Here is a 112,099-nt window from a genome sequence, read left to right on the forward strand (position 1 = left end):
GGCGACTCCGAAGGGCCAAAGTCCTTCATCTTCCACGCAGCACCGCAACAAGGTGCTCTACCTACATCGAACTCCTCCTTGCGTTCGGGACACACGAACCGACGGAATGCCCTGGTCAGGGTCGACGCAACCGCTGTGTAGATCGTTTCCCGCGTTGTCGGGCGATTTTTCCCGCGCCGCAGGCCAGGTGCTTCGACGATGGATGCGGAGACACCCCGGACCAAGGCTGGATCCGGAACGAGCCAAGTCACCGAGGCGACCACCCACGTGTCGGACAGGCACGTCAGCGACGAGGACTACGACGCCGCCGCAGCCGTACTCGCCCAAGACCAGGTCTCGGCAATCGCCTGGCCTGCAACCGTGATGAACGCCTTCAACCGCGTCGCGATCACCAGCCAGGAGCTGCGGAAGCGCGGCGGGCAGTCCCGAGGTGCCCCGGTCGCTGGGCCGTGTGCCGCTCCGGGGAGGGAGCCGGGCCGCCACCCGGTTCGTACCGCGTCCCGTGCGGCAGCGCAGACGGGACCCGCCCAACGCCGGCCCGGCCCTCCAGCCGACGGCCGCACCCGCCTGACCTCGCGCTTCAGCCGCCTTCCCGGCGTGCCTGGTACTGGTTTTCCCAGGGACCGGGGACCAGGAAAAGGCCTCCCTGTATGTCCGGGTTCTTACCCGTGACGATGGATTCCGCAAGGCGCCTTCGGACACGAAAGGCGTCTCTGCCGCCGGCGTCGTCCACGCGACGCCAAAGAACCACGAATCCAGGCGAGCGTGTCGGCGAGGGTGCAGTGTTCGCAGAGGCGTCCGCCAAGCAGCAGCCCCTCGAAGCCGCAGCGATCGCAGAAGAAGTCGCGGACGATGCCCGCGCAGTCGCGGCAGGTCGGTGTGCCGTCGGTGTCCCGTCCGGGCAGCAGCCGGTCGGTGTCGCAGCAGGGGCAGCGGCCGCGGTCTCGCATCGCGCGTTCGTAGCAGGTTCGGCAGATCGGGCCGTCCGACCACTCGGCGGACTTCGAGGCGCGACGGCCGCAGCGTGCCCAGTCGCGGATCATCCACCGCTCGTACTCCTCTGGCGTCACCGCTCACCCTCTGGCGTCAGTCGGACCCGTGTGGGTCGGCGGGCGGCCAGGTTGATCGGCGCCTCTTCGCCGGCGGCGCGGCGGGCCGGGAGGTTCTGGGCCGAGGTCGCGATCAGGTCGGTGGGCGTGCAGTCGAGGATGTCGCAGAGGGTGGCCAGCACCGGCAGGGACAGGCGTTCCGGGGTGGCGGAGACCAGGCGGTGGACCTGGGAGGAGGACAGTGTGATGCCGCGTTCGGTCAGGTGCGGCATGAGTTCGGCGACGGTGAACATGCCGCGGACGGCCATCAGCTCGCGCAGGCGCCACCGGTAGCTGATCTGGCGTGGCATCAGGAGGTCCTTCCCGGCCGCAGAGCGGCCTCGATGGTGGCGTCCAGGACGCATCGCAGGGAGCGGGTGCGGAAGTCGGAGGAGACGCAGGTGTAGATCGCGGTGGTGGAGGCGTGGTCGTGGCCGACCTGCTGTTGGACGAACAGCGGATCGTGGCTGTCCTCGATCAGGTGGGTGATGTAGGACCTGCGTGGCGAGTGGAACTCCAGCGCGGCGTCCCGGTAGGCGGCGAAGCGGGAGTCCAGGCGTTGGACCCCGACCCGAGGGCCTCGCTCGGACGGCCAGAGGGCCCGGCCGGTCGAATGCCGCATCCCGGGCCGCACCTCGCTGATCCATTCCTCGACGGTGCCGGGTGTCCAGCCCAGACGGTCAGCACGCTGCGGCGCTTGGGCGGCGAGCCCTTCTTGGCCTTGCCGTATCGGACCGGCAGGGTGGCCGAGGCGCCGGCCGTTTTCGGCGGCTGCCCGTCGCGCGGCCGCCGCGCCCACGACGGCGTGCGGTCCTGGCCGGCTACTTCCTTACGTGCCGAGCAGCGCGGCGGTGAGGCATCGGTGCAGCCAGTCGGCGGAGCGGTCGAGCGGCCAGTGGCAGTCGTCGGTCAGTGTGAAGTAGGAGGCGTTGCCGAGGAAGTACCAGAGCACATCCGCAGCCTCGTCGACGGTGACTTCGGCACGCAGTGCGCCCAGTTCTGCGAGCCGGGCCGCAGTGGCCCGCAATCCGCGGCGCAGGCTGTCGTGCGCCGCGCCGACGCTCTCCCGGATCCCGGCGTCCTGGGGTGCGGCGGCGATCGCCTGACGCATGATCGGCGACCAGAGCTCGAACTCGCTTCGAGTGCCGTCCACGAGCATGCGCAGCAGCGCGCCGGGGTCGGTTTGCGCAGCGATCCGCTCGTAGATGCCGCCGGCCTCAGCGGCGCGCACCCCGTCCTCGATGAGTGTGCGTAGCACACCGCTCTTGCCTCCGACCGCCGCGTAGACGGTGGGCGCTGCTACCCGCGCTGCGCGGGCGATGTCCTGCACCCGGGTGTCGAAATAGCCCCGTTCGACGAACAGTGCCCGCGCCGCCAGCAGGATCGCTTGACGGGTCGCAGCCGCGTACTCGGCCCGCCGTCCGGCCTCTTGTGTCACCACCCCTATGACTGTAGACCCTGCCCGACCGTGATCGTTGACAGTGACCTATACTCGATATAGTCACCTATCAGAGAAAGTAGTTCCATGATCTTTCCGGTACTCGAGGACCTGACTCAACAGTTCCCCGGCATCACTCCTGAGCAGGACAAGCTCCCCACGCCGTGCGACGACTTCGACGTGAGCACGTTGCGCCGCCACCTGCTGGGCTGGCTCACCTACTTCGACGCTGCCTTCACTGACCCGTCCGGCAGCGACCGGCCCGACCCGTCCGTGTTCACGGGCCCCGACCACCCGAGTGCCGTGATCGCGCACCTCACCACCACGATCCGATCGGCCCTGGCCGGCGGCCTCGCGACAGCTACCGTGAACGTTCCGCTGCTGGGCGGCGCCTATCCGGGCTCCGTAGTCATCGACCTGCTGTTGATCGAAACGCTCGGCCACGGCTGGGACCTGGCCCGTGCGACCGGCCAGCGATGGGACCCGGACCCGCAAACCTGCCAGCATGCCCTCACCGTGCTCGAAGGCGTGATCCAGCCGGAATACCGTGGCCCCGGCTTGCCCTTCGGCCCCGAAATCGCCATCGACGCAAGCGCACCACCTCTGGACCGGCTGGTCGCTTTCACCGGCCGCGACCCCGCTTGGGCGCCCCCCGTTCAGCTGCGCTGATGAGCGCCTGCGGCGTCGTCCTCGCTTGCCCGCTGGGCGGTGTTACCCCGGCCGGACTCCGCGAGGGGCAGGACGCTGTGGGCCGGAGTCAACCCCGTGAGACTGCGGGTTCGCGCGCGGCAGCGGGCTCGGGCGCGCTTTCGCTGAGGCCGAACCGGCTGTGGAACCTGCGCAGGAAGCCGGGCGCGTACCAGGCCGAGCCGCCGAGCAGGCGCATCGCGGCCGGGACGAGGACACCGCGGATGGCGACGGCGTCGATGAGGATGGCCAGCCCGCTGCCCAGGCCGAACATCTGCATGAAGCTGAGCTTGGACGTACCGAAGGCGAAGAAGCTCACCGCGAGCAGGCAGGCGGCGGCGGTGACGATGCGCCCGGTGTGCCCGAGGCCGTTGGTGACGGCGGACTCGGTGTCCTCGCCCTGGTCGTGGAGTTCCTTGATCCGGCTGGTGACGAACACCTCGTAGTCCATCGACAGACCGAAGACGATGCAGAACATCAGCACGGTCATCGACATCTCCATCGGCTGCGCCGTGAAGCCGAGCAGGGAGGAGAGATGGCCGTCCTGGAAGATCCAGGTCATGATGCCGAGCGTCGCCACCAGGGTGATCGCGTTCAGGGCCAGGGCGCGCAGCGGCTGCACGATACTGCCGGTGAACAGGAAGAGCAGGACGAACGTGGTCAGGACGACCAGGCCGATGGCGAGCGGGATTTGGCCGCTGATGGAGTGCTTGGCGTCGACCAGTTCGGCGTCGATGCCGCCCACCAGCGGGTGGGTGCCGGGGGGCGAGGTGAGCGCCCGTACGTCGCCGACCAGGCTCTGTGCCGCGTCGGACTTCGGCGTCAAGGAGCTGACGACGCTGATCCGTTGGCCCTCGGGGCGGCTGAGGTTGGCGCTGCCGGGACCGGCCGCCGATTCCTGCCCGTGGGTGTAGGTTCCGGTGCTGGTCTCGACCCGTACCACGCCCTTGAGCTGGGACAGTTGATCGGCGTACGTATCCAGCAGGGCTTTGTCCACGTTCTGGCCGACGTTCTGGCCGATGACGATCTGGAGGGCGGCGTTGTCGTTGCCGTTGAAGTTCTTCTGGAGCGTCGCGGAGACCTGGCGGCTCTCCGCGTCCTTGGGCAGCACGCGTTCGTCCGGGGTGCCGAAGGTGATGCCGAGCAGCGGGCTCGCCGCCACCAGCAGGACCGCGAGGACGGGCAGCGCGGTGAGCGCGGGCCGCCGCATGACGGTACGCGCCAGCCGCGCCCATATGGAGACGCGCGTGGTGGTGTTCGCGGTCTTCGCCCATGGCATCTGCCCCTTGTTGACCCGGTGCCCCAGGACGACGAGCAGCGGCGGCATGACGAACAGCGCGCTGACGGCCGCGATGGCGACGACGCCGACCCCGGCGAAGCCGAACGAGCGCAGGAAATACTGCGGGAAGACGAGAAGCGCCGCGAGTGCGGCGGCCACGGTGGAGGCGGAGAACGCGACGGTGCGGCCGGCGGTGTGCACCGTCCGGCGGACGGCGTCCTCCACGCTCGCGCCGGTCGCGAGCTGTTCCCTGAACCGGCTGATCATCAACAGGCCGTAGTCGATGCCCAGTCCCAGGCCGAGGGCCGTGGTGAGGTTGGTCGCCGTGTTCGAGACGCTGGTGACGTCGGCGAGCAGGGACAGTTCGGCGAACGAGCCCAGGATGGCGATGACGGCGATGGCCAGCGGCAGCAGCGCGGCGACCACGCTGCCGAAAACGAACAGCAGCAGGATGAGGGTCAGCGGGATCGCGATCAGCTCGGCCAGTTCAAGATCCTCGACCACCTGCGTCGACATGTCGTTGCCGACGGCGGCCACCCCACCGGCCCGTACCGTGAGGGCTTTGTCGTACGTGCCGTCGTAGTCGTCGAGCAGGCTCGTGGCGTTCTTCTGCTGCTGGGTCGGGTCGCCCTTGACGTGGGCGAGGACCATGGCCTCGCGGCCGTCCTTGGACAGGAGTTGGGCGCTCCGCGTGTCCCAGTAGGAGACGACGTTCGCGAGCGTCTTCTCCTTCTTCAGGCTCGCGACCAGTGCCTTGCCGTTCTGCTCGGCGGACGGGGTGTCGACCCGGCCGTCGCCGGCGCGGACCAGCAGCACGAGGTTGGTCTCGCCGCCGAATTTCTTGTCGATGAGATTGCGTGCCCGGGTGGACTGGGAAGCCGGGTCATCGAAACCGCCGCCCAGCAGCTTGGTGAATGCGCCGCTACCGAGGGCACCCATGAGAGCTGTCGCCACGACGGCGACGATGAGTACCAGCCGGGCCCGGCGGATCGCCAGCTCGGCTATGCGTTCGAACACGCGGAATCTCCTTTGCGGTCAATGTGTTTGCGGGGACGCGACGACGCTAGGGGAGGTCATGGGGAAGTTGGCAGTGCGAGATTTACCTGACAATGCTCGGTTTATGTTCAGGTGTCAGAGGTGCACCGTAGGGTGGGCCCATGCCCGTACCCGAACTGCCGAAGACCGCCGCCCCGGCGGCTCCGTCCGCGCCGTCTGCTCCCTCCGCTCCGGCCGCTCGATCCGCCTCATCTGCTCCGCCCACGCTGCGGGAGCGGCGGCGGGCCACAGCGGTGCGGGAGATCCTGGACGCCGCCGAACTGCACATCACCGAGCACGGTCCTGAGGGGCTGTCCCTGCGGGCCGTCGCGCGCAGCCTCGGCATGACCGTGCAGGCGCTCTACCACTACTTTCCCAACCGACATGCCCTCGTCACGATGCTCGTCACCAAGGGATACGAGGACCTGTTCGCCGCCGTCCAGGCCGCCGTCGACTCGACGGCCGACTCGGCTGCGGGCGCTGGGGCCACTGCGGCGGACTCGGTGGCGGACCGGCCGTTCGTGTCGCGTCTGCTGGACGCGGCCGAGGGCTACCGGCGCTGGGCCGTCAACCATCCAGAGCGGTTCAAGCTCCTGTTCGGGACACCGCTGCGGGGCTACGCGGCCCCGGCCGACGGCGCCTCCACCATTGCCGCCCGCCGGATGAGTACGATCTTCCAGCGTGAGCTCTTCGGCGGCTTCAGCCTGGAGCAGCTCGCGGCGGCCGACATGCCCCCGCTCTCGCCCCAGTTCCGGGCCTACCTGGACCATCTGCCCCCGGACGGGCCGGGAGTCCTCCCGCCGCCCGCGATCGCCCTGCTCATGGAGGCGTGGGGGCGCATGCACGGCATGGTCGTCCTTGAGGTGTTCGGACACACCTCGTTCCTCGGGGACCACGAGGCTGAGCTCTTCCACCTTGCGATGCGCAACATGCTCGCGGACATCCACCGGCGGATTTCGGGGAGCGCGGGCGCCGTTGGAGCCGGGGCGGTGTGAGGTGCGTCCAGATGTGACGCGCGTCCGGGCGGTGGCGTCAGAAGCGCCGCTCGTGCGGCAACGGCGCGCACGGCCCGCGCGTCCACAACTGGGCGAGGGCCGAAGTCCGCCTCCTGGCAGTGGCCCGACCGGCAGCACCGGGTGGCCGGCCGCCGCTGGGCGGTCGAGGCGTGCTTCGGGCGATACGGAGCCGCTTGAACTGAGTGAACTCACCGGGGCGCGGAGCGGGTCGGACCACAGGCCGGCCGGGAAAGGGCTGTATGCCGCTCGCCCCGTATCTGGGGGCACCTGGTGTCGTCACCTTGCCTTCACGGGGAAAGGCGCTTCGCAATCGGGCAAGCAATCCGCAGACTTGCGAGCGTCTGGCCGATCCGTTCACATGTGGTGGCGTGCCCACCGCACTCCCGGACCTCCCACCTGGTCACAACCGAGGTGGCCGGTGATCTCACCCTCCACAGCGGACTCCAGCACTCGCTGGGTCATCTGCTGCGGCAGACCACCGCACCGGTCAGCTTCATGCCCTCGCTTCGGGTCCGGCCGACCAGCGCTCGCGCCGGACCCTCGCCGGCGGCGGCGAGGGTCCGCACCATGCACTGCATGCTGGACAGCAGCTCGTCCGTGTGGGTGGCGGGCGATGAGGTCCATGGCGAAGAGCGCTCTGTCGTGGATGCGCGGGGCGAGGCGGTCGGCGCGCACGACGTCGAGGATGTGTCCGGCGCCGCTCGCCCGTAGGGGACGGGACACCGCATGGATGTGGCCGGTGACCCGCCGGCCTGGGCGCGGCTGGGTCCTCCCAGCCGCGCTGGCCTGCCTACCAGGGCACCTCCCCGTTTTCGTCCTGGAAGGTGCCGGTCGGGCCGTCCGCGTCGAGTGTGGCGAGACGTACGACGACCCTCGCGCTCTCCTCCGGCGTCCTGCCGACACCGAAGGCCGCCGTCAGGTCCGTCGCGGTGGTGCCGGGTTCGACGGCATTGAACTTGATGCTCGGATGGGCCTTGGCGTACTGGACGGTGAGCATGGTGGCGGCGGCCTTGGACGCCGAGTACAGCGCCAGCGGCAAGGCGTACTCCGGACGGTCCGGGTTGGTCACGGCCCAGAAGGATCCGGCGCTGCTGGAGACGGTCACCACGGTGGGGTTCGCGGACTTGCGCAGCAGGGGCAGCGCCGCTTCCGTGACCCGCACGAGGCCGACCGCGTTGGTGTCGAAGGCGCGCAGGGCGGTGGGGCCGTCGAGGGCTCCGTCCCCCAAGATGCCTGCGTTGTTCACCAGGACGTCGAGCCGGCCCTCGGCCGCATCGATGGCCGCCAGCGCGCTGAGCACGGAGGCGTCATCGGTCACGTCGAGCTGCACGAATCTCGCGTCCAACGCCGCCGCGGCCTGCTGTCCGCGCTCGACGTCCCGCGCGCCGAGGTAAACCACGTGGCCCACCGCCAGCAGCTGTCGGGCGGTCTCGAAGCCGATGCCCTTGTTGGCCCCGGTGATCAGTGTGATGGTCATGCAGATCCTCGCAAGTGAAGTGCCCGAGCGGGCCGTTCTCGGTATGCGGACATGTCTAAGTGGGGCAGGCGCGAACTTGCAGGTCAGCCGGTCAGCTGCCGGCGCAGTTCACCGGCGTCGTGCAGGGCGGTCATGTGCACGAACCGCCCGTCGCGGACCTGGTAGATGGCGTACTCGACGATCTCGAACGAGGCGCCGGTGGGAGCCACGCCGAGCCAGGGCTTCACGGGGGTGCCGGTGTTGACCAGGCGCGCAGCCAGACGGTCACCGTCGAAGAGCAGCTCCTGCAACTCCCAGTGCAGGTCCGGTACCGCGTCCACGTCCTGCCGTTGCACGACCAGGAGGTCGTCGCGGGTGGCGGGCTCCCCGTTCAACGTGGTCCGGTCGTTGATGAATGCGTCCATGCCATCGAATTGGTGGGCGTTGAGCGCTTCGAGGTAGCGCCGGTAGAACGTGCGCAGATCACTGTCGGACATGTGAGGGGCCTTTCTGTGGGGTGGCTCCGGATCGGGGCCGCGCGTGGAGGGTCAGAGCGGGAATGCCCGCCGCGGCCGCGCCGGACGGCCGCGGCTGCGGAGGGGGCCCGCCGGTCAGCGTCACGTCGGAGCAAGGCGCTGTGCTCGGCTCAGGTTGGCGATGAGCTCGTCGCGCGTTTGGTGCGCCAGCGCGGTCCAGGCGGGTTGACCGGGGGCCGTGCGCCACGAGGCGCTCAATGGACTGTTGTTGACGGTGTCGAAGCCGAACTGGTCGTAGAGCCGGGTCACGAGGTCGACGGCGTCGGGGAAGTTGCTGGAGGTCGGAAGCGCCAGCCGGTCGGGGGCGCCCGCGGGGCGGCCGGCGGTGGTGATGCGGGGAGCTTGGATATGGGTGAATGCCTGGACGACCCGGGAGGCGGGCAGGTGCTCCTGGCGCAGCTCGAGTACGGTCGTCTCGCCGGAGTCGATGCGGGCGAAGTGACCGTCGCGCCAGATCATGTAGTTGTTCGTATCCAATACGATCTTGCCGGCGAGGGCGTCGACCGGCAGGTTGTTGACCGTTTTCAGCGGGACGGCCACGACGGCGAAATCCCCGGCGGCTGCAGCGTCCGCGGCGCGGGCGGCCCGCGCGGACGGGCCAAGTTCCGCGACCAGGTGCTGCAGGGTTTCCGGTCCGCGCGAGTTGGCGATCACGATGCTGTAGCCGTGGGCCAGGGCCGCCCGGGCGATCTGGCTGCCGACCTCGCCGGCGCCGATGATCCCGATGGTGGGCATGGGGTCCGCCTCTCAGATCTGGTTCAGGCCGCCGTCGACGTACAGGCTCGAACCGGTGATGAAGCTGCTCTGCTCGGATGCCAGGAAGGCCACGGCAGCGGCCACCTCCTCCGGGCGCCCGAGCCGGCCCAGCGGCACCCGCGTCACAAGGTGCTGCTTGAACCGTTCCGGGTCGGGGGTCAGCCCCGCCAGGGCGGGGGTGTCGGTCGGGCCGGGGGTGAGGGTGTTGACCCGGATGCCGCGTCCCTTGAGTTCGTTTGCCCAGGTCCGGGCGAACGAGCGCGTGGCGGCCTTGGTCGCCGCGTACACGCCGAGCTCCGCATCGCCGACGTCCCCGTTGGTCGAGCCGTTCACGATCACCGAGGCGCCGTCGTTGAGCAGCGGCAGGGCCTTTTGGACGGTGAACAGCAGGCCACGGACGTTGATGCCGAACAGGGTGTCGAAGTGCTCCTCGGTGACCTGCTCCAGCGGAGCGAGCGCGGCGACGGCGGCATTCGCGAACAGCACGTCCAGGCCCCCGCCCCGGCTGCGGATGGTGGCGTAGAGCCGATCCAGGTCGTCCAGGTTCGCGATGTCGCCGGTCACCGCAGTTGCCGCAGGACCGATCAGGTCGACGGCCGCGTCGAGTTCGGTCGCGCGCCGGCCGGTGATGAAGACGTGCGCGCCTTCAGCTGCCAGCCGGACCGCACTGGCCAGGCCGATGCCGGCGCTGCCCCCGGTGACGAGAGCGCTCTTTCCGTCGAGCAGTCCCATGCGTGCCGCCCCTTCCACTTCTGCAGCAGTCGCTGCAGAAGTGGACCGTAGCACTTCTGCAGCGAACACTGCGGAAGGGGTAGGGTGTGGGGGTGGAGACGAAACCGACCGGCCCGATCGGCCGACCGCGAGGATTCGACGCCGACGCCGCCCTTGAGCGCGCCATGCTGGTGTTCTGGCAGCATGGCTACGAGGGGGCCAGCACCGCCGGCCTGACGCACGCGATGGGGATCTCCACCACCAGCATGTACGCCGCGTTCGGCAACAAGGAGCAGCTGTTCCGCAAGGTGTTGGAGCGCTACACCGACGGCCCGAGCGCCTACCTGGCCCAGGCCCTGGAGCAGCCGACTGCCTTTGGCGTCGCCACCGCCATCCTGGCCGGCACCGTGCGCACCACCACCCGCGCGGCCCACCCCCACGGCTGCCTGGGCGTCCAGGGGGCCCTGACCACCAGCGACTCCGGCCAGGATGTCCGCGCCCTCCTCGTCGACTGGCGCACTGCCGGATACGCCCGCATCCGCGAGCGGTTCCGGCGCGCCGTCGATGACGGCGATCTGCCCCCGCAGACCGACCCCGGCCTCCTGGCCCGCTACCTCACCACCCTCGCCTACGGCATCGCCGTTCAAGCCGCGAGCGGCGTCGCCCGCGACGACTTGCAGGAGCTGGCCGACGCCGCCTTGCGCCACTGGCCCCTGTCCTGACACCGGCGTGGCTGCGGGGGGCCGTGCCGTGCGGGCCTGGCGGGTGATCATCTCTCGGCGGCGTGATGGGCAACTTCCCGGGTTGTCGAGCACCGGCTGGCGCGGCGGTGCGGATGCGCGACGGCGACCTGCGCAAATGCTCCGGCCGGGGTGGACGCGCCGGTGCAGTACGGGCCCCGGCTGACCGCGGTGGTGGTATATCCGCACCAATCTGCACCCCGTCCGCTCGCTCCAGCTCCTCCATGAGCCGGACATGGCCGAGGGCCGGGTCGAAGACGTCGAAGGTGCCGGGCTCGGAGTGCAGCACCCACACCACCAGGTCCCCGGCCTGGCGCGACAGTCGGACCAGGCGGTTCACCTGCTCGGCGATCTTCAGGTCGGAGGTGGTCTCCCACAGCGGTCGACCAGCTGGAGGCCGCGGCAGGGCTTCGGGCTGTTCAGGCGGCTGGCCGCACCAGGCCCGATTCGTAGGCGAAGACCACCGCCTGGACACGGGCGCGGGCACCGATCTTGGCGAGGATGTTGCTGACGTGGGCCTTGACGGTGGTCGTGGCGATGGACAGCCGCGCAGCGATCTCGGCGTTGGACCAGCCGGAGGCGACGGCGGTGAGCACGACACGCTCCCGCTCGGTGAGCGTGCCGATTCCGACTTCCCGCTCGGCAGGGAGCGCGGGTTGGAACTGTCGGACAGTGTCGATGAGAGAGCGGGTCAGGCCGGGGGTGATGACGGCGTCTCCGGCGGCCACGACCCGGATGGCCGCGGTCAGTTCGCCGGGGGTGGCGTCGTGGAGAAGGAATCCACCGGCACCGGCGCGCAGGGCGGCGTAGGCGCGCTGCTCGTGGCCGGCGGGGGTCAGGATCAGCACGCGTGGGCGGTTCCCTTGCGTTCTGGAGAGTTCGGGGGTCCGGGGGAGGGTGGGAGGCCGTGTGATGCGGCGGATGGTCTCGGTGCCGTCCGAGTCGGAAATGTGGCTGTCCATCACCACGACGTCGGGGCACAGTGCGGCGCTCATGCGGACCGCCTCGGCCCCGCTCGAGGCCTCGCCGACGACAGTCAGGCCGGGCTCCTCCGCCAGGAGCATGCGCAGTCCGCGGCGCTGCAAGGACTGCTCATTGACAATGAGTACGGAGGTCATGGTGGGCGTTCTCCCAACGGGATGCGGACTATCGGCGCGGGCAGTGATCGCTGCGAGTGGGTGTGTGCTCAGTCATCGCCCACCCCCTCTGAACGAAACGGTTTCGTTCAGCTTGGCCTCGGTTAACGCTGCGGTGATCGAAACTGCATCGTTTCTCTTGTGGTCTGGGTCACATCTTCGCCGGATGCCGCCGCGCACTCAGTCGGCACCGAGGGCTCGGTGGATGGCGGTGAGTGTCGCGCTGCCAGGGCTGTGTGCGTGCCGCATCGCGATGGCCACCCCACAGGTCCACCACGTGGTGCGTCGCCGCGACAGGTGCGGTTCTACGAGGCAAAGAGCTTGATCACCTCGACCCGCGGGCCCAACAACTACCGCGACTGCAGCGAAGCAGCCCTGGGCCGCGACCAGCAGATCCGAGAACTGCTCAACGCGGGCCTGTCGACGCAGGCAATCCGCGCGATCCTTCCCTGCCTGCAATCACCGCGCGATCCGATCGTCTTCGAAGGCGTCACATCCGAGACGGTGGCGGCTCTCGAACGAGAGCGTGACAGTCTGACCGAGCACATCGACATCCTGGCCCGCAACCGTCACGCGATCGCCGACTACCTGGCCGAGCTCCAAAAGCGCGCGGAGTGAGCCGCCGCGAGCTGTGATTTCCCCTGTGCTTGAGAAGGCCCACCATCTGGGCTGTGTCATGAAAGGTATCCGCAGGATTGACGCAAATGCGATAAGGGCCGATTCGCCGGACGTGTCATGACGAAGCGCAGTGCCGGAATCGCTGCTTGCTGTCGAAATCGGGAGGCGGGATCAAGCCGCCGCCGCGCTCACCTGATTATTGATAATGATGTCCAGGTCGGTGGCGGTGAGGCCGAAGGTGTCAGCTGTTTTTGAGGCGTCCATGAGGAACGGCGAGTACCACTGATAGTCCATTTCGGCCATTTCGCGCGCTGTCGGCACGAAAAGCCCAGCTGTGCGCATTGCCGCGCGTGGCATCGGGATCAGCTTGACCGGGGGCCGACCTGCAGCGGCGGCGTAGCGCCGCGCCAGTTCACGGATGCTGATGGCCGGTGGCGACGGCACATGCCACGCCTGACCCCACGCACGCTCATCGTTTCCAAGTGCGACCAGGGCCTGAGCCATGTCTCCGTTGAAGGTGAAGGTATGTGGCGCGTCTAGATCGGCAGGCACCCAGGCTGCTCGGCCCGTCTTCATTGCCGGCTCAATGATTATGGAATACAGGCCATTCGAGTCCTTGCCGATGTAGTCGGACCCGCGAACCTCCACGGTGCGGATTCCGGCGTTAAGGGCCTGCTCCCACAGCCGTTTACGGAGACGGCCTTTAGGCCCAGTGGCGGCCATGGGGGTGCATTCGTTCATCATACCGCCAGGCTGCGGGCCGTAAGCGTACATGCTGCCAGTAATTGCCAGCACGGCCCTGTTTGCTTTCGCGGCTGCGATGACCGCATTCTGTATGGGCGGCAACAGCCGTTCCCACATTGTGTAGGAAGGCGGGTTCGCACAGTGATAGATTACCTTTGCGCCGCGAGACAGTTCGGTCAAGCGGCCGGGGTCGGAAGCATCCGCGGCGACCCGTTCGACCTGCGGATACTCCGGGCCCGAGCCGCTGCGCGTGACAATGCGGACGCTTTCACCGCGGTCGGCGAGCAGGCGAGCGACATTCGTGCCGATGGAACCGGCGCCGATAACGACATGTATGGCCATGATGGGCTCTTTCATATAGATAGGTGTCCCGGGTTCGTTAAAGACTCAGAACAAAGTTCATCGATGGCCGTTGTAGAAACTAATCGGCCTGAGCTTGGGCCGCAGGCCAGACCTCGGATCGGCCGCTCTTCACGTCGCCGTATGCTGCCGCCTGTCAGTGAGCTAAGGGCTCGTATCAATCTCGTCGTCCGTCTTCGTGCTTGGTCACCGGTGGTGTGGCACGAGTCGTGACGCTAGCCGGGCCTCGCTGCGATTTGGCAGGGATAGATTTTTCTAACACTGTCAAGTACTACAGCCTCAGATCTTGTGACTGGTGATCGGTGCTGACCGTTGTCCGGTCATGCTGATGGATGTGAGTGCGGAGCGCGTTGAGGGGTGGGCAGAGGAACTGGCTGCCCTGACGGACGGGTTGGGGCATCTGTTCGCCCGGCCGGAGCCGCGGGAGGTGTTCGCCGATCTGATCGAGGGGCTGCTGTCTGACCTGGGCCGGAAGAACGGCTGGACGATGGCCGGGCGAGCCGGGCATGCCACCCCGCACCGGATCCAGAAGTTTCTGGGCGAGGCGTCCTGGAGCGCGGACGGACTGCTGGCCGAGGTGCAGGCTTACGCGGCACGGGAGTTGGGGGATCCGAGCGCGACGCTGGTGCTGGACGACACCCAGGTGATCAAGAAGGGTGACAAGTCCGTCGGGGTCGGCCACCAGCACTGCGGGATCCTCTGCCGCCGTCCCTGGGAAGGGGTCCTGACCTCCGCTGCCGACCGTCTCGAGACGGCGGGCGCCGCTCAATATCTGTTCCGCCCCAACTCCTACAGCCGCGGCACCAACACCGTCACGAACTTCCTGGCCCGCACCCAGTCCAGCTCGAACGTCCCGCGCCTTGTCATGGGCCGTCTCAGAGCCACGTGGCTGGCCGAACTCTTCGAAGAGCGGCTTCCCATCACCGTCATCGTGGCGGCGGCCGGCGTCGACACCCTCCACGGCCTCTCCCGCATCCTGCCGTTCCTGCGCCCCGTCCCCGCCGAAGAAGCCGCCCGCCTGCTGCGAGGCAGCCAATGACAGCGCCACGCAGTCAGCCGAGCGACCGCCACGAGCGCCTCCTGGCGATGCGCACCGAGCGCCGGTTCATCGACGACGCCGACGTCGAGGCCGCGATCGAGGAAGTCGACAACAGCCAACTCGTTCCACTGCTGGAGGAGTTCGTCCACCTCCCGCGCGGCCGCCACCGCACCCTGCACCTCAGAAACCTCCTGATCGGCCTCCACATCTGCACCCAGGACACCGGTGGCAAGATCGTCCTGGAGCGGGTCACGGACATCCTGTACTTCCGCATCGGCCCGCGGCTGCGCGCCCGGCTCGGCATATCTGACTACGAAGACCACGACCGGGGATTCGAGGCGGCGTACACCGTTGTCCGGCGTCTCTTCCACTCCATGAAGGACGCGATGAACCCCTCCCCGTTGCCGCCCAACGGACACCTCTCACGAGAGAAGGCCAACGAGCTGATGGCGGCAGCCGACATCGACGGCCGGGCAGAGCGGGAGCGGCGCTTGGCGCTGTTCACCGAGTTCGTGCTGGATGCCTCCGTGCGGCCCCTCCACGGCCTGCTGAGCGAACTGGCGGAGGTCTCCCTGGGCATCGACGCCACCCCTGTCCGCACGTTCTCCCGCGGCCGTGCCACGAACGGGCCCGAGCTCGCCACCGACCCCGACGCCGGCTGGTACGTACGCGACGGCGACCACCGCGACCCCGACGTACCGGTCTCCGACTCCATGCGCCCACCTCTACCGCCCGCCAAGAAGGACAAAGCCCAGACCTCCAAGCGCAAGAAGAAGACCTCGCTCAAGAAGAAGTACCTCTACGGCTACGACGCCCACCTCGTCGTGACCCGTGACACCGAACACGACGCCGTGCTCCTTGACGACGGCACCCCGAACCCCGACGTCCTCCCGGCCCTCGTCCTCGGTGTCGCTCTCGACAAACCCGGGCAACGCCCCGCCTACAACGGCATGAAGATCCTCAACCGGCTCCAGGAACGTGGATACAAACCCGGCTACCTCGCCGGCGACCGCGCCTACAACAACTCCGAGCCCACAGAGTGGCAGATCCCCGTCCGAGCCATGGGCTACAAGCCCGTCTACGACTACCGGGGAGACCAGCTCGGCAAGCAGGGCGGAACGGAAGGCGCGATCCTCGTCGAGGGCCGCTGGTACTGCCCGTCCATGCCGAAGCCCCTGATCAACGCCACCATTGACCTGTACGCCGAACGCATCGACCGGGAGACGTGGGTCCGGCTGATCGCCGCCCGCCGCGGCTACCGCCTCATGCCGAAACAGAACGCCGATGACGACGGCTACCAGCGGATGATGTGCCCCGCCGAAGCGGGCAAGGCCCAGTGCCTCATCAAGCCCCACACCCTGGGTCGCGGCATCCACCTCCCCCTCATCGACCCGAAACCCAGCCCAGCGGGCCCGGTCAAGGTCTGCCGCCAGAACGCCATCACCGTCAGCCCGGAAGCCGGCGCCAAGCAGTGGCAGGCCCTGGAGTACGGCGGCCCTGAATGGCAGAAGATCTACTTCCGCCTACGCAACAGCGTCGAGGGCTACAACGGCTTCGCCAAAAACCCACTCGCTGAGGGCATCGAAGCAGCGGGCTCACGCCGCATCCGCGGCATCGCGGCCCAGACGATCCTCCTGGCCTTCCAACTCGCCCACGCGAACCGCCGCAAGATCAAGAAGTGGCTTGAGACGCTCGCACTCGGCGGTGAGCGCCCCCGCCGTCGTACACATCACAGGCGGAAGACCAAAGAGCGCAAGGTCTGGACACCCACCGGACATCTGGCGCCGGCCTCCTGACCCCAGCCGGCACCACCCCAGCACCACCCGGAAAACAACCAGCAGCAACGAAGCAGGGCCCCGACCGTGAGATACCTCACCGCCGGGGCCCTGCCGCGCCCTCGTCCGAGCCGAAGCCCGGCACACCAACGAGAAACGGGCCCCCACCATGACTTTCGTCACTGGTGAAGACCCGTTCCGTCGGTTCTTCGCTGTGCGCGAGGGGGGAGTTGAACCCCCACGCCCTTGCGGGCACTGGAACCTGAATCCAGCGCGTCTGCCTATTCCGCCACCCGCGCATTGGGTGTGTCGTCCGTCTCCCACCAACTGGTGTGAGCGCCTGCCGACATCGAGAAGATTAGCACGCTGCCAGGGGTGGAATCACATCCCTTTCCCGTGGCCCCGCGGCCATGCCGGCCGGTGCTCCCGCCCAGGCCGCACACGGCCCACCTCCCCGTACCGGCGTCCGCGCCCGTCGCACGTCTCAGCCAGAACCGGTTCACGTATCAACCTCGTACCGGTCCTGGGCATCTCCCCAGGAGCCGGACGGGCCGCACCCTCAGGTGCGGGACACTGGTCACGGGGCGCCTCTACGATCCATGGCAGGAGTAGTGCCGGGAGGAGTTCGAAGAGGTGTCCCGGAGGGAACCTCGGGAGGGGGCTTCGGAAGGCGTCGACAACCCGTCGACCGGGCCGACAGGGGGAACCAGCCGATTTCCCGACGCGTGGATACGATCAGTAAGCAGTACCAGGACAACAGCAGTACGCAGTACGAAGACGACAGCGGTACGCAGTACGCGTACGGCAGCAAGTACGACAGCAAGCTGTACCAGGACGGCTACGAAGGAGGAGGTGCCCCATGGGAGTCCTGAAGAAGTTCGAGCAGCGTCTCGAAGGTCTGGTCAACGGCACCTTCGCCAAGGTGTTCAAGTCCGAGGTCCAGCCCGTGGAGATCGCGGGAGCGCTCCAGCGGGAGTGCGACAACAACGCGACCATCTGGAACCGCGACCGGACCGTCGTCCCCAATGACTTCATCGTGGAGCTGAGCGCGCCGGACTTCGAGCGCCTCAGCCCCTACTCCGGCCAGCTCGGCGACGAACTCGCCGGCATGGTGCGCGACTACGCGAAGCAGCAGCGCTACACCTTCATGGGCCCCATCAAGGTCCACCTGGAGAAAGCGGACGACCTCGACACCGGTCTGTACCGGGTGCGCAGCCGTACGCTCGCCTCCTCCAGCAACCAGCAGGCTCCCGAGCGCGCCCCCGCGGCCCCCTCCCCGGCCGCCCCGCGCGGCCAGGGTGGCTACGGCTACCCGCCCGCGGCCGCTCCCCCCATGCCGTCGGCGCCGCCCCCCGGCGGCCGTCCCGGCGGCGCACCCCACGGCCAGCGGCCCGCCCCCGCGGCGGCCGCGCAGCCCGGCGCCCGCATGCGGCACTGGATCGAGATCAACGGCACCCGCCATCAGATCTCCCGCCCGACGCTGGTGCTGGGCCGCAGCACCGAAGCCGACGTGCGGATCGACGACCCCGGCGTCTCGCGCCGGCACTGTGAGATCCGGACCGGAACGCCCTCGACGATCCAGGATCTCGGGTCCACCAACGGCATCGTGGTGGACGGGCAGCACACCACCCGCGCTACGCTCCGCGACGGCTCGCGGATCGTCGTGGGCAGCACCACCATCATTTACCGGCAAGCCGAAGGGTGAAGCGGGGGCAATGTCAGAGCTGACCCTCACGGTCATGCGGCTGGGTTTCCTGGCCGTACTGTGGCTGTTCGTGATCGTGGCCGTGCAGGTCATCCGCAGCGACCTGTTCGGAACGCGCGTCACACAGCGCGGCTCGCGCCGGGAAGCCCCCAGGCAGGCGGCCGCGCGCCAGGCCGCGCCCCCGCCCCAGCGCCAGCAGGCGGCACCGAGCAACAGCGGCGGTGGCCGGCAGCGCCGCGGCGCCCCCACCAAGCTGGTCGTCTCCGAGGGCACCCTCACGGGTACGACGGTGGCGTTGCAGGGGCAGACCATCACGCTGGGCCGCGCGCACGACAGCACCATCGTGCTGGACGACGACTACGCGTCCAGCAGGCATGCCAGGATCTACCCGGACCGGGACGGCCAGTGGATCGTCGAGGACCTCGGCTCCACCAACGGCACGTATCTCGACCGGAGCCGACTGACGACTCCCACGCCCATTCCGCTGGGCGCGCCGATCCGCATCGGCAAGACCGTCATCGAGCTGCGGAAGTAGTACGACAATGAGCGAGCGGAGCGAGCACGCAGCGGCGGTCCACACGACGGGCCCCGGCGCGCTCCCGACCGGAGGGTGGGCACCGTGCGGATGTACCCGGAGCCGACGGGCGAGGTGCGCATGAGTCTGTCACTGCGCTTCGCCGCCGGATCGCACAAAGGCATGATCCGCGAGGGCAACGAGGACTCCGGCTACGCCGGTCCGCGCCTGCTCGCGATCGCCGACGGAATGGGCGGCCAGGCCGCCGGTGAGGTCGCCTCCTCCGAGGTGATCTCCACCATCGTCGCCCTCGACGACGACGTGCCCGGCTCCGACATCCTCACCTCGCTCGGCACCGCCGTGCAGCGCGCCAACGACCAGCTCAGGATGATGGTCGAGGAGGATCCCCAGCTGGAGGGGATGGGCACCACGCTCACCGCTCTGCTGTGGACCGGCCAGCGGCTCGGTCTCGTGCACGTCGGTGACTCCCGCGCCTACCTGCTGCGTGACGGCGTACTGACGCAGATCACCCAGGACCACACCTGGGTGCAGCGCCTCGTCGACGAGGGACGCATCACGGAGGAAGAAGCCACCACCCACCCGCAGCGCTCCTTGCTGATGCGCGCGCTGGGCAGTGGCGACCACGTCGAGCCCGACCTCTCCATCCGCGAAGTCCGCGCCGGCGACCGGTACCTGATCTGCTCCGACGGGCTGTCCGGGGTCGTCTCCCATCAGACGATGGAGGACACCCTCGCCAGCTACCAGGGCCCGCAGGAGACCGTGCAGGAGCTCATCCAGCTCGCGCTGCGCGGCGGCGGCCCCGACAACATCACGGTCATCGTGGCCGACGTCCTCGACATCGACTCCGGAGACACCCTCGCCGGGCAGCTCTCCGACACCCCGGTCGTGGTGGGCGCGGTCGCCGAGAACCAGCACCAGCTGCACGACAACGGCGCCATGCAGACGCCCGCGGGCCGCGCCTCCAGCCTCGGCCGGCCGGTGCCCGGACAGGGCGGCGGCGGCGAGTTCGGCCCGCCCGGCAGCGGCGACACCACCGGCTATGTGCCCACCGGCGGCTTCGGCGACTACTCCGACGAGGACTTCGTCAAACCGCGCGCCGGACGCAAGTGGCTGAAGAGATCCCTCTACATCACGCTGGCGCTCGCCGTCATCGGCGGCGGCCTGTACGGCGGCTACCGCTGGACGCAGACGCAGTACTACGTCGGCACCAAGGACGAGCACGTCGCGCTGTACCGGGGCATCAGCCAGGACCTGGCCTGGGTCTCGCTCTCGAAGGTGGAGAAGGACCACCCCGAGATCGAACTCAAGTACCTGCCGCCTTACCAGCAGAAGCAGGTCAAGGCGACCATCGCCGAAGGCGGCCTCAGCGACGCCCAGTCGAAGGTCGACGAGCTCGCCGTGCAGGCCTCCGCGTGCAAGAAGGACGCCGAGCGCCGCGCCGCCGAGACCGAGAACAACGCGAAGACCGGTGAGGGCGAGGCCGGCGGGACCACGGGAACCACAAAGACCTCCCTGACGTCCAAGGCCACGTCCAGCCCGACGCCGACCCCGACGAACTCGGCACCGTCGTCCTCCAAGTCCACGACCGCACCCACTCCCACACCCGGCCCCAGCCTCTCCGACGAAGAGCAGAAGCTGGTCTCGCTGTGCGGTAAGCAGTAAGCAGCCGTGAGGGGCCCTGTCACACGATGAGCAGTAGCACGAACACGCCGACGCACCACACGTCCACGATCGGCTCGATCGGCACACCGAGCCGGCGCAACACCGAGCTGGCGCTCCTGGTGTTCGCCGTCGTCATCCCGGTGTTCGCCTACGCCAACGTAGGCCTCGCCCTCGACGACCAGGTGCCGTCCGGCCTGCTGGGCTACGGCCTGGGCCTCGGACTGCTGGCCGGAGTCGCCCATCTCGTCGTACGGAAGTTCGCCCCGTACGCGGACCCGCTGCTGCTGCCCCTGGCCACGCTGCTGAACGGGCTCGGGCTCGTCGCGATCTGGCGACTGGACCAGTCCAAGCTGCTGCAGTCCATCGGCGTGGCCGGCGGCAAGGCCACCAACCAGCTGATCTACACCGCGATGGGCATCGCCCTGTTCGTCGCCGCGCTGATCTTCCTCAAGGACCACCGCACCCTGCAGCGCTACACGTACATCTCCATGGCGGGCGCGCTGTTCCTGCTGCTGCTCCCGCTGGTCCCAGGCCTCGGCGCCAACATCACCTACGGCGCCAAGATCTGGATCCAGGTCGGCAGCTTCACCATCCAGCCCGGTGAGTTCGCCAAGATCGTGCTGGCGATCTTCTTCGCCGGCTACCTGATGGTGAAGCGGGACGCGCTGGCACTGGCCAGCCGCCGCTTCATGGGCCTGTACCTGCCGCGCGGCCGCGACCTCGGCCCGATCATCGTCGTCTGGATGATCTCGATCCTCATCCTGGTGTTCGAGACCGACCTCGGTACGTCGCTGCTGTTCTTCGGAATGTTCGTCATCATGCTGTACGTCGCCACCGAGCGGACCAGCTGGATCGTCTTCGGTCTGCTGATGTCCGCGGCCGGCGCCGTCGGCGTGGCCAGCTTCGAACCGCACGTCCAGACCCGTGTCCAGGCCTGGCTCGACCCGATGCGCGAGTACACGCTCAGCCGCGCCGGCACCAACGACGGCATCATCCACTCCGAGCAGGCCATGCAGGCCCTGTGGGCGTTCGGCTCCGGCGGCACCCTCGGCACCGGATGGGGCCAGGGCCACTCCGAACTCATCCGGTTCGCCGCCAACTCCGACTTCATCCTCGCCACCTTCGGCGAGGAACTGGGCCTGGCCGGAGTCATGGCGATCCTGCTGCTCTACGGCCTGATCGTCGAGCGAGGCATCCGTACGGCGCTCGCGGCCCGCGACCCCTTCGGCAAGCTCCTCGCCGTGGGGCTCTCCGGTGCCTTCGGCCTCCAGGTCTTCGTCGTCGCGGGCGGCGTCATGGGCCTGATCCCGCTCACCGGTATGACGATGCCGTTCCTGGCGTACGGCGGTTCCTCCGTCATCGCCAACTGGGCCCTCATCGGCATCCTGATCCGCATCAGCGACACCGCACGCCGCCCGGCGCCCGCTCCCGCCCCCAACCCCGACGCCGAGATGACCCAGGTGGTCCGCCCGTGAACAAGCCCCTGCGCCGGATCGCGATCTTCTGCGGGCTCCTCGTCCTCGCCCTGCTCATCCGCGACAACTGGCTCCAGTACGTCCAGGCCGACGAACTGCGCACCGACACGGCCAACCGCCGCGTGAACATCGAGCGGTACGCCACACCGCGCGGCGACATCATCGTGGACGGCGACCCGATCACCGGGTCCGTGAAGTCCAAGAGCAGCGACTACGAGTACAAGCGCACCTACAAGAACGGGCCGATGTGGGCGCCGGTCACCGGGTACGCCTCACAGGCCTTCGGCGCCAACCAGCTCGAAAAGATCGACGACGGCATCCTCACCGGCAACGACGACCGGCTCTTCTTCCGCAACACCCTCGACATGATCACGGGCAAGAAGAAGCAGGGCGGCAACGTCGTCACCACCCTCAACGGCGCCGCGCAGAAGGCCGCCTTCGAGGGCCTGGGCAACAAGAAGGGCGCCGTCGCCGCGATCGACCCGAAGACCGGCGCGATCCTGGCACTGGCCTCCACGCCGTCGTACGACCCCTCCACGTTCGCCGGGAACTCCACCACGACGGACGCCAAGGCCTGGGACAAGCTCCAGAAGAAGAACAACCCCGACGACCCGATGCTCAACCGGGCGCTGCGCGAGACCTACCCGCCGGGCTCCACCTTCAAGGTCGTCACCGCGGCCGCGGCCCTGGAGAACGGGCTGGTCCCCGACGCGGACACCAAGACGGACTCGCCGGACCCGTGGACCATGCCCGGCACCACGACCGAACTGCCCAACGAGGGCAACCTGCCCTGCAAGAACGCCACCCTGCGGGTCGCGCTCAAGGTCTCCTGCAACACGGTCTTCGGCAAGGTCGGCTCGGACCTCGGCAACGACAAGATGCTGGAAGAGGCCAAGAAGTTCGGCTTCGGCTCCGAGCAGTTCACCCCGATCCGCTCCAGCGCGTCGGTCTTCTCCGACGGCATGAACAAGTCGCAGACGGCGCTGTCCTCGATCGGCCAGTACAACACCGCCGCGACCCCGCTGCAGATGGCCATGGTGGCCTCCGCCGTCGCCAATGACGGCACGCTGATGAAGCCGTACATGGTCAGCGAGCTGAGCACCCACAACCTGGACGTCATCGAGCACACCGACCCGCAGAAGCTGAGCCAGCCGCTGTCCGAGAAGAACGCCCAGGTCCTCCAGTCGATGATGGAGACGGTGATCCAGTCGGGCACCGGCACCAAGGCCCAGATCCCCGACGTGACCGTCGGCGGCAAGACGGGTACCGCCCAGCACGGCATCGACAACAGCGAGAAGCCGTACGCCTGGTTCATCTCGTACGCCAAGCTCAGCGACGGCAGCTCGCCGGTCGCCGTGGCCGTCGTGGTCGAGGACGGCAGCGCCAACCGTGACGACATCTCGGGTGGCGGCCTCGCCGCGCCCATCGCAAGGGACGTGATGAAGGCAGTCATCGACAGCAAGAAGTGACCCCGCTCACGCCGTCTTCACATCGGTGCACGTTGCGATACCGGTCCTGTATCGGGTGACGGTCTTGGCCAGGTCACAGAAGCGGAGCCGGGTACGGTATGCCCGGACAGCACACCGCCGGACCACACAAAGGTGCGGTCGGGACCGACGGAGAGGGCTGGTAGGTAGCTATGGAAGAGCCGCGTCGCCTCGGCGGCCGGTACGAGCTGGGCCAGGTGCTCGGCCGTGGTGGCATGGCGGAGGTCTACCTCGCGCATGACACCCGGCTCGGCCGCACCGTGGCGGTGAAGACGCTGCGGGCGGACCTCGCACGCGACCCGTCGTTCCAGGCCCGGTTCCGCCGGGAGGCCCAGTCGGCCGCCTCGCTCAACCATCCCGCGATCGTCGCCGTGTACGACACGGGTGAGGACTACATCGACGGCACGTCCATCCCGTACATCGTGATGGAGTATGTCGACGGGTCCACGCTGCGCGAGCTGCTGCACTCGGGCCGCAAGCTGCTGCCCGAGCGCGCCATGGAGATGACCATCGGCATCCTCCAGGCGCTCGAGTACTCGCACCGCAACGGCATCGTCCACCGCGACATCAAGCCCGCGAACGTCATGCTGACGCGCAACGGCCAGGTCAAGGTGATGGACTTCGGCATCGCCCGCGCGATGGGCGACTCCGGCATGACGATGACGCAGACCGCGGCGGTCATCGGCACGGCCCAGTACCTGTCGCCGGAGCAGGCGAAGGGCGAGCAGGTCGACGCCCGCTCGGACCTCTACTCGACCGGCTGCCTGCTGTACGAGCTCCTGACCGTCCGCCCGCCGTTCGTGGGCGACTCCCCGGTCGCGGTGGCCTATCAGCACGTCCGGGAGGAGGCCCAGCCGCCTTCCGTCTTCGACCCCGAGATCACGCCCGAGATGGACGCGATCGTCCTGAAGGCACTGGTCAAGGACCCGGACTACCGCTACCAGTCCGCCGACGAGATGCGCGCCGACATCGAGGCCTGCCTCGACGGCCAGCCTGTCGCGGCGACGGCCGCCATGGGCTCGGTCGGCTACGGCGGGTACCCCGACGACCAGCCGACCACGGCCCTGCGCTCCACGGACGCACAGGCCACGTCCATGCTGCCCCCGATGAACCCGGACGACGGCGGCTACAGCTACGACGACCGCCCCGACCGCCGCCGCCAGAAGAAGTCCAACACCTCCACGATCCTCCTGGTCGTGGCGGGCATCCTGGTCCTCGTCGGCGCGATCCTGATCGGCAAGTGGGCGTTCGGGGGCGGCGGTGTGACCGAAGACTCGTTCAAGGCCCCCAACTTCGTCAGCCAGACGTTGGGCGACGCCCAGAAGATGGCGGAGAACCGCGATCTGAAGCTGAATCCCACCAGGAAGCCCTGCGAGAAGGAACCCAAGGGCAACGTCTGCACCCAGGACCCGGTCGCGGGGACGCAGGTGAAGAAGGGCGACACGATCAATGTGGTCGTGTCGACCGGGGCGCCGAAGGTCGTCGTGCCGAACGTGATCGACGAGGACGTCGACGCTGCGACGTCTCAGCTCGAAGCCGACAAGTACCGGTTCGATGTCGAGACGAAGACCAGGGAATCCAGCGAAAAGCCCGGCACGGTCCTCGCGCAGACTCCGGACCCGGGCTCGGAGGTGGAGAAGGGGTCCAAGATCACCCTGACCGTCGCCGAGGAGAAGAAGCAGGTCGTCGTACCCGACGTCACCGGCAAGTCCTGTGACGAGGCCACGCAGCAGATGACGGCCAGCAACCTCGTCGGCGAATGCACTGACGTGGAGACCGACGACCCCAACCAGGTGGGCAAGGTCATCCAGACGGTCCCGGCGGCCAACGCCCAGGCCGACCCCGGCTCTAAGGTGTCGATCCAGATCGGCAAGGCCAAGGAGCAGGAGCTGGCGACCGTCCCAACCCTGCAGGGTCTGACGGTCAAGGAAGCGCAGAAGGCCATCCGGGAGGCGAATCTGCAGGTCGGCACTATCAGCGGTTCGACGGACGACAACGCCATCGTCGTCGCGCAGGACCAGCAACCTGGCAGCCAGGTCCCCAAGGACACCCCGGTCAACCTGACCGCGGCGGGCGGGAACGGAAACAACGACGGCGGCACCAACATCTTCGGCGGCACAACCGGAGGGTAGTCCCGTACCAAGGACCGATATCGGGCAACCGATACGAAGGGCCCCGACACTCTTGGGAGTGCCGGGGCCCTTCTCATGTCCCGTGTCCCATGTCACGAGTAAGCGTTCGGAATCGCGTTGATCAACTTCTCGCAAATCGCTAATATTTGGGTCGGGCGGGAAATTCTCCGCCCGACCAGATCCGGGGGTAGAACAATCAAAAAGCGAATTTTGGCCGTACTCGGCGCCGCGTGCTCGCTGGCATTCCTCGCGTCAGGAACGGCTTCGGCGGGAACCAACAGCGGCTGGGTCTACACGACCGACTGGGATCCCGGTGGCCAGGGAGCCTTCGGTCACGACGGCGACTGCCTGACGGTTTACGACAACCAGAAGGACGGTTACAACGTCGAGATCCACGTTTTCCGCATGAGCACCTACGAGACTCTTGCCCAGCTCCACACCACTCAGGGTGGAGGCTCTCACAAGTACGAGTGCTTCCCGAGCAAGGTTCCCGAGAACATCAAGGTCGGGGTGCGGGTTTCGCTCATCAAGAGCGGCGACAAGTTCAGCGGATTCAAATACAACGTCACCAGCTGAAGCTGATCCGCGCGATACGACGAAACAACCCGAATAAAGCGCGGTAGAAACCGGGCCCGAAGTCGCAAGGGGAATTGCGACTTCGGGCCCGGTTTCGTGTCGTAGACCCGCGTGCCCCGGAGGTACTGCCGGACGGCATGCCAGTTGATCGATCACTCATGCGAAGCCCGACCACATCTTCATACCCACCCCTTCGTTAAAGGGGTGGGTGGAGAAACAGAGCTCTGCCCCGGCCCCCCGGCCACGACACAAGTAGAAGGGGCAGAACGTGATCGACGAGGCGGCTCTCCTGGAATCGAAGGCCCTGCGGGACAGCACCCTGGAGCGCACGGACGTGCTCTACAGAGTGAAGGCGCTGTCGCTACTGCCGGACGGTATGCATGTGACGACGGCGATGGTCGCGACGTACTTCAGCGTCACGGTGGAGGCCATCCGAGCCCTCGTTCACGACCACCGAACCGAGCTGGAAGTGAACGGGTACCGAGTTCTGACAGGCTCAGAACTGAGTTACTTCAAGCAACTCAGTGGCATCCAGTCACGCACAGCCTCTCTCGCGATCTTCTCCCGCCGCGCTGTCCTCAACGTCGCCATGCTGCTCCGGGACAGCGAAGTCGCACGTCAAGTGCGTACGTACCTCCTCGACATGGAGTACATGGCGCGCACTCAACCTGTGGATAACTCTGTCCACAGCGACGCCAGCTCCCTCGACGACCGCATCGACCAGCGCATCACCCACATCCTGGGCAAGACTGTCGTCCCGATGTTCAACGCCCTGATCGAAACATCGGGCGAGCACCGCAGGGAACTGATCGCACTGCGAGCGGGGGTTCAGACCGTCGAGCGGAGGCTCCGCCAGCACCACGCTCGGCTGCAGCGACTGGAAGGCCCACGGGAAGAGCGCCCTCTCGCCGGAGTCATGGCGTCCATCGACGCCATGAACGGTCGCGAGTTCGAGGAGTACGTCGCGGAACTGCTGCGACGCGACGGCTGCACCGATGTGGTCCTACGAGGCGGCCGTGGAGACCGCGGCATCGACATCACCGGACGTACGGCCGACGGGCGGCACGTCGCCGTCCAGTGCAAGCGGTTCGCGCCCTACCTCTCTGTCACCAGTCCTGACGTGCAGAAGTTCGTCGGGGCGGCCAAGGTTCTGCACACCTCGGAGGTAGCTCTCTTCGTCGCGACGTGCCCCTTCACCCCTGACGCCCTGAACGTCGCCACCGACGGCGGCGTCACCGTCGTACACCGCGGACTGCTTGAGGAGTGGAGCGCCGGAGCAGCACTGGCAGTTCTGGAGTAGCTACACGGCTGCGCAGAAGGGCCCGAAGCCGCAAGAGCTAGTTGCGGCTTCGGGCCCAGCTCATGTCGGGAGTGACAACGTGTCACTCCCGACATAGTCATCTCACGACGACGCTAACGCAGTTCCTTCGGCGGCGTGCGGTCGCTGTCCACCTTGTCCACGCGCTCCAGTTCGCCCCAGACGACGTAGCGGTAGCGGGAGGTGAAGACGGGGGTGCAGGTCGTCAGGGTGATGTAGTGGCCGGGCTTCTTCTTGCCGGACTGCTCGGGGACCTGCTGGAGGACCTTGACGTTGTACTTCGAGGTCTCCGGGAGGATGTCGTAGACCTTGTAGACGTACCACTTGTCCTTGGTCTCGAAGACGATCGGGTCGCCCTTTTCGATCTTGTCGATGTTGTGGAACTTGGCGCCGTGGCCGTCGCGGTGGGCGGCGAGGGTGAAGTTGCCGTTCTTGCCTGTCATCGGCAGGGACGCCTTGACGGGGTCCGTGTAGTAGCCGGCGACGCCGTCGTTGAGGACCTTGGTCGACGTGCCCTTCTCGACGAGCACCTCGCCGTTCTTCATCGCCGGGACATGCAGGAAGCCGATGCCGTCCTTGGTGTCCAGCGCCCCCGGGCCGCCCTTGTCCTGCGCCCAGCTGTCGCGGACCCTGTCGCCCTGCTTGTGCGCCGCGCGGTCCGCGACGACGTTCGTCCACCACAGGGAGTAGACGACGAACAGGCCGAGCACCAGACCCGCGGTGATGAGGAGTTCACCGAAGACGCTGACCGCCCTCGCGATGCGGCCGGAGCCGTGGCGTCGCGGTGCGGGCGCGGCCGAGCCGGCCTCGGCTGCGGATTCGGCACGCTCGTCGTGGTCGGTCCTCGCTGCCACTGTGCATCTGCCCCGTCTGGTCTGTCTCAGGTTGTCTCACGTGCTCTCAGCTGACGAGCGCGTCCGGCTTGCCCTTGCTGCGCGGCCGGTCCTCGACCATCTTGCCCCAGACGATCATCCGGTACTTGCTGGTGAACTCCGGCGTGCAAGTGGTCAGTGTGATGTAGCGGCCCGGCTTGGTGAAAGTCGACCCCTTGGGTACCGGGTCGAGCACGCTCGTGTTGCTCGGCGGCGTCACCGGCAGGATCGACGTCATCTCGTAGACGTAGTAGTCGTCCTGTGTCTCGACCACTATCTTGTCGCCCGGTTTGAGTTGATTGATGTACCGGAACGGCTCGCCGTGCGTGTTGCGGTGCCCCGCGAGCCCGAAGTTGCCCGTCTTGGCGTCCGGCATCGCGGTCTTGGTCGCGCCCTCGCCGTAGTGACCCACCATCCCGCGGTCGAGCACCTTCGGCTTGCTCGTACCCTCCGCGATCGGCGCGACCACGTCGAGCCTCGGGATGTGCAGGATGGCGAACCCCTGCCCCGGCTCGAACGTCCCCGGGTTCCGCCTGCCCTGCGCCCAGTCCTCCTGGAGGTGATGCGCGGCGCTGCCCGCCTGCTGATGCGCCCGCACGTTCGACCACCACAGCTGATACGTCACGAACAGCAGCATCAGCACACCGGTGGTGATGAACACCTCGCCGATCACGCGGCTCGCGATGACACCCGCACTGGGCTTCCGCGCCCGCGCCGCCCGCCGGGCCTCCAGCCGGCTGAGAGGCGCTTCAGCGGCCTTGGTGGAGTTCCTCGCCGACCCCTGGGACTCGTGAGCCTCCTGGGGCTCCTGAGGGCCTCCGTGCCGCCCATGGCGCCGGGCCGCCTTGCGCCGCGCCGCACGGCCCCCTGGCGCGGGTATGGACTCCCTCTCGGCCGTGCGTGGCGGGTCGGGTACCCGCAGGGCCACCGTCTCGTCGTCCAACGGCAAGGGAGCGACGGCGGGTTCCTCATAGGGAGCGGCCACCGGCTCCTCGTACGGGACGGCCACCGGCCCTTCGTACGGCGGGGAGTACGTCTCCTCGTACGCCGGCGCTACCGACTGCTGTGCCGGGGCCTGGGCCTGGAACTGCGGCTGCGGCTGCGGCTGCGGCTGCGCAGGGTTCTGGCCCGCGTACCAGTCGCGTGCGTACCCCTCCGGGTCGTACCACTCCTCCTGCTGCCCGCTCCGCGGCTGCCCCGGCAGCGGATCCGTCAGCGGGTCCGCTAGCCGCTCGACCGCGGTCTCAAAGGCTCCCGCGCCCTCGAACGCTTCGGCGCCCCCGTACGCGGCCTCGCCGCCGTAGGGGGAGCTGTCGCGCTCGGGGCGCAGCGCGGTCACGCCGTGGCCCTGCCCACCACCGGGGCGAGCCCCGCCGACCTCGCCACGGCCACCTTGTCGCCGCACTCCACCAGCCAGTTGGCGAGCATCCGGTGGCCATGCTCGGTCAGCACCGACTCGGGGTGGAACTGCACGCCCTCGACGGGCAGTTCACGGTGTCTGAGGCCCATGATGATGCCGTCGTGGGTACGGGCCGTGACCTCCAGCTCGTCCGGCACGGTCTCCGGCTCGGCCGCCAGCGAGTGGTAGCGCGTGGCGGTGAAGGGCGACGGCAGACCCGCGAAAACGCCCTTGCCGTGGTGCTCCACCAGCGACGTCTTGCCGTGCAGCAGCTCGGGCGCGCGATCCACGACACCGCCGTACGCCACCTGCATCGACTGCATGCCGAGACAGACGCCGAAGACGGGGACCCCGGTCGCCGCGCAGTGCCGGACCATGTCGATGCAGACCCCGGCCTGCTCGGGAGCGCCCGGCCCCGGTGACAGGAGCACCCCGTCGAAGCCGTCCTGCGCGTGCGCGGTCGACACCTCGTCGTTGCGCAGCACCTCGCACTCGGCGCCCAACTGGTAGAGGTACTGGACCAGGTTGAAGACGAAGCTGTCGTAGTTGTCCACGACGAGGATGCGCGCGCTCACTGGTTGTCCACCGTCACGTCGTTGAAGGGAAGCAGCGGTTCGGCCCACGGGAAGACGTACTGGAAGAGCACGTAGACCACCGCGAGGACCAGTACGAGTGAGATCAGCGCCCTCACCCATACGTTCCCCGGCAGATGCCGCCAGATCCAGCCGTACATGCCGTCCCTTCCGTCGCACCACGGCACCGGAGTCACATCACACACACCATCGGACTCATGCCGTACTGCACCAGACTAACGGCGTAGAGCCTGCGGTTTCCCAGCCTCCACAGGCTGTGTCGAATCAAGGTGTGCCCAGACGATCAGCCGGTGACTGTGTCCCCACTCCGGGTCGCACGTGGTCAGCGTGAGGTAGCGGCCCGGCCGCGTGTACCCGGACTTACGTGGCACAGGGTCGATCACCTCAATGTCCGAGGGCAGCGTTTTGTAGGGGCCTTTGTCGATCCGATACGTGAACCAGGTCGTCCCGTCGGTCAGCACCACCGCGTCACCGCGGCGCAGTTCGGGAAAGTCCTTGAAGGGATCGCCGTACGTGCGCCGGTGGCCGGCGACCGCGAAGTTCCCCGTCTGCCCGAGCTGGGCCGTGCCCCGGTAGTGACCGAGCCCCTTCTTGAGGACGCTCGTGGCAGTGCCTTCGAGCACGGGCTTGTTCCACGTGAAACCAAGCCGCGGGATGTACATCACCGCGAAGGGCTGGCCATAGGCGTAGGGGCCGGGCGCCTTCGGGCTCGCTGTGACCGGGGCACCCGAGGGGGCCTTCGGATCCTGGCCGACCGACCCCTTCGACCACCGCTTTTGGAGCACATCGATCTGGTGGTCCATCGCACTGTCGGCCTTCATGCCCGTCCAGAACAGCACGTAGACCACGAAGAGCACGATCAGGGTGCCGACGGTGATGCACAGTTCGCTGATCGTCCTGACGACCACTCGCACCGACACAAGGTCCCCCCAGCGGCAGCTGCTTCAGCTACTCCACAGGCTTCGCGTAGTGGAGATCCACTGTGCCCGAGTAGCCGGGAAGAGTCACCGTCCCGTCCTCCTCGACTTTCCAGCCGAGCCCGTAGACGTTGACGTACACCATGTAGTTCTGGATCGCCGGAGAAGCGGCGAGCGCCTTCTGAAGCTTCTCGGGGTCACCGACCGCGGTGATCTTGTACGGGGGTGAGTAGACGCGGCCCTGGAGGATCAGGGTGTTGCCGACGCAGCGCACAGCGCTGGTGGAGATCAGCCGCTGATCCATCACCTTGATGCCCTTCGCGCCGCCCTGCCACAAGGCGTTCACCACCGCCTGCAGGTCCTGCTGGTGGATGACCAGGTAGTCGGGCTGCGGCTCGGGATAGCCGGGCAGCTTGGCCGTGGCGTTCGGCGGGGCGTCATTGAGCGTGACCGTGACGGCCTTGCCCTTGAGCTTCTGGGTACCCGCGTTCTCCTCCAGCGCGGCCAGCTTGGCGTCCTCGGCCTTGCTGCTGTTGTCCTCACGCCCGGCGAGGGCGTCGACGTCATCGCGCAAGGCTCCGTTGGACTCGTCCAGCGACGCGTTCTTGTGACTGCGCTCCTGGATCAGGTCGGACAGCTTCAGCAAGGACGTGTCCGTGCGGATATTGGTGCCCTTGGCCGTATTGAAGCTGGTGAAGAAAATGAGGCCGGCGAGGGCGAAGACGGCCGCGGTGAGCACGCGTACAGGCCGGAAACGGCGCGTACCGGCAGGACTGGAACCCGGACTGGAACCCGTCCCGGGGGAGTCGGCAGAATTGCTCAACGTACCCTTATCTCCTTCGGCGCCGCGGAAGCACTACGCTAACGGACGCCCGGGGGAGCATCAGTGTCCCCTTGTACGCTGCCCCGGAGCCCGCCCCAGTACCCTGCGCGGCCACGCAGCGCATCGACAGGAGAGACCCTCGTGCCGAAGTCACGTATCCGCAAGAAGGCCGACTACACGCCGCCCCCGGCGAAGCAGGCGACCAACATCAAGCTGACCAGCCGCGGCTGGGTCGCACCGGTCATGCTGGCCATGTTCCTCATCGGCCTCGCCTGGATCGTCGTCTTCTACGTGACGGACGGCTCCCTTCCGATCGACGCCCTCGACAACTGGAACATCGTGGTCGGCTTCGGCTTCATCGCGGCGGGATTCGGCGTCTCCACGCAGTGGAAGTAGCGCCCCGGACATAGCTCCGGGGCAGCTCTGCCCAGGGTTATCCACTGAGTTATCCACAGCCGTTGTCCACAGGTGGAAAAAGAACGACGATCTGTGGATAACCCATCCGGGGTTGACGCCGGTGTGACTGACCTACCGGGATCAGCAAATCTGTTCGCCCCCTGTCCGACCTGGGAAAACTCAGGTCAGCGACAGGGGGCACAGCTGTTCCCACACAGCGTGCACAAGATCCGCCACGATCTGTGGACAACAGTGGACGACATCGCTTCTCAGGTGAGCTCAGAGCGTCCTCAGGTGAGCCGAGCGCGTCCTTAGGTGAGCTGAGTGGTCCTGACCAGCGTCGCGACCACCACGGCCGCCAGGACCAGGGCGGACACCCCGTACTGGACGAGGGGCCGCCGCTCGCGCGGCGCGTGGACCATGGCGTAGCCGACGACCACGCCTGCGACGAGGCCGCCGATGTGCGCCTGCCAGGCGATGTTGAATCCGGGGCTGAAGGTGAAGACCAGGTTGATCGCCAGCAGGACGAGAACCGGGCGCATGTCGTAGTTGAGCCGGCGCATGAGGACGGCGGTCGCGCCGAAGAGTCCGAAGATCGCGCCGGAGGCGCCGAGCGACGGCTGGTTCGGCGCGGCCAGGAGGTAGGAGAGCGCGCTGCCGGCGAGGCCCGAGACGAAGTAGAGGGTGAGGTAGCGGGCGCGGCCGAGGGCCGCTTCCAGGGGGCCGCCGATCCACCACAGGCTGAGCATGTTGAACAGGATGTGGACGTAGCTGCCGTGCAGGAACATCGACGTCAGCATGCGGTACCACTGGCCCTCGGCGACGCCCTGGAGTTCGCCGGAGAGCTGCGCCTGTCCGAAGAGGTCGAAGCGGTCGGTGAAGCTGTCGCCCACCGCCGTCTGGACCAGGAAGATGGCGAGGTTGATGCCGATCAGGATCTTGGTGACGAGCCGGGGGTCCGAGGTGACCGTGCCGCCTGCGAGGGTGCGGGGCTGGGTGGCCGCCGGGGGGTGGCCGGTGCCGGAGCCGCGGCGTACGCATTCGGGGCACTGGAAGCCGACGGAGGCGTTGACCATGCACTCGGGGCAGATCGGGCGCTCGCAGCGGGTGCAGCGGATGCCGGTCTCGCGGTCCGGGTGCCGGTAGCAGGTGGGCGGGCTCTGGGCGTCCTGTGGTCCCTGATCCCGCGGGCCCTGCGGGTTGCCTGGCGCCTGGTCCATAGGGTCCCCTCAATCTCCGTACGACGGCTCGCGCGCGGGCACACAGGGTCCGTGTGCGCAACGCACCGCCCCGTCCATCCTTACGGATGAACGGGGCGTTTGGTTCCCTGCGGGAGCCTTTGGACTCGGCGGTGCGAGCCCTGTGGGCTCAGCCCTCGCGGGTCTCGACGACGACCGACTCGATGACGACGTCGTTGACGGGGCGGTCGGTGCGCGGGTTGGTCTGGGTGCTCGCGATGGCGTCCACGACCTTCTGGCTGGCCGGGTTGGTGACCTCGCCGAAGATGGTGTGCTTGCGGGTCAGCCAGGCCGTCGGGGAGACGGTGATGAAGAACTGCGAGCCGTTGGTGCCCGGGCCGGCGTTGGCCATGGCCAGCAGGTACGGCTTGTCGAAGGCGAGGTCCGGGTGGAACTCGTCCTCGAACTGGTAGCCGGGGCCGCCGGTGCCGTTGCCCAGCGGGTCACCGCCCTGAATCATGAATCCGCTGATCACCCGGTGGAAGACCGTGCCGTCGTAGAGCTTGTCCGTGGACTTCGCGCCGGTGGCCGGGTTGATCCACTCACGCTCGCCCTTGGCGAGCTCGACGAAGTTCCGGACCGTCTTGGGCGCGTGGTTCGGCAGGAGCCGGACTTCGATGTCGCCGTGGTTGGTCTTCAGGGTGGCGTAAAGCTGCTCAGCCACGATCTGCCTTCCGTTGCCTTCTTTTGACTCCCCGATCCTCGCACGGACCGGGCCGCGCGTCGCCCGGCCACCACCTCTGGGCGTATATCCGTGCGTCGCGCTTGCGGAAAACCGGGCGAGTCCCCCCGGGACGGGGGCGCGTCGCGGCGATCCGTGGCATTGTCGACGACAAGCTCCTGTTGCCCCGTATTAATCCGCTATTGCACTTGATCGGTATTTGACCGGCTCTCGCTCTGACGTCACCCGGAGTCAGTAGCGGTGAGTCACCCGGAGTCAGTACCCGTGACCCGGATGCCTGCCCTCGCATGCCCCGGACCGCTCGGGCGGGCATGATCCCGATAAGGGTGGAAAGGTGAACTGTGTGTCATTGGGGGCACCTCAGGCCCCCGACGTACGCCACCGAGGAGGAGGAAGACCCGTGACCCGCATCGACAGCGTGCGCGCCGCGACCGGCTCGGCGAAGGACAGCGTGCTGCACGCCGCGGAAGTGGTGGCGCCTTACGCCGACACGGCCAAGGACCGAGCCTCGCACTACGCACACGAGGCACGCGTACGGCTCGCACCGAAGGTGTCGCAGGCCGCCGAACAGGCCCGCGTGCAGTACGACGCCCATCTCGCGCCGCGCCTTGAGCAGGCCCGTACCCATGTGCCGCCGAAGGTCGACCACGCCGCTCATGAGGCCGCCGTCCGTACGCGCAAGGCGGCTCGTCAGGCCGCCGACTACTCCAAGCCGAGGATCGAGCAGGCGGTGGCAGCGACCCAGCCCGTTCGGGACGAGGCCGCCTCCCGTGGTGTGGCGGCGATCGCCGCGCTGCGTGGTCAGGTCTCACCGAAGGAGATCCAGAAGCTCGCCCGGAAGCACGAGCGGCGGGCGAAGGTCGGCCGTCTCGCCAAGGGGCTGGCGGTCGTCGGGATTCTGGCGGTCGGCGCTTTCGCCGCCTGGAAGTGGTGGGACAAGCAGGCCAACCCCGACTGGCTGGTCGAGCCGCCTGCCGCGACCGAGGTGCCCGAGACCGGCCGTCTGACGTCGGTCGACGGCAGCGGACAGTCTGATCTGGACCCCGAGGTCCAGGCCAAGGAGGCCGAGGAGCAGTCGGCGGACCGCGACGACCGCCGCTGAGCGCGACCTCAACATCGCTGTGGGGCAGGAGACTTGGGGGTCTCCTGCCCCACGGCGATGTTTCACGTGGAACTGGCACGTCTCCGCCACACGAACGTCGGCGCGGCAGATTTACGCAGGCTGCCCGCGATGACGTTTGCAATGTCCTGTGTGTGCAGTATCCGTGCAGATCTTGTTAACGGAGTGCGTTGACCCGGCTACGCACGCCCGCCCGAACCTGTTCGCACAAGGCCCCCGGTACCAACGGGAACCCCCCGCATGCGCCCCATCAGCCGTCCGCGCAGCGGATGCACTGGCGTCACTCCTCGCATCCATTTGCGCAAAGGATTGCAACGCCTGCAAATCTCCCCTTTGTGACACACGTCACCACCGATGTTCGTGTCGGCACCACCTTGGCTCCACAGCCGCCCCCATCGGGCCCGCTGAAGGAAGAAAATGGGACATACAAAAACCGGCCAGGCCGCCACAAGGGGCGCCTGACCGGTCCGAGGTGTGGAGCCTAGGGGAGTCGAACCCCTGACATCTGCCATGCAAAGACAGCGCTCTACCAACTGAGCTAAGGCCCCGGAAGAGGAGCGTCCGGCCGCAAGAACCACCTGCCGACGGGCGCCGCAGACCAGAGTACCGGGTCACCCCCGGGATCTCGCAAAAAGATTGGGGGTCCCCGTGGACGACCACTCTCCGTAAGATGCTCGACGTGGTTCGCTACAGCGAACCACGGTATTTGGGGAAGCGATGGGGAGACGCAATGGACGCCGCACAGCAGGAAGCAACCGCAAGAGCCCGGGAGCTGCAGCGGAACTGGTACGGGGAGCCGTTGGGGGCGCTCTTCCGTAGGCTCATCGACGATCTGGGTCTCAACCAGGCGCGTCTTGCCGGGGTGCTGGGCCTGTCCGCGCCCATGTTGTCGCAGCTGATGAGCGGTCAGCGCGCCAAGATCGGCAATCCCGCGGTGGTCCAGCGTGTGCAGCTGCTGCAGGACCTGGCGGGGCAGGTCGCGGACGGCAGCGTCAGCGCCGCCGAGGCGACCGAGCGCATGGACGAGATCAAGAAGTCGCAGGGGGGCTCGGTGCTCAGCAACACCACGCAGTCGACGACCAGTTCGGGCGCGCCCACGGTCAAGCGGGTGGTCCGCGAGATCCAGTCGCTGCTGCGCTCGGTGGCAGCCGCCGGTGACATCATCGAGGCGGCGGACACCCTCGCCCCGACCCACCCGGAACTGGCAGAGTTCCTCCGGGTGTACGGCGCCGGCCGTACCTCCGACGCGGTCGCGCACTACCAGTCACACCAGAGCTGAGCAGGCCGCCCGGCCGCCGAACGCCCGGCCCTTGAAGGCCCGTTACACCTTCAGCCGCCGCGATTCAGGCAGCCGGGCACCTCGGAAGAGGTCTCCGGACCGACCGCCGAAGGGGAGCGACGCACGACCATGGGTGAGGTCTTCGCCGGCCGGTACGAACTGGTCGACCCGATCGGACGCGGGGGAGTCGGTGCGGTCTGGCGCGCCTGGGACCACCGGCGGCGCCGGTATGTGGCCGCCAAGGTGCTGCAGCAGAGCGACGCGCACGCACTGCTGCGCTTCGTGCGGGAGCAGGCCCTGCGGATCGACCATCCGCATGTGCTCGCTCCCGCCAGCTGGGCCGCCGACGACGACAAGGTCCTGTTCACCATGGATCTGGTCGCCGGGGGCTCCCTGGTCCACCTGGTCAATGACTACGGCCCACTGCCTCCTCCCTTCGTCTGCGTCCTGCTCGACCAGCTGCTGGCGGGCGTCGCCGCGGTGCACGCCGAGGGGGTCGTGCACCGCGACATCAAGCCCGCCAACGTGCTGCTCGAAGCGACCGGCACCGCCCGGCCACGGCTGCGCCTGTCCGACTTCGGCATCGCGATGCGGCTGGGCGAACCACGGCTGACAGAGACCAACTACGTGGTGGGAACGCCCGGTTACTTCGCGCCCGAGCAGATGATGGGCGCCGAGCCGGACTTCCCCGCCGACCTGTTCGCCGTGGGTCTGGTCGCCCTCTATCTGCTGGAGGGCGCCAAGCCCGACGCCAAGGCGTTGATCGAGTACTTCGCCGAGAACGGCACGCCGTCCGCTCCGCGCGGCATACCCGAGCCGCTGTGGCAGGTCGTGGCCACGCTTCTGCAGCCCGACCCGCATGCCCGCTTCCGCACCGTCACGGGGGCGCGCAAGGCGCTCGCCTCGGCCGCCGAGCTGCTGCCCGAGCCCGGCCCCGACGACGAACTGGTCGAGGTCTTCGACCAACTCGGGCCGCTCCCGGAGGGGTTCGGCCCGGAGGGACCGCTTCGGGAGCGGTTCGGCTCTGAGGGATCGCTTCGGGAGCGGTTCGGCCCTGAGGGATCGCTTCAGGGCGCGCCGGGGGTGAGTGCGGGGGGTCTGCCGTCCGGGGTGCGTCCGGGCGCGCCTACAGCGGCACGACTCGGGCCCGACGACACATCGTCGTGGCCCAGCCCCAGCTCCAACCCCAGCCCCGGCTCCACCCCCAGCCCCGGCTCCGGCTCCGGCTCGACAGGCGACTCCGGCTTGGCGTCCGGCTCTGACCGTGGCTCTGGCTATGGCTCGGCTTCTGACTCTGGTCATGAGCCGGGCTCCAGCTCTGGTGCCAGCACGGGTACTGGCCCTATCGCCAACCCCGGCCACGGGCTCGGCTCCGGCTCCGGCTCCGGCTCCGGCTCCGGCTCCGGCTCCGGCTCCGGCTCCGGGCCATGGCATCACGGCTCGGGCACGCTGTCTCAAGAGGCCGCTTCCGGGAGCGTCAGGCCGGGATCCGGCACCGGTGGCATACACCCGGAGCTCCGCACCGATGGCGAACGCCCGGAGTTCCCCACCGGTCACGTACCACCGGAGTCCGCCACCGGTCACGTACAGCCAGAGTCCGCCACCGGTCACGTACGACCCGAGTCCCCTGCCAGTGACGTACAGCCGCAGTCTGTCCCCGGCAACGTACGGCCGAAGCCGGCTCCCGGTGACGTACCTCAGCGACCTGCCCCCGACGCCGTCCCCCCGCAACCGTCCACGATGTCGGACACCGGCAGCTTCCATCTGCCGCCACCGCAGTCGGCCGCTCCGGACGCACGGCCGCAGCCGGAACCCCAACCCCAGCGGCAATCGCAGCCCCAGCCCCAGCAGGCATGGCAAGAGACCCAGCAGAACCCCATCCCCCACCATCCGCGACGCCCCGAGCAGCCGCCCACTCCCCCCACCTCGGTCGCGCTCCCGGGGCCAACTCCCCTCTACGCTCCGCCTTTCGAGCCCACCCCAACCCCCACTGCCCTTCCCACTCCCACACCTACGCCCACGCAAGTGCCCTCCCCCCATCGGCCCGCCGGCGTGTACGCCTCTACTGCTTCATACACCGCTCGGTCCCCGCAGGTTCCGCTTCAGGCAGGGGCAGTTTCGGGGCGCCGCGCGAGGCGTGCGCGACCGCGTCCCGGGCCGCCTGCGAAGGTGGCGGTCCCGGTGTTGCTCCTCGCGCTGGCCTGCTTCGCGGTGGGTTTCTGGGCGCTGAGCCGGATCTGAGCGGGGCGCGTCCTACCAGCCCCGTGGCGCCCCGCGCTCCCAGGGCGCCGGCACCGGAGCCGAAGCCGTATCCGCGTCCTCCGGAGCCGGCACCGGCACCGCCCGTCGCCGCGCGACCACCGTCCACACGCCGAGCGCCAGCACCAGCACGCTCCCCGTGCCGATCCCGCCCACGGCGACCAGCTTCATCGTGCCGTTCCCATCGCCACCGCCCCCGCCACCGGTGCCGATCGCACCGCCCGCCGTGCCGTCGGCCGCTTCGTCGGAGTCGGCCGCCGGAACGTCGAACGCGTCACGGGGCTCTGCCCGCCCCGCGTACGCCGGCCCCGTACGCGCCGTCCCGCCCACGCGCACGCGCAGCGTCAGCCCGAACGGCCCATCGCCGATTTTGTCGGCGACCTGCGCGGCGAGATGGACCACGAGGTAGTACGAGCCCGCGAACCGCATCCCGCTCACGCGGTCGTTGAGGGCGTAGCGGTTCTCGTACGCGACGGGAGGCAGTGGATCGAGCGTGGCCGAGCGCTGGCTGCCGTCGTATCCGGAGCCCACGTCGTCGACGAAGCCGCGTACGGGGTTGTAGAGGGACATGACGAGAGCGGTGCCCACGTAGCCGTTGCCGCGGCTCGAACTGCCCAGGTCCGCGCTGGCGTAGAGCTGTTGTCCCCAATCGACCGGCACCTTGTAGAAGAGCGTCTGTCCGGGGCTGATCCCGTCCTGCCAGATTCCCTGCTCGAGCGAGCTCGCCGTGGTGAAGCCCGCGCCGCCCCTGCGGTGCTTCGGGTTCCCCGCCAGGGCGTCGGGCGACGCGGAGTTCCAGACCTCCGGAGCATTCGTCGAACCGGCCGCCTTCTTCAGTCCGGGCTCCGACACATAGTTGAGCTCCAGGTCCCAGTCGCCGGCCGAGGAGCCCGTCGTACCACTGCGCTCGACGACCACGTAGTACGTGCCCGCCGTCTGGCAGGCGTACTGGTCGCCGCTCGTTTCGCGCGACGCCCAGGCGGTGATGGGGTGGGGGCTCTGGCTGGCGCCGAAGTGGGCGGTTCCGGAGAAGGAGCAGCGGCGGCTGTTGCCGTCCTGCACGGACACCTTGACGCCGTCCGAGTAGGAGACCGTCGTCCCCGGCCTGGGGACGACGGTGGCGGAGACATAGGCGTTGGATGTGGTGTCCAGTTCGAGGCGGTAGTAGAGCTTGCCGTCCCCGCCTATGGAGCTCTTGTAGGTCTTGCCCGGCTCGAGCCGCACGGAGTCGGTGGTGTCCGCGGTGCCTTTGACGGTGGTGGCGTCCTCGGCGAAGGCGTACGGCGTCGGTGTGGCGGCGGCCACCGTGCTCCGCGTACCGGCCACCGTGCTCCGCGTACCGGCCACCGTGCTCCGCGTACCGGCCACCGTGCTCCGCGTACCGGCCATCGTGCTCCGCGTACCGGCGACTGTGCTCTGCGTATCGGCGACCGCGGTGTGCGTACCAGCCACCACGGTATGAGTGCCGACTGCGGCGGCCTGGCCCGCCGCGGCGAGTGTCGCGCACAGCGCCACTGCGGCGGCCGCGAGCGCCCGGCCGTGCCAGCTCACCCTGCGCCGCCCCATCACGCGCCCCCTCGTCCCGGCCTGTCGTCATCGCCCGCCGCCATGGCCCATGGCCCGCTGTCACAGTCCGCCGGTCATGGCCTCGGGCCGTGGCCCATCCTGCCCCGCAGGCCACCGAGGTACCCGTGCTTTCCGTACCCGCGGCCGAAAGGGCGCGCCCATGAGCCCCTCACGACACGCAGACTTTGCTCGAGCAATCAACTCGTTTGCCTGAGTGAATTCGAAGCGTCATCCGAAGCGCGCTCGGCAGGCCGGACAACACAAAACCCCGACCGCAGGACGGCCGGGGTCTGCTCTGAGACTGTTGTCGATGCTCACGAACCCGTGGGCACGGAGTCAGTCGCCTCCGTCCACAGATCCTGCTCGGCGCGATCCGCCTGGATCTGGCGGTACACGAGGAGCCCGCCGATGGCGGCCAGTGCGACCAGGAGAAGCTTCTTCACCGCGCGACCTCGTCTTTCCTTGACGTAGGGGACCTCTGGCGCCCGACTATACACACCGACCGATATCGATCGGTGACCCTGGATCGGTCCTCAACTCCCGCCCGGAACGCAGCAATAGAACCGGACGCAACCGCTCCGATCGCAGAGCGATCGCAGAGTGACCACAGGGTGATCGCGCCTCACATACAGTGACTTTCACCACTATCTCCGACTTTTCGGGTCTCTTGCGGCCATCCGGGTGGTGTTCATCTGAACATCGACGCGCCACGGGCGTCGGTCCACCACTTCGCGGCCCGCATACACATCATGAGGAAAGTACGCAAATCGCCTGACCCGAAAGTGAGGGGCCATGACCGAGAACAAGGCCATGAAGCTGTGGACCGCCATCGTCACCGCCTTCCTGGCGCTGTGCACGGCGCTGGGATTCATCACGACCACCGCGGCCGCCGCCGTACCGCAGACCGGGACGGCGCGCAACAGCGCAGCCTCCCTGACGCCGCCGGCGATGCCCTCCTCGACCTGGTCCTCCAGCCGGGCCCTGCCCCCCACGATGAAGCAACGCATCCGCGCCGAGGCCCACGGCTCCTCGCCGAGCTGCCGCCACCGCCCGCCCGCCGACGACGTCATGGCGGACCTCGCCGCCCTCTGCGACCTCCGGGCCATCACCGAGGCCGACGCGGACGTCGTCACGGAGCCCATCACGCCCCTCCAGCGCTGAGCGCACGGCACCCCACCCCACGGCACCCCTGACGTAGCGGCGAACTTGCGTACAAAGCCACACAGGGCGAAGGCCCGGCGACTCATCTGAGCCGCCGGGCCTTCCGCATGCCGAGCCCCAGGGTCTTTGTGCCGCGCTGCGCTTCTGCCGGTCGGCTGGCCGGCCGCTGAGGTTCGGCTCCGACGGGTGCCGTTCGGACGCATTGGTGTCCGGCGCTGATGTCAGGAATCCGGGCGCTCTGGGTTTCCGTCGATGTGGTCGGCAACGCCGAACACGGTGCCGAAGGCCATGTCGCTGTGATCTCGGACGACATCGCCGATCGCGAGCTGAGCGGCCGAGTCAGGGCGCGAGGCCCTCGCCGGCCGGGCCAGGGAGACCGCTCTTCCTTGCCCTCCTCCAGTCGTCAAGACTTCTTTAGGAGTCATAGGCTGAGACCGAACTCGTTGGCTTGCTGACTTGTCGGTCGCTGGCACGCCAGCCCTCGGACGACGGATCGGTGAGCACCAGTGCCAAAGGCGTACGAAGTGATCGCGGACGACCTCCGACGGTCGATCCGAGAGGGTGAGCGCAAGCCCGGTGACCGCCTGCCGTCGGAGACGGATCTGGCGACGCACTACAAGCGCAGCGTGCCGACTGTTCAGAACGCGCTCCGGCTGCTGAACGAGGAAGGCCTGATCGACAAGCAGCACGGCCGTGGCAACTTCGTCCGGCGTCCCCGCACGCCGGCCGTCCGCTGCAACTCGCGGCACCAATGGGAGAAGGACCGGGCGCGGAAGGACAGGGCCAAGCGAGCCGAGACCGGAGCCACTGAGCACGACACCGGTCTTGAGCTCCAGGACCTCGTCTTCTACGCGAAGTACCGCGAGGTCAAGGCGCCCAAGGATCTCGCGGACGCGTTCGGCGTACCGGAAGGTACCGCGCTCGTCGAGCGCACCTACCGGACGCGATACGCCGCCGAGAGTGCCCCGTTCAACCTCGTGACCTCCTACCTCGTCCGCGACATGGTCGCGGCGAACCCCGACCTCCTGGACGAAACCAAGGAGCCCTGGCCGGGAGGCACACAGAACCAGCTCTACACCGTCGGCATCGAGCTGGACCGCGTCGAGGAGCGCTTCACCGCCCGTCCGCCGACACCGGAGGAAGCGAGGGAGCTGGACCTGCCGGCCGGGACGTCGGTGATCCTGCTCCGCAAGACGTCGTACGACATCAATGACCGCGTTGTGGACATCTCCGACGTCACGCTTCCCGGCGACCGCACGGAGCTGCTCTTCACCACTCCCCTGGAAAGGTGGTGAGTGCTGCCGTGAGCCGGCGCATCATCATCGTCACCGCTGTCCACGCTCCTTCGGCCCCGTTCCTGCAAGAGGCCTACAAGTCGCTGTGCGAACAGGAGTTGCCCGACGGCTGGGAATGGCACTGGGTCATCCAGGAAGACGGGATGACGGATGGCGTCGCCCCGCACGTGCCCGACGACGCTCGGGTGACCTTCCGGCAGGGGCGGCCCGGCGGCCCCGGTGTCGCCCGTACCGTCGCGCTCGCGCACGCCGACGGCGAGTACGTGAAGGTGCTGGATGCCGACGACCAACTCGCACCGGGCGCCCTGGCCCGCGACCTGGCCGTCCTCGAAGGCGACCGCACCATCGGGTGGGCGACCTCACGCGTCCTGGACTTCATGCCGGACGGCTCGACAGTCGGCTTCCCTGGGGACCCCGACAACGGTCCGATCGAGCGCGGAGCCGTGCTCGAGTATTGGAAGGCGAATGGTTTCCGCGCGCAGGTTCACCCTGCGACGCTCTTCGTTCGCCGCGACCTCCTGCTCGCCCTGGGTGGCTGGATGGCGTTGCCGGCGTCCGAGGACACCGGTCTGCTGCTCGCGCTGAACGCCGTCAGTCGAGGATGGTTCTCGCAGGAGGTCGGGCTTCTCTACCGGAAGTGGGAAGGGCAGGCGACGGGGCAGGCCTCGCACGTCGATCCCGCTGAACGGGAAGCTCGCATGGCGGTGGTTGAGGCCAGGGCCAGGGCGTTGGCGTACGTCCGCTGGCACTACCCGATCTCCGACTGAGCGGGCCGACAACGTACGTCCAGGCCGGAACGGTTGCATGTCCGGTCTCGACAGACGGCGGCTTGAATGCATGGCCAGAACTTCGACAGGCCCGTGCGACAAGCGCGCCTATGTACGCCTATGTACCTTGCGAAACGATGACAGCGAGGCGCGCTGTCGATTCGTCGGCCATCAGACTTCGGCCTACGAAGCAGAATTGGCTACGTCACGTCAATGTCTCGGCGTCCACCCGCGAAAAGATCAGGTCGCTCTCGCCCTCGATGGGTCCCCGCCAGCGCACAGGAGCGGAAAGCCCCCCGTGTACAGCCGACGGGTAGCTCCCGGGGGCATAGTCGTTGTCCAGGCGATAGACGTGGAAGCCGGCCCCCGTCATCGTCTTGAGCAACTCGTCTGCTGTATCCCCGAGTTGGGCCATACGTTCCGGAGTGACCTCGACGGTGATTTCAGCGTCCGGCCGCAGTTTGTCAAGGAGGGGAGCCAGCCCCCGGACAACCCCGCCCTCAGCACCTTCCACATCGATCTTGATGACCCGGGCATTCGCGATCTCCGAGGCGTCGAGCAGGTCCGGCAACGGCTGGGCCTCGATCTCGAACGTGGATTCCGCCGGGCCGTCGTACGGCACGATGCTGTTGGCGCCCATGTTGCGGGAGCTGGCGAGCACGAACGTCAGCGTCTTCTGGCTGTCCGACACGGCGGCGTTGACCGCACGGATGTTGCGGCACTCATTGAGGCGGGCCTGCTGCAACAGTCGCTGATGGAACACCGGCGAGGCCTCGACAGCCACCACCTTGCCTTCGTCGCCTACGAGCTGCGAGGCCAGGACGCTGAAGACGCCGATGTTGGCGCCGATGTCGATGAAGACGTCCCCCCGCCTCAACCGGCCCCGAAGCCAGCTCGTCATGTGCGGCTCCCACACACCGAACAGGTACAGATATCGCTGGATGAGGTCCTGGGTATCCACCGCGAAGCGGGCACCGAACCGAGCCTGGGTAACGCGCCTTCGCGGATGATCCCGAAGATGGGCGTTGAGGTACTTCTCCGCCAGGAGCGCCTTGCCAAACGTGCCGGGAGCATCGCGGACGTACCCGCGCCCCAGGGTGATCAGCGCCTCAGAAATGGGGTTGGTGGTCATCTGCTTGCCTCTCCGCCTGGTCCGATCGAACCGTAGTCCGCGACCTCTGCCAGGTCCCATCGTCCCCTCAGAGGCCGATCGGGAAGGGGCCGCTCAGGGCCCAGGGCCGTGCCAGACGCCTCCGACGATTGGATCAAGCGGGAAGGTTCCGCCGAAGCGGAACGCATGAAGCTGGACGGGGAGCGGCCACACTGCCTGACGCCTGGCGACCTGTTGCGTCCAGGTCCCTGTCTGCATCCGGACACAACGGGTTGCCAGGACGGCTGCTCGTTGTGCTACTCGGTGATGATGATGGCCTGGGACGGGCACCAGTCAGCCGCTTCTTGGACCTGCGGGTCGTCGCCGGTGTCCTCACGGCCTGGCAGGACGTCCCCGTATTCGTCCGCCCTCGTGAAGACGGACGGAACCCTGTGAACACAGTCGAAGGAGCCGTAGCAGAGCTTGCGGTCAATGGAGACCTTCACATGCACTCCAGTCGCAAGAGGGCGCCGCCCCCGGGAAGGGCAGCGGGCCGATCGGAACCTAGAGACCTTCACGACTTGCTTGCCCTCCGTGCGTTTCACTGAACCGGCCGCGCCAGTCAGCGTCTGCTGGAGGCGCTGACAGGAGTCGCCATCGGCATCTGGGCGGGCGTCAACCTGCTCCTGTCGGCGACCGACTCCCTCACCCACTTCTGCCGACGGATCTCTGGCGCAGGACAGACGGATCTCTGGCGCAGGACGCTAGATCGTGATCACGAGCTTGCCGCGGGTCTGTCCCTCCAGCATGTGGCGGATGGCTGCGGCGACTTCGCCGAGTGGGTAGGTCCGGTCGACGACGGGGGTGATCTTGCCGGACTCGATCAGCTCGCGGAGGGCCATGAGGTCTCCGGCGTTCTCCGGCGAAACGAAGGTGCCCAGCGTTTGGCCGACGAAGGGAGACAGCAGATGCGCCCGGAGCTGACGGTCAGTGCCGCCGAGCCACCGTCCATCGGTCTCTCCTCCGACGATGACGAGGCGCCCCCGGGGAGTGAGGGCGCGGCGGAGATGTGACAGCCGGCGGTTGCCTCCGATGTCGAGAATGACCTCGTAGCGGTGCCGGCCGTCAGCGAAGTCCTCTCGCGTGTAGTCGAGGACGTGGTCCGCGCCGACAGCGCGCACCGTATCGACCTTGGCCGTGCTGCACACGCCCGTGACGTCGGCTCCGTAGGCCTTGGCGATCTGCACGGCGAAGGTGCCCACGCCTCCGGATGCACCGACGACGAGTACCTTCTGCCCAGCCTGGACTTGTCCATGGTCACGAACGGCTTGCAGGGCGGTGAGCCCGGATATCGGGACGGCGGCCGCCTGGGCGAAGGAGAGGTTGGCCGGCTTCGGTGCGAGCTTGTCCGGTCGGGCGCACACGTACTCGGCAAACGAGCCGCCGCTGGTCCCGAACACCTCGTCACCCTGCTTGAGGCCGGTCACGTCGGTGCCGACGGCTTCGACGGTTCCTGCGAGGCTCCGGCCCGGGTTGGCAGCCTTCGGCCGACGCAGGCCAAAACCTGCGACTCGGATGGGATAGGGCAGGCCGGCCATCACATGCCAGGTACCGCGGTCCACGCTTGCCGCGTGTACGCGGACCAGGACTTCGTCGTGCTGGATCGTGGGCTTGTCGATCTGCGCGAGCCGGAGGACGCCTTCGGGCGCAGGACCGTATTGCTCCTGGACGATCGACTTCATGGTCCCCGCGCCGGCGGCCGGGGCGGCTGACTCTCGCACGTTGTCGAACTGCTCGCTCTGCATTGCGACCCCCAGATCCTCGAAAGCTTACGCCGTAAGTTCATACTTACGGCGTAAGCTTGTCAAGGTTTGACGAGAGGATCTTGCAGATGGCCAGGCGGAACGCTGGAACTCGAGCGCCCCGCATCCCGCTGAGCCGGGAGCGGGTGCTGCACGCCGCCGTCGCCCTCGCCGACGAGAGCGGGCTCGAGGCGCTGAGCATGCGCAAGCTCGGCGAGGCGGTCGGGGTCGAGGCGATGTCGCTGTACAACCACGTCGCCAACAAGGTCGACCTCCTCGACGGCATGATCGACGTGGTCTTCGGTGAGATCGGTCTGCCGTCCAGCGAGGACGACTGGAAGACGGCGATGCGAGAGCGGGCCGGCGCGGTTCGCCGCGTCCTGTCCCGCCATCGGTGGGCGATCGGCTTGATGGAGTCGCGGACCTCACCTGGTCCGGCGACGCTGCAGCATCACGACGCCGTCATCGGATGCCTGCGGAATGCCGGCTTCTCCGTCGAGTTGGCCGCGCATGCGGTCTCGGCACTCGACAGCTACATCTACGGATTCGCTTTGCAGGAGCGGAGCCTGCCGTTCGACACTCCGGATGAGACCGCGGAACTGGCGCAGGCGATCCTGACGACGTTCCCCCGTGATGCCTACCCGCACCTGGCCGAGCTGACGACCGAGCACGTGCTCCAGCCCGGCTACGACTACGGCAAAGAGTTCGAGTTCGGACTCGGCCTGATCCTCGACGGGCTCGAGAGGGCGGGCGACGGGACCGGGAACCGACCGGTGTCACCGCAAGGCTCCTAGCCGATCGAGATCAGTTGCCTTCTAAGCCTGATCCCCCTGGTCAAAGGACAGCTCCAGCATCCGGATGGCGTTCCCCCGCAACAGCTTGTACGTCACGTCGTCAGGGAGACCAGCCACGTGCTCCGCGGCCACCCGCTTCGTGTCCGGCCAGGTCGAGTCGACATGCGGGTAGTCGGTCTCGAAGGTCGCGTTGTTCACGCCCACGGTCTCGATGGCCTCGATGCCGTGCTTGTCGCGGAAGAAGCAGCAGAAGATCTGCCGGTAGTAGTACGACGACGGGGGCTCCGGGATCAGGTCGCGTACCCCGCCCCAGGCCCGGTGCTCCTCCCAGACGTCGTCAGCGCGCTCCAGGGCGTACGGGATCCATCCCATCTGCCCCTCGCTGTACGCCAGCTTGAGCCGCGGGAACTTCACCAGCACCCCGCTGAACAGGAAGTCCATCATCGACGCCATCGCGTTGTTGAAGCTCAGCGACGCCTGCACGGCGGGCGGAGCATCCGGCGAGGCCGCCGGCATCTGTGACGACGAGCCGATGTGCATGTTGACCACGGTCCCGGTCTCCTCGCACGCCGCGAAGAACGGGTCCCAGTAGCCGGAGTGGATCGACGGCAGCCCCAGGTATGTCGGAATCTCGCTGAAGGTCACCGCTCGCACGCCCCGAGCCGCGTTGCGCCGGATCTCCGCGACCGCCAGGTCGACGTCCCACAGGGGGATGAGACACAGCGGAATCAGCCGCCCGCCGCTGTCGCCACACCACTCCTCAACCATCCAGTCGTTGTAGGCGCGGACGCACGCGAGCGCGACCTCCTTGTCCTTGGCCTCCGCGAAGGTCTGCCCGCAGAAGCGGGGGAACGTCGGGAAGCAGAGCGAGGCCTCCACGTGGTTGAGGTCCATGTCCTCCAGGCGGGCCTTCGGGTCCCAGCAGCCACGCCGCATCTGCTCTCGGGTGATGCCGTCGAGGGTCATCTCATCGCGGGAGAACCCGACGGCCGCGATGATGCGCTTGTACGGGAAGATCTCGCCCTCATACCGCCACCAGTCGGTGACCTGGCCGTTCGGGTCCGTGGTGAACCGGTACTTCCCGCCGACGTACTGAAGGTCGCCAATGCCTGCGGTGAAGGGCTTCGGTCCCTTCTCCCGGTACCTGCCCGGGAGCCATGTCTCGAAGAGGTGCGCAGGTTCGATCACGTGGTCATCCACGCTGATGACCTTGGGCAGATCCGTTGTGTTGCTCTCGTTGCTGACCACGCCTTACCCCCTACTGCTGCCTGCCGATTCCCTCACAAATATCTGACGGTCCATCAGATTCAGGCTAGGGGACCACCCCCGCGACAGCAAGAGCGGGCTGCGCCACCACTCTTGCGATCTCGAACATCGTCCGCTGAACTGACGATCCATCAGATTTAAGGCGGAGGGAACCAGAGATGCAGACGGTGTGGCTCAGCGGTACCGAGTTGTTCGCGGTCCTCCGTATCGGCCTTGGGCTGTGGTGGCTGGAGAGCTGGCGTCACAAGGACAAGAAGGATTGGTTCACCGGCGGCGGCATCACCTGGGCGGGCGGCATAGCAGCCAAACACCGCTGGCCACTCGTACGGCTTGGCTTCGACCGCGTGGTGAGGCCACGTCCTCGCCTGATGGCATACGTCGTCGCCTACGCGGAGCTGGCCCTCGGCCTCGGCCTCACCGGCGGCTTCCTCACACCGATCGCTCTCATCGGCGGACTGGCGCTCAATCTGATCTATCTCGTGCTGATGATCCACGACTGGGCCGAGCAGGGGCAGAACCTGATGATGGCCCTGATCTCCGTGGTCACCCTGCTGGCCATGGGTTGGCAGTCGTGGTCGCTCGACGCAGCGTTGGGGCTCTTCGTGTAGCGCCGCCGAAGGGGGTGCTTGTTCGCACCCGTTCGTTATGAGTTGCGCGCGGTACGCCGGAATGCATTCCGGTTGCAAGCCGCGAGGCGTTGTAGGAGCGTGGTGAGTGAGGCCTGGGGCTGCCGAACCAGCTGGTGAGAGCGCGGCAGCGGACTCCCGGCCCCGTTCACGGACGACCCCGCGATACCTAGCGCTCCCTTGGCCACGCCTGTCATTCCGGCGTCCGGGTCAGTCCGCATAGAACTCCTCATACGCCAACGAGCAGGTGGTTCCATGTCTACGCGCATGTCCCGCAACTCTCGCACTCTCGCGGCCATGGTCCCCATCGTCACCGCGGTGATGGTCGGCGGTCTCGTGACGGCCGGTCCGGCCTCGTCGGCGGCGCCCGCAGTCGGAACGGTGTCCTTCAGCGGCAAGGTGACCTGTAAGACGCAATTCCCGAACCCCAACACGTCTGTCCCCAAGCAGGTGTCGCTGGAGAGCGATGAGGACGACGCGTCGGGTCCCGCCAACAGCCCAGCCAACCGCAGGGCGACGTTCGGCCCCATCGATCTGGACGTCCCCTTGGACTCGACGTTCGACCTCACGGTCACCGTCACGTGTAAGGCCTCCGGGAAGCAGCCCCAAGAGTTCACCAGGACGATCCAGCAGGCCGACCTCACCGAGGGCGACCAGGTCAAGCTCAACATCAAGTAGGCGCACACCGCCCCGTACAGCCGCAGCCGCAGCCGCCGGTCTGACGGGGCGTCCGCCTTTTGCTCCGCCTGCTGGAACCCGGCGCCCTCGGCAGCGCACAGGTCCGGGTCCCGATGGCGGGCTGTTTCAGCAACTCGTGGACCCCACCTGCCCACACTCGTAAGATCATCCAGTCATCTTGAGGAGTCGCGGCTGGGGGACGAGTTGAGTACCGGCGAGCAGTTAGTGACCATCGCCGCCGTACTGCTTGGCGCGCTGATGACGCACATCACCAACTACCTGATGGAGAGAAGCCGGAACAGGTACCAGCTCCTCACGCGGTGGGACGACAAGAAGATCGACACGTACGGGGACTACGTGGACGCCGTGAAGGCGAGGATCGCCATGTCTGTTCGGCTGTACGAGGCGCGGGAGGGCCTGTCCGAGAGCCAGAGGTCTGAGCACGACTTGCGCGAGGACCTCGCGGAAGCCAGCCGCGTATGGGGTGGCTCCTTCGAACGCGTCATGCTGCTCGGTGGCGACGATGCCATCGAGGCGGGACACGAACTGAACACGGTGGTCGCAGAGATCGTCTGGCAGGCCACAGGAAAGATCAGCGGAAGCCTGGGTGAGTGGCGCCGGCGCAACCGAACGGCGTTCCGCGCGATCAACGCCTTCCACGAGGCTGCTCGGCAGGACCTCGGCATCCAGGGCAGCGTCACGGGCGAGCGACACCCCGACCGGGATCTCTTGCTCCCGCCTTCCCGCCTGGCGCCCAGCGACGACTGACGGCGCTTCGGACAGATCGAGGGCACAACCAGGGCACCGCTCTGGTCTCTTCACGCTCGACATGCGACCCTGCCGCGCACCCGTTGCCGGCCCCTGCTCGCCACGCGTACGGGTCGATGCGGGGGTCGATCACGTAGCACCGTCGTCCTGGCAGACGAGGAGATGCAATGAGCGAGCGCAACCGCCACGACCAACTGGGCACCTCACAGGCCGGAATCGCCCAGCCCCCGGAGGCGGCAGAGGCTACTCGCGAGGAGGCCCTGAGGACGGGTCACGCTGCACGCACCCAAAGTGCCGCATCCCGAGCCGCGGCCACCTGCCACTACATCGAGCAGCACGGCTGTGACGACAAGCACGAAGGCGGAGCGACAGGAAAGGAGATCGCTTGGAAAGCCGCCCATGCCGCTCGCGTTGCCGCTCAAGCCGTCGCCGTGCTCTCCACGAGTACTCCCGTCCCCGCGGCAGACTCGCGCTGTGCAAGGAACGCTTCCGCCTCCGCTGCTCAAGCCGCCCAGATGGGCCAGCTCCACGACGGCGCCAGTGAGCTCTCCGTTGCCGCCTATCAGGCCGCGCTCAAGGCGTCCCAGTGCGCCGCGGACGCCGCAGGCGCGGGAGCCCTCGGCGAGAACGAGACGTTGAACGCCACGGCGGACGCGGCTGAGGCAGCCGCCGTCGCCGCCGCCGAGAAGGCGGGATGGATGCGGCCGGGCCAAGCCGTTCCTCAGGTCTCGACGGGAATGCGGAGCCCTGAGCTGATGTCGATGATGCATCTGTGACGCCATCCGGCCTCGTCACAGATGGCCAACTCGGCCGCCCCGAGCGACCCGCTGTCGCCGGCCGCCTGGATGAGTGCCCGTCACGACGGCCTCAGGGCCGGAGGGCCGCCGCGCAGCGACGCGGCGGCCCTCCTCCTGTCCTTTGTCCCCTTCTAGGCCGTCGGCGCGTCAGCTGACGATGACCACCACGGGGACGCTGCTGAAGGGGTAGTACCCGGCGGACCCGAACGGGTAGCCGTACCCGAACCCGCAGTACGGGTTGAAGCCGCGGTTGAAGCCCACGCCGAACCGGCACCCGCCGTTCGCCTGGCTGCTGTGTGACAGCGACACGACGCCGTCCGTGGTGGCTGCGGCTGAGGCCGGGCTCGCGGCCGCCCCCACTCCCACGAGTACGCCGCCTGCGAGGAGGGCGGCGGCCAGGGTTCGCATGACCGGGTTCCTGTTCATATTTCGGTCTCCTTTGCCCCGAGATGTCCGCACCCCTCCGGTTTCTCCCCTCACACCAGGTAACACCTGATCGGCGGAACGTACCACCTGAGCGCCCCACAGCCCCGTGGTTCCGCGACCGTATTGAGCTACGGATCACAAGGTTGCCGGTTCGGATCCTGCCGAGTGCGCAGCAGCTCAGAAACGCCCGGGGATCGCCCCAAGGGCCTCTTGCGCAGGGCGGATCGAGGGGCTGGTCTGTGCGGGGTTCAGAAAGTGCCCTGGGTGTTGATCGGGCCGACCTGGAAGATGTTGGAGCAGATTGTCCATGGGGCCGGGATGAGGACCGCGGTGTGCGAGGCCGGCGGATAGACCCTCAAGTAGGTGCCGGTGGCAAGGCAGGGGCCGCCGATGGGACCGTTGGCGGTGCGGATGACCGCGGTGGCGGAGTGGGCCGGGGTGAGTGTGACAGTGGCGTAGGGCCGGCCGGTGCGGGTGGCGGCGGGGCCGATCTGGTGGTGAGCGGTGTTGAGGACGCTGACGCCCGGGTAGCCGCGGAGGGCGCAGCTGGTGGTGCTGGTGTTGATGAACCGGATCGGCCAATAGAGCGAGCCCGCCGCACCTTCCTTGCGGCCCATGGAGAGGTAGAGGTCGCTCGGAGTGCAGGTGCGGAGGCTCGTCGACGCTGGGGCTGCCGTCGTGCTCCACGCGGCGCCTGCGGCAGCGAGTCCCGCGAGGGCGGCGGTCAGAGAGGCGGCTGCGACGCGCCGGGAAAAGTGATGCGCGAGCGAAAACATGACACATCAGCCTCCATTGGGCGAATGGGTTGATGTGTGGACACCTTGAAGACTACCTCCCAGGCGAAAGGGTTGCGCTCACTCCCCGAGGCCGCCGGGGGCCGTGGACTCTTTGTGAACAGGTCATGGCCGGCTTGGCGCAGGCTGGGCCGTCTGAGTATCCGTCTCATTCACTGCCGGTCGGGGCAGTTCACGGCAGCACACCCAGGCGGACCTGGCCTGCGCCCCCACGTCGCGCCGTTCGGCACCGGTCCCTCCCCTCGTGCGGACCGGTACCGAACGGCGCGGGCGGCGTCGATCCTCGCCGTACCGGCGTGGATCGAGGAACGGCCGGACCCGTGGTCGGCACCACAGCGGTCCGGATGGGACCGCTCCACGGATCTCGCGAGCTCAGGCGACGAGACCCTCGCCACCGACTCATCATTCCGGCGGAAGTTGACCGAGAACGTGCGGCGTCATGAGGTGTCTCTCCGACCGCTGAGCTGGTGGCGTGCCTGGGCGACGCCCGGTTGATGCGCTACTGCGTCGTGATCGTGCCAGCTGTGGCTCCCGCCGAGGAGGTTCCGACGCCGAAACAACCCCTTAATCGCAGGTCAGCCATATAAAGTGGGTTTTCCGGTCCGGATGTCCAAGCGCGGGGGGAAGTAAGGGGTGGAGGCCTTGGGTTCCGACTCAGGGGCACGCACAGCCTTCGCGGAGCGTCTCGCGCTGCTGTACAAGGAGGCCGGCAACCCTCCGCTCAAGCGCGTGGCCGAGGCGGTCGTCCAGCTTCAGCGGGTCGACGAACGAGGGCGGCCCGTGCGGGTGTCCGTTCAGCGGATCAGCGACTGGCGACGAGCCAAGAACGTGCCTGCCCAGTTCGCTGCCCTCGCGGCGGTGCTGCACATCCTGATCCCCCAGGCGCGACGCTTGCGGCCCACACCGGTGTCCACGGGCCTGTACGACCTGGCCCAGTGGCAGCGCCTGTGGGAACGCGCGGTGGCCGACCCGGTCGGCGACCGCCCCGCGGCCTCCGCGGACGAGAGGGAAGGACCTCCGGTCGAGGCCCCGACCGTCCCTGGTGGCGTGTGCCCGTACCGGGGACTTGCTTCGTACCGTCAGCAAGACGCCCGGTGGTTCTTCGGCCGGGAGCGCAGTACGGATGCCCTCGTTGCTCAACTCCGCGCGGTGGAGACGACGGGTGGCTTGGTCATGCTCGTAGGCGCCTCAGGGGCGGGAAAATCCTCCCTGTTGAGCGCCGGCTTGGTGCCCGCGTTACGGAACGGCGCACTGGGTGACGAGAACAGCCAGGCGGGGGAGGTGCTGCAGCTCGTCCCGGGAGGCGATCCTCTCGCGGAGCTGACCCGCCGGATCCCCGAACTCGCGCACGTCGTCTCCGCCGCGGAGGAACCCGCGGCGAAGGAACCCCGAACTCCGCAATTCGCGCACGCGGTGAGGGAGAGCATCGCGGCATGGGCGCAACGCGAGACATCGTCCGCCATCCGTCCGGTCGTCATCGTGGATCAGTTCGAGGAGGCGTTCACCCTCTGCTCCAACGAGGCGAGCAGGCGCACCTTCATCCAGCTCCTCCACGCTGCGTGCACGCCCGCCGACTCGGGCGACACAGCTCCCGTGCTCGTAGTCCTTGGCATACGCGCCGACTTCTACGAGCAATGCCTCGCGTATCCCGAACTGGCCGACGCCCTGCAACACCGGCACATGGTGCTCGGGCCGCTGACCACCACGGAGCTGCGCGAAGCGGTGACCGGCCCGGCCAAGGCCGTGGGACTGGAACTCGAACCAGGGCTGGCGGAGCTCATCGTCCGGGAAGTGAGCGCCGACGGCCCCCGCGGGGCGCACGACGCCGGGGTACTGCCGCTCCTCTCCCACGCCCTGCTCGCCACCTGGCAGCGGCGGAAGGCGGGAAGGCTGACGCTGGCCGGCTACCGCGCGGCGGGCGGCATCCAGGGAGCGGTGGCGGCGACCGCCGAGCGTGCCTGGTCCGACCTCGACCCGGCGGCGCGTACGGCCGCGCGGCTGCTCCTTCTCAGGCTGGTGCGGCTGGGCGAGGACACCCAGGCCACGCGTAGGCGGGGGACACGGCGCCAACTGGCGGCGGAGTCGACGGACCCCAACAAGACGGAGGAGTCGCTCGAAGCACTGGTGCGCGCCCGGTTGGTGACGCTCGACGCGGAGACCGTGGAGATCACCCATGAAGCGCTGCTCCATGCCTGGCCACGTCTGCGCGACTGGATCGACGAGGACCGGAACGACCACCTGCTGCGCCAGCGGCTGGAGGAGGACGGCAGGGCCTGGGAGGGCTCGAACCGCGACTCGTCACTGCTCTACCGGGGCTCCCGTCTGGAACAGGCCCACACCTGGGCGAAATCCGCCGGTGACACCTTTCTGACCCGGAGCGCGGTGGAGTTCCTTGCCGCTTCGGTCAGGCTGCGCAAGCGCACGGTCTGGATCAGCCGCAGCGCGGTGTCGGCTCTGGTCGTCCTGGCGATACTGGCTGCCAGTGCGGCGGTAGTGGCATGGCAGCAGCGGGACGATGCCGTGTTCGAACAGGTGGTCGCCGAGGCCGATCGCGTCCAGCACACGGATCCGTCGTTGTCCGCTCAACTCGACCTGGTGGCACACCGCTTGCGGCCACACGACGAGGGCACGAGCAATCGCTTGATCTCGATCGTGAACGCGCCGCTCGCCACGCCGCTGCTCGGCCACACCGGCGCCGTCTACCTCACCTCGTTCAGCCCGAACGGGCGGATCCTGGCCACCGCCAGCTACGACCGGACCGTTCGACTGTGGAACGTGGCAGACCCGACTCGGCCCAAACCCCTGGGCAAGCCCCTGACCGGCCACACGAGTTGGGTGAGCAGCGCGGTCTTCAGTCCGGACGGCCACACCCTCGCCAGCGCTGGAGACGACGGCACGATCCGGCTGTGGAACGTGCGGGATCCCAGCCACCCGCAGCCCATCGGTAAACCCTTGACCGGCCACGGCGGCACGATCTACCTGCTCGCCTTCAGCCCGGACGGCAGCACTCTGGCCTCCTCCAGCGAAGATCACACCGTTCGCCTGTGGGACGTGGGCGACCCGGGCCGGGCGAAGGCTCTCGGCAGGGTGACCGGCCACACCGACGCCGTGCGCTCCGTGGCGTTCAGCCCCGACGGACGGACGCTGGCAGCCGGCAGCGACGACGGCACGATCAGGCTGTGGGACATGGCCGAGCCCCGTCATCCGGTGCCGATACATGGGGTGCTGACCGGCCACACGGACACGGTGCACTCCGTGGCCTTCAGCCCCGACGGCCGCACTCTCGCCAGCGGCAGCTCGGACGACACCATCCGGCTCTGGAACGTGGCCGACCCACATCACGCGACACCGCTCGGCGCGCCGCTCACCGGCCACACCGGTCCCGTATGGTCAGTGGCTTTCAACCCCGACGGAAACATGCTCGCCGCCGCCAGCGCGGACAGCACGGCGAGTCTGTGGAACGTCAGTGATCCGGCATATCCGTCGCAGGTCGGCGAGCCGCTCGCAGGCAGCGGCGGCGAGATGTACGCCTTGGGCTTCAGCCCCGACGGCCGGACCCTCGCCACCGGGAGTGGCGACAACATGGTCCGCCTGTGGTCGATACCGACGTCGGACATGATCGGCCGCATCGGAGCGTTCCGCCAGGACGGGCGGGTGCTCGCCACGGCCGCGCGCGACGGAAGGGTTCGGTTGTGGAACGTGGAGACTCCCAACCGGCCCGTGCCGCTGGGCAAACCGTTCACGCCCGGGGAGGGTGAGGTGCGTGCGCCGGCGTTCTCCCCTGACGGCCACACACTCGCGTTGCTGACCGGAAACCGCGCAGTGCAGCTGTGGAACGTCACCGACCCGACTCGGCCTGTCGCCTACGGGCCGCCCGTCGCGCTGCGGACACGGTTCGCGGCCGCGCTGGCCTTCAGCCCGGACGGGCGCATGCTGGCAACGGCCTATGACGACCGCACCATCCAGTTGTGGAACGTCAGCGACCCGTCCCACCTGCGTCCGCTCGGCGCGCCGCTCACCGGCCACAAGGGCTACGTCAACTCCCTCGTCTTCAGCCCGGACGGCCGCACTCTCGCCAGCGGCAGCGCGGACGACACCATCCGACTGTGGAATGTGACCGACTCCCGTCATGCCGCCCAACTCGGCGCTCCTCTCACGGGACACCTCGGACCCATCAACACGCTCGCCTACAGTCCGGACGGCCATACGTTGGCCAGCGGCAGCGACGACAACACGGTCCGGCTCTGGAACATCACCGACTCCCGCAGGGCAACCCGGCTGGGCAAGCCCCTCACCGGCCACACCGAAGCGGTCGTGTCACTGACGTTCAGCCAGAACGGCGACACCCTGGCGAGCGGCGGCAACGACAACACGGTCCGGCTCTGGAACGTCACCCTCCCGTCCGAGGTCGCCCCCATCGGTCAATCGATGAGCCCGAACGCCAAGACAGGCAATTTCTTGTCGTTCAGCCCCAAGAGCCACATGCTCGGAGTGTCGAGCGGCACGGACACCGTCCGGCTGTGGAACCTGGACGCCGACGAGGCCATTCGTCGCATTTGCTCGACCACTCGGGGCGTTCTGACGCCGGAAAAATGGCACGAGTATCTGCCCCGCCTGTCGTACGAGCCTCCGTGCGATCAGTAACAGAGCACAGGCTCGACCTACAGCGGGGCTCCCGAGCGTGATCCCGATCACACCCCCCTGTTGCGGCTGAGCCGTCGACTCCCGCCACACAAGCAGCCTTGTTACTGTTGGCCACAGCCCGATCGCTGGTGCATCCCCCGTCGCCAGCGGTCGGGCGTTCGCATTTCGCGGGGAGAACATCAACAACGTGGCCAGGCGTGTGCGGAAGCGTTCATCACGCACCCTGCCGTGGCCAGATCTCGCTGTCCGATGGTTCCTACCGCCGAGCTCTCCCATGGCAAGTAGCTTTCCGATACGGGGCAGGGGGTCCGCATCGGGGCAATGGACGGCAATAGATCTCTTTCCCCGGCGCTGTCCATGGCCTGGGAGAATCCTGCGGTGACCACCTTGGACGACGCTGCCCGCGCAGCTCTGCTCCGCCGCGGCTTCGCCCTGGAGTACGCCACCCTGAGCTGGAACGTGATCGGCATCGTCGTGCTCGCGGTGGCAGCTGTCACGGCCCGCTCGGTGGCGCTGGCCGGGTTCGGCCTGGACTCCCTGATCGAGATCGGCGCGTCCGCCGTGGTGGTCTGGGAGCTGTCCGGCACGGGCGAGGCACGCCGGCGCCGCGCCCTGGGGCTGATCGGCGTCGGCTTCGCGGCGCTCGCCCTGTACCTGCTGGTGCAGTCCACCTGGGCGCTGGCCAACGGCTTCCACCCGCACACCTCGCCGTTGGGCATCGGCTGGACGGCGATCACCGCCGCGGTGATGTTCTCCCTCGCCTTCGGCAAGGCCCGCACCGGCGCAGCGCTCGGCAACCCGGTGCTGACCACCGAGGGCAGGGTGACGCTGATCGACGGGCTGCTCGCCGCAGCGGTCCTGCTCGGCCTGCTCCTCAACGCCGCCGTCGGCTGGTGGTGGGCCGACCCGATCGCCGGGTACGTGCTGGTCTACTACGCGCTGCGCGAAGTGCGGGAGATCTTCTCAGGTCACTGACCCGCCGGCCCACCGCCCCGCGTTCGCCTCACCAACGGCTGACGCCGGGGAGGCCGGGAGAAATCCGGGAGGCGATCAAGCGCGACCGATCCGACGTGGACCACGTCACACCAACGCGGACCAACACCCCGCGCCAGCCCCAAAACGAAGAGCGGGCGCTTCCCACCTGGGGAAACGCCCGCTCTCCTCGATCTTCGTCTGTGGGGCTAACAGGATTTGAACCTGTGGCCTCATCCTTATCAGGGATGCGCTCTAACCAACTGAGCTATAGCCCCGCCGCGCTGTGCGGTGTGTGTCCCGCGCGCTGACCTCTGAAGATTAGCGCACGACGCGGCCAGTCCCAAAATCGATAGTCGGCGGATGTTTGAGAGGGCCCTTACTCGTCCTCGGCCAGGGTCAGCTCCACGCCGCCGACGAAGCCGGCGGAGAGGTTGTAGATGAACGCTCCGAGCGTGGCGAGCGCGGTGGCGAGGACCACGTCGATGACCGCGATGACCGAGGTGAACATCAGGACGTGCGGGAGCGAGAGGAAGGCCTGGAGGTCGAATCCGTTGGATTCGTTCGAGCCCGTCGCCTCGGAGATCGTGCCGCCGACCGTCGAGAAGACGCCCATCGCGTCCATGACCATCCACAGCACCGCGGACGCCACGATCGTGCAGATGCCGAGTGCGATGGAGAGCAGGAAGCTGACCTTCATCACCGACCACGGGTCGGCCTTGGCGACCCGCAGCCGCGCCTTGCGCGTACGCGGCGTCGTGCGCGCCCCGGTGCGAGGTCGGCGCACCGCGCCCGCCGGCGGCTGCTGCGCCGGGTATGCCTGCGGCGGGTGATACGGCTGAGCCGCCTGCGGCTGCCGCTCCCCCGGAAGCGGCGAACCCGGCAGCGGCGAGCCCGGCGCCGGTGGCGCCCCGGCCGGGGCCGCCTGCCCGCCCGCGTACTGCTGGGCCTGCGGGCCTCGGGTGTCCGTCACAGTTCCCCCCTGGGATCCATGAGAGTCATGGGAGTCAGTCGTATCCGTGGCGGGGCCACGACCGCCGTCCGTTTCCCTACCGGTCGATCCGGCGCCCGTGGCTCCGCTCACGATGACTCACTCCTCGCGCTACTCGGCCGAGGACGGCTCGCCCTCGTCCGTACCGACGGCCTCCACGCCCTCGGCGGTCTCGTCCACAGCGACATCGCCGTCGACTTCCTCCGCCTCGCGACCGGCCTCGGCGTTACGTGCGATACCGACCACGGCATCGCGCTTGCCCAGGTTGATCAGTTGGACGCCCATGGTGTCACGGCCTGTCTCCCTGACCTCGTTGACTCGCGTGCGAATCACACCGCCGGACAGTGTGATGGCGAGGATTTCATCCGTCTCCTCGACCACCAGCGCGCCGACGAGCGACCCACGGTCCTCGACGATCTTGGCGGCCTTGATACCGAGGCCGCCGCGACCCTGGACGCGGTACTCGTCGACGGCGGTCCGCTTCGCGTACCCACCGTCTGTAGCAGTGAACACGAACGTACCGGGTCGAACAACATTCATCGAGAGGAGCTCGTCTCCCTCGCGGAAGCTCATGCCCTTGACGCCCGAGGTGGCACGGCCCATGGGGCGCAGCGCGTCGTCCGTCGCGGTGAACCTGATCGACTGCGCCTTCCTGCTGATCAGAAGCAGATCATCTGCTGCCGAAACCAGCTCGGCTCCGATCAGTTCGTCGTCGGAACCGTCCTCCGTTTCACGGAGGTTGATGGCGATGACGCCGCCCGAGCGCGGGGAATCGTAATCCTTCAGGGGCGTCTTCTTCACAAGACCGCCCTTGGTGGCGAGCACCAGATAGGGCGCCGCTTCGTAGTCGCGGATCGCGAGGATCTCGGCGATCGCCTCGTCCGGCTGGAAGGCCAGCAGGTTGGCGACGTGCTGTCCACGCGCGTCACGGCCGGCGTCGGGAAGCTCGTACGCCTTCGCCCGGTAGACGCGGCCCTTGTTGGTGAAGAACAGCAGCCAGTGGTGCGTCGTCGACACGAAGAAGTGGTCGACGATGTCGTCCTGCTTCAGCTTCGCGCCGCGTACGCCCTTGCCGCCCCGCTTCTGCGAGCGGTAGTCCTCGGTCTTGGTGCGCTTGATGTAGCCGCCGCGCGTGATGGTGACGACGATGTCCTCTTCGGCGATGAGGTCCTCGATGGACATGTCACCGTCGAAGGGGACCAGCTTGGAGCGTCGGTCGTCGCCGAACTTCTCGACGATCGCGGCGAGTTCCTCGCTGATGATGCCGCGCTGACGCACCGGCGAGGCGAGGATCCCGTTGTACTCGCGGATCTTGGCCTGGAGTTCGTCGTGCTCCTGGATGATCTTCTGGCGTTCCAGAGCGGCGAGGCGGCGCAGCTGCATCTCGAGGATGGCGTTGGCCTGGATCTCGTCGATCTCCAGGAGGCCCATCAGACCCTCGCGCGCGATCTCGACGGTGTCGCTGCGCCGGATCAGCGCGATGACCTCATCGATGGCGTCCAGGGCCTTCAGGAGGCCGCGCAGGATGTGCGCGCGCTCCTCGGCCTTGCGCAGCCGGAACTTCGTACGCCGGACGATGACCTCGATCTGGTGGCTCACCCAGTGGCGGATGAACGCGTCGAGCGAAAGCGTGCGCGGGACGCCGTCCACCAGCGCCAGCATGTTGGCGCCGAAGTTCGTCTGCAGGTCGGTGTGCTTGTAGAGGTTGTTCAGGACGACCTTGGCGACCGCGTCGCGCTTCAGGACGATGACCAACCGCTGGCCCGTACGGGACGACGTCTCGTCGCGGACGTCCGCGATGCCGCCGATCTTGCCGTCCTTCACCAGGTCGGCGATCTTCTGCGCGAGGTTGTCCGGGTTGACCTGGTAGGGCAGCTCCGTGACCACCAGGCACTGGCGGTTCTGGATCTCCTCGACCTCGACGACCGCGCGCATCGTGATGGAGCCACGGCCCGTGCGGTACGCCTCCTCGATGCCCTTTCGGCCCACTACAAGGGCGCCGGTCGGGAAGTCGGGGCCCTTGATGCGCTCGATCAGAGCGTCCAGGAGCTCCTCGTGGGAGGCCTCGGGGTGCTCCAGGTACCACTGGGCGCCGGCCGCGACCTCACGGAGGTTGTGCGGCGGGATGTTGGTGGCCATGCCGACCGCGATGCCCGCCGAGCCGTTGATCAGCAGGTTCGGGAAGCGCGACGGCAGGACGGTCGGCTCCTGGGAGCGGCCGTCGTAGTTGTCCGTGAAGTCGACGGTCTCCTCGTCGATGTCACGGACCATCTCCATCGACAGCGGCGCCATCTTGCACTCGGTGTAGCGCATGGCGGCCGCGGGGTCGTTGCCCGGAGAGCCGAAGTTGCCGTTGGAGTCCACCAGCGGCATGCGCATCGACCACGGCTGCGCGAGGCGGACCAGCGCGTCGTAGATCGAGGAGTCGCCGTGCGGGTGGTAGTTGCCCATGACGTCGCCGACGACACGGGCGCACTTGTAGAAGCCCTTCTCGGGCCGGTAGCCGCCGTCGTACATGGCGTACAGGACGCGGCGGTGGACGGGCTTGAGACCGTCCCGTACGTCGGGCAGCGCGCGCGACACGATGACGGACATCGCGTAGTCGAGATACGAGCGCTGCATCTCGGTCTCGAGCCCGACGGGCTCGACGCGCAGGACGATCTCGCCGCCCTCTTCAGGCGTGACTGGAATGTTCTCGTCGGCCATTGCTGGTGAAGATCCTTTCTGGTGCGGTCAGCTGAGACCGACTCAGATGTCGAGGAAGCGGACGTCCTTGGCGTTGCGCTGGATGAACGCGCGGCGCGCCTCGACGTCCTCGCCCATCAGGACCGAGAACAGGTCGTCGGCCTGGGCGGCGTCGTCGAGGGTGACCTGACCGAGGACGCGGTGCTCCTGGTCCATCGTCGTGATGCGCAGCTCCTCGGCGTTCATCTCACCGAGACCCTTGAAGCGCTGGACCGAGTCGTCCCTGATCCGCTTGCCGTTCTGGCGGCCGAGCTCGATGAGCGCGTCGCGCTCGCGGTCCGAGTACGCGTACTCGAAGTCGTCCCGGCCCCACTTGATCTTGTAGAGCGGCGGGCGGGAGAGGAACACGTGCCCGGCCTCGACCAGCGGCCGCATGAAGCGGAACAGGAAGGTCAGCAGCAGGGTGTTGATGTGCTGGCCGTCGACATCGGCGTCCGCCATCAGGATGATCTTGTGATAGCGGAGCTTCTCGATGCCGAAGTCCTCGTGGACTCCGGTGCCGAAGGCGGAGATCAGCGCCTGGATCTCCTGGTTCTGCAGGATCTTGTCGATCCGCGCCTTCTCGACGTTGAGGATCTTGCCTCGGATCGGGAGGATCGCCTGGTACTGCGGGTTGCGGCCGGACTTGGCCGAGCCGCCGGCGGAGTCACCCTCGACGATGAAGATCTCGCACTTGGTGGGGTCGTTCGACTGGCAGTCGGAGAGCTTGCCCGGCAGGGACGCCGACTCGAGGAGACCCTTGCGGCGGGTGAGGTCACGCGCCTTGCGGGCCGCCACGCGCGCGGTGGCCGCCTGGATGGACTTGCGGATGATGTCCGCGGCCTCGTTCGGGTTGCGGTCCAGCCAGTCGTTGAGGTGTTCGTAGACCGCCTTCTGGACGAAGGTCTTCGCCTCGGTGTTGCCGAGCTTGGTCTTGGTCTGGCCCTCGAACTGGGGCTCGCTCAGCTTGACCGAGATGATCGCGGTCAGACCCTCGCGGATGTCGTCGCCCGTGAGGTTGTCGTCCTTCTCACGGAGCAGCTTCTTGTCGCGCGCGTACTTGTTGATCAGCGAGGTCAGCGCGGCACGGAAGCCCTCTTCGTGCGTACCGCCCTCGTGGGTGTGGATGATGTTGGCGAAGGAGTACACGCCCTCGCTGTAGCCGCTGTTCCACTGCATCGCGACCTCGAGGGACAGGCTCTTGTCCTTGTCCTCGGCCTCGAGGTCGATCACCGTCGGGTGCACCGCGTCTCCCTTGCGGGAGTTGAGGTACTTCACGAAGTCGACGATGCCGCCCTCGTAGTGGTACGTGACGGTCTTGACCTCGTCCTTCTCGTCAGCACCCGCCTCGTCCGCCCCGGCGGTGGCCTTCGCCGACTCGCGCTCGTCAGTGAGTTTGATCGTCAAACCCTTGTTGAGGAACGCCATCTCCTGGAAGCGCCGCGAGAGCGTCTCGAAGGAGTACTCCGTGGTCTCGAAGATGTCCGCGTCGGCCCAGAAGGTGACCGAGGTGCCGGTCTTCTCGATGGCCTCGTGCTTGGCGAGCGGGGCCGTCGGGACGCCCAGCTTGTAGTCCTGCGTCCAGCGGTAGCCGTCGGTCCTGACCTCGACAGCGACCTTCGAGGACAGCGCGTTGACGACGGAGACGCCCACGCCGTGCAGACCGCCGGAGACCGCGTAGCCGCCGCCGCCGAACTTGCCGCCCGCGTGCAGGACCGTCAGCACGACCTCGACGGCCGGCTTGTTCTCGGAGGGGACGATGCCCACCGGGATGCCGCGGCCGTTGTCGACGACGCGCACGCCGCCGTCGGCGAGGATCGTGATGTCGATCGTGTCCGCGTGGCCGGCCAGCGCCTCGTCGACGGAGTTGTCGACGACCTCGTACACAAGGTGGTGAAGTCCGCGCTCACCGGTCGAGCCGATGTACATACCGGGTCGCTTGCGGACCGCGTCCAGACCCTCGAGGACGGTGATGGCGCTGGCGTCGTACGAGGCTGTGACCTCGCCATTGGCGCCGGCGTCGGTGGACGGGATGTTCTCGTTGGGGTTGCCGGAATCGGCCACGAAGCGCCCTTTCTGGCACAGCACAAGCCAAGCTCCCGGCGGGTGGCCGGAGCGGCTGCGGCGTGTTGCGTTGGTAAGCCTTAGTCAGCGTTGCACACCATTTCCCGATGGTCCCCTCGAGTGGGGCGGGATTAGCTTCCAGTCTACCGGTAGCGCCGACAGTGATGGGGGTTTGCCGGTACCTGAGTCCGCATGTGCCGCCCTGAACCGGTCTCGGCCGACTCCCCATATGCGGACCCGGGCCCAAAGAGGCTCACAGCGGCACTCAGCGCTTCCGGGTGTCAACCCTTGGCTACTGCGGAGTCAGGTCGGCGTTCGCCACCGCGTGCGGTCGCCCGTGGCGGACGGCTCGGGCCCGTCACGATCAGCCGTGACCGACGGCCGGGGCCGGTCGGGATCCTCCGTGATCGCCGGGCCGGGGCCGCTCGCGATCAGCCGCGGCCGGCGATTCCCGCAGGCCGCCGACGTCCGTGGGTGTAGCCGCTCACCCGTAGGTGTCGCCGGGCCCCGTGCTCCCGGGGGCGCGCAGGGGCCCGAAGCGGCGCGCGGGACCTCCGGGGCCCTGCACCTTGATCAGCCGCACCGTGCCGTGACCGAGGTCCTGGTTCAGCCGCGCCACCAACTGCGGGGCGAGCAGGCGCAACTGGGTCGCCCAGGCGGTCGAGTCGCACTGCACCGTCAGCACCCGCTCGTCCTCGTCATAGCGCTGCGGCACACAGTGCTTGGCCAGGTCGTCGCCGACGATCTGCGGCCAGCGGCCCATCACGCCGCCTACGGCGGCCGGGGTCTCCCAGCCGCGCTCCGTGAGCAGCCGGTTGATGGCGGCGCCGAGCGCCATGGGGTCGCGCCCGTCGGCGCGCGCACCGGAGCGCAGGCCGCCGCGCCGCGCCTGCTTCTTCTGCTGCGCAGCGTCCCCACGCGCGCGTGCCTGCTCCTTCGCGGCGCGCAGGGCCACGCGCGCGAGGTCGACGCCGGAGGGCTCGGGGGTCTTCTTCCTGGCCGCGTCGCCGGATGCGCCGTCGGGAGCGTTTTTTTCCGGTGTGTTCTCCGTCATACCCGCTCCACCGTGCCCTCGGAGACGGCATACCGCGTCCCCGCCAGTACGTCCGGTACGTCTTCGTCGACCGCGGCGGTCACCAGCACCTGCTCGCCCGATGCGACGAGCTCCGCGAGGCGCTCCCTCCTGCGCGTGTCCAGCTCCGCGAACACGTCGTCCAGGACCAGCACCGGCTCGTTGCCCTCGGCCCTGAGCAGGTCGTACGAGGCCAGGCGCAGCGCCAGCGCGTAGGACCAGGACTCTCCGTGGGAGGCGTATCCCTTGGCGGGCAGCTGACCGAGTTTGAGAAGCAAATCGTCTCGATGAGGTCCTACAAGGGTCACGCCCCGCTCGATCTCCTGCTTGCGGACCTCGGCGAGCGCCGCCATCAGCTGCTCATACAGGTCCTCGCGCGTGTGCGCCTCGCCGGGCGCTGACGGCTTGTACTCCAGGGCGATCGGCCCGCCGCCGGGCGCCAGCTGCTCGTACGCCTTGTCGGCCAGCGGCTGGATCGCGGAGACCAGGTCGAGCCGCTGCGCGAGCAGCTCGGCGCCCACGCGCGCGAGGTGCTGGTCCCACACGTCGAGCGTGGACAGGTCCATGGTGCGGCCGCCGTGCCGACGGGCCAGCGCGGCCGACTTCAGCAGGGTGTTGCGCTGCTTGAGGACCCGGTCGTAGTCGGAGCGGACCCCCGCCATGCGCGGGGAGCGGGCCGTGATCAGCTCGTCGAGGAAACGGCGCCGCTCGCCGGGGTCGCCCTTGACCAGGGCGAGGTCCTCGGGGGCGAACAGCACGGTTCGTACGATGCCGAGGACGTCACGGGGTCTGACCTGCGAGGACCTGTTGATGCGGGCGCGGTTCGCCTTGCCGGGGTTCAGCTCCAGCTCGATGAGCTGCTGTCGCTCGCCCTGGCGGACATTGGCCCGGATGATCGCGCGGTCGGCGCCCACGCGGACGAGTGGCGCATCCGAGGAGACACGGTGGCTGCCGAGGGTCGCGAGATAGCCGACCGCCTCGACCAGGTTCGTCTTGCCCTGTCCGTTGGGGCCCACGAACGCGGTGACGCCCGGGTCGAGCGGGACCTCGACCCGGGCGTACGAGCGGAAGTCGGCCAGCGACAGATGCGTGACGTGCATGGTCGTTCGCCGACCTCCCCCAGCGTGGTGTTTCGGTTCTCCCCGAAGGCCGGGTCTGCCCCGGCCTTCGGATCTCTTCCCCCGGCTGTGGACAACCGGGTCACCCCGGGTGTGGAGAACCCGGGGCTCGGATCAGGCCTTCTCGACCGCGTGGCCGCCGAACTGGTTGCGCAGCGCCGCGATCATCTTCATCTGCGGCGAGTCGTCCTGCCGCGAGGCGAAGCGAGCGAACAGCGACGCGGTGATCGCGGGCAGCGGCACCGCGTGGTCGATGGCGGCTTCCACAGTCCAGCGGCCCTCGCCGGAGTCCTGTGCATACCCCTTGAGCTTCTCCAGGTGCTCGTCCTCGTCCAGGGCGTTGACCGCGAGGTCGAGCAGCCAGGAGCGGATGACCGTGCCCTCCTGCCAGGAGCGGAAGACCTCGCGCACGTCCGTGACGGAGTCGACCTTCTCCAGCAGCTCCCAGCCCTCGGCATAGGCCTGCATCATGGCGTACTCGATGCCGTTGTGGACCATCTTCGCGAAGTGGCCCGCGCCGACCTTGCCGGCGTGCACCGACCCGAAGTCACCCTCGGGCTTGAGTGCGTCGAAGATCGGCTGCACCTTGGCGACGTTCTCCTTGTCGCCGCCGTACATCAGCGCATAGCCGTTCTCCAGGCCCCACACGCCGCCGGAGACACCGCAGTCGACGAAACCGATGCCCTTGATGCCCAGCTCGACAGCGTGCCTCTCATCGTCCGTCCAGCGGGAGTTGCCGCCGTCCACGACGACGTCGCCGGGCTCCAGCAGGGCGGCCAGCTCGTCGATGGTGGACTGGGTCGCAGCACCGGCCGGGACCATGACCCACACCACGCGCGGGCCCTTGAGCTTGCCCACAAGCTCTTCCAGGCTGTGGACATCGGCGAGGTCCGGGTTGCGGTCGTATCCGATGACGGTGTGGCCTGCGCGGCGGATCCGCTCGCGCATGTTGCCGCCCATCTTGCCGAGGCCGACGAGACCGAGCTCCATCAGTTGTTCCTTAGGGGTTGCGACGTGGCGTGAGGGCACTCTCGTACCTGTGTCTGAGCCTAAACCCGGACGCTCACGCACACCTGTGGGCATAGCCGCTCAGGCGTACGCCCCACCTGCGGATTCGCCCGCCGGGCCGACCGGACCGGCGGGCTACGGGGCTCAGCCGCTCAGACGCATCGGCATACTGCGATCGTGTGGGGGATAACCCCCACACCCCCAGCAGTCCTCAGGGCTGAGCGAGCTCACCTTGCTCAGCCGCTCAGGCGCACCGGCATGATCAGGTACTTGTAGGCCTCGTCCGCCTCGGCGTCCACAGCCGGCTTGCCGCTCAGCAGCGCGGGCTTCGTGGACGTCGTGAAGGAGAGCTGGGCCACCGGCGAGTCGATGGCGCTCAGGCCGTCGAGCAGGAACGTCGGGTTGAAGGCGATCGAGATGTCGTCGCCCTCCAGCTGGGCGTCGACCCTTTCCACAGCCTGTGCATCGTCGCTCGAGCCGGCCTCCAGGATCAGCACGCCCTGCTCGAAGCTCAGCCGCACCGGAGTGTTGCGCTCCGCGACCAGGGCCACACGCTTGACGGCCTCCACGAAGGGAGCGGTCTCGATCACGGCGATGGAGTTGAACTCCGTCGGGAACAGCGTGCGGTACTTCGGGAGGTCGCCCTCCAGCAGGCGCGTGGTCGTCCGCCGTCCAGCGCCCTCGAAGCCGATCAGGCCCTCGCCCGCGCCGGAGCCGGACAGCGCCAGGATCACGCTGTCGCCGCTCGTGAGGGCCTTGGCGGTGTCCAGGAGCGTCTTGGCGGGCACCAGGGCCACCGCGGACGCCTCGGGGTTCTCCGGCTTCCACATGAACTCACGGACCGCGAAGCGGTAGCGGTCGGTGGAGGCCAGCGTGACCGTGTCGCCCTCGATCTCGATGCGCACACCGGTGAGGACGGGGAGGGTGTCGTCGCGCCCGGCCGCGATGGCCACCTGGGCGGCTGCCGAGGCGAAGACCTCACCCGGGACGGTGCCCGTCGCCGACGGCATCTGCGGCAGCGCCGGGTACTCCTCCACAGGCAGGGTGTGGAGTGTGAATCGCGAGGAGCCGCAGACCACGGTCGCCCGTACACCGTCTGTGGAAATCTCCACCGGCCGGTTGGGGAGGGCGCGGCAGATGTCCGCGAGCAGACGGCCGGAGACGAGGACTGTGCCCTCCTCGTCGACCTCCGCGTCCACGGAGACTCGCGCCGAGACCTCGTAGTCGAAGCTGGAGAGGCTCAGGACGCCGTCCTCGGCCTTCAGAAGGAGGCCGGCGAGCACAGGCGCCGGCGGACGGGCCGGGAGGCTGCGTGCCGCCCAGGCCACTGCCTCCGCGAGTACGTCGCGTTCCACCCGGATCTTCACCGTTGCCGCCTCCGTCTGTTGCCGGCGCTCTCGCCCTGCTGGCCTTCGTCGTCTGACTCGGTGTCGCTCGGCCCTGTGAGGGGAAGGACACCGGGGACCAGTCTGACGCACCGCACTGACAGTCGGTGCCCCTCGGGGTCAAGTCGTGCCGAGCGGCACCTGAGCCTCCGAGAGCGAGTTGTGCACAGCCCCGTCTTCGAAACGATTCCCAGGCTCTCTCTAGTTGGGAGTAGTAGTAGGGCCTGTGGAAACCGTGGATAACCCCGTTTTCGCAGGTCAGCGGCGATTTTTTGTCCACTGACCCTGTGGGTGGAGGCGGTGGACAACCGGGGGTCTCTGTGGACGACGAAAAGTTCTGCACACTCGATGCACAGCCTCGGGCCACTTCTCCCCAGCGCCGTCCCCAGCTTTACCCACGTTCCCCACAGGCCAACCGGACACCTTGGTGTGACGCCTTTCACTCGACACGGTGAGAGGGCGCGTCGCATTGCCGAACAGTGGACAGAGGTGTGGAGAAGCCGGGGATCACTGGGGACAACCGGCGCGGGCCTGTGGGTCGCCGGTGGACAACTCCGTGCACACCCTGTGGATCTTTTCTTCGTCCACAGTCTGTGGAGAGTCTTCGTCCACGAATCCACAGGGGGCTGACCTGGTCTGATGGTCTTTCTACCGGGCCCCCTGTGGACACGATCGGGACAACTTCCCAGTCCCCAGGGTGTGGACGCCAGAAAGTCACCGAATCTGTGGAGAGTGGCCGTAACCGGGCTCGTATTCGAACAACAGGTGTCGGGCCGGTAGCGGTGACGAGAGGCGGGACGCCCTCGGCACGCCCATGAGAACGGCGAAGGGCGCCCTCGGCACGCGCAAGAGAACGGCGAAGGGCGGCCTGAGCGCGCGTACGAGACAGCGAAAGGCGCCCTCGGGAACGTGTCCCGGGGCGCCCTCAGCGGCGTACCGCCGTGCTCGTCAGCCGTTCTTGATGCGGTTTGTGAGCTCGGTGACCTGGTTGTAGATGGAGCGGCGCTCGGCCATCAGCGCGCGGATCTTGCGGTCGGCGTGCATGACGGTCGTGTGGTCGCGGCCGCCGAACTGCGCGCCGATCTTCGGCAGCGACAGGTCCGTGAGCTCGCGGCACAGGTACATGGCGATCTGCCGCGCCGTCACCAGGACACGGCTGCGCGAGGACCCGCACAGGTCGTCCACGGTGAGGCCGAAGTAGTCGGCGGTGGCGGCCATGATGGCGGTCGCGGTGATCTCCGGGGCCGAGTCCTCGCCACCGGGGATCAGGTCCTTGAGGACGATCTCCGTCAGACCGAGGTCCACCGGCTGCCGGTTGAGCGACGCGAACGCCGTCACCCGGATCAGCGCGCCCTCCAGCTCGCGGATGTTGCGCGAGATGCGGGACGCGATGAACTCCAGGACCTCCGGCGGGGCGTTGAGCTGTTCCTGCACCGCCTTCTTACGAAGGATCGCGATACGCGTCTCCAGCTCGGGCGGCTGGACGTCGGTGATCAGCCCCCACTCGAAACGGTTCCTCAGCCGGTCCTCCAGCGTGACCAGCTGCTTCGGCGGGCGGTCGGAGGACAGCACGATCTGCTTGTTCGCGTTGTGGAGCGTATTGAAGGTGTGGAAGAACTCCTCCTGTGTCGACTCCTTGTCCGCCAGGAACTGGATGTCGTCGACCAGCAGGATGTCCATCTCGCGGTACCGCTTGCGGAAGCTGTCGCCCTTGCCGTCGCGGATGGAGTTGATGAACTCGTTGGTGAACTCCTCGGAGCTCACATACCGCACGCGCGTGCCGGGGTAGAGGCTGCGGGCGTAGTGCCCGATCGCGTGCAGCAGGTGCGTCTTGCCGAGCCCCGACTCCCCATAGATGAACAGGGGGTTGTACGCCTTTGCCGGTGCCTCGGCGACGGCGACCGCGGCGGCGTGCGCGAAGCGGTTCGAGGCGCCGATGACGAAGGTGTCGAAGAGGTACTTCGGGTTGAGGCGAGCGGTGGGCTCGCCGGGACCGCTCGCCGGCGCGGGCTGCGCGGCCAGCGGGCCGGGCGAGCCGCTGGAGGAGGGCAGCGCGGGGCCCCCGCGGTGCATCTGGCCGCTGCCCGAGGGCGGCTCCTGAAGATCGCGACGGTCGGGTCGCTGGTCGTAGTCGGAGCGCGGCTGGTCGTAGTCCGGGCGCCGCTGCTCGTACGGCGGGCGCTCCATGGACTGCGGCCGGTAGTCCTGCGAGGGCGAGGCGTACGGGTCGCGCTCCGGGAAGCCGAGGCGCTGCTGCTGCCAGCCGTAGTCGTCCTGAGCGTGCCGCGGCCAGGCGCCCGGCTCGGGGCGCTGGTAGTCCGGGTACGCGGGGCGAGCGGTCGGGAGCTGGTCCGGACGGCCCGAGGGCAGCTGGTCGCCGGGGGCGCCGGGGAGCTGGTCGGAGCGGCCGTTCCTGTGGTCGTCGGCGCGGTGGCGGCCGTACCCCTCGTAACCGTCGCGACGGTCACCGTCGTAGCCACCGCGCTCGTCCCGACCCTGGCCGTCGTAGCCGCCGCGGTCGTCGCGACCCTGACCGTCGTACCCGCCACGGTCGCCTCGATTGTCGTACGAGTCGCGGCCCTGGCCCGATCCGGAGGGGAGCTCGGGCTCCTCGTAGCGGGGCTGGGCGGGCGGGGCCGGAGGCTCGCCGGCGGAGTCGTCGACGGTGATCGCGATGCGGATCGGGCGGCCGCACTCACGGCTCAGCGTTTCGCTGACGATCGGCGCGAGGCGCCCTTCCAGTACGCCCTTCGCGAACTCGTTCGGGACGGCGAGCAGAGCGGTGTCCGCGACCAGGGCCAGCGGCTGGCAGCGCTTGATCCAGTGCTCGTCCTTCACCTCGACACCCTGTCCACGGCCCTCACCGAGGAGCTGTTCCAGTACTCGTGGCCACACTGCGGCAAGATCGGCAGGTACGTCAGCCACAGGGCACGCTCTCTCACGGGTCCCACGAACGTGTGGTTCTGGGAACGGGTTGGTAAATCAGTCGGGTGGGGCGGGGGGAACAAAACCGCTGGGGCGGTGGGAAGGGAACGAATCGGAGTCCAGCCACGGTAGTCAGGGCGACCGGTGCGGTTCAAGTTGTTGTCCCCAGCCTGTGGATAGTGTCTCTTGGCCGGAGCTGGTTTGACCGGATGGCTCAGCCGCGCGTACCGTAACCAGGTCGAGTTGTCGATGGCTGCTGCCGCCTGCCTCCGATGGGCACAGATCGCGTAAGAGTGATCGGGAAGCGGTGCACTCGGGCGTTAATACGAGCTACTCGTGGGCGCACGGTGACAGCCAGGACGGCACCCCGCCACTACCGATTCTTTCTGGAGCCCCCGAGTGAGCAAGCGCACCTTCCAGCCGAACAACCGTCGTCGCGCCAAGACCCACGGCTTCCGGCTGCGCATGCGCACCCGTGCCGGCCGCGCGATTCTCGCGTCCCGCCGTGGCAAGGGTCGCGCCCGCCTGTCCGCCTGATCGCACAGGTCATGATGTCGTGCTGCCTACCGAGCATCGGCTGAGGCGGCGCGAAGACTTCGCGACCGCGGTACGCCGAGGACGTCGGGCCGGACGCCCGCTTCTCGTCGTCCATCTACGTAGCGGTGCAACGGACCCGCACGCGCCTGGGGAGAGCGCTCCCCCGACGCGTGCGGGTTTCGTCGTGAGCAAAGCCGTGGGTGGAGCGGTCGTACGCAACAAGGTGAAGCGCCGACTTCGCCATCTGATGCGTGACCGAGTGGCCCAGTTGCCCCCCGGTAGCCTGGTAGTCGTACGAGCGCTGCCCGGTGCGGGCGACGCCGACCATGAACAGCTGGCCCGAGACCTGGATGCCGCCCTTCAGCGGCTGCTGGGAGGGGGCGCGCGATGAAGTACCCGCTGCTGGCTCTTATCAAGCTGTACCAGTGGACGATCAGCCCGTTGCTCGGGCCGGTCTGCAAGTACTACCCGTCGTGCTCCCACTATGGCTACACGGCCATCGACCGGCACGGTGCGATCAAGGGAACGGCACTGACCGCCTGGCGCATCCTCCGGTGCAATCCGTGGTCGCTGGGCGGCGTGGACCATGTTCCGCCGCGCAAGCGTCCGCGGTGGCACGAAATGCTGCGTAACGCCTGGCGTGCACGCAAGGGCGGGAACTCCGCCGCCGAACCGGCCATCGAGGGGCACGGTATGTCCGACCATCCCTCGAGCCCGGCCGCCGAGACCCCGTCCCATGCTCAAGGAGCCTGATTAGTGGACACGATTGCCAGTCTTTTCAGCTTCATCACGACACCCGTTTCCTGGGTCATCGTCCAGTTCCACGCCGTGTACGGGAAGATCTTCGGTCCCGATACGGGCTGGGCCTGGGGCCTGTCCATCGTGTCCCTGGTGATCCTGATCCGTATCTGCCTGATCCCGCTCTTTGTGAAGCAGATCAAGGCCACTCGGGCCATGCAGACGCTGCAGCCCGAGATGAAGAAGATCCAGGAGCGCTACAAGAACGACAAGCAGCGCCAGTCCGAAGAGATGATGAAGCTGTACAAGGAGTCGGGTACCAACCCGCTCTCCTCGTGCCTTCCCATCCTGGCGCAGTCGCCGTTCTTCTTCGCCCTGTACCACGTGCTCAACGGCATCGCGACCGGCAAGACGATCGGCGTCATCGACGATCAGCTGCTGGCCAGCGCACGTAAGGCACACATCTTCGGTGCCCCGCTGGCGGCGAAGTTCACGGACAGCGCCGACAAGGTCGCCCAGCTCGGTGCCACGCTGACGGACGTCCGGGTCGTCACCGCGATCATGATCGTCCTGATGTCGGCGTCGCAGTTCTACACACAGCGTCAGCTGATGACGAAGAACGTCGACACCACGGTGAAGACGCCCTTCATGCAGCAGCAGAAGATGCTGATGTACGTCTTCCCGGTCATGTTCGCCGTCTTCGGCATCAACTTCCCGGTCGGTGTCCTCGTCTACTGGCTGACCACCAACGTGTGGACCATGGGCCAGCAGATGTACGTCATCCACAACAACCCGACCCCGGGTTCCAAGGCCCAGGCCGCCTACCTGGAGCGCCTGACCAAGCACGTCACGCACCACGGCAAGACCCGCAGCCGGGGCGAGAAGGCCATCGTCAAGGCGATCGTCGCCAAGGGCCGCGACCGCAACGAGTTCGAGCGCAAGTTCATCAACAGCCTGACCAAGGCGGGCCTGGCGGCCCAGTCCGACGGCACCGTGGAGAAGAGCGAGAGCGCGACGGTCGTCGAGACCGAGGACGGGATCCCGACCACCACGGGCGGCGCCGCTCCCAAGCGCCAGCAGCCGAAGCGGCAGTCCAAGTCCCAGCGCCAGTCGGCCGCGGCCAAGGCGGCGGGCGAGTCCGAGCCGAAGACCTCGCTGACCAAGTCCGACGAGCCGGAGGACGCCAAGCCCGCCCCCAAGCCGGCGGGCGGCGGAAGCAAGCCCGGCACCGGTACCCGCAGCAAGGCCCAGTCCGGACAGCGCAAGGGTCCGCAGCGGCCCAAGTCCCCGTCCAAGAAGTAAGAAGGAGTCCATCCCGTGACGGAAGGCACCACCTCCGCCGCCACCGAGGGCGACACCCTGACCCGCCTGGAGCAGGAAGGCGAGATCGCGGCGGACTACCTCGAAGGTCTGCTCGACATCGCCGATCTCGACGGTGACATCGACATGGACGTCGAGGCCGACCGCGCCGCTGTCTCGATCATCAGCGACACGGGCAGCCGCGACCTGCAGAAGCTGGTCGGACGCGACGGCGAGGTACTGGAGGCGCTCCAGGAGCTCACGCGCCTGGCCGTGCACCGCGAGACCGGCGACCGCAGCCGCCTGATGCTGGACATCGCGGGTTACCGCGCCAGGAAGCGCGAGGAGCTCTCCGAGCTGGGCGCCAAGGCCGCGGCCGAGGTCAAGAGCTCTGGTGAGCCCGTGAAGCTGAAGCCGATGACGCCCTTCGAGCGCAAGGTAGTGCACGACGCGGTCAAGGCCGCGGGACTGCGCAGCGAGTCCGAGGGCGAGGAGCCGGAGCGCTTCGTCGTCGTGCTTCCCGCCTGATCGGTACGTACGTTCCTCCGGCCCCGTCTGTTGCGCAGACGGGGCCGAACTTTGTCAGCCTGGTAGTCCCAGACAGCTGACGGTTCTCGGCAGCTGTAGCAGTCCTCGACAGCTTCGGTGCCTGGCAGCTGTGGTCCCTGATAGTCCTGGAAGTCAGCGCTCAGTGCGCTTATGCGGTACGGAAGGACGGTCCCCCGTGACGGAGGCAGCGGAGCTTCCCCCTGCGCCCGAGCAGGCGCGCGAGGTATTCGGCGATCGCTTCGCGGACGCGGTCCGGTACGCGGAACTGCTCGCCGAGGCGGGAGTGCAGCGCGGGCTGATCGGCCCCCGCGAAGTGCCCCGGCTGTGGGAGCGGCACCTGCTGAACTGCGCCGTGCTTTCCGAGGTCGTACCCGAGGGCGTAACCGTGTGCGATGTCGGCTCCGGTGCCGGGCTGCCCGGCATCCCGCTGGCCCTCGTCCGGGAGGATCTCAAGATCACGCTGCTTGAACCACTTCTGCGGAGGACCAACTTCCTCACCGAGGTCGTCGAGTTGCTCGGCCTCGACCATGTCACCGTCGTGCGTGGCCGCGCCGAGGAGGTCATGGGGAAGCTGCAACCGGTCCACGTGGTCACGGCCAGGGCGGTCGCTCCGCTGGACCGGCTGGCGACGTGGGGCATTCCGCTGCTGCGTCCGTACGGCGAAATGCTCGCGCTCAAGGGCGACACCGCCGAGGAGGAGCTGAAGGCCGCTGCCACGGCCCTGAGTAAGCTCGGCGCCGTGGAGACGTCCATCCTGCACGTGGGCGAGGGCGTTGTGGACCCGCTGTCCACTGTGGTGCGGGTTGAAGTTGGGGAGAGCCCCGGCGGGGTCCGCTTCGCGGCCAAGCGGGCCAAGGCGGCCCGGACAGGACGCACACGGCGACGCCGCTGACTTTGAAAGGCTCGGGTGGCCTTGAACTCCCGGCTCCTGTAGGTGGAGCCGGGAGTTTTTCGTCACTCCCGCCGATCCGTCCTGACGGCGAGTCGTACTCCACACAAGCTGCCAAACCTACGCATCTCGGAGTGTCGCGCCGTGATGACCTGCGCCGCTATGCATCGTGTTTCACGTGAAACGTCGCTCACTGTTGCACGGCATCATCAGCCGCGGTCGCGCTGCGGCCGAACCCCGGGACCGGAAGCCTCTCGGCTCACTCGGAGAGGGTGCGGAGTTGTCCACAGAGGTGGATTTCTCCACAGAAGAACGGGCCTCGCTGGTTCACGACCCCGAAGACATGGGAGGCTCTGTTCATTGCGAGCCTGAAGTCGAGGAGAGTGAATCCTTGCGGTCCGACGCCAACATCGCGGGACCGATGACCGATCCGGTCCCCGGTCCCCGTACCGAGTCGATGGGGGAGGATGTTTCACGTGAAACACCGCCCCCGATGGACGACACTCCCATCGGTCGTGCTGCCCAACTGGCGGTGGAGGCGCTGGGGCGCGCCGGTGAGGGCCTGCCACGGCCCGAGCAGACGCGCGTCATCGTCGTCGCCAACCAGAAGGGCGGGGTGGGCAAGACCACGACCACGGTCAATCTTGCTGCCTCGCTGGCCCTGCACGGCGGCCGTGTCCTGGTGATTGACCTCGACCCTCAGGGCAACGCCTCAACCGCGCTGGGCATCGACCATCACGCCGAAGTCCCATCCATCTACGACGTGTTGATCGACAGTAAGCCGCTCTCCGAAGTCGTTCAGCCGGTCCCTGATGTCGAGGGTCTCTTCTGCGCCCCCGCCACGATCGATCTCGCGGGTGCGGAGATCGAGCTGGTGTCCCTGGTGGCACGGGAGAGCCGACTGGAGCGAGCGATCCAGGCATACGAGCAGCCGCTGGACTACATCCTCATCGACTGCCCGCCGTCGCTCGGCCTCCTCACGGTCAACGCGCTGGTCGCCGGCGCGGAGGTGCTCATCCCCATCCAGTGTGAGTACTACGCGCTGGAAGGCCTGGGGCAGCTCCTCCGTAACGTCGACCTGGTGCGAGGGCACCTCAACCCGAACCTCCATGTCTCGACGATCCTGCTCACTATGTACGACGGCCGGACGCGCCTTGCGTCCCAGGTCGCGGACGAGGTGCGCAACCACTTCGGCGACGAGGTGCTGCGGACGAGTATTCCGCGCTCGGTCCGTATCTCCGAGGCTCCGAGCTATGGGCAGACGGTGCTGACCTACGATCCGGGTTCGAGCGGTGCTCTCTCGTATCTTGAGGCCGCACGGGAAATCGCCCTCCGCGGAGTCGGTGTGGCGTACGACGCGCAACACGCCCACCTGGGCGCACAGAATGATCAGAGCATGGTGGAGGGGATCCAGTGAGTGAGCGACGACGAGGGCTGGGGCGGGGCCTCGGCGCACTGATCCCCGCGGCTCCGACCGGAGAGAAGGCGGCTTCCTCGGCGGCGGGTGGAGCCTCCACCTCGCCGACGGCCGTACCCGTGCTCACCGCGGAGCGCGGGGTGGCGGCGGCGAAGGTGGCCACCCTGCCGCCTGTTTCACATGAAACAGAGGAGCCTTCGGCGAACGGAGCCCTGGAGGCTCCCTCTGCGCCTGTCGGCGCTCACTTCGCCGAGCTGCCCCTCGACTTCATCACCCCCAACCCGCGCCAGCCCCGTGAGGTGTTCGACGAGGACGCTCTTGCTGAGCTCGTCACCTCCATCAAGGAGGTCGGGCTGCTCCAGCCGGTCGTCGTCCGGCAGGTGGGCCCGGCGCGCTACGAGCTCATCATGGGCGAGCGGCGCTTCCGGGCGTGCCGTGAGGCGGGGCTGGAGGCCATTCCGGCGATCGTGCGGGCCACGGAGGACGAGAAGCTCCTCCTGGACGCGCTGCTGGAGAACCTGCACCGCGCCCAGCTGAACCCGCTGGAAGAGGCGGCCGCCTACGACCAGCTGCTCAAGGACTTCAACTGCACGCACGACCAGCTGGCGGACCGTATCGGCCGCTCGCGCCCGCAGGTCTCCAACACCCTGCGTCTGCTGAAGCTCTCGCCGGCGGTCCAGCGCCGTGTTGCCGCTGGAGTCCTTTCCGCAGGGCATGCGCGAGCTCTGCTCTCCGTCGATGACTCGGAGGAGCAGGACCGGCTCGCTCACCGCATCGTGGCCGAGGGGCTTTCGGTGCGGGCCGTTGAGGAGATCGTCACCCTCATGGGATCGCGGCCTCAGACCGCTCCCCGTTCCAGGGGGCCGCGGGCCGGCGCTCGGCTCTCCCCGGCGCTGAGCGATCTGGCGACGCGTCTCTCGGACCGCTTCGAAACGCGGGTGAAGGTCGACCTCGGGCAGAAGAAGGGCAAGATCACCGTCGAGTTCGCCTCGATGGATGACCTTGAGCGCATCCTCGGCGCCCTCGCTCCGGGCGAGGGTCCGGTCCTTCAGAGGAGCCTCCTGGACGACGACTCCGAGGACACGGAGGCCTGAGTCCTCCCATGGTCGGACGATCTCCCATCGTCCGACCATCAGAGCGGGCCGTGTCCGATGTGTACCGGAACACGGCCCGCTCTTTGCTTTCTGGCGGTATCGATGGAATCGCATCGTGGATACGATGCCATCGGGTATGGCGCATCCACCTGGCGGCACCTTCATTGGGGAGGCGGGGGCCATGCAAACCGTGAGCCGCACCGGATTGGTGACCGCGGGCCTGGGCCTCGGAGCGGTCGGCGGATTCGTCGGCAGCCTGCTCAGGGAGAGGAGCGCTCTGACAGCCGCCCGTGACGCTGCGGGCGAAGGAAGCGAGGAACATCCTTCATGGGGCGCCGGCTCGTACCGCTCACGCTGGACAACCTTCAAGACCTTCCCCAGCGCTGTCGCGCGTGCGTCTTCTGGGAACTGGACCCAGTCAGTGGTGAGGCCGCGGTAAAGGCGGGCACGCCCGCACTGGAGAAGGAAGCCTGGATCTCCGCGGTCCTGCTGGACTGGGGGTCCTGTGGCCGTGTCGTCTATGTGGACGACGTGCCGGTGGGCTTCGTGCTCTACGCGCCTCCCGCCTATGTCCCCCGCTCCACGGCATTTCCCACGAGCCCGGTGTCTCCGGACGCGGTTCAGCTGATGACCGCCTTCATCATGCCGGGCTATCAGGGACAGGGACTCGGCCGTGTGATGGTCCAGACGGTCGCCAAGGATCTGCTGCGTCGTGGCTTCAAAGCGATCGAGGCCTTCGGGGACGCGCGGTGGAAGGAACCGGCCTGTGTGCTGCCCGCCGACCATCTGCTGGCCGTCGGCTTCAAGACGGTCCGGCCGCACCCCACCTATCCGCGGCTGAGGCTGGAGCTGCGCACGACGCTCTCCTGGAAGGAAGACGTCGAGCTGGCGCTGGACCGGCTCCTGGGAGCGGTGCAGAAGGAACCGGCGCTCCGTCCTCTGTAGCCGCCGCTGCTCCCGTAAAGCGAATGGGCCAACCCGGAAGGGCTGGCCCATTCGTGTTTCACGTGAAACACACGCCGCGCATGCGGCCGTCACCGACTACTCGGCGATGAAGTCCTCAAGGTCGCGCACGATCGCGGCCTTCGGCTTCGCACCCACGATGGTCTTGGCGACCTCGCCACCCTGGTAGACGTTCAGGGTCGGGATCGACATGACGCCGTACTTGGCGGCCGTGCCCGGGTTCTCGTCGATGTTGAGCTTGACGATCTCGATCTTGTCGCCGTACTCGGCGGCGATCGCCTCAAGGGACGGCGCGATCTGGCGGCACGGACCGCACCAGGCAGCCCAGAAGTCCACCAGGACGGGCTTGTCGCTCTTGAGGACGTCCTGCTCGAAGGAGTCGTCGGTCACATTCTTCAGGGTGCCGGCCACGGCGGGCTCCTTAACTCGTTGGTGCGGTGGGGCGGATGGGGGATCAGACGGTGGCAGTAGCGGCAGCGGCCTCGCTGTCCGCGAGGGCGGCGAGGTAGCGCTCGGCGTCGAGAGCGGCGGAGCAGCCGGTGCCGGCGGCGGTGATCGCCTGGCGGTACGTGTGGTCGACCACGTCACCGGCGCCGAAGACACCGGTGAGGTTCGTCCGGGTCGAAGGCGCCTCGACCTTCAGGTAGCCCTCGTCGTCCAGGTCGAGCTGGCCCTTGAAGAGCTCGGTGCGCGGGTCGTGGCCGATCGCAATGAACAGACCGGTCACCGGCAGCTCGGAGGTCTCGCCGGTCTTCAGGTTGCGCAGCGTCAGGCCCTCGAGCTTGGGATTGCCCTTGATCTCGGCGACCTCGCTGTCCCAGACGAACTTGATCTTCGGGTCGGCGAACGCGCGCTCCTGCATCGCCTTCGAGGCGCGCAGGGTGTCCCGGCGGTGGACGATCGTCACGGACTTGGCGAAGCGGGAGAGGAAGGTAGCCTCCTCCATCGCGGTGTCGCCGCCGCCGATCACGGCGATGTCGTGGTCCTTGAAGAAGAAGCCGTCACAGGTCGCGCACCAGGAGACGCCGCGCCCGGAGAGGGCGTCCTCGTTGGGCAGGCCGAGCTTGCGGTGCTGCGAGCCCGTCGTGACGATGACGGCCTTGGCGCGGTGCACGGTGCCCGCGGTGTCCGTGACGGTCTTGATCTCGCCCGACAGGTCGACGGCGACGACGTCGTCCGGAACCAGCTCGGCACCGAAGCGCTCGGCCTGGGCGCGCATGTTGTCCATGAGCTCGGGGCCCATGATGCCGTCCTGGAAGCCGGGGAAGTTCTCCACCTCGGTGGTGTTCATCAGCGCACCGCCTGCGGTGACGGCGCCCTCGAACACCAGCGGCTTCAGCGACGCGCGCGCGGTGTAGAGCGCCGCCGTGTAGCCGGCGGGCCCGGAGCCGATGATGATCACGTTACGGACGTCGCTCACGGCTTGATTCCTCGTCTCTGGAGAATGCTGCGTACCGGTGGGAGCCTCTCTCAGTACTCTCACCCCACCCAACGGATCCTAAGGGGCTTCAATTCCCGGTGTGTCCGGGCACACGGAGACGCGGTACCGCACAGAGATCCCATGCGGTACCTGGGGAACAGACTGCTGGGTGCTGACGTGCTCAGGACCGGGCGTACGACTGCGTCAGCAGCCGTTTGCCGGGGGATGGCGAGTCCTGCTTCACGCAGGCGGCGTCGACGATGGACGCCGTGACCTTCGTGCCGTCGGAGGCGTCGGGCTGCACGACGAGATAGACGCTGGTCCCCTTGTAGGTGCCCTTCTCGGCGGCGAGGACCACTCCGCTGTTGCCGGTCCCCTGCTGGACGCAGTCAGGCACGTGCACGGTGGGTGTGATCAAGGTGTCGACCCCGCCCCCGCCGGACTCGGTTTCCGTGCCATTGGATTCGATGCCCCAGGGCTTCGCGCTGCCGGAGCGGCTGTCCTTGTTCTTGTTCTTCGCAAGGAGGTCCGCGACCTGGTTCTTCAGCTGCCCCTCGGAGAAGGTGACCTGCGAGCCGGACTCTTGCTGCGTCGTTGTCTCAGGGCCTTTGCTGTCGCCGCCCATCGACTGTACGAGGATCGCGCCCAGTCCCAGAGCGGCAGCCGTGAAGACCGTGCCGAGAACAGCCGCCCTGCGGCGCCCACGGCGTCCTCGGTGCGCACGCCCCGGTCCGGTGGACGCACGAGGATGTCCCGAGGGGCGGTCCGCGGACGAAGCGGAGCCCGAGTCGGCCGCTGCGACGGAGACGTCGACGGCGGATGTTTCACGTGAAACACTCGCGCCCTCGTCCTCCGCACCGGAGGCGTGATCGGGCGACATGGCACTCAACAGGGCTTCCGCGGCCAGCGCGGCATCGATGCGTCCGGCCACGTCGTCGGGCATGCGTGTCGGCCCCGGCAACGTGCCCAGCAGACCCCGGATCTCCTCCAGTGAGTCGTACACGTCGGCACAGAGCACACAGCCGTCGAGGTGCTGTCGCACGTCCGCGGTACGGGAAGGAGGGAGCAGACCTTCGGTGAGGTCGGAGAGCTCCGCGACGTCCGGGTGCCCGGCCGTATCCGTCGTGGATGTCACGCTCGCCCACCTCCGCCCTTCACAGCAGCTGAATCGCTTGGCCCTGCATCGTGTGGTCCCGCTGCCGGTGGGACGGATGTCCCCTGCGTCCGGTTCCTTCCGCCGCCCGACTTCTTGTCGGCCTCGCCGCTCCCGTTCTCCGTGCGGAGATGAGTGAGCAGCGGGAGCAGTCTGGCTCTGCCGCGTGCGCAGCGGCTCTTCACCGTGCCGGTCGGCACATCGAGGATGCGGGCCGCTTCCGCCACGGGGTAGCCCTGCATGTCCACCAGGACGAGGGCGGCGCGCTGGTCGGCCGGGAGCGTGCCCAGCGCTGCCAGTAGTTCGCGGTGCAGATCATTGCGCTCGGCCGGAGCGGAGGCGGACTCGTGCGGTTCGAGGAGCTGTTCCAGGCGTTCGGTGTCATCGACGGGAGAGGTCTTCCTGGACGCGGCCTTGCGGGCGCGGTCCAGGCAGGCGTTCACCGTGATGCGGTGCAGCCAGGTCGTGACGGCCGACTGACCGCGGAAGGTGTGGGCGGCCCGGTAGGCCGAGACGAGCGCGTCCTGGACGGCGTCAGCGGCCTCCTCGCGGTCTCCCAGCGTGCGCAGCGCCACCGCCCACAGCCGGTCGCGGTGACGCCGCACAAGCTCACCGAAGGCGTCGGGATCGCCCTCCACGTGGCGGGCGAGGAGATCCTGATCGCTTGCTTCGCCGTATGCGGCTTCATCGGCCATCGGACCCCCCTCCCCTTCGTCGACGAGCCGTCAGCCAGTGAACTTCACGTCTGTGATGGCCTGCTTGTAGCCCGCACTGCTGTAGCCGTCGGCGGGCGCGCTCGGGACATCGGTGATCCAGAGCAGCACGTACTGCGTCTTCACGGACTTCGAGGCCTTCACCTTCGCGGTGGTGCCGCTCGTGGTGACCGAACCGATTTCCTTCATCCCGTCGACCGACGTCGAAGGCGACAACGAGTCCGTCGCGTACAGGTGGATCGTCGTGTGGTCCCCGACATACCGGAGCCCTATCGACGCGGCCGAGATCTCCTGGGCCGAGCCGAGGTCGTAGACGATCCCCACGCCGGGCTTGTACGGCGCGAGCTTCGGGCCGGCGTTGTACTTCTTGGTGCGCCAGTAGGTGCCGCTGTCGCCGTCGTACGTCTTGTCGACGTCCCCGGGCGCCTGGGCCTCGCCGCTCGCGACGTACTCCTGCGCGTTCTGAATTTTGATCGGCTTGACCGGCTTGGCCTTGTCGTTGCTCTTGTCGTTGCCGTCCGTCGTCTGGGTCTGCTTGGTGTCGTCGGACTTGCCGCGGTCCATGAGCGCGTCCGCGAGCTGCCAACTGCCGAGGCCCAGCGCGGCGATGAGGAGAGCCGACACGGCCCACTTGAGGGCCTTGCCGGTACGGCTCTGCAGCGGGGGCGGCGGAGTGGGCAGGGGCTGGGTGACACCCGGGCGCGGCGCCTGACGGCCGTACGTGCCCTGCTGGTACGTCGTGCGCTGGTACTCGGGCGGGGCGGTGAACGTCGGCTCCGGCGGGCGGATGCGGGGCATCTCGCTGATCGCCTTCACCAGCTCCTCCGGCGTGGTGCACGGGGATTCATGGCGGGAGGCGGTCGCGCCGTCGTTGGCGAGGGCACGCATGGCGAGCTCCGACAGGCCCCGGTGGACACCGGCCCGTACCTGGTCGGGGGCGATGAGACCGACGCCCTTGGGCAGCCCGGACAGGCCGTACGCGTCGCTCTCGTACGGCCAGCGCTGGGTGAGCGCGGCGTACAGGAGCGCACCGATCGCCTCGGTGTCGGTGCGCTGCGGGGTGTCGGAACTGATACCGCGCAGCGCGGCGTTCACGGCGAGCCCGCGGATGCGCCACTGGCCGGACGAGGTGCGCAGCACGGCACCGGGGGTCAGCCGCAGATGCGCGAGGCCCTCGCGGTGCGCTGCGGCCATGGCCTGGGAGACCTGGCTGACCATCTGGTAGGCCTCGTGCACCTCCAGCGGGCCCGAGGCCAGGAGCGTCGTCAGTTCCGTGGCATCCGGCAGCCACTCGTGCACCACATAGACGAGGTCGTTCTCCTCGACCGCGTCCAGGACCTGGACGAAGCGGGGATCGCCGAGCAGGGCGGAGGAGCGGGCCGCCGCCAGTACGGAGCGGGCCCGCGGATGATCGGCGGGCAGCAGGTGCACACCGACGGCGCGGCGGAGTTTCTCGTCCACCGCACGCCAACTGCTGAAACCGTCCAGACGGGTGACGCACTCCTCAAGGCGGTAGCGTCTGGCGAGCTTGTGACCACTGTGCAACTCGGGCGGTGAGGCCTTTCCGGGACGCTCGGTCCCGCCGCTCCCCTGTGCCTCTTCGCTTTCCGTGTCCCGCTCCCGGTTCTGGGCCACCCCGTCGGCCGTGGACTGGTCCGCCTTGGCGGTCAGCGGCTCGTCACCGCTGTTGTCTGCCACGTCGACGGCAGCCGTGCTCCGTTCCGCCACCGTCGTTCCTGCCTCCCCATCCGTTGCGCGCTGTCCGCCGCAGAAACCAATTGTGCCCACAGTCCGGCGCTATGCACGACACACGGCGACGGACGATGGTTGTGCGCGTACCCCCGCCTCAGCGCCCCAGGCGCCCGCGGACCATTCCGACCATTGAGTTGAGTTCTTCGATGCGCATCTTCCGTGCTGCGATGTAGAAGACGCCAAGTAGGGCGACCGATCCGGCGAGTAGCGCCGCGGTCGATCCGAGGGCCCCGTGCCCGAGGGCCCGGGTGATAGCGAAGCCGACCGCACCGCCCGCCAGGGCGCCCGGGATGGACGCCAGGCAGAGGCGGGCATAGGTGCGCAGCACGCGGGCGCCGTCGAGGTCGCCGCCCAGCCGCCTGCGCAGTCGCTGCCAGGCAACTCCGACGCCCACGGCGTATGCCAGACCGTACGCGCCCGCCATGCCGACGACCGCCCACTGGGAGGGCAGCACCCAGTAGCAGACGGCCGAGGCAGCTGCGTTGACGGCGGCCACGATGACCGTGTTGTAGAAGGGGGTGCGGGTGTCCTCGTAGGCGTAGAAGCCACGCAGGACCACGTACTGCACCGAGAACGGGATCAGGCCGAGGCCGAAGGCCATCAGGACGTAGCCCATGGACTGGGCGGCCGCGATGCTGCTGGAGCCGAAGAGCAGGGTGCACATGGGGACGCCCAGGGCGACGAACATGAAGGTGACCGGGACGATCGCCACTGCCGAAGTGCGCAGCCCCTGGGAGATGTCGTCGCGGACTGCGCCCGGGTCGCCGTCGTGGGCTGCCCGGGAGATCCGCGGGAGCATCGCCGCCATGACGGAGACCGTGATGATCGCCTGCGGCATGCTCCAGATCAACTGGGCATTGGAGTAGGCCAGGATGCCCGCGCCGCTCTTGCCCGATGCCTTGCCCGCCGCTGTGGCCAATTGCGTGACGACGAGGACGCCCGCCTGGTTGGCGAGGACGAAGAGCACAGTCCACTTGGCGAGCTTGACGGCCTTGCCGAGGCCGTGGCCCTTCCAGTCGAAGCGTGGGCGGAACCGGAACCCGGTCTCGCGCAGATACGGGATCATGGCCAGCGCCTGCACGACCAAGCCGAGCAGGGTACCGATGCCCAGCAGGCGGATGCCGTCCGACGGGATGTTGTTCACTGTCATGCCGGAGTCCCCGGCGGTCCCGTACACCCAGAGGAACATCCCAAACGTGAAGATCATGACGATGTTGTTCAGGACCGGAGTCCACATCATCGCGCCGAACTTCCCGCGGGCGTTGAGGATCTGGCCCATGACCACGTGGACGCCCATGAAGAAGATCGTGGGCAGACAGTAGCGGGCGAAGGAGACGGCGACGTTGTTCGATGCCGGGTCGCTCGCGATGGCGTCCGACATCAGTTGGATCAGCAGCGGCGCGGCGAAGACGGCGACGGCGACGATCACGCCTAGGGCGACCATGACGAGCGTCAGCAGCCGGTTGGCGTAGGCCTCGCCGCCGTCCTCGTCGTCCTTCATGGATCGCACCAGCTGGGGCACGAAGACCGAATTGAGTCCTCCGCCGACGGTGAGGATGTAGATCATCGTCGGCAGCGTGTACGCCACGGTCCAGGCGTCACCCAGTGTTGCGGCGCCGAGAGCGGCCGTGATGACCATGGTACGGACGAAGCCGGTGAGCCGGGACACCAGCGTGCCCGCCGCCATCACCGCGCTCGACTTCAGCAGACCCGATGCACGTCCCCCGGACTGCTTCGTGGCGGGTGCCGGTGCCGCCACGGGGGGCTGCGGGGCAGCCGGAGCCCGTTCAGGGGCCGGCGACGGTACGCCGGGCGGGGCCATGGGGGGACGGCCGTCGGTCTGTCCCTGGTCGCGGAAGAGGTGGGCGAAGGCGTCGGGCTCGTGGCGCTCCTCGCCGGCCTGGGTGACCAGGTCGTCGACGCCCACGAACTGGGTCGTGCGCGCGTCCTCGCCGTACGGCAGGTGCCGTGTCGGGCCGGCCGGTTCCGGAGGCGGCGTCTGGGCCCAGACACGCGGGTCGGGGGCGTACTGGGGCGTGGGCGGCTGGGCGTAGAGCGGCTGCTGCGGGTAGTACGTGCCGGGGGGAGGCGGGGGGTGCGCGGCACGGTCGTAGAGCGCCTCGGTCACCGGGTCCTGGGCGGAAAGATCCTGCGCGCGGTAGGGATCCTGGTCGTAGGCGTCCTGGAAGTACATGTCGGTGGACGACCCAGGCGGCACCTGGCCGTGCTCCGGCGCCATCTGGCCGTGCTCCGGCGGCGGGCCCGCGGGGTACCCGGAGTGACCCGCGCCCTGGTCCGGGTAGTCCTCGGGGTAGCCCGAGCTGCCCGCGCCCTGGCCGCGGTCACCGTCGTACGGCGCGTTCATGGTTACCCCACCTCATCGTCCCCGGGCCCACCGGCCACGACATCGCTCAACGGTCCACTCTCTCACCCGTGCCGGACGGGTCGGTGCTTTCCGGTGCGGTGTCCGGTGTCGGGTCACTCGGGTGCTCCGGGTCGTCTGCCCCGGACTCCACGCCGGATTCCCCTTCGGGACCGTGCTCGGAGTCTTCGGTGTCCTCAGTGTCTACGGTGCCGTCCGTGTCCTTGTTCACACCCCCGGCCGCGGAACCGTCCTCCGGCTCTTCCTCGGCCTGTCGGGCGGCGGCGCGCTTGCGCTGCGTGTACATCCTGAATCCGGCGAGCACGAGCAGCAGAACACCACCGCCGATCACCAGCATGACCGTGGACGTGATCTCCGTGACCTTCACTTCGAAGGAGACGGAGGGGCCGTACGCCTGGCCGTCCTTCGTGTACAGCTGGGCGACCACCTCCACCGGACCGTTGGCCTTGGTCGAGGTGGTGAACTTCACCGACTGGCTGTGCTCGCCCGCGACCTGGATCGGCTGCTCGTCGTAGGGGCCGTCGCCGATCTTGAGGCGGTTGGGCTGGCGCGAGGTGAGGCGCAGCACCAGATTGTCGACGCCCTGCACGAGGTTGTTCTGCACAGTCACGGGGATCGTGGCGCTGCGCCCGGAGAGCTTCGCGTCGGACTTGTCGATCAGATGGACCAGTCCGGTGAGGTCTTCGAGATACGACTTGACGCCCTCGCGGAAGGTCTCCGCCTGTGAGGCACGGCCCCGCCAGGACGTGGACATCCCGCGCTCTATGGCCCGACCGAACGGGGTGACCACCCGGGACTTGTCGGTGAGGATCACCTGGAAGTTGTCGAGTTTGGTCTGCGTTTCCTGGATGTCCTCGAAGGCCGACCGCGGCAGCTCCTGCTTGTGCTTGCGCAGCGAGGACGGGTAGGCGGACGCGGAGGGCACCTTCGTGGTGGCGCCCGGGTCCGGCTTGGCTTTGGCGGCCGCGGACAGGCCCTGGGACTCCGACCAGTTCCCGTCCTGGAGGGCCTTGAGCGCCTGCGCCATCGTCTGGGCCTGGCTCGCGGACGGCATCCGCTGTGGAGCGACCACGATGCTGCGTTGCCCGCCCGACTCCTGCAGATTGATCATCAGGCTCTGGGCGAGGAACTCCTGCACGGCGAGCGTGGAGCTGTCGGCCTTCGTCATGTCGCCCTGGAACGCGGTCGACAGTCGAGCGTCCGCGACCACCGCCGTCGTCCCGCCACCGATGGGACGGGCCGCGCTCGGCGTGTACGACAGTCCGCCCGTCTCGCGCAGGCTGTCGCTGCGGGCGATCACCGTGTCGGCGCCGGCCGAGGTGGCCACCTTGACAATCGACGGGTCGACGGCGCCGTCCGCGGGCCAGGCGAACTCGGTGCTCGGCTTCACATGAAGGATCGTGTCCACCGTGCTGGAGGCCACGTCGGTGGCGTCCTTGAGGTGGCTCAGCGAACCGGTGACGTTCTTGCCGTTGTGGGCCAGCGACGCGAGATCGGGGTCGGCGAAGGGGAGGGCGACGACTTTCTTGTCCTGGACCGTCTTCTCCAGCTTGTCGAGCCAGGCCTTGGCGACCGCCTGGTTCTTCCCCGCCGTGGTGGTGCCGTTCTCGGTCTGGATCCGGTAGCTGTCCCTCATCGCGTCGACGGAGGCCAGCAGATCCGGGTCGAGCACCCAGGTGACGTCGAGGTCGCTGCCCATGGTCAGGAGCTGGTCCAGGCGGCCGCCCGGGGAGATCTCCTTGGCCAGGTCGTCGTTCTTGAAGACGGGCGTCTGCTGTTCGTCCGAGCCGGTTTCCGCCGTGAGGTGGACCGTGGAGATGAGCGGCCAGAGGTACGTCGTCTTCGTCTTCGTGTCCGCCTCGTCGGGCTGCCAGGGCAGGAAGGTCCGCTGGATGCCGAGGATCTGGTCCCACGGCTGGGCGGCGGTCCGGCCGGTGAGCGAGACACCGAGCTGGTAGACCCCGTCGGAGCCGAGGTCCAGCTCCTTGACGGGCACCGAGATGCTGAAGTGCTGCGAGACGCCCGCGACGAGCTTGGAGAACTTCGCGACGTACTTGCCGCCGACCTCCGGGGCGTCGAGGCCCAGCTGGAACCCGGTGCGCTGTGCGGCGGTGTCGATGGCGGATCGGGTGCTCAGGGAGGGGCCCACGCGCAGGCCCACATGGGCATCCGTGACCGTCTGCTTGCCCTTGTTGGTGACCGAGCCGGAGACGGTGACCGTGTCTCCGTCCGTGGGGGCACTGGGGCTCAGCGAGTCGAGGGAGACATCGATCGTGCTGGATCCCGTCGCGTCGGCCAGAGAGGCCTTTTCCGCGGCGGACGCGGACGTGCTGAGGGGCAGCTGGAGCAGCCCGGCCAGCAGGGGCACCCCGGCCAGCAGTACGCCGCTGCGCCGGAGCCACCGGCGGGCAGGTGAGGGACTGATCCCCTGGAAGTCTGCCGCCTCGGCCACGCGCTCGCCCGTCCCTCGTCGTCGTCAGTGGTCGTCGGAATGTGCGTCCACGCATGGTAACGATGCGCGCTGAGGGTAAGTGCCGCGGAGTGCGCCACAAGATCGGGGGACACGGCCGACTGTCCTGTATGTGCCCGTATCGATGCCCGTATCTACAGGGGACGGCTGTGCACGTTTTATGGAGGCGCTCGAGGGTGCCTCGGCCACGTACCCTTTTCTGTTGTGCCGAACGCCAACGAAGACAACCCCATTGCCCTGAGTCAGGTGCAGCACCGCGCGGTGAGTGAACTACTGCGGGTGTCCCCTGTCGCCGACGACCTCGCCCGCCGTTTCCAGGAGGCCGGGTTCTCGCTCGCCCTGGTCGGCGGCTCGGTCCGGGACGCGCTCCTTGGCCGGCTCGGCAATGACCTGGACTTCACGACCGACGCCCGCCCCGAGGACGTGCTGAAGATCGTGCGGCCCTGGGCGGACGCCGTGTGGGAGGTCGGGATCGCCTTCGGCACGGTGGGCGCGCAGAAGGACGCCCGCGTGGACGACGTACAGCAGTCCTTCCAGATCGAGATCACGACGTACCGCTCCGAGGCGTACGACCGAACCTCGCGCAAGCCCGAGGTGTCCTACGGCGACTCCATCGAGGAAGACCTCGTACGCCGCGACTTCACGGTGAACGCGATGGCCGTGGCGCTGCCGGAGAAGGAGTTCGTCGACCCATACGGCGGCCTGGGCGACCTGTCCGCTCGCGTTCTGCGCACCCCGGGCACCCCTGAGGAGTCCTTCTCCGACGATCCGCTGCGGATGATGCGGGCCGCGCGGTTCGCGGCCCAGCTCGACTTCGAGGTGGCCCCCGATGTCGTCGCCGCGATGACGGACATGGCCGGGCGTATCGAGATCGTCTCCGCCGAGCGGGTACGGGACGAGCTGAACAAGCTGATTCTCTCCGCGCACCCGCGCAAGGGCCTGACGCTGCTCGTCGACACCGGGCTGGCCGACCATGTGCTCCCGGAGCTTCCCGCTCTCCGGCTGGAGCGTGACGAACACCACCGGCACAAGGACGTCTACGACCACACGCTGATCGTCCTGGAGCAGGCGATGGCCCTGGAGGAGGAAGGCCCCGACCTGACCCTGCGGCTCGCCGCGCTGCTGCACGACATCGGCAAGCCGCGGACGCGTCGCTTCGAGAAGGACGGGCGGGTCTCCTTCCACCACCACGAGGTGGTGGGAGCCAAGATGACCAAGAAGCGGATGACGGCGCTCAAGTATCCCAACGATCTTGTGAAGGACGTCTCGCGTCTGGTCGAACTTCACCTGCGCTTCCACGGGTACGGCACCGGCGAGTGGACGGACTCCGCGGTCCGTCGTTATGTACGTGACGCGGGCCCGCTCCTCGACCGCCTCCACAAGCTGACTCGCTCGGACTGCACCACGCGCAACAAGCGGAAGGCGATCGCGCTCTCCCGCGCATACGACGGCCTGGAGAGGCGCATCGCCCAGCTCAAGGAGCAGGAAGAGCTGGACGCGATCCGCCCCGACCTCGACGGCAACCAGATCATGGGCATCCTGGGTATCGGCCCGGGTCCGGCGATCGGCCGGGCGTACAAGTTCCTGTTGGAGCTGCGGCTGGAGAACGGGCCCATGGAGCACGACGCGGCGGTGGCGGCGCTCAAGGAGTGGTGGGCCGCGCAGTCAGAGGGGCAGACCCAGAGCTGAGACCCGTGCGCGGGTCATGTTTCACGTGAAACATGACCCAGGGGCAACGTGAAGGGGCGGTGTTTCACGTGAAACACCGCCCCTCGGCATATCCAGCTCCGCGGGTTACTTGTTGTCTCCCAGGCAGAGCGTGAAGGACTCGCCCGTTTCCTCCCAGGTCAGCGTCGCCGTCGTACCCGTGACGCTCTGGCAGGTCAGCGAAGGAAGCGAGGCGCCGTCCGCCTTCTTCAGGACCTTGTGGGTGGCCTTGGAGTCGCTGCAGTCGACCTGGACGACGTCCGGGTCGTTCGAGGTCCCCTTGTTGTACAGGCAGTCACCCACGGCCAGCTTCTTGGCGTCCTCGCCGTCCTTGTTGAGGAACCAGCCGCCGATGATGATGCTGACGCCTGCGATGGCCACGATTATGCGCAGGTACTGCTTGATGCCGCGCTTCGGGCGCTGCGGCGGGACCGGGGCGTACGGAGCCCCCTGCTGCGGGAAGCCGGGCTGGCCGGGCTGCTGGGGGTAACCCGGCTGCTGCGGGTAACCCTGCGGCGGCTGCTGGCCGTACGGGGCCTGACCCTGGGGCGGCTGGCCCTGGGCGAACGGGTTCTGGCCCTGGGGCGGCGGAGTGGTCACTTGGGGGTCCCCCTAGAACGTAGGCGCGTGACGCGAATAAGACGCACGTAAGTTATCGGGCCCCAGTGACAACTCAGTAGCCCGGAGGGGCTCTGTGGCACTGATGTGACACTTACTGCAATTCAAAGCGGGCCATAGCGGCGGCAATTGCCGCGTAGAGCGCTGCCACGATGACGACGAGGGAAACCGAGCGTCCGTCAGAAGGCAGTATCAGAGCGGCTACTGCGGCCGCGCCGACGAAGGCGACGTTGAACAGGACGTCGTAGACGGAGAAGATCCGGCCGCGGAAGCCGTCGTCGACCGAGGATTGCACGATCGTGTCCGTGGCGATCTTCGCGCCCTGTGTGGTCAGGCCGAGGATGAAGGCGGCGGCCAGCATGGGCGAAGGGGCGAACGGCAGGCCGAGCGCGGGCTCCAGGATCGCGGCGGCACCCGCGCACGCGATGATCCAGCCGCCGGGCCGCAGCCTTCCCACCGCCCAGGGCGTCACCACCGCCGCGGCGAAGAAGCCCGCCCCCGAGATGATCACGGCCAGTCCCAGCAGGGCGAGACCGTCGCCCGAGCTGGACGACCAGGCGTACCGGCAGAGCATCAGCACCATGACGAACAGGGCGCCGTGGCAGAAGCGCATCAGCGTCGTCGACACGAGTGCCCAGACCGCCTCCCGACGCGGGGGCTCGGCGAGATGGCGTACGCCCTCCACGAGGCCGCGTGCGGTGCCGACGAGCGCCGTGGCCAGATGTGGCGTCACCAACTCCTGGTCGGGGCCGAGCAGTTTCGGGGCGATGCGCAGGGAGGCGAGCGCCGCGCACAGATACAGAGCTGCCCCGACGAGGACGACCGCCGCGTCGGAGTCCGAGGCGACCAGCCGTACGACGAACGCGAGGCCCGCGCCGGTGATGGCGGCGAGTGTCCCGGCCGTCGGCGACAGGGAGTTGGCCATCACCAGCCGGTCCGCGTCGACAACGCGGGGCAGTGCGGCCGAGAGGCCGGCCAGAACGAAGCGATTGACGGCGGTGACGCACAGCGCGGAGACGTAGAACAGCCAGTCGGGGACGTGGCTCACCATCAGCACGGCTGTCACGCACGCCAGGAACGCGCGCAGGAGGTTGCCGTACAGGAAGACCTGGCGGCGGCGCCAGCGGTCCAGCAGGACGCCGGCGAAGGGGCCGACGAGGGAGTACGGGAGCAGCAGTACGGCCATGGCGGAGGCGATCGAGGCCGCCGAGGTCTGCTTCTCCGGCGAGAAGACGACGTAGGTGGCGAGCGCGACCTGGTAGACCCCGTCCGCGCCCTGGGACAGCAGCCGTACGCCGAGCAGGCGTCTGAAGCCCTGGAAGCGCAGGAGGACGCGCAGGTCACGCACGACAGCCATGGGGCACAGCCTCACATACGAGGAGGGGTCCCCGGGCGGAATGCCCGAGGACCCTCAACGGCCCAGGAGGGGAGCACGCTCAGCGCACAGCCCTGTGTCTCGCTTAGCGCTCGACCTCGCCCTTGATGAACTTCTCGACGTTGTCGTAGGCCTCGTCGTCGAAGTACTGGACCGGCGGGGACTTCATGAAGTAGCTCGACGCGGAGAGGATCGGGCCGCCGATGCCGCGGTCCTTGGCGATCTTCGCGGCGCGCAGGGCGTCGATGATGACACCGGCCGAGTTCGGGGAGTCCCAGACCTCGAGCTTGTACTCCAGGTTCAGCGGGACGTCACCGAAGGCACGGCCCTCGAGGCGGACGTAAGCCCACTTGCGGTCGTCCAGCCAGGCCACGTAGTCCGACGGACCGATGTGGACGTTCTTCTCGCCCATGTCGCGGTCGGGGATCTGCGAGGTGACGGCCTGAGTCTTCGAGATCTTCTTGGACTCGAGGCGGTCGCGCTCCAGCATGTTCTTGAAGTCCATGTTGCCGCCGACGTTGAGCTGCATGGTGCGCTCGAGACGGACACCGCGGTCCTCGAACAGCTTCGCCATCACACGGTGTGTGATGGTCGCGCCGACCTGCGACTTGATGTCGTCACCGACGATCGGGACGCCCGCCTCGGTGAACTTGTCCGCCCACTCCTTGGTGCCGGCGATGAAGACCGGGAGGGCGTTGACGAAGGCGACCTTGGCGTCGATGGCGCACTGGGCGTAGAACTTCGCCGCGTCCTCGGAACCGACGGGCAGGTAGCAGACGAGGACGTCGACCTGCTTGTCCTTGAGGATCTGGACGACGTCGACCGGGGCCTCGGCGGACTCCTCGATGGTCTGGCGGTAGTACTTGCCGAGACCGTCGAGCGTGTGGCCGCGCTGGACCGTGACGCCCTTGTTCGGGACGTCGCAGATCTTGATGGTGTTGTTCTCGCTGGCGCCGATGGCGTCCGAGAGGTCGAGGCCGACCTTCTTCGCGTCGACGTCGAAGGCGGCGACGAACTCGACGTCACCCACGTGGTAGTCGCCGAACTGGACGTGCATGAGGCCCGGCACCTTGGACGCCGGGTCGGCGTCCTTGTAGTACTCGACGCCCTGTACCAGCGACGCGGCGCAGTTGCCCACGCCGACGATGGCTACGCGAACCGAACCCATTCCGGTTGCTCCCTGTGTGTACTCGGTGAAACCCCGAATGGGCCTCACGTGGTGGTGTCGTCGGACGGATCCGGCCGGGTGCTGTCCCGGTGCCGGGGCAGGCCGCCCGTCTCTCCAGATGTGTTGTCCCGCTGAGCGGAGCCTTCGGAGCCGGAACCCTTGAGGTCCCGTCCCGCCCGCTCGCTCTCGATGAGCTCGTTCAGCCAGCGCACTTCGCGCTCCACGGACTCCATTCCGTGGCGCTGGAGCTCAAGCGTGTAGTCGTCGAGGCGCTCCCGGGTGCGCGCCAGAGAGGCGCGCATCTTCTCGAGGCGCTCCTCCAGCCGGCTGCGGCGGCCCTCCAGTACGCGCATGCGTACGTCGCGTGACGTCTGCCCGAAGAAGGCGAAGCGAGCCGCGAAGTGCTCGTCCTCGTACGCGTCGGGACCCGTCTGCGAGAGCAGCTCCTCGAAGTGCTCCTTACCTTCCGCCGTCAACCGGTAGACGATCTTGGCGCGACGCCCCGCGAGTGGAGCTGCGAGGGCGTCCTCGGGTGTGGACCCCGATTCCTCGATCAACCAGCCGTTGGCGACCAGCGTCTTGAGGCAGGGGTAGAGCGTCCCGTAGCTGAAGGCACGGAACACACCCAGTGACGTATTGAGTCGTTTGCGCAGCTCATAGCCGTGCATCGGGGACTCGCGGAGCAGGCCGAGTACGGCGAACTCGAGGATCCCGGAACGCCGGCTCATATTCGCCTCCTCCCTGTCGCTGCCTCGTCGGCACGGCCCTTATGCCGTGCTGATGTATCGACTCGATACATCAGCACGATAGAACGGCCATCCGGATGCGACAAGAGGGGTCATGGTGAACGGCGTCACATCACCGATTCATACGAAGCGAGTTGCCTGATTTGGGGTGAACTTCGGTGCTAGGTGGGTTTTGACGGTGCGTAGTCTGTGCGGCATGCACACCACCGGGAACCGAGTGACGCCTGAGGACGTCATCGTCTTTGGTGCAGTACGGGTGAATGCGCAAACGACCGCATCCGTACTTCGGGGGGACCGGAAACCAGCCGCCGTTTCCAGGCGCGCAAGGGTGCGCCTGCCCGAGGAGTAATCGTTCGATGAGCGAGCACCGTCGCAAACCGCCGCAGCCGCAAGGCGGCGGACGTGCCGCGGCCCGACGCGGCCAGCCCGGCCCGTCCGCAGGCCGCCGCGCGGCACCGCGAGGCGCCACCGGGTCTCCTTCCGACTCTTATGACTCGGGAGGTGATGAGCGCCCGTACGGTAGCCGCGCCGAGGCCCGTCGGGCGGCACAGAGAAGTAGTGGCGGAGGCCGACGCAGAGCGGCCGACGGCGCGGGTCGAGGCGGCCCCGGAGGCGGGGGCGGCCGACGTGGTGGCCCCGCGGGCCCGAACGGGCCAGGACGTGGCCGAGGCAGGGCTCCCGGGCCTGCCAAGAAACGCTTCATCGACTACCCGCGCGCCGGCAAGTACGGCGCGGCGCGCTGGGTCCCGTCCTGGAAGCTCGTGACGGGTCTGTTCATCGGCTTCTGCGGCAGCCTGTTGGCGATCGCGGGTGTCGCGTACGCGATGGTGGGCATCCCGGACGTCGCGAAAACCGCCAAGGCACAGAACAACGTCTACTACTGGGCCGACAACACTCAGATGGTCGCCACCGGCGGTGAGACGAACCGCCAGATCATCGGCTACGCGCAAATCCCCAAGGAGATGCGGTACGCGGTCATGTCGGCCGAGAACAAGACGTTCGAGACCGACAGCGGCATCGACCCGATGGGCATTGCCCGCGCCTTCGTCAACATGGCCAAGGGCGGCCAGACGCAGGGTGGCTCCACCATCACCCAGCAGTACGTGAAGAACGCGATGCTGGACGACCAGTCGCAGACGGTCTCCCGGAAGTTCAAGGAGCTGTTCGTCTCCATAAAGGTCGGTGCCTCGGTGTCCAAGGAGGACATCATGGCCGGCTACCTGAACTCCGCGTACTACGGCCGCAACGCTTACGGCATCCAGGCGGCAGCGCGTGCCTACTTCAACAAGGACGCCACGGATCTGAACCCGAGTGAGTGTGCCTTCCTGGCGGCGGTGCTCAAGGGCGCCACGTACTACGACCCCGCGGGTGCCCAGTCAATAGACCCGACCGCCACTCCGCAGGACAACCGCAAGCGCGCCGAGGCCCGCTGGAAGTGGATCCTCGACGAAGAGGTCAAGGACAAGCGCCTGACCGCCGCGGAGCGGGGCAAGTACACCAAGTTCCCCACGGTCCAGCCCCCGCGGTCGAACGTCGCGCTGAGTGGACAGATCGGCTACCTCGTCGACCTGGCCAATTCGTACCTCATCAACAACAGCGCCAAGACCGGCATCACCGCGGACAAGCTCCAGCAAGGCGGCTACGAGATCCACACGACCTTCGACAAAAAGAAGGTCAACGCGCTCAAAGCCGCCGTGGAGAAGGTCCAGAAGGCCAACATCAAGCCCAAGCTGCGCCCGAAGACGGACAAGTATGTCCAGTTCGGCGGGTCCTCCGTCGACCCGGACACCGGCGCGATCAAGGCCATCTACGGCGGTGAGGACGCGACCAAGCACTTCACCAACAACGCCGACCAGACCGGTGCCCAGGTGGGTTCGACGTTCAAGCCCTTCGTCCTCGCGGCCGCCATGTCGTGGGGTGCCCGCGATCCCGACGGCGACCCGGTCCAGGCGCAGGACGAACGCACCATCGTCTCTCCGAAGAGCCTGTACAGCGGTAAGAACAAGCTGAAGATCCAGGACTACGACGGCACTGACTGGAAGGACGACAAGGGCAAGGAGTGGTTGCAGAAGAACGACGGCGAGCAGTCGTACAACCCGCCCAGCTACAAGATCGACCTGCGTGAGGCGATGCGTGAATCCGTCAACTCCGCCTATGTCCAGCTGGGCATGGACGTCGGCCTGGACAAGGTGAAGGAAGCCGTTCTGGGAGCGGGCATCAAGGAGTCGAGCCTCGCCAGCGCCAACTATCCGTCGTTCTCCCTGGGTACCTCCTCCCCGAGCGCGATCCGCATGGCCGGGGCGTACGCCACCTTCGCGGCCAGCGGCAAGCAGCGCGATCCGTACTCGGTCGAGAAGGTCACCAACTCGGACGGCCTGGTCTTCCAGCACGCTGACATCGCGAAGACCAGGCAGGCCTTCACCGCGAAGGTCGCCGACAACGTCACCGACGTCCTGAAGACCGTGGTCGAGAAGGGAACCGGTACCAACGCCCAGCTGACCGGTCGCGAAGTGGCCGGTAAGACCGGTACCACCGACGGCAACAAGTCCGCCTGGTTCGTCGGGTACACCCCTCAGCTGTCGACCGCGATCGGCATGTACCGCATGGACGACGACGAGACCAACAAGAATCGCGAGTTCCTGCAGATGTACGGCACCGGCGGAGAGAAGACGATTCACGGTGCCTCGTTCCCGTCCCAGATCTGGCGCGACTACATGGAGGTGGCGCTCAAGGGTCAGAAGGCGGAGGATTTCCCGACGCCCGAGCCCATCGGTGAGGTCCTCAACGACACCCCGAGCCCGAGCGTGACAGCCACCGAAAGCGCAACGGAGAGTGCCACGCCGTCTCCCACGCCCAGCGAAAGCCTGACGTCTCCCTCGCCCTCGACGAGCGAGAACTGCAAGAAGTGGGACGTGACCTGCGGCAATGACGGCGGGACGGACACAGGTGGCACGGACACGGGCGGCACGGACACCGGTGGCACGGACACTGGTGGCACGGACGGAGGCGTGACCGCCACACCGACGGAGACCACGACCACCGGGAGCTCCAAAGGCAACGGCAACGGAGGAATCTTCGGCGGGCCGGCCGGATAGCCGCCTCCGTGTGTGTTTCACGTGAAACACACCGTTTCACGTGAAACAAGGGCCGCCGCACCGACCAGGTGCGGCGGCCCTCGGCGTATTCCTAGGCGCGTACGGCAGGATGTGCGACATGCCCAGTGCAGAGACGACGCGAGCGAGCGTGCACGAGCCGGAGCTGGTACGGCCGACCAAGGAGGACGAGGTCGCCGCGAGCGGCAGCGAGCTGATCGGTGGCCCCATCGGGCGACGAGCCCTGCTCGGGACGTCCTGGTGGACGCCCGTGCGGGTCGTCGCGCTCGTCGCGATCGGCATGTTCGCCCTCGGCATGGTGCAGAAGCTGCCGTGCTACGACGGTGCCTGGTTCTTCGGAGCCAGTTCGCAGTACACGCATGCGTGCTACTCGGACATCCCGCACCTCTACCAGGGGCGCGGCTTCGCCGACGGTCTCGTGCCGTACTTCGACAAGATCCCCGGCGACATGGACTACCTCGAGTACCCGGTGCTGACCGGTGTGTTCATGGAGGTCGCGGCCTGGCTCACTCCGGGCAGCGGGAGCATCCAGGACCAGGAGCAGATCTACTGGATGGTCAACGCCGGGATGCTGATGGTGTGCGCTGCGGTCATCGCCGTATGCACCGCGCGCACTCACCGTCGACGCCCCTGGGACGGCCTCCTGGTCGCTCTCGCACCTGCCTTCGCGCTCACGGCCACCATCAACTGGGATCTCCTCGCAGTGGCCCTGCTGGCCGCCGCGATGCTCATGTGGTCGCGGGGCCGCGTTCTGGCCTTCGGCGTGCTGATCGGGCTCGCCACGGCCGCCAAGTTCTACCCGTTCCTGGTGCTCGGACCGCTCTTCCTGCTGTGCTGGCGGGCCGGCAAATGGCGTGAGTTCGGAACCACGCTGCTCGGAGCCGTCGGTGCCTGGCTCGCCGTGAACCTTCCGGTGATGTACTTCGCGCCGGAAGGGTGGGCGAAGTTCTACAGCTTCAGCCACGACCGCGGGGTCGACTTCGGTTCGGTCTTCCTGTTCATCTCGCAGTGGCTGAAGATCACGATCACCTTCGACACGGCGAACACGTGGGCGCTGATCATGATGCTGCTCATCTGCGTGGGCCTGACCGTGCTCACGCTCACCGCCCCGCGACGCCCCCGCTTCGCCCAGCTCGCCTTCCTGATCGTCGCGGCCTTCATCCTCACCAACAAGGTCTACTCGCCCCAGTACGTGCTGTGGCTGGTCCCCCTCGCCGCGCTGGCCCGGCCGCGCTGGCGGGACTTCCTGATCTGGCAGGCGTGCGAGGTCGCGTACTTCCTGGGGATCTGGATGTACCTCGCGTACACGACCAGTGGCGACGCTCACAAGGGTCTGCCGACCGACGGGTACCAAGTCGCCATCGCCGTCCACCTGTTGGGGACGCTGTACCTGTGTGCCGTCGTCGTACGCGACATCTTTATGCCGGAGCGCGACATGGTGCGCCGAGCCGGTGACGACGACCCGTCGGGCGGTGTTCTGGACGGTGCGGAGGACGTCTTCGTGCTCGGTGCCGCGGCCCATCCGCCGCGGCACGCGGCGTACTTCGACGGGCCGCCGGTCGAGTGGGGCAGCCGGAGCGCGACAACCGGAGACAGTTCGCCCTGAGCGAACAGGGCGTAGGGGAGCCAGCAAAAGGCCGTACACGGTGTCCGTGTACGGCCTTTCCGCTGTTCCGTGAGGGGTGAACCTGGCTCAGCGTTCGACGATGCGATCGAACTGCGTCGTGGTGTGCCGCAGATGGGCCACCAGTTCGTCGCCGACCTTCGGCTCCGTGGCGTCCGCGGGCACGAAGAGGATCGAGACCTGCATGTGCGGGGGCTCCGCGAACCAGCGCTGCTTGCCCGCCCAGACGAACGGAGAAAGGTTCCGGTTGACCGTCGCGAGGCCGGCCCGGGCGACGCCCTTGGCGCGCGGCATGACGCCGTGCAGCGCCTTTGGAGCCTCCAGGCCCACTCCGTGCGACGTACCGCCCGCCACGACCACCAGATAGCCGTCAGAGGCCGCCTTCTGCTGCCGGTAGCCGAAGCGGTCGCCCTTGGAGACGCGCGTGACGTCCAGGACCGCCCCGCGGTATTCGGTCGCCTCGTGGTCCCCCAGCCACAGCCGCGTGCCGATGCGGGCGCGGAAGCGGGTCTGCGGGAACTGCTGCTGCAGTCGCGCGAGCTCCTCGGCCTTGAGGTGGCTGACGAACATCGTGTGCAGGGGCAGGCGGGCCGCGCGCAGGCGGTCCATCCAGCCGATGACCTCCTCGACGGCGTCCGAGCCGTCGGTGCGGTCCAGCGGCAGGTGGATCGCGAAGCCCTCCAGCCGGACGTTCTCTATGGCGGAGTGCAGATGCGCCAGATCCTGCTCGCTCACGCCGTGCCGCTTCATCGAGGACATCACCTCGATGACGACACGGGCGCCCACGAGGCCGTACACGCCGTCCACGGACGACACGGAGCGGATGACGCGGTCGGGCAGCGGCACGGGCTCCTCGCCCCGCCTGAACGGCGTCAGGACCAGCAGGTCGCCGCCGAACCAGTCCTTGATCCGGGCGGCTTCGTACGTGGTGCCGACGGCGAGGATGTCCGAGCCCAGGCGGGTGGCCTCGTCCGCGAGCCGCTCATGGCCGAAGCCATAGCCGTTGCCCTTGCAGACGGGGACCAGCCCCGGGAACTGCTCGGACACGTGCTTGTGGTGTGCCCGCCAGCGCGCGGTGTCGACGTAGAGCGTGAGCGCCATGGCCGGTCCCGGAACCTTTCTCGTGGCTGCGGTGTATCAGAGGTATGAAGGGAAATTGTGGCGGATTCGCCGGACCGACGGGGCGATGCAGGGCCGGATCAGCGGCTCGGCATGCGAATCGGGCCGGCTCAGCGGCGCGACATGTAGATGTCGAGTGCCTTGTGGAGCAGCTTGTTGAGCGGGAAGTCCCACTCGCCGAGGTACTCGGCAGCCTGCCCGCCGGTGCCCACCTTGAACTGGATCAGGCCGAAGAGGTGGTCGGTCTCGTCCAGCGAGTCGGAGATGCCGCGCAGGTCATAGACGGTCGCCCCCAGGGCGTACGCGTCGCGCAGCATCCGCCACTGCATCGCGTTCGAGGGCCGGACCTCGCGGCCGATGTTGTCCGAGGCGCCGTAGGAGTACCAGACGTGCCCGCCGACGACCAGCATCGTCGCGGCCGACAGGTTCACTCCGTTGTGGCGCGCGAAGTACAGCCGCATGCGGTTGGGGTCCTCGGTGTTGAGGGCCGTCCACATGCGCTGGAAGTACGAGAGCGGGCGGGGCCGGAAGTGGTCGCGGATGGCGGTGATCTCGTAGAGCCGCTGCCACTCCTCCAGGTCCTGGTAGCCGCCCTGGACGACCTCGACGCCCGCCTTCTCGGCCTTCTTGATGTTGCGGCGCCACAGCTGGTTGAAGTTCTTGTGGACCTCTTCCAGGGAGCGGTTGGCGAGCGGCACCTGGAAGACGTAACGGGGCTGGACGTCACCGAAGCCGGCGCCGCCGTCCTCGCCCTGCTGCCAGCCCATGCGGCGCAGCTTGTCGGCGACCTCGAAGGCGCGCGGCTCGATGAAGTCCGCCTCGATGTCGCGCAGGCGCTTCACGTCAGGGTTCTGGATGCCGCCCTTGATGGACGTGGCCTCCCAGCGCCGGATGATCACCGGCGGGCCCATCTTCACGGAGAAGGCGCCCTGCTGCTTGAGGTGCCCCAGCATCGGCTGCAGCCAGTCGTCGAGGTTCGGCGCGAACCAGTTGATGACCGGGCCCTCGGGCAGATAGGCGAGATAGCGCTTGATCTTGGGCAGCTGGCGGTACAGCACCAAGCCCGCGCCGACCATCTCGCCGGTCCTGTCGTCGAACCAGCCGAGGTTCTCGGAGCGCCACTCCGCCTTGACGTCTGCCCAGGCCGGGACCTGCATGTGACTCGCCGCGGGCAGGCTCTGGATGTATGCCAGATGCTGCTCTCGACTGATGGTCCTCAGGGTCAGGCTCATTCGGGGCGCTCCTCGGGCTGGTGTGTCCCCATGGGTACAGGGGCTCCGGCTCTCGCGCCGAAGCCTACTGCGCCCTGGGAGCGCCCCGAATGGCTGTATGGAACCTGCGCCCTGGGGACGGATGGAGAAGAGTCCCGGGGTCAGGGGAAAACGGGTGTTCGCGTCAGAAGAGGCCGCCGAAAAGGCCCCCATGGGCCATGCCGAGGAAGAAGCCGACGGACGACGCACCGAGCCCCAGAATCAGCCCGAAGCGCTCACGCGTCGTCTCGGAGATGAACTGCCCGTACGCACCGGTGAGGATTCCCACCAGGCCGGCCCAGGAGCTGATCAGATGCAGGCTGTCGAACATCGCCGTGATGAAGGCCATGATCCCGAGCACCAGTGTCACCGCGAGCAAGGTGTCCTGGAGCGGATGGGCCTTGCCATCCGTGGCGAAGAGAGAGCCGGTGGAGCCGGTGGTGTTGGGTCGCAATACCTGTGCCATGGGGCACCTCCTGCGGAAGACGGCGCATCGTAGCGCCATACACACCCGATGTGTACAGATTGACGGTCAACCCGGTCGGATTTCAACCGGAAGCCGGTGTGCAGGTAGTCTGTACCGTCTGCAAGGTGTCTGCCCAGGCCAAGGCCAGGTCACGACAGGGATTCCCGCTCGGTCCACCGACGGGGAGCCCGATTGTCAGTGGCGGCCGATACCGTTGCGAACGCATCACAACCCTCCTGCCACGGAACGACCGTGGCCGTTGAGTCCAAAGGAGGTGGGTTCCACATGCGTCACTACGAGGTGATGGTCATCCTCGACCCCGATCTCGAGGAGCGCGCTGTCTCCCCGCTGATCGAGAACTTCCTCTCCGTCGTCCGTGAGGGCAACGGAAAGGTGGAGAAGGTCGACACCTGGGGCCGTCGTCGTCTCGCGTACGAGATCAAGAAGAAGCCCGAGGGCATCTACTCGGTCATCGACCTGCAGGCCGAGCCTGCGGTCGTCAAGGAGCTCGACCGCCAGATGAACCTGAACGAGTCGGTCCTCCGGACCAAGGTCCTCCGCCCCGAGACCCACTGAGCTCCAGCTCAGCTGATCTCGGGCATCGAGTAGCACAAGCAGCCAGCAGCAAACCCGCCGAGAGGTTCCCCCATGGCAGGCGAGACCGTCATCACGGTCGTCGGCAATCTTGTCGACGACCCCGAGCTGCGCTTCACCCCTTCCGGTGCGGCGGTCGCGAAGTTCCGTGTCGCGTCCACCCCCCGCACCTTCGACCGTCAGACCAATGAGTGGAAGGACGGCGAGAGCCTGTTCCTGACCTGCTCGGTCTGGCGTCAGGCGGCGGAGAACGTCGCCGAATCGCTCCAGCGAGGCATGCGCGTCATCGTGCAGGGCCGGCTGAAGCAGCGGTCCTACGAGGACCGTGAGGGCGTCAAGCGCACGGTCTACGAGCTGGACGTCGAGGAAGTCGGCGCCAGCCTGAAGAACGCCACGGCCAAGGTCACCAAGACCACTGGTCGAGGCGGCCAGGGCGGTTACGGCGGCGGTGGCGGCGGCGGCCAGCAGGGCGGCGGCTGGGGCGGAGGCTCCGGCGGCGGCCAGCAGCAGGGCGGCGCTCCCGCCGACGACCCCTGGGCGACCGGCGCTCCCGCCGGTGGCAACCAGGGCGGTGGCGGTGGCGGCGGCTGGGGCGGAAGCTCCGGCGGTTCTGGCGGCGGCTACTCGGACGAGCCCCCCTTCTAGGCCCCTGGGCCGAGGGTGGGCCGTACCCACACTTCTTGATCACACAGGAGATACACCATGGCGAAGCCGCCTGTGCGCAAGCCGAAGAAGAAGGTCTGCGCTTTCTGCAAGGACAAGGTCACGTACGTGGACTACAAGGACACGAACATGCTGCGGAAGTTCATTTCCGACCGCGGCAAGATCCGTGCCCGCCGCGTGACCGGCAACTGCACGCAGCACCAGCGTGACGTCGCCACGGCCGTGAAGAACAGCCGTGAGATGGCGCTGCTGCCCTACACCTCCACCGCGCGATAAGGGAAGGGTGACCGACACATGAAGATCATCCTCACCCACGAGGTCTCCGGCCTCGGTGCCGCGGGCGACGTCGTCGACGTCAAGGACGGTTACGCTCGCAACTACCTGATCCCGCGGAACTTCGCGATCCGCTGGACCAAGGGCGGCGAGAAGGACGTCGAGCAGATCCGTCGTGCTCGCAAGATCCACGAGATCGCGACCATCGAGCAGGCCAACGAGATCAAGGCCCGCCTCGAGGGCGTGAAGGTCCGTCTGGCCGTTCGCTCCGGCGACGCCGGTCGTCTCTTCGGTTCCGTCACCCCGGCCGACATCGCTTCGGCGATCAAGGCTTCCGGTGGCCCCGAGGTCGACAAGCGCCGCATCGAGCTGGGCGCGCCGATCAAGACCCTGGGCGCCCACGAGACGTCCGTGCGTCTGCACCCCGAGGTTGCCGCCAAGGTCAACATCGAGGTTGTCGCTGCCTGAGTGCAGCGCTCGGCATAGCTGAGAGAAGGGCCGCATCCCTCGGGGTGCGGCCCTTCTGCGTTTCGCGAGGGTGAGGCCATGTGGCACGTGGAGATGACTTTGGGCGCTCGTCCGGATGCGGGGCTCGTTGTTTCACGTGAAACCGCCGTTTCACGTGAAACGGTCAGCGCGTCGCGCCCGTGACGATCCAGCGCCCCGAATGAGAGCGCAGCCACAGGGTCAACATCCGCATCGTCATCATCAGCGTCATCGCTCCCCAGAGCGCGGTGAGTCCGCCGCCGAGCGTGGGGACGAGCAGCGCGACGGGAGCGAAGACCGCCAGAGTGAGCAACATGGCCCATGCCAAGTACGGCCCATCCCCTGCGCCCATCAGGACTCCGTCCAGGACGAAGACGATGCCGCAGATCGGCTGGGAGAGAGCCACCATCAGCAGGGCGGGCAGCGCTGCGTCTCGCACGGTCGAATCGCTGCTGAAGAGGGGAAGGAAGAGGGGGCGAGCCGCGATGACCAGCAGGCCGAGTACGACCCCAGTCGCAATGCCCCACTGCATCATGCGGCGACAGGCCTCGCGGGCGCCCTGGGCGTCGTCCGCGCCGAGATAGCGCCCGATGATGGCCTGTCCGGCGATGGCAATCGCGTCGAGGGCGAAGGCGAGCAGACTCCACAGCGACAGGATGATCTGGTGTGCCGCCATGTTGGCATCCCCGAGCCGGGCGGCGACCGCCGTGGCGATCACGAGAATCGCCCGCAGCGACAGCGTGCGGACGAGTAGGGGTGCGCCGGCCTGGGCGCAGGCGCGTATCCCGGCTGCGTCCGGCCACAGCGAGGCACCGTGCTTCCGGGCTCCGCGGATGACGACGTACAGATAGACGGCGGCCATGCCGCACTGGGCGATGACGGTGCCCCAGGCGGAGCCTGCGATGCCCAGGTCGGCACCGTAGACGAGGCCGGCGTTGAGGGCGGCGTTGGCGACGAAGCCCCCGACGGCGACGTACAGCGGAGTCTTGGTGTCCTGCAGTCCGCGCAGGACACCGGTGGCGGCGAGCACGACGAGCATGGCCGGGATGCCGAGCGTCGAGATCCGCAGATAGGTGGTGGCGTACGGGGCGGCGGTGTCGGAAGCGCCGAACAGTTCCATGAGGGTCGGTGCCGTGGGCAGAACGACGGCTATGACGGCTACGCCGATCAGCAGGGCGAGCCAGATGCCGTCCATGCCCTGGCGGATCGCGGCCCGCAGATCGCCGGCACCGACGCGGCGGGCGACGGCGGCCGTGGTGGCGTAGGCGAGGAAGACGAAGACGCCGACGGCTGTCATGAGGAGGGCGGAGGCAACGCCGAGACCGGCCAGTTGTGCGGTGCCGAGATGACCGACGATCGCGCTGTCGGCCATCACGAAGAGAGGCTCGGCGACGAGTGCGCCGAAGGCCGGAACTGCCAGCGCGACGATCTCTCGGTCGTGCCGACGTCGGGCGGCCTTGGGTGCCGCGGGAGCCTGTGTCATGAGCACCAATCTAATCTTCCACAGGTAAGAGATGCAATGCCGAAAGGACCCTTACTCTCTGTCGTGTGGGGTGTGCCGCCGTGCACCGTTTGAAGCGATCTTGGCCCGACTGGGAAAGTTTTTCTTCTGCACAACCGGTGGACGGGAAAACGGCAGGTCAGAGGGGGTTTCTCGGAGGGGATGAGGGCTTGTTCACAGGGCTGTCCACCGGGTCGTGCACAGGTTTTGTGGGGTTCTCCACAGCATCCGGGCCGTCGTCCACATGGCCTGTGGATAACCAGATTGGCTGACGGTGCCCGCGGGCCTAACGTGGTGCGGCGCCCGCTCTCTCCTCCGTCCTCGGAAACCTGGCAAAACCGACGCGTCAGAACCGGAGTTGGGCATCTCAGTTGTCAGTGCCGTGCCGTAGAAATGAGGGGCACGGCTAGGTCCGCTCGGCGGACGGGAGGAGGTGGCTCGGTGAGTATTTCCGAGCCCTTGGACGACCCCTGGGCCGACAGCGGACCCAGTGATCGTCTGCCCGCTTCCCGCCAGCGCGGCAATGGTGGCCGCACCCGCGACGAGCAGCACGACCGCGACCGGGACAACGGCTCGTGGGAGGGCGGTGGTTCGTCCTTCGAGCGCGTACCGCCCCAGGATCTGGACGCCGAGCAGTCCGTCCTCGGCGGCATGCTCCTGTCCAAGGACGCCATCGCCGATGTGGTCGAGGTCCTCAAGGGCCACGACTTCTACCGGCCGGCGCACGAGACCATCTACCAGGCGATCCTCGACCTGTACGCGAAGGGCGAGCCGGCCGACCCGATCACGGTCGCGGCCGAGCTCACCAAACGGGGCGAGATCACCAAGGTCGGCGGCGCGCCGTATCTCCACACCCTGGTGCAGACGGTCCCGACCGCGGCGAACGCCGAGTACTACGCGGAGATCGTGCACGAGCGAGCGGTCCTGCGCCGCTTGGTCGAGGCGGGTACGCGCATCACACAGATGGGATACGCGGCCGACGGCGACGTCGACGAGATCGTCAACAGCGCCCAAGCCGAGATCTACGCGGTCACCGAGCAGCGCACCACCGAGGACTATCTGCCGCTCGGCGACATCATGGAGGGTGCGCTCGACGAGATCGAGGCGATCGGCTCGCGGTCGGGGGAGATGACCGGTGTGCCGACCGGCTTCACCGACCTCGACTCGCTCACCAACGGTCTGCACCCGGGCCAGATGATCATCATCGCGGCCCGTCCCGCGATGGGTAAGTCAACGCTGGCCCTGGACTTCGCACGGGCCTGCTCGATCAAGCACAACATGCCCAGCGTGATCTTCTCGCTCGAAATGGGCCGCAACGAGATCGCGATGCGTCTGCTGTCGGCCGAGGCGCGCGTCGCCCTGCACCACATGAGGTCCGGCACGATGACCGACGAGGACTGGACGCGGCTGGCGCGCCGCATGCCGGACGTCTCGGCCGCCCCGCTCTACATCGACGACTCCCCGAACCTGTCGATGATGGAGATCCGCGCCAAGTGCCGTCGCCTCAAGCAGCGCAACGACCTGAAGCTTGTGGTCATCGACTACCTGCAGCTGATGCAGTCGGGCGGCAAGCGGTCCGAGAGCCGCCAGCAGGAAGTCTCCGACATGTCGCGAAACCTGAAGCTGCTGGCCAAGGAGCTGGAACTGCCGGTGATTGCGCTGTCGCAGCTCAACCGTGGACCCGAGCAGCGCACGGACAAGAAACCCATGGTCTCCGACCTGCGTGAGTCCGGATCGATCGAGCAGGACGCGGACATGGTGATCCTGCTGCACCGCGAGGACGCGTATGAGAAGGAGTCACCGCGCGCGGGCGAGGCGGACATCATCGTCGGCAAGCACCGTAACGGGCCGACGGCGACGATCACGGTGGCCTTCCAGGGCCACTACTCGCGCTTCGTGGACATGGCGCAGACCTGATCCGACGCCCTTCGGGGCGGCCTCGGGTTAATCGGCTCGACGTGCGGCGGCGGGCCGGGTGGACTGGGGCCATGACGACATCGCAGGAAGAGCTGCTTCCCGCCACACGCCGGGCCCTGCTGCACCGTATCGCCGTCGCGCAGGCCGAAGGGCGGGCGCCGTCGCTGGTCGCGGCGGTCGTCCGGGGCGGGGAGACGGTGTGGAACGGGGCACGGACCTCGGTGGACGGGCACGGGCCCGACGAGTACGTGCAGTACCGGATCGGCTCCATCACCAAGACCTTCACCGCCGTACTCGTGCTGCGGTTGCGTGACGAGGGAGTGTTGGACCTCGGCGACCCGCTGGAGAAGCATCTGCCGGGCACCGGCGCGGGGGAGGTCACCATCGCCGAACTGCTCGCGCACACCGGCGGGTTGGCTGCCGAGTCGCCCGCGCCCTGGTGGGAGCGCACGCCTGGCTCGCTCCGCCCCGAACTGTCCGACGTGCTGGGCGAGCAGCCGTTCCGGCATCCGGTCGGCCGCCGGCACCACTACTCGAACCCCGGCTACACGCTGCTGGGCGCGCTGATCGAGGAGTTGCGGGGCGCCCCCTGGGAGGATGTGCTGCGGCGCGAAGTGCTCGAACCTCTGGGCCTGCGCCGTACGAGCGGTCGGCCGCAGGCGCCGCACGCGGGCGGCTGGGCCGTGCACCCCTGGGCGGACGTGATGATGCCCGAGCCCGCGCAGGATCTCGGCCGGATGGCTCCGGCCGGACAACTGTGGTCCACCACCGGGGACTTGGCGCGCTTCGCCGTCTTCCTGGCGCAGGGCGACGACCGGGTGCTGAGCGCGGAATCCGTACGGGAGATGCGTACGCCCGCCGCACCGCCCGATGCGGCGGAGCTGGCCACTGGCTCCGCCTACGGGCTCGGCATGCAGATCCTGCACCGTGACGGTCGGATGCTCGTCGGGCATTCCGGCTCCCTGCCGGGATTCCTGGCCGGCCTGATGATCGGTGTGGAGGACGACGTGGCGGCGGTCGTGCTGTCCAACTGCACCTCGGGACCACCCGCGTTGACCGTCGCAGCCGATCTCGTACGGATCGTTGCGGAGGCCGAGCCGAGGATTCCTGAGCCCTGGCGTCCGCTGACTGAAGTCGATAACGCCGTACTGGAAGTGGTGGGTCAGTGGTACTGGGGGACTCAGGCCTTCGGCTTGCGGTGGGTGGCCGGTGGGGACGTCGCGTTGGAGCCGCTGTCCGGCATCGGTCGGCGCGCTCGCTTCCGGGCGAATGGTGACGGGACCTGGACGGGGCTCGATGACTACTACGCGGGGGAGCTGCTGCGGGCCGTACGGCGGGCGGACGGCTCCGTGAGCTATCTCGACCTCGGGTCGTTCGTCTTCACGCGACAGCCCTACGACGAGGGGGCTCCTGTGCCGGGTGGGGTGGATCCCGAGGGCTGGCGAGGGATCAAGTAGACGGCGCCAGAGGTGAGGGGCGGCCTGTTTCACGTGAAACAGGCCGCCCTTCACCCCATGCAGGGGGACATACGTCAGAGCGGCAGCTTGAAGCCCACGTGGGATGCGGTGAAGCCGAGCCGCTCGTAGAAGCGATGGGCATCGGTGCGGGTGACGTCGGAGGTCAGCTGGACCAACTGGCAGTCCTGGCGCCGGGATTCGTCGATCGCCCACTCGATGAGCTGGGTACCGAGCCCGCTGCCGCGCTCGTCGGCGTGGATGCGTACGCCTTCGATGATGGAGCGAGTCGCTCCCTTGCGGGACAGTCCGGGAATCACCGTGAGCTGAAGTGTGCCGACAACGCGGCCCTCGCGCGTGGCGACGACCACGTGCTGGTTCGGGTCGCCGCTCAGGCGCTCCAGGGCGGCCAGGTACGGAGTCAGGTCGTCGGGTGACTCCCGTTGGGCGCCCAGCGGATCGTCTGCGAGCATCGCGACGATATAGGGCACGTCGTCGGCGACAGCGGCTCGTATTTCAAGATCTCCCATGACCGCACCCTATGAGGGCAAGCCCATGGGGTGCACGGTCTACGCGGGCACGCTCGCCGACTCCACAACCCGCACCAGCGGGGCCAGCTCCGGGTTCTTGGCCGCTTCGTCGAGCGCCTCGCGCAGGGCGGCGTCATTGGTGGGTCGCGCCTCTTCGAGGAGCTGGAGGCCCGCCTCGCTGACGTTCGTGTAGATGCCGCGGCGGTCGGTCGGGCACAGATAGCGGGCGAGCAGTCCCCGGTCCTCGAGCCGGGTGACGAGCCGGGTGGTGGCGCTCTGGCTGAGGACAACCGCGTCCGCGACCTGCTTCATCTGCAGATGGCCGCCGTCGCCGTCGTGCTGTCGGCTGAGCACATCGAGCAGGGAGTACTCCCGCACGCTCAGGCCGTGCTTGGCCTGCAGGGCGCGCTCGATGTGGGCCTCGATCCTCCCGTGCAGCAGGGAGAGAGCACACCAGCCCTGAGCGAGGGCGGTGAGCGCGGGGTCCGTGGCTGTCATGGCGTTTTCCTCCGTCCCGGAGCGGCTGAAACCCAGGATAGAGCACGGGCGCAATAGCCCGCCCTTGCATATAGCCCGCGTCTGCAACTATTGTGAACGCACGCAAAGCGCTCCTGCAATCGTCTGGAAGGTGTACCCCACCATGCCTCTCGCGCTTTTGGCCCTCGCGATCGGGGCCTTCGGAATCGGAACCACCGAGTTCGTGATCATGGGTGTGCTGCCCGAGGTCGCCGGTGACTTCGGTGTCTCCATCCCCACCGCAGGACTGCTGGTGACCGGCTATGCCCTCGGCGTGGTGATCGGCGCCCCGATCATGACCGCACTCGGCACGAAGGTGTCCCGCAAGCGGATGCTGATGCTGCTGATGGGGCTCTTCGTCCTCGGCAATCTGCTCTCCGCAGTCGCCCCCGTCTTCGGGTTGATGCTGGCGGGCCGCGTGGTCGCCTCCCTCGCCCACGGCGCCTTCTTCGGTATCGGCTCGGTGGTAGCCGCCGAGCTGGTCGCACACGAGAAGAAGGCCGGTGCGATCGCCATGATGTTCAGCGGTCTCACCATCGCCAACGTCGTCGGTGTCCCCCTGGGCACGCTGATCGGACAGTCCGTGGGCTGGCGTGTCACCTTCGCCGGTGTCGCCGCGCTCGGTGTGATCGGTCTGCTGGGCATCGCCAAGCTGGTCCCCGAGATGCCGAAGCCCGAGGGTGTGCACCTGCGCCACGAGCTGGCCGCCTTCAAGAACGTCCAGGTTCTGCTGGCCATGGCGATGACCGTGCTCGGCTTCGGCGGCGTCTTCGCGGCCATCACCTACATCGCGCCGATGATGACGCACGTCGCGGGCTTCGCCGACGGCTCCGTCACCTGGCTGCTGGTCCTCTTCGGCCTCGGCATGGTCGGCGGGAACCTCATCGGCGGCAAGTTCGCCGACCGCGCCCTGATGCCGATGCTGCACGTGTCCCTGGGCGGCCTCGCCGTCGTGCTCGCCCTGTTCACGGTCACCGCGCACAACAAGATCCTCGCGGCCGTCACGATCGCCCTGATCGGTGCGCTGGGCTTCGCGACCGTGCCGCCGCTGCAGAAGCGCGTCCTCGACCAGGCACATGGCGCCCCTACGCTGGCGTCGGCCGTGAACATCGGTGCCTTCAACCTCGGCAACGCCCTCTCGGCCTGGCTCGGTGGCCTCGTCATCGCGGCCGGCCTGGGCTACACCGCCCCCAACTGGGTCGGCGCCATCCTCGCCGCGAGCGCGCTCGTCCTCGCCGTCCTCTCGGCCGCCCTGGAGCGCCGCGCGGATGCCCCCAGCACCGTCGTCGCCGGCGGCGCGCCCGCGGAACAGCGGACCGCCATCCACCACTGACCGGGGTCGAGACGGTGCGGGCCAGGGACGTCCCCGCACCGTCTCGGCTCAGCACCACCCGATTCGACTCAGCCCGCCCCCACACGGAGAGGCCCCTCATGAGCACCACCACCGCCATTGCCCCGCTGACCATCGAGGACGCCGAGGTTCTCGTCACCGCGGCCCGCCGCGCCGCCGAAACCGCCGGAGTCAAGGTCAGTGTGACCGTCCTCGACGCGGGCGGTCATCTGCTCGCCTTCCGGCGCGACGACCAGGCCGTGCTGATCTCCGGCGAGACGAGCACCCGCAAGGCCTACACGGCGCTCCAGCTGGACTCCGCCACCGCCGAACTCGTCGACGCGGTCCAGCCCGGCGGCCTCTTCCACACCCTGCCCACCGCGCTCGACCGGCCCCTGCTGTTCATCGCGGGCGGTGTGCCGGTCCACCGCGACGGCCGTCTGATCGGCGCGATCGGGGTCGGCGGTGGCGCGCCGGTCCAGGACCACGGCTTCGCTGTCTCCGCCGTGGAGTCGCTCGCCTGAGTGCACCTCAGCGGAGAAGCGGCGGGGCCCCGCGGGGGCCCGCGCGTAAACCAAGGCCACGAATGGGGGTAGGGGGCCCCACCGGGGGAGAACCCCCCCCCCCCCCCACAGGGTCGGAACCCCCCGGGCCATA

General features: G+C 68.0%; 101 protein-coding genes, 3 tRNA genes and 1 pseudogene. 50 read left to right on the forward strand and 55 right to left on the reverse strand.

Going from position 1 to position 112,099, the window contains the following annotated elements; translation table 11 throughout:
• Positions 1 to 1,066 precede the first annotated feature (1,066 nt).
• From ACFY0T_RS24655 to ACFY0T_RS24665, 3 genes are all read right to left on the reverse strand, one after another.
• Positions 1,067 to 1,399, reverse strand: coding sequence for a helix-turn-helix domain-containing protein (locus ACFY0T_RS24655; RefSeq protein ID WP_388874381.1), 333 nt, complete (start codon positions 1,397 to 1,399; stop codon positions 1,067 to 1,069).
• Positions 1,399 to 1,710, reverse strand: a complete 312-nt coding sequence (locus ACFY0T_RS24660; RefSeq protein ID WP_388874383.1) for a tyrosine-type recombinase/integrase — start codon at positions 1,708 to 1,710, stop codon at positions 1,399 to 1,401. Before ACFY0T_RS24660 ends, ACFY0T_RS24655 begins: the two co-directional genes overlap by 1 nt.
• Positions 1,711 to 1,917: 207 nt before the next feature.
• Positions 1,918 to 2,529, reverse strand: coding sequence for a TetR/AcrR family transcriptional regulator (locus ACFY0T_RS24665; protein ID WP_388874386.1), 612 nt, complete (start codon positions 2,527 to 2,529; stop codon positions 1,918 to 1,920).
• Between the two features lie 84 nt (positions 2,530 to 2,613).
• On the opposite strand from ACFY0T_RS24665, the gene ACFY0T_RS24670 reads away from it, so the two are divergent.
• Positions 2,614 to 3,195: a TIGR03086 family metal-binding protein gene (locus tag ACFY0T_RS24670; RefSeq protein ID WP_388874389.1), complete on the forward strand. Its 582-nt coding sequence runs from the start codon at positions 2,614 to 2,616 to the stop codon at positions 3,193 to 3,195.
• Between the two features lie 88 nt (positions 3,196 to 3,283).
• On the opposite strand, the gene ACFY0T_RS24675 is transcribed toward ACFY0T_RS24670, so the two are convergent.
• Entirely contained in the window at positions 3,284 to 5,509 is a 2,226-nt protein-coding gene (locus ACFY0T_RS24675; protein ID WP_388874392.1) for an MMPL family transporter, read from the reverse strand.
• Between the two features lie 140 nt (positions 5,510 to 5,649).
• Here ACFY0T_RS24675 and ACFY0T_RS24680 point away from each other — a divergent pair, with 140 nt between their 5' ends.
• Positions 5,650 to 6,522 (forward strand): TetR/AcrR family transcriptional regulator, encoded by an 873-nt coding sequence (locus ACFY0T_RS24680; RefSeq protein ID WP_388874395.1) that lies wholly within the window; start codon positions 5,650 to 5,652, stop codon positions 6,520 to 6,522.
• A gap of 597 nt (positions 6,523 to 7,119) precedes the next feature.
• A complete protein-coding gene (locus ACFY0T_RS24685; RefSeq protein WP_388874398.1) occupies positions 7,120 to 7,254 on the forward strand; it encodes a hypothetical protein in 135 nt (44 codons plus the stop codon).
• A 79-nt stretch (positions 7,255 to 7,333) separates the two neighbouring features.
• Here the strand turns inward: ACFY0T_RS24685 and ACFY0T_RS24690 are convergent, their stop codons facing one another.
• The 4 genes from ACFY0T_RS24690 to ACFY0T_RS24705 form a co-directional block, all read right to left on the reverse strand.
• Entirely contained in the window at positions 7,334 to 8,020 is a 687-nt protein-coding gene (locus ACFY0T_RS24690; RefSeq protein ID WP_388874401.1) for an SDR family NAD(P)-dependent oxidoreductase, read from the reverse strand.
• Between the two features lie 83 nt (positions 8,021 to 8,103).
• A complete protein-coding gene (locus tag ACFY0T_RS24695; RefSeq protein ID WP_382536276.1) occupies positions 8,104 to 8,496 on the reverse strand; it encodes an ester cyclase in 393 nt (130 codons plus the stop codon).
• A 120-nt stretch (positions 8,497 to 8,616) separates the two neighbouring features.
• Entirely contained in the window at positions 8,617 to 9,270 is a 654-nt protein-coding gene (locus ACFY0T_RS24700) for an NAD(P)-binding domain-containing protein (protein WP_328759402.1), read from the reverse strand.
• Positions 9,271 to 9,282: 12 nt separating this feature from the next.
• Positions 9,283 to 10,023 carry an SDR family NAD(P)-dependent oxidoreductase gene (locus ACFY0T_RS24705; protein WP_054229297.1) on the reverse strand — a complete coding sequence of 247 codons (741 nt, stop codon included), beginning with the start codon at positions 10,021 to 10,023 and terminating at the stop codon, positions 9,283 to 9,285.
• Between the two features lie 92 nt (positions 10,024 to 10,115).
• On the opposite strand from ACFY0T_RS24705, the gene ACFY0T_RS24710 reads away from it, so the two are divergent.
• Entirely contained in the window at positions 10,116 to 10,724 is a 609-nt protein-coding gene (locus ACFY0T_RS24710) for a TetR/AcrR family transcriptional regulator (RefSeq protein WP_388874405.1), read from the forward strand.
• Positions 10,725 to 10,941: 217 nt separating this feature from the next.
• On the opposite strand, the pseudogene ACFY0T_RS24715 reads toward ACFY0T_RS24710, so the two are convergent.
• Positions 10,942 to 11,148: pseudogene (locus ACFY0T_RS24715) on the reverse strand (hypothetical protein); the annotation flags it as partial.
• 13 nt (positions 11,149 to 11,161) lie between these two features.
• Complete coding sequence (locus ACFY0T_RS24720) at positions 11,162 to 11,860, reverse strand: LuxR C-terminal-related transcriptional regulator (RefSeq protein WP_388874407.1); 699 nt, start codon at positions 11,858 to 11,860, stop codon at positions 11,162 to 11,164.
• A gap of 258 nt (positions 11,861 to 12,118) precedes the next feature.
• On the opposite strand from ACFY0T_RS24720, the gene ACFY0T_RS24725 reads away from it, so the two are divergent.
• Positions 12,119 to 12,496: a MerR family transcriptional regulator gene (locus tag ACFY0T_RS24725; protein ID WP_388875136.1), complete on the forward strand. Its 378-nt coding sequence runs from the start codon at positions 12,119 to 12,121 to the stop codon at positions 12,494 to 12,496.
• A gap of 171 nt (positions 12,497 to 12,667) precedes the next feature.
• Here ACFY0T_RS24725 and ACFY0T_RS24730 read toward each other — a convergent pair whose 3' ends face one another.
• The gene (locus ACFY0T_RS24730; protein WP_388874410.1) at positions 12,668 to 13,597 is read right to left on the reverse strand and encodes an NAD-dependent epimerase/dehydratase family protein; all 930 of its coding nucleotides are present in this window, start codon (positions 13,595 to 13,597) and stop codon (positions 12,668 to 12,670) included.
• 337 nt (positions 13,598 to 13,934) lie between these two features.
• On the opposite strand from ACFY0T_RS24730, the gene ACFY0T_RS24735 reads away from it, so the two are divergent.
• Together ACFY0T_RS24735 and ACFY0T_RS24740 are read left to right on the forward strand one after the other, a co-directional pair.
• Positions 13,935 to 14,639, forward strand: coding sequence for a transposase (locus ACFY0T_RS24735; RefSeq protein ID WP_388874413.1), 705 nt, complete (start codon positions 13,935 to 13,937; stop codon positions 14,637 to 14,639).
• Positions 14,636 to 16,435 carry a hypothetical protein gene (locus tag ACFY0T_RS24740; protein WP_388874416.1) on the forward strand — a complete coding sequence of 600 codons (1,800 nt, stop codon included), beginning with the start codon at positions 14,636 to 14,638 and terminating at the stop codon, positions 16,433 to 16,435. Before ACFY0T_RS24735 ends, ACFY0T_RS24740 begins: the two co-directional genes overlap by 4 nt.
• Positions 16,436 to 16,629: 194 nt before the next feature.
• Here ACFY0T_RS24740 and ACFY0T_RS24745 read toward each other — a convergent pair.
• A tRNA-Leu gene (locus ACFY0T_RS24745) sits at positions 16,630 to 16,713 on the reverse strand.
• 426 nt (positions 16,714 to 17,139) lie between these two features.
• Between ACFY0T_RS24745 and ACFY0T_RS24750 the strand changes: the two genes are divergently transcribed.
• The 9 genes from ACFY0T_RS24750 to ACFY0T_RS24790 all read left to right on the forward strand — a co-directional run bounded on the left by ACFY0T_RS24750 (position 17,140) and on the right by ACFY0T_RS24790 (position 27,286).
• The gene (locus ACFY0T_RS24750; RefSeq protein ID WP_388874418.1) at positions 17,140 to 17,286 is read left to right on the forward strand and encodes a hypothetical protein; all 147 of its coding nucleotides are present in this window, start codon (positions 17,140 to 17,142) and stop codon (positions 17,284 to 17,286) included.
• Positions 17,274 to 18,119 (forward strand): FhaA domain-containing protein, encoded by an 846-nt coding sequence (locus ACFY0T_RS24755; protein ID WP_388874422.1) that lies wholly within the window; start codon positions 17,274 to 17,276, stop codon positions 18,117 to 18,119. Before ACFY0T_RS24750 ends, ACFY0T_RS24755 begins: the two co-directional genes overlap by 13 nt.
• Before the next feature lie 10 nt (positions 18,120 to 18,129).
• A complete protein-coding gene (locus ACFY0T_RS24760; protein ID WP_388874426.1) occupies positions 18,130 to 18,654 on the forward strand; it encodes an FHA domain-containing protein in 525 nt (174 codons plus the stop codon).
• 90 nt (positions 18,655 to 18,744) lie between these two features.
• Positions 18,745 to 20,316, forward strand: coding sequence for a Stp1/IreP family PP2C-type Ser/Thr phosphatase (locus ACFY0T_RS24765; RefSeq protein WP_388875139.1), 1,572 nt, complete (start codon positions 18,745 to 18,747; stop codon positions 20,314 to 20,316).
• Positions 20,317 to 20,342: 26 nt separating this feature from the next.
• The gene (locus ACFY0T_RS24770; RefSeq protein ID WP_388874430.1) at positions 20,343 to 21,791 is read left to right on the forward strand and encodes an FtsW/RodA/SpoVE family cell cycle protein; all 1,449 of its coding nucleotides are present in this window, start codon (positions 20,343 to 20,345) and stop codon (positions 21,789 to 21,791) included.
• Positions 21,788 to 23,260, forward strand: a complete 1,473-nt coding sequence (locus ACFY0T_RS24775) for a peptidoglycan D,D-transpeptidase FtsI family protein (protein ID WP_388874432.1) — start codon at positions 21,788 to 21,790, stop codon at positions 23,258 to 23,260. The genes ACFY0T_RS24770 and ACFY0T_RS24775 overlap by 4 nt, the downstream gene beginning before the upstream one ends.
• 170 nt (positions 23,261 to 23,430) lie before the next feature.
• Positions 23,431 to 25,410: a Stk1 family PASTA domain-containing Ser/Thr kinase gene (gene pknB, locus ACFY0T_RS24780; protein ID WP_388874435.1), complete on the forward strand. Its 1,980-nt coding sequence runs from the start codon at positions 23,431 to 23,433 to the stop codon at positions 25,408 to 25,410.
• A gap of 210 nt (positions 25,411 to 25,620) precedes the next feature.
• Entirely contained in the window at positions 25,621 to 25,986 is a 366-nt protein-coding gene (locus ACFY0T_RS24785; protein ID WP_388874438.1) for a hypothetical protein, read from the forward strand.
• A 268-nt stretch (positions 25,987 to 26,254) separates the two neighbouring features.
• The gene (locus ACFY0T_RS24790) at positions 26,255 to 27,286 is read left to right on the forward strand and encodes a restriction endonuclease (protein ID WP_388874441.1); all 1,032 of its coding nucleotides are present in this window, start codon (positions 26,255 to 26,257) and stop codon (positions 27,284 to 27,286) included.
• A 113-nt stretch (positions 27,287 to 27,399) separates the two neighbouring features.
• On the opposite strand, the gene ACFY0T_RS24795 is transcribed toward ACFY0T_RS24790, so the two are convergent.
• The 6 genes from ACFY0T_RS24795 to ACFY0T_RS24820 all read right to left on the reverse strand — a co-directional run bounded on the left by ACFY0T_RS24795 (position 27,400) and on the right by ACFY0T_RS24820 (position 31,908).
• Entirely contained in the window at positions 27,400 to 28,158 is a 759-nt protein-coding gene (locus ACFY0T_RS24795) for a class E sortase (RefSeq protein ID WP_388874457.1), read from the reverse strand.
• 46 nt (positions 28,159 to 28,204) lie between these two features.
• Positions 28,205 to 29,515: a class E sortase gene (locus ACFY0T_RS24800; RefSeq protein WP_388874460.1), complete on the reverse strand. Its 1,311-nt coding sequence runs from the start codon at positions 29,513 to 29,515 to the stop codon at positions 28,205 to 28,207.
• Complete coding sequence (locus tag ACFY0T_RS24805) at positions 29,512 to 30,150, reverse strand: aminodeoxychorismate/anthranilate synthase component II (RefSeq protein WP_388874462.1); 639 nt, start codon at positions 30,148 to 30,150, stop codon at positions 29,512 to 29,514. Before ACFY0T_RS24805 ends, ACFY0T_RS24800 begins: the two co-directional genes overlap by 4 nt.
• Positions 30,147 to 30,308 (reverse strand): hypothetical protein, encoded by a 162-nt coding sequence (locus ACFY0T_RS24810; protein ID WP_046727640.1) that lies wholly within the window; start codon positions 30,306 to 30,308, stop codon positions 30,147 to 30,149. Before ACFY0T_RS24810 ends, ACFY0T_RS24805 begins: the two co-directional genes overlap by 4 nt.
• A gap of 75 nt (positions 30,309 to 30,383) precedes the next feature.
• On the reverse strand, positions 30,384 to 31,082 hold the full coding sequence (locus tag ACFY0T_RS24815; RefSeq protein WP_388874464.1) for a class E sortase: 699 nt from the start codon (positions 31,080 to 31,082) through the stop codon (positions 30,384 to 30,386).
• Between the two features lie 34 nt (positions 31,083 to 31,116).
• Positions 31,117 to 31,908 (reverse strand): DUF881 domain-containing protein, encoded by a 792-nt coding sequence (locus ACFY0T_RS24820; protein WP_388874467.1) that lies wholly within the window; start codon positions 31,906 to 31,908, stop codon positions 31,117 to 31,119.
• A gap of 141 nt (positions 31,909 to 32,049) precedes the next feature.
• On the opposite strand from ACFY0T_RS24820, the gene crgA reads away from it, so the two are divergent.
• Positions 32,050 to 32,304 (forward strand): cell division protein CrgA, encoded by a 255-nt coding sequence (gene crgA, locus ACFY0T_RS24825; RefSeq protein WP_189187114.1) that lies wholly within the window; start codon positions 32,050 to 32,052, stop codon positions 32,302 to 32,304.
• A gap of 311 nt (positions 32,305 to 32,615) precedes the next feature.
• Here crgA and ACFY0T_RS24830 read toward each other — a convergent pair whose 3' ends face one another.
• Entirely contained in the window at positions 32,616 to 33,524 is a 909-nt protein-coding gene (locus ACFY0T_RS24830; protein WP_388874472.1) for a rhomboid family intramembrane serine protease, read from the reverse strand.
• A gap of 148 nt (positions 33,525 to 33,672) precedes the next feature.
• Positions 33,673 to 34,206 (reverse strand): peptidylprolyl isomerase, encoded by a 534-nt coding sequence (locus ACFY0T_RS24835; protein ID WP_388874475.1) that lies wholly within the window; start codon positions 34,204 to 34,206, stop codon positions 33,673 to 33,675.
• A gap of 418 nt (positions 34,207 to 34,624) precedes the next feature.
• Between ACFY0T_RS24835 and ACFY0T_RS24840 the strand changes: the two genes are divergently transcribed.
• Entirely contained in the window at positions 34,625 to 35,326 is a 702-nt protein-coding gene (locus tag ACFY0T_RS24840; RefSeq protein WP_388874477.1) for a DUF5324 family protein, read from the forward strand.
• Positions 35,327 to 35,819: 493 nt separating this feature from the next.
• On the opposite strand, the gene ACFY0T_RS24845 is transcribed toward ACFY0T_RS24840, so the two are convergent.
• Positions 35,820 to 35,892, reverse strand: a tRNA-Ala gene (locus ACFY0T_RS24845).
• Positions 35,893 to 36,074: 182 nt separating this feature from the next.
• Here ACFY0T_RS24845 and ACFY0T_RS24850 point away from each other — a divergent pair.
• Together ACFY0T_RS24850 and ACFY0T_RS24855 are read left to right on the forward strand one after the other, a co-directional pair.
• Complete coding sequence (locus ACFY0T_RS24850; protein WP_362023614.1) at positions 36,075 to 36,623, forward strand: DNA-binding protein; 549 nt, start codon at positions 36,075 to 36,077, stop codon at positions 36,621 to 36,623.
• A 129-nt stretch (positions 36,624 to 36,752) separates the two neighbouring features.
• Positions 36,753 to 38,864, forward strand: coding sequence for a protein kinase (locus ACFY0T_RS24855; RefSeq protein ID WP_388874480.1), 2,112 nt, complete (start codon positions 36,753 to 36,755; stop codon positions 38,862 to 38,864).
• A gap of 12 nt (positions 38,865 to 38,876) precedes the next feature.
• Here the strand turns inward: ACFY0T_RS24855 and ACFY0T_RS24860 are convergent, their stop codons facing one another.
• Together ACFY0T_RS24860 and ACFY0T_RS24865 are read right to left on the reverse strand one after the other, a co-directional pair.
• Positions 38,877 to 40,448, reverse strand: coding sequence for a hypothetical protein (locus tag ACFY0T_RS24860; RefSeq protein ID WP_388874483.1), 1,572 nt, complete (start codon positions 40,446 to 40,448; stop codon positions 38,877 to 38,879).
• 314 nt (positions 40,449 to 40,762) lie between these two features.
• Complete coding sequence (locus tag ACFY0T_RS24865; protein WP_003999697.1) at positions 40,763 to 40,891, reverse strand: DLW-39 family protein; 129 nt, start codon at positions 40,889 to 40,891, stop codon at positions 40,763 to 40,765.
• A 349-nt stretch (positions 40,892 to 41,240) separates the two neighbouring features.
• Between ACFY0T_RS24865 and ACFY0T_RS24870 the strand changes: the two genes are divergently transcribed.
• The 3 genes from ACFY0T_RS24870 (at position 41,241) to ACFY0T_RS24880 (ending at position 43,671) form a co-directional block, all read left to right on the forward strand.
• Positions 41,241 to 41,609 carry a DUF6344 domain-containing protein gene (locus tag ACFY0T_RS24870; protein ID WP_388874486.1) on the forward strand — a complete coding sequence of 123 codons (369 nt, stop codon included), beginning with the start codon at positions 41,241 to 41,243 and terminating at the stop codon, positions 41,607 to 41,609.
• Between the two features lie 506 nt (positions 41,610 to 42,115).
• Positions 42,116 to 42,904, forward strand: coding sequence for a GntR family transcriptional regulator (locus ACFY0T_RS24875; protein WP_388874488.1), 789 nt, complete (start codon positions 42,116 to 42,118; stop codon positions 42,902 to 42,904).
• Positions 42,905 to 42,912: 8 nt separating this feature from the next.
• Complete coding sequence (locus ACFY0T_RS24880) at positions 42,913 to 43,671, forward strand: glycosyltransferase family 2 protein (protein ID WP_388874491.1); 759 nt, start codon at positions 42,913 to 42,915, stop codon at positions 43,669 to 43,671.
• 205 nt (positions 43,672 to 43,876) lie between these two features.
• On the opposite strand, the gene ACFY0T_RS24885 is transcribed toward ACFY0T_RS24880, so the two are convergent.
• The 3 genes from ACFY0T_RS24885 to ACFY0T_RS24895 all read right to left on the reverse strand — a co-directional run bounded on the left by ACFY0T_RS24885 (position 43,877) and on the right by ACFY0T_RS24895 (position 46,503).
• Positions 43,877 to 44,803 carry an FkbM family methyltransferase gene (locus ACFY0T_RS24885; RefSeq protein WP_388874494.1) on the reverse strand — a complete coding sequence of 309 codons (927 nt, stop codon included), beginning with the start codon at positions 44,801 to 44,803 and terminating at the stop codon, positions 43,877 to 43,879.
• Between the two features lie 275 nt (positions 44,804 to 45,078).
• Complete coding sequence (locus tag ACFY0T_RS24890) at positions 45,079 to 45,267, reverse strand: ferredoxin (RefSeq protein ID WP_388874497.1); 189 nt, start codon at positions 45,265 to 45,267, stop codon at positions 45,079 to 45,081.
• Between the two features lie 258 nt (positions 45,268 to 45,525).
• A complete protein-coding gene (locus ACFY0T_RS24895) occupies positions 45,526 to 46,503 on the reverse strand; it encodes an NAD(P)-dependent alcohol dehydrogenase (protein ID WP_388875142.1) in 978 nt (325 codons plus the stop codon).
• Positions 46,504 to 46,652: 149 nt separating this feature from the next.
• Here ACFY0T_RS24895 and ACFY0T_RS24900 point away from each other — a divergent pair, with 149 nt between their 5' ends.
• Positions 46,653 to 47,357, forward strand: coding sequence for a TetR/AcrR family transcriptional regulator (locus ACFY0T_RS24900; protein ID WP_388874500.1), 705 nt, complete (start codon positions 46,653 to 46,655; stop codon positions 47,355 to 47,357).
• Between the two features lie 21 nt (positions 47,358 to 47,378).
• Here ACFY0T_RS24900 and ACFY0T_RS24905 read toward each other — a convergent pair whose 3' ends face one another.
• Positions 47,379 to 48,605 (reverse strand): amidohydrolase family protein, encoded by a 1,227-nt coding sequence (locus ACFY0T_RS24905; protein ID WP_388874504.1) that lies wholly within the window; start codon positions 48,603 to 48,605, stop codon positions 47,379 to 47,381.
• 176 nt (positions 48,606 to 48,781) lie between these two features.
• Here ACFY0T_RS24905 and ACFY0T_RS24910 point away from each other — a divergent pair, with 176 nt between their 5' ends.
• The 4 genes from ACFY0T_RS24910 to ACFY0T_RS24925 all read left to right on the forward strand — a co-directional run bounded on the left by ACFY0T_RS24910 (position 48,782) and on the right by ACFY0T_RS24925 (position 51,471).
• Positions 48,782 to 49,231 (forward strand): DoxX family protein, encoded by a 450-nt coding sequence (locus ACFY0T_RS24910; protein ID WP_388874507.1) that lies wholly within the window; start codon positions 48,782 to 48,784, stop codon positions 49,229 to 49,231.
• A gap of 273 nt (positions 49,232 to 49,504) precedes the next feature.
• Positions 49,505 to 49,927, forward strand: coding sequence for a hypothetical protein (locus ACFY0T_RS24915; protein ID WP_388874510.1), 423 nt, complete (start codon positions 49,505 to 49,507; stop codon positions 49,925 to 49,927).
• A gap of 204 nt (positions 49,928 to 50,131) precedes the next feature.
• On the forward strand, positions 50,132 to 50,695 hold the full coding sequence (locus tag ACFY0T_RS24920; protein ID WP_388874513.1) for a hypothetical protein: 564 nt from the start codon (positions 50,132 to 50,134) through the stop codon (positions 50,693 to 50,695).
• A 515-nt stretch (positions 50,696 to 51,210) separates the two neighbouring features.
• A complete protein-coding gene (locus ACFY0T_RS24925; protein ID WP_388874516.1) occupies positions 51,211 to 51,471 on the forward strand; it encodes a hypothetical protein in 261 nt (86 codons plus the stop codon).
• Positions 51,472 to 51,639: 168 nt separating this feature from the next.
• Here ACFY0T_RS24925 and ACFY0T_RS24930 read toward each other — a convergent pair whose 3' ends face one another.
• The gene (locus ACFY0T_RS24930; RefSeq protein ID WP_388874518.1) at positions 51,640 to 51,918 is read right to left on the reverse strand and encodes a hypothetical protein; all 279 of its coding nucleotides are present in this window, start codon (positions 51,916 to 51,918) and stop codon (positions 51,640 to 51,642) included.
• 248 nt (positions 51,919 to 52,166) lie between these two features.
• Positions 52,167 to 52,694, reverse strand: coding sequence for a DUF4232 domain-containing protein (locus tag ACFY0T_RS24935; RefSeq protein ID WP_388874521.1), 528 nt, complete (start codon positions 52,692 to 52,694; stop codon positions 52,167 to 52,169).
• A gap of 651 nt (positions 52,695 to 53,345) precedes the next feature.
• On the opposite strand from ACFY0T_RS24935, the gene ACFY0T_RS24940 reads away from it, so the two are divergent.
• Both ACFY0T_RS24940 and ACFY0T_RS24945 read left to right on the forward strand, forming a co-directional pair.
• A complete protein-coding gene (locus tag ACFY0T_RS24940; RefSeq protein WP_388874524.1) occupies positions 53,346 to 57,356 on the forward strand; it encodes an AAA family ATPase in 4,011 nt (1,336 codons plus the stop codon).
• A gap of 378 nt (positions 57,357 to 57,734) precedes the next feature.
• Positions 57,735 to 58,331, forward strand: a complete 597-nt coding sequence (locus ACFY0T_RS24945) for a cation transporter (RefSeq protein WP_388874526.1) — start codon at positions 57,735 to 57,737, stop codon at positions 58,329 to 58,331.
• A 201-nt stretch (positions 58,332 to 58,532) separates the two neighbouring features.
• Here ACFY0T_RS24945 and ACFY0T_RS24950 read toward each other — a convergent pair.
• The 9 genes from ACFY0T_RS24950 to dnaA form a co-directional block, all read right to left on the reverse strand.
• A tRNA-Ile gene (locus ACFY0T_RS24950) sits at positions 58,533 to 58,606 on the reverse strand.
• A gap of 101 nt (positions 58,607 to 58,707) precedes the next feature.
• Complete coding sequence (locus ACFY0T_RS24955; RefSeq protein WP_388874529.1) at positions 58,708 to 59,412, reverse strand: DUF3566 domain-containing protein; 705 nt, start codon at positions 59,410 to 59,412, stop codon at positions 58,708 to 58,710.
• An 18-nt stretch (positions 59,413 to 59,430) separates the two neighbouring features.
• Positions 59,431 to 62,025, reverse strand: coding sequence for a DNA gyrase subunit A (gene gyrA / locus ACFY0T_RS24960; protein ID WP_388874532.1), 2,595 nt, complete (start codon positions 62,023 to 62,025; stop codon positions 59,431 to 59,433).
• A 42-nt stretch (positions 62,026 to 62,067) separates the two neighbouring features.
• Positions 62,068 to 64,131: a DNA topoisomerase (ATP-hydrolyzing) subunit B gene (gene gyrB, locus ACFY0T_RS24965; RefSeq protein ID WP_388874534.1), complete on the reverse strand. Its 2,064-nt coding sequence runs from the start codon at positions 64,129 to 64,131 to the stop codon at positions 62,068 to 62,070.
• A gap of 460 nt (positions 64,132 to 64,591) precedes the next feature.
• A complete protein-coding gene (locus ACFY0T_RS24970; RefSeq protein ID WP_388874537.1) occupies positions 64,592 to 65,161 on the reverse strand; it encodes a DUF721 domain-containing protein in 570 nt (189 codons plus the stop codon).
• A complete protein-coding gene (gene recF, locus ACFY0T_RS24975; protein WP_388874539.1) occupies positions 65,158 to 66,279 on the reverse strand; it encodes a DNA replication/repair protein RecF in 1,122 nt (373 codons plus the stop codon). The genes ACFY0T_RS24970 and recF overlap by 4 nt, the downstream gene beginning before the upstream one ends.
• Positions 66,280 to 66,411: 132 nt before the next feature.
• Complete coding sequence (gnd, locus tag ACFY0T_RS24980; protein ID WP_388874541.1) at positions 66,412 to 67,287, reverse strand: phosphogluconate dehydrogenase (NAD(+)-dependent, decarboxylating); 876 nt, start codon at positions 67,285 to 67,287, stop codon at positions 66,412 to 66,414.
• Between the two features lie 254 nt (positions 67,288 to 67,541).
• Complete coding sequence (dnaN, locus tag ACFY0T_RS24985) at positions 67,542 to 68,672, reverse strand: DNA polymerase III subunit beta (protein ID WP_388874543.1); 1,131 nt, start codon at positions 68,670 to 68,672, stop codon at positions 67,542 to 67,544.
• A gap of 966 nt (positions 68,673 to 69,638) precedes the next feature.
• The gene (gene dnaA / locus ACFY0T_RS24990; protein ID WP_388874545.1) at positions 69,639 to 71,615 is read right to left on the reverse strand and encodes a chromosomal replication initiator protein DnaA; all 1,977 of its coding nucleotides are present in this window, start codon (positions 71,613 to 71,615) and stop codon (positions 69,639 to 69,641) included.
• 399 nt (positions 71,616 to 72,014) lie between these two features.
• On the opposite strand from dnaA, the gene rpmH reads away from it, so the two are divergent.
• From rpmH to ACFY0T_RS25035, 9 genes are all read left to right on the forward strand, one after another.
• The gene (gene rpmH / locus ACFY0T_RS24995) at positions 72,015 to 72,152 is read left to right on the forward strand and encodes a 50S ribosomal protein L34 (RefSeq protein ID WP_003949374.1); all 138 of its coding nucleotides are present in this window, start codon (positions 72,015 to 72,017) and stop codon (positions 72,150 to 72,152) included.
• A gap of 19 nt (positions 72,153 to 72,171) precedes the next feature.
• Positions 72,172 to 72,543: a ribonuclease P protein component gene (rnpA, locus tag ACFY0T_RS25000; protein ID WP_075031495.1), complete on the forward strand. Its 372-nt coding sequence runs from the start codon at positions 72,172 to 72,174 to the stop codon at positions 72,541 to 72,543.
• Positions 72,540 to 72,905 (forward strand): membrane protein insertion efficiency factor YidD, encoded by a 366-nt coding sequence (yidD, locus tag ACFY0T_RS25005; protein ID WP_383902963.1) that lies wholly within the window; start codon positions 72,540 to 72,542, stop codon positions 72,903 to 72,905. The genes rnpA and yidD overlap by 4 nt, the downstream gene beginning before the upstream one ends.
• A 3-nt stretch (positions 72,906 to 72,908) precedes the next feature.
• Positions 72,909 to 74,192 carry a membrane protein insertase YidC gene (gene yidC, locus ACFY0T_RS25010; protein ID WP_388874549.1) on the forward strand — a complete coding sequence of 428 codons (1,284 nt, stop codon included), beginning with the start codon at positions 72,909 to 72,911 and terminating at the stop codon, positions 74,190 to 74,192.
• A gap of 15 nt (positions 74,193 to 74,207) precedes the next feature.
• A complete protein-coding gene (locus tag ACFY0T_RS25015) occupies positions 74,208 to 74,717 on the forward strand; it encodes a protein jag (RefSeq protein ID WP_388874552.1) in 510 nt (169 codons plus the stop codon).
• A 196-nt stretch (positions 74,718 to 74,913) separates the two neighbouring features.
• Positions 74,914 to 75,630: a 16S rRNA (guanine(527)-N(7))-methyltransferase RsmG gene (gene rsmG / locus ACFY0T_RS25020; protein WP_388874555.1), complete on the forward strand. Its 717-nt coding sequence runs from the start codon at positions 74,914 to 74,916 to the stop codon at positions 75,628 to 75,630.
• A 340-nt stretch (positions 75,631 to 75,970) separates the two neighbouring features.
• Complete coding sequence (locus tag ACFY0T_RS25025) at positions 75,971 to 77,044, forward strand: ParA family protein (protein ID WP_385176485.1); 1,074 nt, start codon at positions 75,971 to 75,973, stop codon at positions 77,042 to 77,044.
• Positions 77,041 to 78,138, forward strand: a complete 1,098-nt coding sequence (locus ACFY0T_RS25030; RefSeq protein WP_388874558.1) for a ParB/RepB/Spo0J family partition protein — start codon at positions 77,041 to 77,043, stop codon at positions 78,136 to 78,138. Before ACFY0T_RS25025 ends, ACFY0T_RS25030 begins: the two co-directional genes overlap by 4 nt.
• Before the next feature lie 327 nt (positions 78,139 to 78,465).
• A complete protein-coding gene (locus tag ACFY0T_RS25035) occupies positions 78,466 to 79,083 on the forward strand; it encodes a GNAT family N-acetyltransferase (protein ID WP_388874561.1) in 618 nt (205 codons plus the stop codon).
• 96 nt (positions 79,084 to 79,179) lie between these two features.
• Here the strand turns inward: ACFY0T_RS25035 and trxA are convergent, their stop codons facing one another.
• From trxA to ACFY0T_RS25070, 7 genes are all read right to left on the reverse strand, one after another.
• Positions 79,180 to 79,512, reverse strand: a complete 333-nt coding sequence (gene trxA, locus ACFY0T_RS25040) for a thioredoxin (protein ID WP_007383275.1) — start codon at positions 79,510 to 79,512, stop codon at positions 79,180 to 79,182.
• Between the two features lie 43 nt (positions 79,513 to 79,555).
• A complete protein-coding gene (gene trxB / locus ACFY0T_RS25045) occupies positions 79,556 to 80,521 on the reverse strand; it encodes a thioredoxin-disulfide reductase (protein ID WP_388874565.1) in 966 nt (321 codons plus the stop codon).
• A 181-nt stretch (positions 80,522 to 80,702) separates the two neighbouring features.
• Positions 80,703 to 81,656 carry an anti-sigma factor family protein gene (locus tag ACFY0T_RS25050; RefSeq protein ID WP_388874567.1) on the reverse strand — a complete coding sequence of 318 codons (954 nt, stop codon included), beginning with the start codon at positions 81,654 to 81,656 and terminating at the stop codon, positions 80,703 to 80,705.
• On the reverse strand, positions 81,653 to 82,369 hold the full coding sequence (sigM, locus tag ACFY0T_RS25055) for an RNA polymerase sigma factor SigM (RefSeq protein WP_388874570.1): 717 nt from the start codon (positions 82,367 to 82,369) through the stop codon (positions 81,653 to 81,655). The genes ACFY0T_RS25050 and sigM overlap by 4 nt, the downstream gene beginning before the upstream one ends.
• Before the next feature lie 30 nt (positions 82,370 to 82,399).
• The gene (locus ACFY0T_RS25060; RefSeq protein ID WP_388874573.1) at positions 82,400 to 84,115 is read right to left on the reverse strand and encodes a serine/threonine protein kinase; all 1,716 of its coding nucleotides are present in this window, start codon (positions 84,113 to 84,115) and stop codon (positions 82,400 to 82,402) included.
• A gap of 118 nt (positions 84,116 to 84,233) precedes the next feature.
• A complete protein-coding gene (murJ, locus tag ACFY0T_RS25065) occupies positions 84,234 to 86,504 on the reverse strand; it encodes a murein biosynthesis integral membrane protein MurJ (RefSeq protein WP_388874576.1) in 2,271 nt (756 codons plus the stop codon).
• A gap of 46 nt (positions 86,505 to 86,550) precedes the next feature.
• Positions 86,551 to 88,974 carry a DUF6049 family protein gene (locus ACFY0T_RS25070; RefSeq protein WP_388874579.1) on the reverse strand — a complete coding sequence of 808 codons (2,424 nt, stop codon included), beginning with the start codon at positions 88,972 to 88,974 and terminating at the stop codon, positions 86,551 to 86,553.
• 222 nt (positions 88,975 to 89,196) lie between these two features.
• Between ACFY0T_RS25070 and ACFY0T_RS25075 the strand changes: the two genes are divergently transcribed.
• Entirely contained in the window at positions 89,197 to 90,681 is a 1,485-nt protein-coding gene (locus tag ACFY0T_RS25075) for a CCA tRNA nucleotidyltransferase (RefSeq protein WP_388874581.1), read from the forward strand.
• A 105-nt stretch (positions 90,682 to 90,786) separates the two neighbouring features.
• Here the strand turns inward: ACFY0T_RS25075 and ACFY0T_RS25080 are convergent, their stop codons facing one another.
• From ACFY0T_RS25080 to ACFY0T_RS25095, 4 genes are all read right to left on the reverse strand, one after another.
• Positions 90,787 to 91,299: a hypothetical protein gene (locus ACFY0T_RS25080; protein ID WP_388874584.1), complete on the reverse strand. Its 513-nt coding sequence runs from the start codon at positions 91,297 to 91,299 to the stop codon at positions 90,787 to 90,789.
• A 112-nt stretch (positions 91,300 to 91,411) separates the two neighbouring features.
• Complete coding sequence (locus ACFY0T_RS25085; protein ID WP_388874586.1) at positions 91,412 to 92,674, reverse strand: MFS transporter; 1,263 nt, start codon at positions 92,672 to 92,674, stop codon at positions 91,412 to 91,414.
• 103 nt (positions 92,675 to 92,777) lie between these two features.
• A complete protein-coding gene (locus ACFY0T_RS25090; RefSeq protein ID WP_388874589.1) occupies positions 92,778 to 93,860 on the reverse strand; it encodes an inositol-3-phosphate synthase in 1,083 nt (360 codons plus the stop codon).
• Between the two features lie 44 nt (positions 93,861 to 93,904).
• Entirely contained in the window at positions 93,905 to 94,588 is a 684-nt protein-coding gene (locus ACFY0T_RS25095) for a helix-turn-helix transcriptional regulator (protein WP_388874592.1), read from the reverse strand.
• A 374-nt stretch (positions 94,589 to 94,962) separates the two neighbouring features.
• On the opposite strand from ACFY0T_RS25095, the gene ACFY0T_RS25100 reads away from it, so the two are divergent.
• Positions 94,963 to 97,701 carry a transglycosylase domain-containing protein gene (locus ACFY0T_RS25100; protein ID WP_388874595.1) on the forward strand — a complete coding sequence of 913 codons (2,739 nt, stop codon included), beginning with the start codon at positions 94,963 to 94,965 and terminating at the stop codon, positions 97,699 to 97,701.
• Between the two features lie 118 nt (positions 97,702 to 97,819).
• Positions 97,820 to 99,325, forward strand: coding sequence for a glycosyltransferase family 87 protein (locus ACFY0T_RS25105; protein ID WP_388874598.1), 1,506 nt, complete (start codon positions 97,820 to 97,822; stop codon positions 99,323 to 99,325).
• 87 nt (positions 99,326 to 99,412) lie between these two features.
• On the opposite strand, the gene ACFY0T_RS25110 is transcribed toward ACFY0T_RS25105, so the two are convergent.
• From ACFY0T_RS25110 to ACFY0T_RS25120, 3 genes are all read right to left on the reverse strand, one after another.
• Positions 99,413 to 100,444, reverse strand: coding sequence for an alanine racemase (locus tag ACFY0T_RS25110; protein ID WP_388874600.1), 1,032 nt, complete (start codon positions 100,442 to 100,444; stop codon positions 99,413 to 99,415).
• A 128-nt stretch (positions 100,445 to 100,572) separates the two neighbouring features.
• Positions 100,573 to 101,694, reverse strand: a complete 1,122-nt coding sequence (femX, locus tag ACFY0T_RS25115) for a peptidoglycan bridge formation glycyltransferase FemX (protein WP_388874602.1) — start codon at positions 101,692 to 101,694, stop codon at positions 100,573 to 100,575.
• Between the two features lie 163 nt (positions 101,695 to 101,857).
• Entirely contained in the window at positions 101,858 to 102,178 is a 321-nt protein-coding gene (locus ACFY0T_RS25120) for a hypothetical protein (RefSeq protein ID WP_388874605.1), read from the reverse strand.
• 285 nt (positions 102,179 to 102,463) lie between these two features.
• Between ACFY0T_RS25120 and rpsF the strand changes: the two genes are divergently transcribed.
• The 4 genes from rpsF to rplI all read left to right on the forward strand — a co-directional run bounded on the left by rpsF (position 102,464) and on the right by rplI (position 104,176).
• The gene (gene rpsF / locus ACFY0T_RS25125; protein WP_004950685.1) at positions 102,464 to 102,754 is read left to right on the forward strand and encodes a 30S ribosomal protein S6; all 291 of its coding nucleotides are present in this window, start codon (positions 102,464 to 102,466) and stop codon (positions 102,752 to 102,754) included.
• A gap of 72 nt (positions 102,755 to 102,826) precedes the next feature.
• Entirely contained in the window at positions 102,827 to 103,417 is a 591-nt protein-coding gene (locus ACFY0T_RS25130) for a single-stranded DNA-binding protein (RefSeq protein WP_388874608.1), read from the forward strand.
• Positions 103,418 to 103,474: 57 nt separating this feature from the next.
• Positions 103,475 to 103,711 carry a 30S ribosomal protein S18 gene (gene rpsR / locus ACFY0T_RS25135; protein ID WP_003949403.1) on the forward strand — a complete coding sequence of 79 codons (237 nt, stop codon included), beginning with the start codon at positions 103,475 to 103,477 and terminating at the stop codon, positions 103,709 to 103,711.
• An 18-nt stretch (positions 103,712 to 103,729) separates the two neighbouring features.
• Positions 103,730 to 104,176, forward strand: coding sequence for a 50S ribosomal protein L9 (gene rplI / locus ACFY0T_RS25140; RefSeq protein ID WP_189187153.1), 447 nt, complete (start codon positions 103,730 to 103,732; stop codon positions 104,174 to 104,176).
• 163 nt (positions 104,177 to 104,339) lie between these two features.
• Here rplI and ACFY0T_RS25145 read toward each other — a convergent pair whose 3' ends face one another.
• Entirely contained in the window at positions 104,340 to 105,686 is a 1,347-nt protein-coding gene (locus ACFY0T_RS25145; protein WP_388874611.1) for an MATE family efflux transporter, read from the reverse strand.
• Positions 105,687 to 106,136: 450 nt separating this feature from the next.
• Between ACFY0T_RS25145 and dnaB the strand changes: the two genes are divergently transcribed.
• Both dnaB and ACFY0T_RS25155 read left to right on the forward strand, forming a co-directional pair.
• On the forward strand, positions 106,137 to 107,612 hold the full coding sequence (gene dnaB / locus ACFY0T_RS25150) for a replicative DNA helicase (protein WP_388874614.1): 1,476 nt from the start codon (positions 106,137 to 106,139) through the stop codon (positions 107,610 to 107,612).
• Positions 107,613 to 107,683: 71 nt separating this feature from the next.
• Positions 107,684 to 109,069, forward strand: a complete 1,386-nt coding sequence (locus ACFY0T_RS25155; RefSeq protein ID WP_388874617.1) for a serine hydrolase domain-containing protein — start codon at positions 107,684 to 107,686, stop codon at positions 109,067 to 109,069.
• A gap of 74 nt (positions 109,070 to 109,143) precedes the next feature.
• Here ACFY0T_RS25155 and ACFY0T_RS25160 read toward each other — a convergent pair whose 3' ends face one another.
• Both ACFY0T_RS25160 and ACFY0T_RS25165 read right to left on the reverse strand, forming a co-directional pair.
• Entirely contained in the window at positions 109,144 to 109,596 is a 453-nt protein-coding gene (locus ACFY0T_RS25160; RefSeq protein WP_388874620.1) for a GNAT family N-acetyltransferase, read from the reverse strand.
• Between the two features lie 39 nt (positions 109,597 to 109,635).
• Entirely contained in the window at positions 109,636 to 110,094 is a 459-nt protein-coding gene (locus ACFY0T_RS25165; protein ID WP_388874623.1) for a MarR family winged helix-turn-helix transcriptional regulator, read from the reverse strand.
• A gap of 142 nt (positions 110,095 to 110,236) precedes the next feature.
• On the opposite strand from ACFY0T_RS25165, the gene ACFY0T_RS25170 reads away from it, so the two are divergent.
• A complete protein-coding gene (locus ACFY0T_RS25170; protein ID WP_388874625.1) occupies positions 110,237 to 111,445 on the forward strand; it encodes an MFS transporter in 1,209 nt (402 codons plus the stop codon).
• 98 nt (positions 111,446 to 111,543) lie between these two features.
• A complete protein-coding gene (locus ACFY0T_RS25175; protein WP_388874628.1) occupies positions 111,544 to 111,966 on the forward strand; it encodes a heme-binding protein in 423 nt (140 codons plus the stop codon).
• Positions 111,967 to 112,099 lie beyond the last annotated feature (133 nt).

Origin of the sequence: Streptomyces sp. NPDC001530 (assembly GCF_042894545.1) — a bacterium.
In the GTDB taxonomy this organism is placed as follows: Bacteria; Actinomycetota; Actinomycetes; order Streptomycetales; family Streptomycetaceae; genus Streptomyces.

Excerpts from the sequence above, each read along its gene's own strand:
- ACFY0T_RS24655 (WP_388874381.1), bottom strand. The coding sequence starts at position 1,399 with ATGCCACGCCAGATCAGCTACCGGTGGCGCCTGCGCGAGCTGATGGCC.
- ACFY0T_RS24660 (WP_388874383.1), bottom strand. The coding sequence starts at position 1,710 with ATGCGGCATTCGACCGGCCGGGCCCTCTGGCCGTCCGAGCGAGGCCCT.
- ACFY0T_RS24670 (WP_388874389.1), top strand. The coding sequence starts at position 2,614 with ATGATCTTTCCGGTACTCGAGGACCTGACTCAACAGTTCCCCGGCATC.
- ACFY0T_RS24680 (WP_388874395.1), top strand. The coding sequence starts at position 5,650 with ATGCCCGTACCCGAACTGCCGAAGACCGCCGCCCCGGCGGCTCCGTCC.
- ACFY0T_RS24685 (WP_388874398.1), top strand. The coding sequence starts at position 7,120 with ATGCTGGACAGCAGCTCGTCCGTGTGGGTGGCGGGCGATGAGGTCCAT.
- ACFY0T_RS24690 (WP_388874401.1), bottom strand. The coding sequence starts at position 8,020 with ATGACCATCACACTGATCACCGGGGCCAACAAGGGCATCGGCTTCGAG.
- ACFY0T_RS24695 (WP_382536276.1), bottom strand. The coding sequence starts at position 8,496 with ATGTCCGACAGTGATCTGCGCACGTTCTACCGGCGCTACCTCGAAGCG.
- ACFY0T_RS24700 (WP_328759402.1), bottom strand. The coding sequence starts at position 9,270 with ATGCCCACCATCGGGATCATCGGCGCCGGCGAGGTCGGCAGCCAGATC.
- ACFY0T_RS24705 (WP_054229297.1), bottom strand. The coding sequence starts at position 10,023 with ATGGGACTGCTCGACGGAAAGAGCGCTCTCGTCACCGGGGGCAGCGCC.
- ACFY0T_RS24720 (WP_388874407.1), bottom strand. The coding sequence starts at position 11,860 with ATGACCTCCGTACTCATTGTCAATGAGCAGTCCTTGCAGCGCCGCGGA.
- ACFY0T_RS24730 (WP_388874410.1), bottom strand. The coding sequence starts at position 13,597 with ATGAAAGAGCCCATCATGGCCATACATGTCGTTATCGGCGCCGGTTCC.
- ACFY0T_RS24740 (WP_388874416.1), top strand. The coding sequence starts at position 14,636 with ATGACAGCGCCACGCAGTCAGCCGAGCGACCGCCACGAGCGCCTCCTG.
- ACFY0T_RS24755 (WP_388874422.1), top strand. The coding sequence starts at position 17,274 with ATGGGAGTCCTGAAGAAGTTCGAGCAGCGTCTCGAAGGTCTGGTCAAC.
- ACFY0T_RS24760 (WP_388874426.1), top strand. The coding sequence starts at position 18,130 with ATGTCAGAGCTGACCCTCACGGTCATGCGGCTGGGTTTCCTGGCCGTA.
- ACFY0T_RS24765 (WP_388875139.1), top strand. The coding sequence starts at position 18,745 with ATGTACCCGGAGCCGACGGGCGAGGTGCGCATGAGTCTGTCACTGCGC.
- ACFY0T_RS24770 (WP_388874430.1), top strand. The coding sequence starts at position 20,343 with ATGAGCAGTAGCACGAACACGCCGACGCACCACACGTCCACGATCGGC.
- pknB (WP_388874435.1), top strand. The coding sequence starts at position 23,431 with ATGGAAGAGCCGCGTCGCCTCGGCGGCCGGTACGAGCTGGGCCAGGTG.
- ACFY0T_RS24810 (WP_046727640.1), bottom strand. The coding sequence starts at position 30,308 with ATGTACGGCTGGATCTGGCGGCATCTGCCGGGGAACGTATGGGTGAGG.
- ACFY0T_RS24830 (WP_388874472.1), bottom strand. The coding sequence starts at position 33,524 with ATGGACCAGGCGCCAGGCAACCCGCAGGGCCCGCGGGATCAGGGACCA.
- ACFY0T_RS24850 (WP_362023614.1), top strand. The coding sequence starts at position 36,075 with ATGGACGCCGCACAGCAGGAAGCAACCGCAAGAGCCCGGGAGCTGCAG.
- ACFY0T_RS24855 (WP_388874480.1), top strand. The coding sequence starts at position 36,753 with ATGGGTGAGGTCTTCGCCGGCCGGTACGAACTGGTCGACCCGATCGGA.
- ACFY0T_RS24860 (WP_388874483.1), bottom strand. The coding sequence starts at position 40,448 with ATGGGGCGGCGCAGGGTGAGCTGGCACGGCCGGGCGCTCGCGGCCGCC.
- ACFY0T_RS24870 (WP_388874486.1), top strand. The coding sequence starts at position 41,241 with ATGACCGAGAACAAGGCCATGAAGCTGTGGACCGCCATCGTCACCGCC.
- ACFY0T_RS24885 (WP_388874494.1), bottom strand. The coding sequence starts at position 44,803 with ATGACCACCAACCCCATTTCTGAGGCGCTGATCACCCTGGGGCGCGGG.
- ACFY0T_RS24895 (WP_388875142.1), bottom strand. The coding sequence starts at position 46,503 with ATGAAGTCGATCGTCCAGGAGCAATACGGTCCTGCGCCCGAAGGCGTC.
- ACFY0T_RS24900 (WP_388874500.1), top strand. The coding sequence starts at position 46,653 with ATGGCCAGGCGGAACGCTGGAACTCGAGCGCCCCGCATCCCGCTGAGC.
- ACFY0T_RS24910 (WP_388874507.1), top strand. The coding sequence starts at position 48,782 with ATGCAGACGGTGTGGCTCAGCGGTACCGAGTTGTTCGCGGTCCTCCGT.
- ACFY0T_RS24915 (WP_388874510.1), top strand. The coding sequence starts at position 49,505 with ATGTCTACGCGCATGTCCCGCAACTCTCGCACTCTCGCGGCCATGGTC.
- ACFY0T_RS24925 (WP_388874516.1), top strand. The coding sequence starts at position 51,211 with ATGGGCCAGCTCCACGACGGCGCCAGTGAGCTCTCCGTTGCCGCCTAT.
- ACFY0T_RS24930 (WP_388874518.1), bottom strand. The coding sequence starts at position 51,918 with ATGAACAGGAACCCGGTCATGCGAACCCTGGCCGCCGCCCTCCTCGCA.
- ACFY0T_RS24935 (WP_388874521.1), bottom strand. The coding sequence starts at position 52,694 with ATGTTTTCGCTCGCGCATCACTTTTCCCGGCGCGTCGCAGCCGCCTCT.
- gyrA (WP_388874532.1), bottom strand. The coding sequence starts at position 62,025 with ATGGCCGACGAGAACATTCCAGTCACGCCTGAAGAGGGCGGCGAGATC.
- ACFY0T_RS24970 (WP_388874537.1), bottom strand. The coding sequence starts at position 65,161 with ATGACGGAGAACACACCGGAAAAAAACGCTCCCGACGGCGCATCCGGC.
- recF (WP_388874539.1), bottom strand. The coding sequence starts at position 66,279 with ATGCACGTCACGCATCTGTCGCTGGCCGACTTCCGCTCGTACGCCCGG.
- gnd (WP_388874541.1), bottom strand. The coding sequence starts at position 67,287 with ATGGAGCTCGGTCTCGTCGGCCTCGGCAAGATGGGCGGCAACATGCGC.
- yidD (WP_383902963.1), top strand. The coding sequence starts at position 72,540 with ATGAAGTACCCGCTGCTGGCTCTTATCAAGCTGTACCAGTGGACGATC.
- ACFY0T_RS25025 (WP_385176485.1), top strand. The coding sequence starts at position 75,971 with ATGGGAGGCTCTGTTCATTGCGAGCCTGAAGTCGAGGAGAGTGAATCC.
- ACFY0T_RS25035 (WP_388874561.1), top strand. The coding sequence starts at position 78,466 with ATGGGGCGCCGGCTCGTACCGCTCACGCTGGACAACCTTCAAGACCTT.
- sigM (WP_388874570.1), bottom strand. The coding sequence starts at position 82,369 with ATGGCCGATGAAGCCGCATACGGCGAAGCAAGCGATCAGGATCTCCTC.
- murJ (WP_388874576.1), bottom strand. The coding sequence starts at position 86,504 with ATGAACGCGCCGTACGACGGTGACCGCGGCCAGGGCGCGGGCAGCTCG.
- ACFY0T_RS25085 (WP_388874586.1), bottom strand. The coding sequence starts at position 92,674 with ATGGCTGTCGTGCGTGACCTGCGCGTCCTCCTGCGCTTCCAGGGCTTC.
- ACFY0T_RS25090 (WP_388874589.1), bottom strand. The coding sequence starts at position 93,860 with ATGGGTTCGGTTCGCGTAGCCATCGTCGGCGTGGGCAACTGCGCCGCG.
- ACFY0T_RS25095 (WP_388874592.1), bottom strand. The coding sequence starts at position 94,588 with ATGAGCCGGCGTTCCGGGATCCTCGAGTTCGCCGTACTCGGCCTGCTC.
- ACFY0T_RS25100 (WP_388874595.1), top strand. The coding sequence starts at position 94,963 with ATGAGCGAGCACCGTCGCAAACCGCCGCAGCCGCAAGGCGGCGGACGT.
- ACFY0T_RS25105 (WP_388874598.1), top strand. The coding sequence starts at position 97,820 with ATGCCCAGTGCAGAGACGACGCGAGCGAGCGTGCACGAGCCGGAGCTG.
- ACFY0T_RS25110 (WP_388874600.1), bottom strand. The coding sequence starts at position 100,444 with ATGGCGCTCACGCTCTACGTCGACACCGCGCGCTGGCGGGCACACCAC.
- femX (WP_388874602.1), bottom strand. The coding sequence starts at position 101,694 with ATGAGCCTGACCCTGAGGACCATCAGTCGAGAGCAGCATCTGGCATAC.
- ACFY0T_RS25120 (WP_388874605.1), bottom strand. The coding sequence starts at position 102,178 with ATGGCACAGGTATTGCGACCCAACACCACCGGCTCCACCGGCTCTCTC.
- rpsF (WP_004950685.1), top strand. The coding sequence starts at position 102,464 with ATGCGTCACTACGAGGTGATGGTCATCCTCGACCCCGATCTCGAGGAG.
- ACFY0T_RS25130 (WP_388874608.1), top strand. The coding sequence starts at position 102,827 with ATGGCAGGCGAGACCGTCATCACGGTCGTCGGCAATCTTGTCGACGAC.
- rpsR (WP_003949403.1), top strand. The coding sequence starts at position 103,475 with ATGGCGAAGCCGCCTGTGCGCAAGCCGAAGAAGAAGGTCTGCGCTTTC.
- rplI (WP_189187153.1), top strand. The coding sequence starts at position 103,730 with ATGAAGATCATCCTCACCCACGAGGTCTCCGGCCTCGGTGCCGCGGGC.
- ACFY0T_RS25155 (WP_388874617.1), top strand. The coding sequence starts at position 107,684 with ATGACGACATCGCAGGAAGAGCTGCTTCCCGCCACACGCCGGGCCCTG.
- ACFY0T_RS25160 (WP_388874620.1), bottom strand. The coding sequence starts at position 109,596 with ATGGGAGATCTTGAAATACGAGCCGCTGTCGCCGACGACGTGCCCTAT.
- ACFY0T_RS25165 (WP_388874623.1), bottom strand. The coding sequence starts at position 110,094 with ATGACAGCCACGGACCCCGCGCTCACCGCCCTCGCTCAGGGCTGGTGT.
- ACFY0T_RS25170 (WP_388874625.1), top strand. The coding sequence starts at position 110,237 with ATGCCTCTCGCGCTTTTGGCCCTCGCGATCGGGGCCTTCGGAATCGGA.
- ACFY0T_RS25175 (WP_388874628.1), top strand. The coding sequence starts at position 111,544 with ATGAGCACCACCACCGCCATTGCCCCGCTGACCATCGAGGACGCCGAG.